The 115,343-nt window shown below is 68.6% G+C and carries 102 protein-coding genes and 4 pseudogenes (1 of these 106 running past the window's edge); 49 read left to right on the forward strand and 57 right to left on the reverse strand.

The window, feature by feature from the left end; translation table 11 throughout:
- Both JYK18_RS34270 and JYK18_RS34275 read left to right on the forward strand, forming a co-directional pair.
- Positions 1 to 98 carry the 3' portion of a hypothetical protein gene (locus tag JYK18_RS34270; RefSeq protein ID WP_206807538.1) on the forward strand. The gene continues 2,854 nt to the left of window position 1, outside the view, so 98 of the gene's 2,952 nt are visible here — the last part of the coding sequence; its start codon lies beyond the left edge, outside the window; it ends in the stop codon at positions 96 to 98.
- 316 nt (positions 99 to 414) lie between these two features.
- On the forward strand, positions 415 to 1,434 hold the full coding sequence (locus JYK18_RS34275; protein ID WP_206807539.1) for a helix-turn-helix transcriptional regulator: 1,020 nt from the start codon (positions 415 to 417) through the stop codon (positions 1,432 to 1,434).
- A 94-nt stretch (positions 1,435 to 1,528) separates the two neighbouring features.
- Here the strand turns inward: JYK18_RS34275 and JYK18_RS34280 are convergent, their stop codons facing one another.
- Positions 1,529 to 2,584, reverse strand: a complete 1,056-nt coding sequence (locus JYK18_RS34280; RefSeq protein ID WP_206807540.1) for a hypothetical protein — start codon at positions 2,582 to 2,584, stop codon at positions 1,529 to 1,531.
- A 693-nt stretch (positions 2,585 to 3,277) separates the two neighbouring features.
- Between JYK18_RS34280 and JYK18_RS34285 the strand changes: the two genes are divergently transcribed.
- The gene (locus JYK18_RS34285) at positions 3,278 to 3,928 is read left to right on the forward strand and encodes a hypothetical protein (RefSeq protein ID WP_206807541.1); all 651 of its coding nucleotides are present in this window, start codon (positions 3,278 to 3,280) and stop codon (positions 3,926 to 3,928) included.
- A 108-nt stretch (positions 3,929 to 4,036) separates the two neighbouring features.
- Here JYK18_RS34285 and JYK18_RS34290 read toward each other — a convergent pair whose 3' ends face one another.
- The 5 genes from JYK18_RS34290 to JYK18_RS34310 form a co-directional block, all read right to left on the reverse strand.
- Positions 4,037 to 4,207 (reverse strand): hypothetical protein, encoded by a 171-nt coding sequence (locus tag JYK18_RS34290; RefSeq protein ID WP_206807542.1) that lies wholly within the window; start codon positions 4,205 to 4,207, stop codon positions 4,037 to 4,039.
- 388 nt (positions 4,208 to 4,595) lie between these two features.
- On the reverse strand, positions 4,596 to 5,789 hold the full coding sequence (locus JYK18_RS34295) for a methyltransferase domain-containing protein (RefSeq protein WP_206807543.1): 1,194 nt from the start codon (positions 5,787 to 5,789) through the stop codon (positions 4,596 to 4,598).
- A 35-nt stretch (positions 5,790 to 5,824) separates the two neighbouring features.
- Positions 5,825 to 6,784, reverse strand: coding sequence for an MvdC/MvdD family ATP grasp protein (locus JYK18_RS34300; protein ID WP_206807544.1), 960 nt, complete (start codon positions 6,782 to 6,784; stop codon positions 5,825 to 5,827).
- A gap of 6 nt (positions 6,785 to 6,790) precedes the next feature.
- The gene (tgmA, locus tag JYK18_RS47720; protein ID WP_277992312.1) at positions 6,791 to 7,084 is read right to left on the reverse strand and encodes a putative ATP-grasp-modified RiPP; all 294 of its coding nucleotides are present in this window, start codon (positions 7,082 to 7,084) and stop codon (positions 6,791 to 6,793) included.
- 112 nt (positions 7,085 to 7,196) lie between these two features.
- Positions 7,197 to 7,457, reverse strand: a complete 261-nt coding sequence (locus JYK18_RS34310) for a hypothetical protein (protein WP_206808346.1) — start codon at positions 7,455 to 7,457, stop codon at positions 7,197 to 7,199.
- A 212-nt stretch (positions 7,458 to 7,669) separates the two neighbouring features.
- Between JYK18_RS34310 and JYK18_RS34320 the strand changes: the two genes are divergently transcribed.
- Positions 7,670 to 8,503 (forward strand): hypothetical protein, encoded by an 834-nt coding sequence (locus tag JYK18_RS34320; protein WP_206807546.1) that lies wholly within the window; start codon positions 7,670 to 7,672, stop codon positions 8,501 to 8,503.
- A 209-nt stretch (positions 8,504 to 8,712) separates the two neighbouring features.
- Here JYK18_RS34320 and JYK18_RS47110 read toward each other — a convergent pair whose 3' ends face one another.
- Together JYK18_RS47110 and JYK18_RS34330 are read right to left on the reverse strand one after the other, a co-directional pair.
- A complete protein-coding gene (locus JYK18_RS47110) occupies positions 8,713 to 9,240 on the reverse strand; it encodes a sigma-70 family RNA polymerase sigma factor (RefSeq protein ID WP_242583698.1) in 528 nt (175 codons plus the stop codon).
- 296 nt (positions 9,241 to 9,536) lie between these two features.
- On the reverse strand, positions 9,537 to 10,391 hold the full coding sequence (locus tag JYK18_RS34330; protein WP_206807548.1) for a hypothetical protein: 855 nt from the start codon (positions 10,389 to 10,391) through the stop codon (positions 9,537 to 9,539).
- A 286-nt stretch (positions 10,392 to 10,677) separates the two neighbouring features.
- On the opposite strand from JYK18_RS34330, the gene JYK18_RS34335 reads away from it, so the two are divergent.
- Positions 10,678 to 10,878 (forward strand): hypothetical protein, encoded by a 201-nt coding sequence (locus JYK18_RS34335; protein WP_206807549.1) that lies wholly within the window; start codon positions 10,678 to 10,680, stop codon positions 10,876 to 10,878.
- Between the two features lie 222 nt (positions 10,879 to 11,100).
- On the opposite strand, the gene JYK18_RS34340 is transcribed toward JYK18_RS34335, so the two are convergent.
- The 13 genes and pseudogenes from JYK18_RS34340 to JYK18_RS34395 all read right to left on the reverse strand — a co-directional run bounded on the left by JYK18_RS34340 (position 11,101) and on the right by JYK18_RS34395 (position 30,089).
- Positions 11,101 to 12,246 carry a pentapeptide repeat-containing protein gene (locus tag JYK18_RS34340; RefSeq protein WP_206807550.1) on the reverse strand — a complete coding sequence of 382 codons (1,146 nt, stop codon included), beginning with the start codon at positions 12,244 to 12,246 and terminating at the stop codon, positions 11,101 to 11,103.
- Positions 12,247 to 12,497: 251 nt separating this feature from the next.
- Positions 12,498 to 12,767 (reverse strand): hypothetical protein, encoded by a 270-nt coding sequence (locus tag JYK18_RS34345; protein WP_206807551.1) that lies wholly within the window; start codon positions 12,765 to 12,767, stop codon positions 12,498 to 12,500.
- A complete protein-coding gene (locus tag JYK18_RS34350) occupies positions 12,764 to 13,069 on the reverse strand; it encodes a hypothetical protein (protein WP_206807552.1) in 306 nt (101 codons plus the stop codon). The genes JYK18_RS34345 and JYK18_RS34350 overlap by 4 nt, the downstream gene beginning before the upstream one ends.
- 278 nt (positions 13,070 to 13,347) lie before the next feature.
- Positions 13,348 to 15,513: a tetratricopeptide repeat protein gene (locus JYK18_RS34355; protein ID WP_206807553.1), complete on the reverse strand. Its 2,166-nt coding sequence runs from the start codon at positions 15,511 to 15,513 to the stop codon at positions 13,348 to 13,350.
- 349 nt (positions 15,514 to 15,862) lie between these two features.
- On the reverse strand, positions 15,863 to 17,581 hold the full coding sequence (locus JYK18_RS34360) for an alpha/beta hydrolase (protein WP_206807554.1): 1,719 nt from the start codon (positions 17,579 to 17,581) through the stop codon (positions 15,863 to 15,865).
- Complete coding sequence (locus JYK18_RS34365) at positions 17,581 to 17,904, reverse strand: hypothetical protein (RefSeq protein WP_206807555.1); 324 nt, start codon at positions 17,902 to 17,904, stop codon at positions 17,581 to 17,583. The genes JYK18_RS34360 and JYK18_RS34365 overlap by 1 nt, the downstream gene beginning before the upstream one ends.
- 1,043 nt (positions 17,905 to 18,947) lie before the next feature.
- Entirely contained in the window at positions 18,948 to 21,602 is a 2,655-nt protein-coding gene (fxsT, locus tag JYK18_RS34370; RefSeq protein WP_206807556.1) for an FxSxx-COOH system tetratricopeptide repeat protein, read from the reverse strand.
- A 307-nt stretch (positions 21,603 to 21,909) separates the two neighbouring features.
- Entirely contained in the window at positions 21,910 to 22,173 is a 264-nt protein-coding gene (locus tag JYK18_RS34375; protein WP_206807557.1) for a hypothetical protein, read from the reverse strand.
- A gap of 38 nt (positions 22,174 to 22,211) precedes the next feature.
- Positions 22,212 to 22,457 (reverse strand): hypothetical protein, encoded by a 246-nt coding sequence (locus JYK18_RS34380; protein ID WP_206807558.1) that lies wholly within the window; start codon positions 22,455 to 22,457, stop codon positions 22,212 to 22,214.
- 804 nt (positions 22,458 to 23,261) lie between these two features.
- A complete protein-coding gene (locus JYK18_RS34385) occupies positions 23,262 to 24,449 on the reverse strand; it encodes a recombinase family protein (protein WP_206807559.1) in 1,188 nt (395 codons plus the stop codon).
- 98 nt (positions 24,450 to 24,547) lie between these two features.
- Positions 24,548 to 26,005, reverse strand: a pseudogene (dnaK, locus tag JYK18_RS47115) (molecular chaperone DnaK); the annotation flags it as partial.
- A 27-nt stretch (positions 26,006 to 26,032) separates the two neighbouring features.
- Positions 26,033 to 26,860 (reverse strand): annotated as a pseudogene (locus tag JYK18_RS47120) (serine/threonine-protein kinase); the annotation flags it as partial.
- A 145-nt stretch (positions 26,861 to 27,005) separates the two neighbouring features.
- Entirely contained in the window at positions 27,006 to 30,089 is a 3,084-nt protein-coding gene (locus JYK18_RS34395; protein ID WP_206807561.1) for a Tn3 family transposase, read from the reverse strand.
- A 594-nt stretch (positions 30,090 to 30,683) separates the two neighbouring features.
- Here JYK18_RS34395 and JYK18_RS34400 point away from each other — a divergent pair.
- Together JYK18_RS34400 and JYK18_RS34405 are read left to right on the forward strand one after the other, a co-directional pair.
- A complete protein-coding gene (locus JYK18_RS34400; RefSeq protein ID WP_206807562.1) occupies positions 30,684 to 32,135 on the forward strand; it encodes an ATP-binding protein in 1,452 nt (483 codons plus the stop codon).
- A gap of 190 nt (positions 32,136 to 32,325) precedes the next feature.
- A complete protein-coding gene (locus JYK18_RS34405; RefSeq protein ID WP_206807563.1) occupies positions 32,326 to 34,596 on the forward strand; it encodes a tetratricopeptide repeat protein in 2,271 nt (756 codons plus the stop codon).
- Between the two features lie 540 nt (positions 34,597 to 35,136).
- Here the strand turns inward: JYK18_RS34405 and JYK18_RS34410 are convergent.
- Entirely contained in the window at positions 35,137 to 36,300 is a 1,164-nt protein-coding gene (locus JYK18_RS34410) for a hypothetical protein (RefSeq protein WP_206807564.1), read from the reverse strand.
- 512 nt (positions 36,301 to 36,812) lie between these two features.
- On the opposite strand from JYK18_RS34410, the gene JYK18_RS34415 reads away from it, so the two are divergent.
- Positions 36,813 to 37,187 (forward strand): hypothetical protein, encoded by a 375-nt coding sequence (locus tag JYK18_RS34415; protein WP_206807565.1) that lies wholly within the window; start codon positions 36,813 to 36,815, stop codon positions 37,185 to 37,187.
- 672 nt (positions 37,188 to 37,859) lie between these two features.
- Positions 37,860 to 38,687 carry a hypothetical protein gene (locus tag JYK18_RS34420; protein ID WP_206807566.1) on the forward strand — a complete coding sequence of 276 codons (828 nt, stop codon included), beginning with the start codon at positions 37,860 to 37,862 and terminating at the stop codon, positions 38,685 to 38,687.
- Positions 38,688 to 38,939: 252 nt separating this feature from the next.
- Here the strand turns inward: JYK18_RS34420 and JYK18_RS34425 are convergent, their stop codons facing one another.
- Positions 38,940 to 39,425: a hypothetical protein gene (locus tag JYK18_RS34425; protein WP_206807567.1), complete on the reverse strand. Its 486-nt coding sequence runs from the start codon at positions 39,423 to 39,425 to the stop codon at positions 38,940 to 38,942.
- A complete protein-coding gene (locus tag JYK18_RS34430) occupies positions 39,422 to 39,670 on the reverse strand; it encodes a hypothetical protein (protein WP_206807568.1) in 249 nt (82 codons plus the stop codon). The genes JYK18_RS34425 and JYK18_RS34430 overlap by 4 nt, the downstream gene beginning before the upstream one ends.
- 827 nt (positions 39,671 to 40,497) lie before the next feature.
- Between JYK18_RS34430 and JYK18_RS34435 the strand changes: the two genes are divergently transcribed.
- Complete coding sequence (locus JYK18_RS34435) at positions 40,498 to 41,703, forward strand: IS110 family transposase (protein ID WP_206800050.1); 1,206 nt, start codon at positions 40,498 to 40,500, stop codon at positions 41,701 to 41,703.
- A 44-nt stretch (positions 41,704 to 41,747) separates the two neighbouring features.
- On the opposite strand, the gene JYK18_RS48335 is transcribed toward JYK18_RS34435, so the two are convergent.
- The 4 genes and pseudogenes from JYK18_RS48335 to JYK18_RS34455 form a co-directional block, all read right to left on the reverse strand.
- A complete protein-coding gene (locus JYK18_RS48335; RefSeq protein ID WP_206807569.1) occupies positions 41,748 to 41,975 on the reverse strand; it encodes an integrase core domain-containing protein in 228 nt (75 codons plus the stop codon).
- 4 nt (positions 41,976 to 41,979) lie between these two features.
- A pseudogene (locus JYK18_RS48340) lies at positions 41,980 to 42,615 on the reverse strand (IS3 family transposase); the annotation flags it as partial.
- Between the two features lie 517 nt (positions 42,616 to 43,132).
- Positions 43,133 to 43,504, reverse strand: a complete 372-nt coding sequence (locus tag JYK18_RS34450) for a peptidase inhibitor family I36 protein (protein ID WP_206807570.1) — start codon at positions 43,502 to 43,504, stop codon at positions 43,133 to 43,135.
- 16 nt (positions 43,505 to 43,520) lie between these two features.
- Positions 43,521 to 43,913, reverse strand: coding sequence for a peptidase inhibitor family I36 protein (locus JYK18_RS34455; protein WP_206807571.1), 393 nt, complete (start codon positions 43,911 to 43,913; stop codon positions 43,521 to 43,523).
- 138 nt (positions 43,914 to 44,051) lie between these two features.
- Between JYK18_RS34455 and JYK18_RS34460 the strand changes: the two genes are divergently transcribed.
- Positions 44,052 to 47,024: a helix-turn-helix domain-containing protein gene (locus tag JYK18_RS34460; protein ID WP_242582386.1), complete on the forward strand. Its 2,973-nt coding sequence runs from the start codon at positions 44,052 to 44,054 to the stop codon at positions 47,022 to 47,024.
- Positions 47,025 to 47,231: 207 nt separating this feature from the next.
- Here the strand turns inward: JYK18_RS34460 and JYK18_RS34465 are convergent, their stop codons facing one another.
- From JYK18_RS34465 to JYK18_RS34475, 3 genes are read right to left on the reverse strand one after another with little or no spacing between them, the layout of a single operon-like run.
- Positions 47,232 to 48,431, reverse strand: coding sequence for a hypothetical protein (locus tag JYK18_RS34465; protein WP_206807572.1), 1,200 nt, complete (start codon positions 48,429 to 48,431; stop codon positions 47,232 to 47,234).
- Entirely contained in the window at positions 48,428 to 48,748 is a 321-nt protein-coding gene (locus JYK18_RS34470; RefSeq protein ID WP_206807573.1) for a hypothetical protein, read from the reverse strand. The genes JYK18_RS34465 and JYK18_RS34470 overlap by 4 nt, the downstream gene beginning before the upstream one ends.
- A 14-nt stretch (positions 48,749 to 48,762) precedes the next feature.
- On the reverse strand, positions 48,763 to 49,350 hold the full coding sequence (locus JYK18_RS34475) for a helix-turn-helix domain-containing protein (protein WP_206807574.1): 588 nt from the start codon (positions 49,348 to 49,350) through the stop codon (positions 48,763 to 48,765).
- A 124-nt stretch (positions 49,351 to 49,474) separates the two neighbouring features.
- Between JYK18_RS34475 and JYK18_RS34480 the strand changes: the two genes are divergently transcribed.
- Entirely contained in the window at positions 49,475 to 50,011 is a 537-nt protein-coding gene (locus tag JYK18_RS34480; RefSeq protein WP_206807575.1) for a hypothetical protein, read from the forward strand.
- A gap of 250 nt (positions 50,012 to 50,261) precedes the next feature.
- Here the strand turns inward: JYK18_RS34480 and JYK18_RS34485 are convergent, their stop codons facing one another.
- Together JYK18_RS34485 and JYK18_RS34490 are read right to left on the reverse strand one after the other, a co-directional pair.
- Entirely contained in the window at positions 50,262 to 50,699 is a 438-nt protein-coding gene (locus JYK18_RS34485) for a hypothetical protein (RefSeq protein WP_206807576.1), read from the reverse strand.
- A gap of 75 nt (positions 50,700 to 50,774) precedes the next feature.
- Positions 50,775 to 51,764 (reverse strand): helix-turn-helix transcriptional regulator, encoded by a 990-nt coding sequence (locus tag JYK18_RS34490; protein ID WP_206807577.1) that lies wholly within the window; start codon positions 51,762 to 51,764, stop codon positions 50,775 to 50,777.
- Between the two features lie 481 nt (positions 51,765 to 52,245).
- On the opposite strand from JYK18_RS34490, the gene JYK18_RS34495 reads away from it, so the two are divergent.
- Both JYK18_RS34495 and JYK18_RS34500 read left to right on the forward strand, forming a co-directional pair.
- Complete coding sequence (locus tag JYK18_RS34495; protein ID WP_307796186.1) at positions 52,246 to 52,578, forward strand: hypothetical protein; 333 nt, start codon at positions 52,246 to 52,248, stop codon at positions 52,576 to 52,578.
- Between the two features lie 311 nt (positions 52,579 to 52,889).
- Positions 52,890 to 53,093, forward strand: coding sequence for a hypothetical protein (locus JYK18_RS34500; RefSeq protein ID WP_206807578.1), 204 nt, complete (start codon positions 52,890 to 52,892; stop codon positions 53,091 to 53,093).
- 504 nt (positions 53,094 to 53,597) lie between these two features.
- Here the strand turns inward: JYK18_RS34500 and JYK18_RS34505 are convergent.
- Positions 53,598 to 54,341: a hypothetical protein gene (locus tag JYK18_RS34505; protein WP_206807579.1), complete on the reverse strand. Its 744-nt coding sequence runs from the start codon at positions 54,339 to 54,341 to the stop codon at positions 53,598 to 53,600.
- A 265-nt stretch (positions 54,342 to 54,606) separates the two neighbouring features.
- Here JYK18_RS34505 and JYK18_RS34510 point away from each other — a divergent pair, with 265 nt between their 5' ends.
- From JYK18_RS34510 to JYK18_RS34550, 10 genes are all read left to right on the forward strand, one after another.
- Positions 54,607 to 54,771, forward strand: coding sequence for a hypothetical protein (locus JYK18_RS34510; RefSeq protein ID WP_206807580.1), 165 nt, complete (start codon positions 54,607 to 54,609; stop codon positions 54,769 to 54,771).
- Positions 54,768 to 55,409 carry a histone deacetylase gene (locus JYK18_RS34515; protein ID WP_206807581.1) on the forward strand — a complete coding sequence of 214 codons (642 nt, stop codon included), beginning with the start codon at positions 54,768 to 54,770 and terminating at the stop codon, positions 55,407 to 55,409. The genes JYK18_RS34510 and JYK18_RS34515 overlap by 4 nt, the downstream gene beginning before the upstream one ends.
- Positions 55,410 to 56,192: 783 nt before the next feature.
- A complete protein-coding gene (locus tag JYK18_RS47725; protein ID WP_277992313.1) occupies positions 56,193 to 56,327 on the forward strand; it encodes a hypothetical protein in 135 nt (44 codons plus the stop codon).
- A gap of 238 nt (positions 56,328 to 56,565) precedes the next feature.
- Entirely contained in the window at positions 56,566 to 56,706 is a 141-nt protein-coding gene (locus tag JYK18_RS34520; RefSeq protein ID WP_206807582.1) for a hypothetical protein, read from the forward strand.
- A gap of 192 nt (positions 56,707 to 56,898) precedes the next feature.
- The gene (locus JYK18_RS34525; RefSeq protein ID WP_206807583.1) at positions 56,899 to 57,138 is read left to right on the forward strand and encodes a hypothetical protein; all 240 of its coding nucleotides are present in this window, start codon (positions 56,899 to 56,901) and stop codon (positions 57,136 to 57,138) included.
- Entirely contained in the window at positions 57,135 to 57,689 is a 555-nt protein-coding gene (locus tag JYK18_RS34530) for a sigma-70 family RNA polymerase sigma factor (RefSeq protein WP_206807584.1), read from the forward strand. The genes JYK18_RS34525 and JYK18_RS34530 overlap by 4 nt, the downstream gene beginning before the upstream one ends.
- Positions 57,686 to 58,822 carry a hypothetical protein gene (locus tag JYK18_RS34535; RefSeq protein ID WP_206807585.1) on the forward strand — a complete coding sequence of 379 codons (1,137 nt, stop codon included), beginning with the start codon at positions 57,686 to 57,688 and terminating at the stop codon, positions 58,820 to 58,822. The genes JYK18_RS34530 and JYK18_RS34535 overlap by 4 nt, the downstream gene beginning before the upstream one ends.
- Before the next feature lie 1,483 nt (positions 58,823 to 60,305).
- Positions 60,306 to 60,629, forward strand: a complete 324-nt coding sequence (locus JYK18_RS34540; RefSeq protein ID WP_206807586.1) for a hypothetical protein — start codon at positions 60,306 to 60,308, stop codon at positions 60,627 to 60,629.
- Positions 60,630 to 60,874: 245 nt separating this feature from the next.
- Positions 60,875 to 61,741 (forward strand): hypothetical protein, encoded by an 867-nt coding sequence (locus tag JYK18_RS34545; RefSeq protein WP_206807587.1) that lies wholly within the window; start codon positions 60,875 to 60,877, stop codon positions 61,739 to 61,741.
- Between the two features lie 86 nt (positions 61,742 to 61,827).
- Entirely contained in the window at positions 61,828 to 62,190 is a 363-nt protein-coding gene (locus JYK18_RS34550) for a hypothetical protein (RefSeq protein ID WP_206807588.1), read from the forward strand.
- Between the two features lie 159 nt (positions 62,191 to 62,349).
- Here JYK18_RS34550 and JYK18_RS47125 read toward each other — a convergent pair whose 3' ends face one another.
- Together JYK18_RS47125 and JYK18_RS34560 are read right to left on the reverse strand one after the other, a co-directional pair.
- A complete protein-coding gene (locus JYK18_RS47125) occupies positions 62,350 to 63,498 on the reverse strand; it encodes a Crp/Fnr family transcriptional regulator (protein WP_242582389.1) in 1,149 nt (382 codons plus the stop codon).
- A complete protein-coding gene (locus JYK18_RS34560) occupies positions 63,495 to 64,358 on the reverse strand; it encodes a hypothetical protein (RefSeq protein ID WP_206807589.1) in 864 nt (287 codons plus the stop codon). The genes JYK18_RS47125 and JYK18_RS34560 overlap by 4 nt, the downstream gene beginning before the upstream one ends.
- 179 nt (positions 64,359 to 64,537) lie before the next feature.
- On the opposite strand from JYK18_RS34560, the gene JYK18_RS34565 reads away from it, so the two are divergent.
- The 5 genes from JYK18_RS34565 (at position 64,538) to JYK18_RS34585 (ending at position 68,568) form a co-directional block, all read left to right on the forward strand.
- Positions 64,538 to 64,951, forward strand: a complete 414-nt coding sequence (locus JYK18_RS34565; RefSeq protein ID WP_206807590.1) for a hypothetical protein — start codon at positions 64,538 to 64,540, stop codon at positions 64,949 to 64,951.
- Between the two features lie 254 nt (positions 64,952 to 65,205).
- Positions 65,206 to 66,249, forward strand: a complete 1,044-nt coding sequence (locus JYK18_RS34570) for a hypothetical protein (protein ID WP_206807591.1) — start codon at positions 65,206 to 65,208, stop codon at positions 66,247 to 66,249.
- Between the two features lie 795 nt (positions 66,250 to 67,044).
- Entirely contained in the window at positions 67,045 to 67,299 is a 255-nt protein-coding gene (locus tag JYK18_RS34575) for a hypothetical protein (protein WP_206807592.1), read from the forward strand.
- A 14-nt stretch (positions 67,300 to 67,313) separates the two neighbouring features.
- A complete protein-coding gene (locus JYK18_RS34580; protein WP_206807593.1) occupies positions 67,314 to 68,342 on the forward strand; it encodes a helix-turn-helix domain-containing protein in 1,029 nt (342 codons plus the stop codon).
- A gap of 76 nt (positions 68,343 to 68,418) precedes the next feature.
- Positions 68,419 to 68,568: a hypothetical protein gene (locus JYK18_RS34585; protein ID WP_206807594.1), complete on the forward strand. Its 150-nt coding sequence runs from the start codon at positions 68,419 to 68,421 to the stop codon at positions 68,566 to 68,568.
- A 133-nt stretch (positions 68,569 to 68,701) separates the two neighbouring features.
- Here JYK18_RS34585 and JYK18_RS34590 read toward each other — a convergent pair whose 3' ends face one another.
- Together JYK18_RS34590 and JYK18_RS34595 are read right to left on the reverse strand one after the other, a co-directional pair.
- Entirely contained in the window at positions 68,702 to 70,975 is a 2,274-nt protein-coding gene (locus tag JYK18_RS34590) for a tetratricopeptide repeat protein (RefSeq protein ID WP_206807595.1), read from the reverse strand.
- A 394-nt stretch (positions 70,976 to 71,369) separates the two neighbouring features.
- The gene (locus tag JYK18_RS34595; protein WP_206807596.1) at positions 71,370 to 71,528 is read right to left on the reverse strand and encodes a hypothetical protein; all 159 of its coding nucleotides are present in this window, start codon (positions 71,526 to 71,528) and stop codon (positions 71,370 to 71,372) included.
- A gap of 441 nt (positions 71,529 to 71,969) precedes the next feature.
- Between JYK18_RS34595 and JYK18_RS34600 the strand changes: the two genes are divergently transcribed.
- From JYK18_RS34600 to JYK18_RS34640, 9 genes are all read left to right on the forward strand, one after another.
- Positions 71,970 to 72,770 (forward strand): hypothetical protein, encoded by an 801-nt coding sequence (locus tag JYK18_RS34600; RefSeq protein ID WP_206807597.1) that lies wholly within the window; start codon positions 71,970 to 71,972, stop codon positions 72,768 to 72,770.
- Between the two features lie 90 nt (positions 72,771 to 72,860).
- Entirely contained in the window at positions 72,861 to 73,052 is a 192-nt protein-coding gene (locus tag JYK18_RS34605) for a hypothetical protein (protein ID WP_206807598.1), read from the forward strand.
- Positions 73,053 to 73,129: 77 nt separating this feature from the next.
- Positions 73,130 to 73,939: a helix-turn-helix transcriptional regulator gene (locus JYK18_RS34610; RefSeq protein WP_206807599.1), complete on the forward strand. Its 810-nt coding sequence runs from the start codon at positions 73,130 to 73,132 to the stop codon at positions 73,937 to 73,939.
- 319 nt (positions 73,940 to 74,258) lie between these two features.
- Positions 74,259 to 76,793: a DEAD/DEAH box helicase gene (locus JYK18_RS34615; RefSeq protein ID WP_206807600.1), complete on the forward strand. Its 2,535-nt coding sequence runs from the start codon at positions 74,259 to 74,261 to the stop codon at positions 76,791 to 76,793.
- A gap of 111 nt (positions 76,794 to 76,904) precedes the next feature.
- Positions 76,905 to 79,421 carry a tetratricopeptide repeat protein gene (locus tag JYK18_RS34620; protein ID WP_206807601.1) on the forward strand — a complete coding sequence of 839 codons (2,517 nt, stop codon included), beginning with the start codon at positions 76,905 to 76,907 and terminating at the stop codon, positions 79,419 to 79,421.
- Positions 79,422 to 79,467: 46 nt separating this feature from the next.
- The gene (locus tag JYK18_RS34625; protein ID WP_206807602.1) at positions 79,468 to 79,818 is read left to right on the forward strand and encodes a hypothetical protein; all 351 of its coding nucleotides are present in this window, start codon (positions 79,468 to 79,470) and stop codon (positions 79,816 to 79,818) included.
- Positions 79,815 to 82,205 (forward strand): tetratricopeptide repeat protein, encoded by a 2,391-nt coding sequence (locus tag JYK18_RS34630; RefSeq protein ID WP_206807603.1) that lies wholly within the window; start codon positions 79,815 to 79,817, stop codon positions 82,203 to 82,205. The genes JYK18_RS34625 and JYK18_RS34630 overlap by 4 nt, the downstream gene beginning before the upstream one ends.
- 205 nt (positions 82,206 to 82,410) lie before the next feature.
- Complete coding sequence (locus tag JYK18_RS34635) at positions 82,411 to 82,734, forward strand: hypothetical protein (RefSeq protein WP_206807604.1); 324 nt, start codon at positions 82,411 to 82,413, stop codon at positions 82,732 to 82,734.
- Positions 82,735 to 82,747: 13 nt separating this feature from the next.
- The gene (locus JYK18_RS34640; protein WP_206807605.1) at positions 82,748 to 85,135 is read left to right on the forward strand and encodes a tetratricopeptide repeat protein; all 2,388 of its coding nucleotides are present in this window, start codon (positions 82,748 to 82,750) and stop codon (positions 85,133 to 85,135) included.
- 854 nt (positions 85,136 to 85,989) lie between these two features.
- Here JYK18_RS34640 and JYK18_RS34645 read toward each other — a convergent pair.
- The 7 genes from JYK18_RS34645 to JYK18_RS34675 form a co-directional block, all read right to left on the reverse strand.
- Positions 85,990 to 86,364 (reverse strand): hypothetical protein, encoded by a 375-nt coding sequence (locus JYK18_RS34645; protein ID WP_206807606.1) that lies wholly within the window; start codon positions 86,362 to 86,364, stop codon positions 85,990 to 85,992.
- A gap of 144 nt (positions 86,365 to 86,508) precedes the next feature.
- The gene (locus JYK18_RS34650) at positions 86,509 to 87,747 is read right to left on the reverse strand and encodes a hypothetical protein (RefSeq protein ID WP_206807607.1); all 1,239 of its coding nucleotides are present in this window, start codon (positions 87,745 to 87,747) and stop codon (positions 86,509 to 86,511) included.
- A gap of 128 nt (positions 87,748 to 87,875) precedes the next feature.
- Positions 87,876 to 88,148, reverse strand: coding sequence for a hypothetical protein (locus JYK18_RS34655; protein WP_206807608.1), 273 nt, complete (start codon positions 88,146 to 88,148; stop codon positions 87,876 to 87,878).
- Positions 88,149 to 88,597: 449 nt separating this feature from the next.
- On the reverse strand, positions 88,598 to 89,794 hold the full coding sequence (locus JYK18_RS34660; RefSeq protein ID WP_206807609.1) for an ImmA/IrrE family metallo-endopeptidase: 1,197 nt from the start codon (positions 89,792 to 89,794) through the stop codon (positions 88,598 to 88,600).
- Positions 89,787 to 90,584 carry a hypothetical protein gene (locus tag JYK18_RS34665; protein WP_206807610.1) on the reverse strand — a complete coding sequence of 266 codons (798 nt, stop codon included), beginning with the start codon at positions 90,582 to 90,584 and terminating at the stop codon, positions 89,787 to 89,789. Before JYK18_RS34665 ends, JYK18_RS34660 begins: the two co-directional genes overlap by 8 nt.
- 43 nt (positions 90,585 to 90,627) lie before the next feature.
- The gene (locus JYK18_RS34670; protein ID WP_206807611.1) at positions 90,628 to 92,196 is read right to left on the reverse strand and encodes an ATP-binding protein; all 1,569 of its coding nucleotides are present in this window, start codon (positions 92,194 to 92,196) and stop codon (positions 90,628 to 90,630) included.
- 116 nt (positions 92,197 to 92,312) lie between these two features.
- Positions 92,313 to 92,864 (reverse strand): hypothetical protein, encoded by a 552-nt coding sequence (locus tag JYK18_RS34675; RefSeq protein ID WP_206807612.1) that lies wholly within the window; start codon positions 92,862 to 92,864, stop codon positions 92,313 to 92,315.
- A 261-nt stretch (positions 92,865 to 93,125) separates the two neighbouring features.
- On the opposite strand from JYK18_RS34675, the gene JYK18_RS34680 reads away from it, so the two are divergent.
- From JYK18_RS34680 to JYK18_RS34690, 3 genes are all read left to right on the forward strand, one after another.
- Positions 93,126 to 94,238 (forward strand): DEAD/DEAH box helicase family protein, encoded by a 1,113-nt coding sequence (locus tag JYK18_RS34680; RefSeq protein ID WP_206807613.1) that lies wholly within the window; start codon positions 93,126 to 93,128, stop codon positions 94,236 to 94,238.
- A gap of 179 nt (positions 94,239 to 94,417) precedes the next feature.
- Positions 94,418 to 94,708, forward strand: a complete 291-nt coding sequence (locus JYK18_RS34685; protein ID WP_206807614.1) for a hypothetical protein — start codon at positions 94,418 to 94,420, stop codon at positions 94,706 to 94,708.
- 115 nt (positions 94,709 to 94,823) lie between these two features.
- Positions 94,824 to 95,492: a hypothetical protein gene (locus JYK18_RS34690; protein ID WP_206807615.1), complete on the forward strand. Its 669-nt coding sequence runs from the start codon at positions 94,824 to 94,826 to the stop codon at positions 95,490 to 95,492.
- A 307-nt stretch (positions 95,493 to 95,799) separates the two neighbouring features.
- On the opposite strand, the pseudogene JYK18_RS34695 reads toward JYK18_RS34690, so the two are convergent.
- The 5 genes and pseudogenes from JYK18_RS34695 to JYK18_RS34715 form a co-directional block, all read right to left on the reverse strand.
- Positions 95,800 to 96,171: pseudogene (locus JYK18_RS34695) on the reverse strand (hypothetical protein); the annotation flags it as partial.
- A gap of 188 nt (positions 96,172 to 96,359) precedes the next feature.
- Entirely contained in the window at positions 96,360 to 96,842 is a 483-nt protein-coding gene (locus JYK18_RS34700) for a SitI3 family protein (RefSeq protein WP_206807616.1), read from the reverse strand.
- A gap of 26 nt (positions 96,843 to 96,868) precedes the next feature.
- Positions 96,869 to 98,113 carry a hypothetical protein gene (locus JYK18_RS48125; protein WP_206807617.1) on the reverse strand — a complete coding sequence of 415 codons (1,245 nt, stop codon included), beginning with the start codon at positions 98,111 to 98,113 and terminating at the stop codon, positions 96,869 to 96,871.
- Positions 98,110 to 98,421, reverse strand: coding sequence for a type VII secretion target (locus tag JYK18_RS34710; protein WP_206807618.1), 312 nt, complete (start codon positions 98,419 to 98,421; stop codon positions 98,110 to 98,112). The genes JYK18_RS48125 and JYK18_RS34710 overlap by 4 nt, the downstream gene beginning before the upstream one ends.
- Before the next feature lie 18 nt (positions 98,422 to 98,439).
- A complete protein-coding gene (locus JYK18_RS34715; protein ID WP_206807619.1) occupies positions 98,440 to 98,934 on the reverse strand; it encodes a YbaB/EbfC family nucleoid-associated protein in 495 nt (164 codons plus the stop codon).
- Positions 98,935 to 99,494: 560 nt separating this feature from the next.
- On the opposite strand from JYK18_RS34715, the gene JYK18_RS34720 reads away from it, so the two are divergent.
- The 3 genes from JYK18_RS34720 to JYK18_RS34730 are packed head-to-tail and all read left to right on the forward strand — an operon-like array spanning position 99,495 to position 102,314.
- Positions 99,495 to 100,334, forward strand: a complete 840-nt coding sequence (locus JYK18_RS34720; protein ID WP_206807620.1) for an ESX secretion-associated protein EspG — start codon at positions 99,495 to 99,497, stop codon at positions 100,332 to 100,334.
- 58 nt (positions 100,335 to 100,392) lie between these two features.
- Positions 100,393 to 100,749, forward strand: coding sequence for a hypothetical protein (locus JYK18_RS34725; RefSeq protein WP_206807621.1), 357 nt, complete (start codon positions 100,393 to 100,395; stop codon positions 100,747 to 100,749).
- An 8-nt stretch (positions 100,750 to 100,757) separates the two neighbouring features.
- Positions 100,758 to 102,314, forward strand: coding sequence for a hypothetical protein (locus tag JYK18_RS34730; protein WP_206807622.1), 1,557 nt, complete (start codon positions 100,758 to 100,760; stop codon positions 102,312 to 102,314).
- A 635-nt stretch (positions 102,315 to 102,949) separates the two neighbouring features.
- On the opposite strand, the gene JYK18_RS34735 is transcribed toward JYK18_RS34730, so the two are convergent.
- Positions 102,950 to 103,714 carry an endonuclease domain-containing protein gene (locus JYK18_RS34735; protein ID WP_206807623.1) on the reverse strand — a complete coding sequence of 255 codons (765 nt, stop codon included), beginning with the start codon at positions 103,712 to 103,714 and terminating at the stop codon, positions 102,950 to 102,952.
- Positions 103,715 to 104,130: 416 nt separating this feature from the next.
- The gene (locus JYK18_RS34740; protein WP_206807624.1) at positions 104,131 to 105,255 is read right to left on the reverse strand and encodes a response regulator receiver protein; all 1,125 of its coding nucleotides are present in this window, start codon (positions 105,253 to 105,255) and stop codon (positions 104,131 to 104,133) included.
- A gap of 446 nt (positions 105,256 to 105,701) precedes the next feature.
- On the opposite strand from JYK18_RS34740, the gene JYK18_RS34745 reads away from it, so the two are divergent.
- Positions 105,702 to 106,766 (forward strand): nucleotide kinase domain-containing protein, encoded by a 1,065-nt coding sequence (locus JYK18_RS34745; protein WP_206807625.1) that lies wholly within the window; start codon positions 105,702 to 105,704, stop codon positions 106,764 to 106,766.
- Here JYK18_RS34745 and JYK18_RS34750 read toward each other — a convergent pair.
- The 4 genes from JYK18_RS34750 to JYK18_RS34765 all read right to left on the reverse strand — a co-directional run bounded on the left by JYK18_RS34750 (position 106,757) and on the right by JYK18_RS34765 (position 109,592).
- A complete protein-coding gene (locus tag JYK18_RS34750; protein WP_206807626.1) occupies positions 106,757 to 107,653 on the reverse strand; it encodes a hypothetical protein in 897 nt (298 codons plus the stop codon). The genes JYK18_RS34745 and JYK18_RS34750 overlap by 10 nt on opposite strands.
- Positions 107,654 to 107,733: 80 nt before the next feature.
- On the reverse strand, positions 107,734 to 108,687 hold the full coding sequence (locus JYK18_RS34755; protein ID WP_206807627.1) for an ImmA/IrrE family metallo-endopeptidase: 954 nt from the start codon (positions 108,685 to 108,687) through the stop codon (positions 107,734 to 107,736).
- 32 nt (positions 108,688 to 108,719) lie between these two features.
- Positions 108,720 to 109,151, reverse strand: coding sequence for a helix-turn-helix domain-containing protein (locus tag JYK18_RS34760; protein WP_206807628.1), 432 nt, complete (start codon positions 109,149 to 109,151; stop codon positions 108,720 to 108,722).
- Between the two features lie 96 nt (positions 109,152 to 109,247).
- Positions 109,248 to 109,592 carry an acyl carrier protein gene (locus JYK18_RS34765; protein WP_206807629.1) on the reverse strand — a complete coding sequence of 115 codons (345 nt, stop codon included), beginning with the start codon at positions 109,590 to 109,592 and terminating at the stop codon, positions 109,248 to 109,250.
- Positions 109,593 to 109,764: 172 nt separating this feature from the next.
- On the opposite strand from JYK18_RS34765, the gene JYK18_RS34770 reads away from it, so the two are divergent.
- From JYK18_RS34770 to JYK18_RS34790, 4 genes are all read left to right on the forward strand, one after another.
- The gene (locus JYK18_RS34770; RefSeq protein WP_206807630.1) at positions 109,765 to 110,553 is read left to right on the forward strand and encodes a hypothetical protein; all 789 of its coding nucleotides are present in this window, start codon (positions 109,765 to 109,767) and stop codon (positions 110,551 to 110,553) included.
- Positions 110,554 to 111,015: 462 nt separating this feature from the next.
- Complete coding sequence (locus tag JYK18_RS34780; protein WP_242582395.1) at positions 111,016 to 112,347, forward strand: AAA family ATPase; 1,332 nt, start codon at positions 111,016 to 111,018, stop codon at positions 112,345 to 112,347.
- Positions 112,344 to 113,081: an HNH endonuclease gene (locus JYK18_RS34785; RefSeq protein ID WP_206807631.1), complete on the forward strand. Its 738-nt coding sequence runs from the start codon at positions 112,344 to 112,346 to the stop codon at positions 113,079 to 113,081. The genes JYK18_RS34780 and JYK18_RS34785 overlap by 4 nt, the downstream gene beginning before the upstream one ends.
- Before the next feature lie 122 nt (positions 113,082 to 113,203).
- Complete coding sequence (locus JYK18_RS34790) at positions 113,204 to 114,442, forward strand: tyrosine-type recombinase/integrase (RefSeq protein ID WP_206807632.1); 1,239 nt, start codon at positions 113,204 to 113,206, stop codon at positions 114,440 to 114,442.
- Between the two features lie 273 nt (positions 114,443 to 114,715).
- Here the strand turns inward: JYK18_RS34790 and JYK18_RS34795 are convergent, their stop codons facing one another.
- Positions 114,716 to 115,033, reverse strand: a complete 318-nt coding sequence (locus JYK18_RS34795) for a CU044_2847 family protein (RefSeq protein WP_206807633.1) — start codon at positions 115,031 to 115,033, stop codon at positions 114,716 to 114,718.
- Positions 115,034 to 115,343 lie beyond the last annotated feature (310 nt).

A 115,343-nucleotide genomic window follows, 5' to 3' on the forward strand; every position in this document is an offset into this window, starting at 1 on the left:
TGTTCGGCCGTCGCATCGACGAGCACGGCCTCCTCGTGCCCGCCACCCTCCTCGGCAGCGGCGGCTGGCCCGCCCTGTGGAGCCGCGCCCACCGGTGACGACCCAGCGGCTGCTCGACGAGAACGATCGGTGGCGACGCCGTCCGGCCACGGTGGAGTGGTGTGGCTGGCGGCGTTGAGCCTGGACCGCCAGGTGCTGGCCGCCGGCAGCGCGGACCACTCCGCCCGGCTCCGGGAGCCCGACCCGGCCCGCGCCGCGTCGGGCCTCTGCGCCACCGCCCTGCCCCCGATCAGCCGGGAGGACTGGGCGAGGTTCCTGCCCGAGGGCGAGGTTCCTGCCCGAGCACGCCTACCGGCCGCCGTGCCCCGGGTGAATTCGTGCCGGCCGAGGTCGTTTTCGGGAGATGATGCAGGGATGGACCTGCTCGAGGACGCCGCTCCGGCGGCGGGGGTCGCGCTGACCGCGCGAGAACTCGGCGCGGAGCTTTCGCGCCGGGTGCGGGTGCTCGTGCCGCACGACGGGTACGTCATCGTCGTGCTGGATCCGGTGACCGGCGCCGGGTGCCTGGTCGACCGGCACAACTGGTACAGCCCCGAGCTGCGCCACCGGCTGGAGCTGCAGATGTTCCACGACGGCTCGCCCTACCTGACCGGGCGGCTGTTCACCGGGCTGGAGCCGATCGAGCTGGCGGGATCCGAGTTCTTCGAGGAGCCGCGGTACGCGCATCTGCACGACCAGATGCGCGAGGAGGGGTATGGCCAGGAACTGCGCATCGCCCTGCGGCACCGCGGTGTCGCCGTGGGGTGGGTGGCCCTCTCACGGCAACGCGGGAGCAGGCCGTTCTCCGACCACGACGTCGCCCGCGCGGAACGCCTCGCCACGCCGCTCACGGAGGCCTTGCGCCGGTTCTTCTCCGCCAAGCCCCTGCGCCCGGGGCGGTGCCCGCTGCCGCCGGGCATCGTGATCGTCGATCAGCACCACCAGGTCGTCGATGCCACGCCCGCCGGGCGTGCCTGGCTGAGCACGTCCGCCGACTCCACCCGGCCGCCCGGTGCGCAACTCCCCCATGACCTGCTCAACATCACCCTGCTCGCGCGGCGGCCGGGGACGCGGGCGGTGAGCCGGGTGCCCATGCCGCACGGCTGGCTGTCCCTGCGCGCGGAACCGCTGGGAGCCGGGAACGTGGTGGTGACCCTGCAGGCCGCGCCCACCGAATTGCTGCTGCCCGCGCTGTACTTCTGGTACGGCATCACCCCGGGCGAGCGGTCGGTGCTCGAACAGGCGTTGCACGGACTCCCGGCCAAGCAGATCGCGAACCGGCTCGGCCTGTCGCCGCACACCGTCCACGACCACTTCAAGGCGATCTACCGGAAGACCGGTGTGGCCGGGAAGGACGAGTTGCTGGCGGGATTGGCCGCACCCGCCGTCGGCTGACGCGCCGGCGAAACACCCGCTGTGCTTGGCTTTCCGCAACGCCGAGAGGGGCGGACGTGGACTGTGACAGCTGCTTCGCGCCCGAGCGCACTCCTCAGGCCGTGGCGGGTGGTGGTGTGCGGCCCTTCAGCACGGCGGCCAGTTCGGCGCGGGCGTTCCTGGTTTCGTCCGCGGCGGCGAGTTCGGTGGCGACGTCGAACAGGGCGGCGTAGTCGCGGGCGATGGTGCGTTCGTGTTCGCTGAGCCGGGCCGCCTGTTCGGCGCGGGACTGGTCCAGTTCGGTGAGGCGGCCGAGTGCCGCGGTGTGTTCGGCGCGCAGGTGTTCGACCTCGTCGCGGTGGCGCTGGATCAGGTGCTCGGCCTCGTCTCGGAGGCGCTGGGCGTCGTCGCGGTGGCTCTGGATCTCTTCGCGTTGGCGCTGGATCTCGTCGCGGTGGCTCTGGGCCAGGTGTTCGCGGTCGGCGGTGTGGCGGCGTTCAGCCTCGGCGAGGTCGCGGGCGTGCGACTGCTGGTGCTCGGTGAGCTGGTCGCGGTGGCGCAGTTCGAGGTCGTGGACCTGCTGGAGGTGGGCGGCGCGGTCGGCGTCGCGGGCGCGGAGGAGTTCGGCCTGGGCCTCGGCGAGGGTTTCGTGCTGGGCTTGGAGCTGCTGGTGGCGACTCTCAAGGTCGCTGTGCTGCTGACGAAGTTCACCGTGCTCGTGGCGGAGTTCGCTGTGCTGCTGGCGGAGGTCGGCGAGTTGCTCGGCCAGCCAGCGGGCGTCCCGCTCGGATTCGGCCTGGGCGACTTCCGCACGGTGCTGAGCCTCCCGCGACGCCTCCGCCTGGCGAGTCGCCGCCGCGGCCTCGGTTTCCGCGGCCGCACGAGCGTCCCGGTCGATGCGGGACTGGCGCTCAGCCCGCTCACGGGCGGCGATCGCGTCGGCCGTGGCCTCGGCCGCCTCCTGCTGCGCGGCGCGGGCCTCCGCAGTCGCCGCCTCGGCCGCGCCGATGCGGGCGACCGCGCTCTCGTTGATGGTGCTCAGCCGTTCCAGTAGCGCGGTGAGCTGCTGGGTAAGCGCCTCAGCGGCGGGGACGACGGTGGCGAGCGCGTCATCGCGGATCTGCTCCAACTCGACGATCGGCAGCTCCGGATCCACCGGGCGGCGTCGCATCGCCTGCGCCTGCTGCTGGTGCGCAGGCGTACAGAACTTCTGCCGGTTGGAGGCCGGGGTGAAGCGCCGGTCGCACCCGTCCAGCGCACATATCCGACTCCGCGACCCGTCTGTTGTGAGTTGCAAGCAAAATGACAATTCCTTTGCAAGTAAAGTGTCAACCTGCAGGTCAGAGCGCTAAGACGAGGGCAAATAAGCCCTCGGATAGTCCCGCCTAGAAGTCGAGTCGCCCAACCGTCGGCCGTATTTCGCGTGAAGTGTCAGTTCACACAGGGCCGGGAGCGACCACCCTGGCGCGGCAACTTTCGGTTGTTTTTGCACGGCAGCACACCTCAGCGCTTCCATTCGGCGGTGCGGAAGCCGCCAGTCTCGACAAGGCGCGCAGCCCTTCGGCCCGGTTGTGCAGCCGCATGCGCATCACCGTCCGAGCGCTGACCTGCCTGCCCGCAGCGGTCAACTCGGCTGCCTTCGCGGCGTCGCGCTGGCGGACCGCATGCTGCTGCGGGTCGTACCTCGGGCACGGCTGCGCCCGAGGCTCGGCGCCCGGTCAGCGCAAGCAACTCCTCATCCGGGGTTCACGGTGTAACGCGCCCAGCCGGCGCCGCGCCGCAACACCTTCCCCTGCCGTTGCGCTGTCCGAGTGAAGATCACGGGGTGGCGCATCCTGGTGGCGGTCCGGCGCACCCGTAGGGCGTGACAAATCTCGAGATCGACTTGGCGTACTTCAACTACGCCCACGGCGGCATCACCAACTCCTCCTCGCGCGGCGAGAATCCGCCCGGCGGCTTCGACTTCACCGGCCTGGTGCGGGTGATGCGGGAACGCTGGCCGCACGTGCTCGTCATGGGCGAAGGCGACTACTTCGAATTCTTCGGCGGGGCGGGAATGTGGGGCGCGGCCGAGGCCATGCGCGAGGCCGGCGGCCGCGCGTACGTGCCGCTGCCGGGCAGCCTGCCACGCGAGTGGGGACCGTACGCGCCGTGCCTCTTCGTCGACGCGCAGACCATGATCATTCACCGCTGGTTCGACCACCGGGCGCCGGACTTCGCCGCGCGCAACCGGAACCTGCTGATGGTGCGGCACGCGCGTGGGCAGGAGATCCTGCACCTGGCCACCGGCCACGGCGACCTCCATGACGAGCACTACCGCGCCGCGGACGCGAAGACCTACCGGTGGATGGCCTACGAGGGCGTGCTCGGCGCGGTACTCCTGGACATGAACGAACACCTCTCCGGCCCCCACCACGAACCCGGCGACCTCGACGACCCCGCCGTCTACGACCAGCCCGCCCACTACCTGCATCGCCTGCGCCACACCCCCGACGGGGTGCCGGAGCGCCCGTAACGGCGCACCACCCGGGCGATGGACTACCTGTGCGGAGCGTGGAACGAGACCGAGCACCGCCGCGAAGGCGGGATCGGGTTCGTGGACGTGGCCCGAGCAGGCCAGGATCTACACCGGCACCAACCTGCCCCAGCCCAACGGCCGCGACTGCGTCCAGCTCGACCACATCCTGCTCAGCCCCGCGCTGGCGCCCCGGATGGTGCCGGGCTCGGCCCGCATCCACGAACCGGCCGACCCCGCGCACCCGGACAGCGACCACAAGCGCGTCAGCGTGACCATCACGGTGGAGTAAAGCGGCGGCCCGCCCTGAGGAGCGCCGGGCGGGCGCACCCGAGGACATCGCCCGCTGGTGTGAGTTCTTCGACAGCCCGGACCGGTGGCTGGTCCTCGGCGACGGTCGGTGCTCGCCGCCGGTTCGGCCGGCGGGGCGAGAAGGCCGTCGCCGGGCCAGAACGGGGCTTCGGCGGCCATGTTCGTGCTGATCGACACGGTAGTGCCAGCGACCGGGCGCCGCGGCCTCGACAGACCGGAATAGCTGGGGATCCAGCGGCTGCCCGGTGGCGCGGTCGTGCGCGACGCGGTCGCGCAGCAACCTCGGCAGCGCGCCGGGCCGCTGGACCACCCTGCTCGCTCAGCGCGAGGCCGACGAAACGGGAGACCGCGAACGTCAGGCGCTTCGGCGGTCCGAAGCCGACATCGCCGCGGTGGCCGGGCGTTGCAGGGTGCTGGTTCGGGGTAGCGCCCAGGTCACGTCACTGTGGGGATGGTCCAGCCAAACGAACTGGTTACCATCTGTGATGGTGAGCCCGAGACGGTCCCAGCCGGGGGAGCCGAGCGAGTGCCAGTGGGTGGTGATGTCGTCGAGCTGGGCCCAGAGGCGGCGTGGGCCGCCTTCGCGGACCTCGCGGGTCGCTGTGGTGGCGTTGCTGAGTTCGCACCAGGAGCCGTCGGGGCTGGTGAAGTACACATCGCCGGGGCCACCGGTGTCGGGGTCCTGGCAGTAGCCGAAGTTGAGGCGGCCCGGTTCGTGCAGGTGGATCAGGAACCACAGAACCGGGTTCTCCCACAGCCGCTCGGCGCGTGAGGTAGTGCGCGAGTGCGTGGCTGAGGCGCGGTCGCGGGGAGTGTAGCCGTGCCAGGGCTGGTCGAAGGCGGGGCTGCGCATGTGCATGAAGGTCGCCGCGCCGGTATCGAACCGTCCACGTGTCTGGTCGCCGTCGCGGGTCAGCAGCACAAGGTTGCCGGCGGCGGCGTGGATCTTGAGGTCGACGAGCAGCCGACCGCGGGGGGCGAGTTGTTCCACCCAGGCGGCGGGCACCCACGAGGTGGCGCACGTGGCCATGAAGCGGTCGTAGGGTGCGTGTGCGGGCAGGCCTTCGAAGCCGTCGCCGGTGACCAGGCGGGGATGGAGATCGAGCTGGTTCAGGTGTCGGCGTGCGGTGTCGACCAGGTCGTGGTCCACGTCGATGCTGGAGACGTTGTCGTCGCCGACCAGCCGGCTGAGCAGGGCGGCGTTCCAGCCGGTTCCCGTGCCGATCTCGAGCACGCGGTGTCCCCGGCGCACGTCCAGCTGTTCGATCATGCGGGTCATCAAACCGGGCGCGGAGGAGGACGAAGTGGGGCCGGTGGTGTCGCGGCTGCCGACGGCCACATCACCGAGCTGGGTGACCAGCGAGTGGTTGCGGTAGATCGATGTGCGCCACCGCTGGTGCGTGGCGGCGTCCCCGCACTGGACAGGAATCCATCCCTGGCGGGAGCGGACGTAGAAGCGGGGCACGAACACGTGCCGGGGTGTGGAGACGATGGCTTGCTGCACGGCAGGCGAGTGCAGTTTGCCGGTCGCGACGAGTTCGGCGCGCAACGCCTCGGCCTGCTGTGGCCAGTCATCGAAGGTAGTCATCGTCGTCCCTTCGCTAGGACCTCCGCCAGTGTTTCGACCATCGCCGCACCTGTGGAGGCCGCGAGCCAGCCGAACTGAGGCCCGGTGTTGGCTTCGAGGAAGACCCACCGGCCGTCGGGTCGCACGACGAAGTCTATCCCGGCGAGCACGAGACCGGCCTTGTCCAGATACCGGTGCACGCCCTCGGTGACGTCGGCGGGAACCTCGACAGCCCCATAGCTCAGGCCCTCGAGATCGGTACGCCAATCGATGCGGGCTGCGGGAGAGTGGGCGTGGATGGCGACGGGAAACCAGGAGTCGCCGATGACGGTGAGGCGTACTTCGAACCTTTTGCCGAGTTGTTCCTGCAGGGTGGTCGCTGTGGAGGCGACCCCGGCAAGGTCGCGCCGGTCATCGGAGGTGATGGGCCGGGTAGGCGCGGAGCGGGGCCTGTCCTCGTTGTCGGTGAAGCCGCCAGGTCCGAGCAGTTTGGTGATGGTGCCCGGCCACTGGTCGATGGCGGCCGCGGCGGTGTCCGCGTCGTTGGTGATGACGGTGTCGGCGACGTGCAGTCCGCACTCGCGCGCGATCGTCCATTGGTAGGGCTTGTAAATGGCGTCGGCGCAGCGGTTGGGGTGGTTGACCCACAGCACGTCGAGGGCGGCGAGGATGCCGCCGAGGCCTAGTTTCGCTTCCCTGAACGCGACGTCCTGCACCGACTCGGACATCGATTCCGGTAGGTGGTAGGTCGAGGGGTTGCGCCGCCAGATCGAGCGGATCTCGGCCAGGTCGACCTCGTGGTGCTCGTTCCACAGCCGTCCTCGCCACCGGCCGTCCTCGAGCCGTGCCGCGAGTTTCAGGCGGGTGGGAAAGTCGCGAAGGTCGGTGCGGAAGACTGGTACATCGGTGTCGGTGAGGTGGCTGATCACCGCGTCCACTGTGGGGTCGAAGTCCCGGGCGAGGATGAGGACCGTCATCGCGGGCTACTGCTCTTCCCAAGACCAGCTCTCGTTGTCCCCACCATCTCCGTCGGTGTGCGTGCCTTCGATGGTGGTCCAGTCTTTGGCCAGCGTGGGGCTGAGGGGCCTGCCGTGCGTGTCCACCGCGATCTGGGCGACCGGGTCGTAGCTGTGCTCTGGGCCCGGTGACAACACCATCACTGAGGCTCTGCGCAGAGCGAGGGGCAGGGCGGCCTCGTCATCGCGACACGCGCTGCGCTGCGCTGGCCGGCGGGCGCCGACTATGTCGTCCGACGCCAAGGGATCAGAGATCAGCATGCCACGTCCTCTCGTGCCTCCCAGCGACTTTCCCCTGCTGCGCTTCCGCGCAGCCGTCCTTCCGAGGGTTGAATCCGGCGAGGATCGTCACTGTGCGAGTGCGGTCTGTTGCTCAATGCTCGCCCTCACTGTAGTGGGTGGTGCCGCGTCGCCAGCGGCGCAGCGGACGACCCCGGTAGGCCGACTCTCTCGCCCAGTTCGCGGCCAGCGTCCCGCCGTAGACCTTGGTGGCGAGGTGCTCGGCGTAGTCGCCCAGGGGCGCGTTACGGGTCCGTACGACGCCGCGCTCGCGCAGCTCGGCAAGGATCGCGGCGTACCGGCCCAATAGCTCCGGAACAGACGCTCCACTCAGGTCGTCGTGTGCTGTTCCCACCCAGTTTCCTTTCCTGACAGCACCAGCGAGGACGCACGTAACGGTCGCACACCACAACCGCGCCGTCGCGCAGCGCGGGCAGGATTTCGGTGGCGAGCTGATGGTGCCGGTCGGCTGCGCACAGGCAGGCCAGCCCGGCCGCGGTCAGCGTCTCGGCGATCAGGCGGACGGCGGTGGATTTCCCGACCCCGCCCCTACTTAAGCTGCCCTGCATGCCAAACCGCGAAGAGGCCGAACGGCGGCTGGAGAAGCTGTTCATCGCCGTCACCGCTTGGGCGTCCCGAATCAGGAAGCCACCCCCGGTCGCCGCTCCAGGCAGCAGCCTCGCGGCAGACGACCAGGCGTTTCCGTGCATGCCCGCTTCGACAATCGCCTACAACGGCCTGGCGGTCGCCGTCGAGCACCTGGACTATTTCCGCACGTCGTTCCAGGCCACTGGGCACATCTATCCGGCGGCGAACTACACCGTGTTGCGGTCCGCCCTGATGGGGGCGGCACAGGCAGTCTGGGTGCTGGCGCCGCGGCCACGCCACGAACGGATCGGGCATGCTCTCGACATTGCGGTCGACAGCTATAACCAGCAGCGCAACCTCGTCGAAGCGGCCACCGGCCTGAGTGCCGACCAGCAGGTCGTCACTGACCAGGTGCTCACCACGTTGGAGACCCGCTTGGTCGAGGCAGCGGTGGTCGCAACCGCGTTGGGCAGGGATGCCACCAAGATCCGGAAGTGGAAGCTCAGCATGACCCGGGTGATCACCGATGCGGTCGGGTTGGCCAACCCGGACAACACTGCCGACGCCTCCGCGATCCGTGCTGGCACTGCCTTGCTCTGGCGCTCGCAGAGCGGCCACGCCCACGGCACGCCGGGCAGCATGCTGTCGCTGATCGACCACGGCAGCATCGTCGACGGCGGTGCCGGCACGCTCTGGGCTACTGCGAGCACCTCGCTCGAGGGGGTCGTCTCTGCCGCCGGTGGCGCCGCGCTGCTGCTCAACGAAGCCTGGAAGCTCTACGACCTGCGCTGTCAAAACCTTGGCCAGGCATGATCAGCGTAGTACGGAATAGGTTGCCGCACGCGCCGCTAGGCAGCTGCAGGGGATCGCAAGGTCCTCCGGGGGATCGAGCAGACTCTCGAACTGCAGCAATAGGCGACTACACTGCTTTGCCGTTCAGCATCCGACGCTGTCCGGCGGCAGGGACGTCACTCCCCTGCCGCCGGGCAGCGCTCAGCTGGTTTCGGCGGTGTTCTCGGTCCTCAGAAGCCGCCTTCGCGGGTGATCAGCTCGCGCAGCTTGAGCAACGCGTTTTGTTGCACGGCGCGCACATTGCCGGGCTTCAAGCCGACGGCTTCCGCGGTCTCGGCGGCGGACAGTCCGACGGCCACGCGCAGGATGACGATCTCCTGGTCGAGCCGGGGCAGCGTGTGGATCAGGCGGTTGAGCCGTTCACCAAGGTCGACTTCGCTCCCCTCCGGCTCCCCGGACTCCTTGCGGATCCGGGCGCCCGCGCGGATGGCGTCGGCGACCTTGTTCGCCGCGATCGCGTGCACCAGGTAGAGGAACGCGCCGCCTCGGTCGTGGTACTGCGGCAGCGCGTTGAGCACCGCGACGCACACCTCCTGGGAGATGTCGTCGGCCGAGAACCAGCCCAGGTCGCGGCCACCGAGCCGCGCCCGACAGTACCGCGTCACCACCGGTTTCAACGCGGCGAGCAGGGCCGACATGGCGTCTTGGTCGCCCTCTGATGCCCGGCGGACCAGCGGCTCCAGATCTTCCTTGGTCAGCCGAGGGTACGAGGATGTGGCCCGGGTGGGTGTGGTGGCCGCCGGTGGTGTGCTCGTCGCGCCGCTGCGGCGCAGCGTGTCGGCGACGTCGCGGGCCGAGGTGCGGCGGCGGATGGCTGCCGTGGTGCCCAGCGATGATTCCTCCACCAGCGTGAGGAACTTGCGCAGCGCGGTGTTGTCGTCGGCCAGCTGGGCTTCCGCTGCCCTGACCTCGTCGGGGGTGAGGTAGCCGAGCTCGCCGATTGCGCGCAGGTGCTCGCGGGCCCGCTCCAGCTGGTCAGGATGCACGGTGATGTTCATGCTGAGCCTCCTGTGCGGCGGACCTGTTTGCGCTGGCGTTCGCGGTAGAGGCGGCCTTCGAGCTGCCGTTCGGTCAGCCCGACCACCTTGGCCGCCTCGGCATGGGTTTCACCGAGGAAAGCCACCCGGGTCACCGCTTCACGTGCGGTGTCGTTCTTGATGCTGCGCAGCTTGTGCAGGGCTTCCTGCTCGGCGACGACCTGATCGGCCGGGTTGGCGGAAGACGTGCCGGAATTCTGCGAAGGCGGGGCGTCGTCTGCGGTCAGCCCGAACGGGGTGTCCACGCCTTGTTCGGCGCGCCATCTTCGGAACACGGTGGGAAAGGAACGCAAGCACGCCCCGACGAAGAAGGTGCGCAACGAGGCGCCGCCATCCGGGGACCAGGCCCCGCCGACCATGGCGAACCGGTGGAACAGGCGCAGCGCTTCGGCGACGGTCTCCGCCGCCAGTTCGAATCGGTCGTCGGCGCACTCGGCTAGGCGCCGTTTGAGCAGTTCGGTGGCCGTGACCGGGCGGCGGATGGTCGCGCAGTGCTTGAAGATCAGCGTCCGGCGAATCCAGGACCGCATGACCGGCAAGCCGTAGGCCGCCAGCTCGGCGCGGAACAGCTGGTACTCCGCGCCGGCGAACCCCTGCGCGCGCAGCCCGTTCACCAGTGCCTCGTCCGAACTCAGCCGCCAGTACAGCTCGGCCTGGTGCACCTCGTGACGTTCGTCCGCAGCGAGGTCTTCGTCCTCGTCGAGGTCGGCCAGCAGCCTGTCGACCACCGCCAGCAGCGGTGCCAGGCCGTTCCCGGGTTGCTGGCGCGCAGGCGGGGACTCCGGACCCGCACCACGCTCTGCACCGGGCACCTGGCATCTCCTTGGTTGTAGCGACGGGCCTGGGGTCAGGGAGCGTCGGCGGGCTCCGCTCGCGCTCCGACTCTGCGAAACTCCACGACCTCTTCATAGGCCGCCCCACGGCGACTACCCCACGGTTTTCTTCAAAATTTTCCGGAGCGAGATTTTCGTGGGGTGACCAGCAGGATCGTGCCTATAGACCTGGCAAAGCCAGGATCGAGGCGGCAAGGACCAGGCAGCGCGGATCAGCGTCACCGCGGGCTGCGACATCGCCGCTGGATCGCCAGAGGAGGACAGCGTGCTGCAGTGGGTTGCGACCGGATACGGAGTGCTGGTCGCGGTGCTGATCGCCGCGGCCGCCGGAGTCGCCCTCTTCGTTCCCGACACCAGCCAGCGGGAGATGGGCTTCAAAGTGCTCAAGCTGATGCTCGGCACCGCGACCGGCGCCGGCGGGACCCTCGCGCTCCTCGTGCGGGTACACGAGATCGGCCTGCTGTGAACGATCGCGGAGCGCCTCGACGCCAGCTGGCCACCACGTCCTCCGCGTGGACCGACCATTTCGCGAGGTGGTGCCCGGGCAGAGGGACCTGCTGACCGATTTCTTTCGGTGTCGTGTGTTGAACGCTGTGATCATGTCGTTGGTGAAGGCAGAGCGAGCGGCGCGGCCAGTGCCGCGCGTGGGCGTCGTCTCGGGCTCTCCCCACCAAGGCGTGATGCAGCGTTATCCCGTGCTCGGCGGATCGGGGTCCACGACGAACCCTCCCCACACCGCCGTCGACCGTGCCCGAATCTCGTCGCCGATGCCCGCAGGCCAGACCGTCTGGTCATCCCACCGCGCTCCGTTGAGTCGCGCTCTGGCCCAATCCTCGCGGCCGAGGGAGGCGCCGCTCAAGTCCGCCCCGCTGAGTTCCGCCCTGGTCAGGTTCGTCCCCCCGAGGTCGGCCTCGGTCAAATCCGCGCCGCGGAGGCGGGCATCGGTCAGATCCGCGTCGCCGAGCAGGCTTCTGGTCAGGTCCGCGCCACCAAGGTGAGCGCCGGTCAGGTTCACCTTGAGCAGCAAGACAGCAGTCAGATTTGCCTCCCCAAGTTGGGCGTCGGTCAGGTCCACGAAGGTGAGGTCGGACTCGGTCAGGTCCGCGCGCATGAGGTTGGCGCCGCTCAGGTCCGCGCGGAAGAGGTTGGCGCCGGTCAGGTCCGCACCCGACAGGTCGGCGCGGTTCACGCCGAGCCGAGTCGGGAGCCGGCCCAGGACGGTCAGTGCCGCCTGGATGTCGACGCCGAGCGGAGCCCGCTTCGCACTCAGCCGCAGCGGGTAGGCGGTACCTCGGCCCATTGGCTGCACCCGCAGCACCGATCGGCGCCGCGCGCCCGAGGACGGGCGCGTGGTTTGCCTCCCGGGCGGGCGCACCCGAGGGGTGGCGCGGGATGCGGTGCGCTCACGGACATAAGCGCTGAGCACCTCCACCACGATCGGATGGTCGCGTTTGGAGTCCACGGCCAGGCGTTCCAGGGCATAGATGCCGCCCAGACGGATGTCGAGCTTGTCGTCGCCGAGCTGGCCGACCGCCGTGGTGTAGCGGTCGGTGATCTGCCCTTGCTGGGTGAGCCGGTACGTGCGGGCGGTCAAGGCCAGGCTGCCCAGTGCGGCCATCCCGGCCAGCCCGGCGATAAGCCCGGTGCGGGTTACCGCTTCGGCGCTGGCGCGATCCTTCGGATCCGGCACGTACCCGTACAGCGCTGGCGGCACCTGCCAGACCAGCCAACCCACCCCGGCGAGCACCGCCAACCCGCCTACAACGGCCAGCGCCCACAGCCCCACCCGGCCCGCCAGCCGCGACCAGTGCAGCCACGGCGTCCACAGCGCCACCAGTCGCGCCTCTCGTCGAGCCTCTCGCCACCGTCGGTGCGCACGTGTCACCGCTGCGTCTATCACCACAGTCCAATGATCCCGGCCGTCCGATGATCGCGGCCGGGCGACCCCGACAGTTATGCCCGGACCGCCAGCCGGCGTAGCTGGCACCCGTTGTGATCGGCACCGACACATCGATCAAGGTTGTCCGCCCCGCCCGCCGGCCGTAGGACCGCAGCTCGACGGGGCACACAGGTCCGCGTACGTCATCACGTCTCCGGCCCGGTCGCGCTGTTCCGAGCCTTCGTGCGCGCGAACAGCAACTGCTCGTGGCGGACACCGCCGGGCAGCCGGTTGAGCCAGACCGCGATTTGCTGCATGGCCTGATTCCAGGTGATTCCGAGTTCGGGATGAACCTCGTTGGGCCCGAGGTTGCCGAACGCCGTGGGACCTCCTTCTCCTCCGAGTCCGTTGACGATGGCGACCTGCAGTTCCCAGGCGAGGTCTTCCTTCTGTGTGCGCGTCAGCCCGGCGGTCACTGGCCGGCCTCGCCCGCGGTCGTGCCGTGGCAGCGGGTGCCGTCACAGCCTGGCACCCGGCAGCGGACCCGCTCGTAGAGCTCGTCGGCCAGTTGCGCCAGATCCAGGCAGGGCTGGCTCCCGTCCGGCAGCGGGGCGCACACGATGTAGACCAGACCGCCGTCGTAGTTGTCCTTGCCGTACACGGCGTGGGCCACCTCGAGCGACACCGGATGCTTCATCGCGGCGGTGACGGCCTCGACCAGTGCGCCGCACCCGTCGCAGACGATCGACCGCCCGCTGAGCGTCGTCGCGATCGACATGAGCAGCCCCTCATGAGTCCTGAAAACGGTTAGAAACCCAGTTTTCGCCCGTTGAATATCGGACAGGTTTTCAGGCTCATGGTAGCCAGCGCATTCGGCTTTCCGCAACTGTCGATGTTCGAAGTTGTCTGCGGGGATGCCTGAACTCTTTTGCACGGGCTGGGTTAGTGTTCGGGCGGTGATGACCTTTGGTTCGTCAGAGCATTGAACCGGCGCTAACGTGCTCTCGGCTAGTTCCCCAAACTCGCGATCGTTTGTCATTTTGCTTTTGGTTACGTTTAATCGGGAAATCCGATCGTGTTGAGTTGCGTGCGGATCTGCGCCGCCTGCATGGGGTCGAGGTCGAGCAGAATGTCGAGGGCTTCCTGCCATTTCTCGCGGGCCTCTTGAGGGCGACCTAGGTCGTTCAGGATTACGCCGATGTGGTTGAGGTTTTCGGCGTAGTCGTGATCCAGCTGTCGGGATCGACTGCTGTCAGCGGCTTGCATCATGTAGTTGAGAGCGTCCTCGCCGTGGCCCTGCCGATGGTGGATCTTCGCGAGGGTCCTCAGGGCAAGCGCCCGTATCCCTTCCGCTCCGATGGTGCTGGCTATGTCCATGCCTTGCCGGACGTAGGCAAGTGCCTGGTCGAATTGTCCCAGTTCACTGAGCGCCCGCCCGAGGTGAATCAGGCTGATGCCTTCATTGCGCCGATGGCCAATGGTCCGGTTGATATCAATACTTTGTTGGCTGTATGCTGCCGCCTCTGCGTGGCGTCCGACCTCGTTGTAGTTATGGGCGAGGTCAATCAGGGCGGCTGCTTCTCCGAATTTATGGTCAATTTTCCGTGCGATTTTCAGCGCTTGTTCAAGGCAGATGACAGCTTCGTCGTACCGGCGAGTATGCTGATAGGACTCCTGGTACGCCTCGCCGAGGCTGAGGTATGCCCAGTGCTCACTGAGTTGGCGACCGAGATGTTGAGCGGCGGAGGCGCCCAGTTGGTGGACCATGATCCTGTCGGCAAGGTGGCGGTGCTCCCCCAGATAGCAGTCGACGGCCTGCGGTAGCTGGCAGCCGACTGCGTGCTGGTCGACTGCGGGTGCGTGGCGGATGAGGGCCAGCAGGTTGGCGTGTTCGGCGGCGAACCACCGATGCGCCTGATCGCGGTCGCTGAAGGTGAGGGGGCGGCAACTGGCTGGGCGTGGGTCGATGGGGATGTTGGGATGTTGCGGATAGTAGGCGAACAGGGCGGCGTGGGCGGTGTGCAGATACCACTGGTACAGGCGCCCGGTAGCGGAATCGCGCGACTGTCCCGGCTCGTTGGCTGCCGCTTGTTCGGCGGCGTAGTCCCGGAGCAGGTCATGGAAGTGGTAGCGGTCCGGTTCGGTCTCGGCGAGCAGGTGCCCGCCGACCAGGTTGTCCAGCAACCGCCGGGTGTCGTTGGTGGTGCTGTCGGTAAGCGCGGCGGCGGCGTCGAGGCTGATGGTGGGACCGGGGTGCAGGCCCAGCTGCCGGAACATCCGCGCGGTGTCACGGGAAAGCGCGTGGTAGGACCAGGAGAACACGGTGCGCACCGCGGTGCTCTCGTCGTCGTCGGCCGCGAGCACATCCAGCCGCTGACGTTCGTCAGCTAGTTCGTGCACGAGTTCGGCGACGGTGTTGCGTGGGCGGCTGGCAACACGTTCGGCGGCGATCCGCAACGCCAACGGGAGGTAGGCGCACCGGTGAGCGAGCTCGGCGACTGCTACCGGTTCCTGGTCGATCCGGTCCTGTCCGATGATGCCCCGCAGCAGCCTGTTCGCTTCGTCGGGGGTGAGTAGGTCGAGGCTGATCCGGTGCGCGCCGTCACGGGCGACCAGGCCGGAGAGGCGACTGCGGCTGGTGACCACGACCAGGCAGCGGGGTTCGTTGGGCAGCAAGGGACGGATCTGGTCGGGCGTGGCGGCGTTGTCCAGGAGCACCAGCATCCGGCGCTCGGCCAGAAAGGATCGGTAGACGCTGGCCTTGGCATCGGCGTCCTGGGGGATGCGTTCGGCGGGCAGCCCAAGTGCACGAAGGAATGCGTCCAGCACGTGGTCGGCGCTCAGCGGCGGGCTGGCGTCGTAACCGCGGAGATTGACATACAACTGTCCGTCAGGGAAGCGATCTCGTACTCGGTGAGCCCAGTGCACAGCCAGCGAGGTCTTGCCGATCCCAGGTGCGCCGGCGATCGCGGAAATCAGCACCGTCGACGACCGCGCCGATCCAGCGTTGCCCAGTAAGGTATCGAGTTTGCTCAATTCGGCGGCGCGACCGGTGAAGTGCGTGCCTTCTCGTGGCAGCTGTCGAGGTGGTGGAACACTCGCCACAGGTCCGCCGTGCACGTGTACGTCACCGGCCACATGGCCGACCCGGAGAACTTGATCTGTCCTGCCAGCCGCGGCGTTGACAACCCCTCCGGGTGCTGTGCTCTTCTCGTGGTCCACGATCGCCGCCTCCTCTGGCCGATCACAGAATCAGTCGTGCTGGTGCTGCGGACACCGCGTTGGTCGCCCGGTCCGCGTAGATCCGGTATGCCTTGCGCTCGGCCGGAGATGCACTATGGCACCTGGTCGACGACCGCAGCTTCGTCGCCCTGCTCGACAACTGTGGGGCAGCGCGGCGGCGGCGACCTGAAACCGCAACCGCGCCGCCGTCGGCTCCTGGCTGATTTGGTGCGCGGCCAAGAAGCCCTGGACCGGGCCGACGGTGCCCGCAGCCGCCGAACGGCGACGCGAGCAAGGCCCGTTTCTGCGGCCGAGCCGTGTTGAGCGCCTTCCAACACACGAAATAGAGTTATTTCGCGTGCGTCCCGGAGATGACTTCGCCGATTCGTTGCACAGAAGGCGTGTTCGCCTCCATGTAAGCACTGTGTCCACTGGTGCCGGGTTGGAACACAGTGGCACCAAAACTTGGTTGATCAGGGTTTTTACCGAGTATAATGTCAGGAGCAGGGTTGAGACTCTCCATAGACTGTATCACCTGACCGATTTCGTTCCCCCATCCTGTGCCCGCCCACTGCCCGATGGGATCATCGGGAGCGAGCCCGACATGCACGTGGCCACCTTCGCTTCCATGGCCAACACCAGTGATGTTGAGGTCATGGACATGTTCGACACCGACGCCGGGGCTGCCTACGAATACCAGCTGGTCAGCGTCGATTCCTAGGTCTCGAGAGGTGACGCCAACGACGGTACTGCCGTAGCTGTGCCCGATGACGGTATTGCGAGACGGCTCGCCTTCGTGAGTGACGCGCAAGTCTTCCTGGAACTGATGCAAGGCATCCTTCGCCCGGTCCGCGTTTACTTCTAACATTGGTGTGTCTCTTGGATTGATCTTTGCAAACTCCGGAGCGTCATAGTCGAGCCACATGATAACGGCGGTCGACTTCTCTGGGGCGGCCGCTTTTGCAGCGTTGGCCATGTTTTCAGCTCGGTCGATGTTGCCGATCAACCCGTCGTTGACTCCAGATGTTGTACCGGGGACAAAGGTCGCCACGTTGGACGCGGTGTCGGGGTTGCCGACCGACACAATGACACGCCCATTTTTCGCATCCGAGTCAATATCGAGCAGAAAGATGCGGTTATCGGGAGACGCACCAGCGTTCGCGGCCGAAGAGTTGATCTGGGAGCGCAATACCTCGAGCGCCGCGAGGCGTTCTTCAGCCTCACCCAGCTCGTCGCTCACTACTACCAAGTAGTCACTGTGGGTGTTGTCCCTGACCTTCTGCTTAAGCGTCTCCACCTTGGCCTTCAGGCGATCGATATAGCCCTCCAGGAGGACACAGTTGGCCGCGTCGCGAAACCTCGTGGGCACGCCACTGCGGGAACCGATCAGTTCAGGGCGGTTGAGGGCGAAGGCCCACTGCGCGCTAGTGCTCAGCGCGGACCACCAGGCGGCGTTGCGGGAAGCTGAGGTGTCTGGGGGTGGCATCAGCGGGGTAAGGGTGCCAAGGGCGTCACCGGCCAGTCCGGCGGCGGCGAGGTTGGTGGCCCCGCCGCCCGCGGACGAGGTGTAGGTGTTGTTGGCGATCAAACGGTTGAGTACGGCGACGTAGTCATCGGAGAGATCGCCTGCGGCGGCCATGGTCGCACCGACGCGTTCGGCGATCTCGGCGGCCCGGGTTCGACGTTCGTCGGGATCGGCGGGGATGGAGCCGGCCAGGGCGGCGTTGTCGATGACGTTGCCGTCGTCGGCGATGCGGAAGGCGTGGCGGCGCGCGAGTTCGTCTGCTTCGGCGACCCCGTTGCGGATGCCCTCGATCGAGTCAGCGGTCTCCCCGGTCACGCGGCGCAGGCCGCTCAGGTCCGCGGCATACTCCTCGAGGACGCGGCCGATCTCCTTGGCTTGAGCTTCGGCCAGTTCGGCCGACGGGCCGGTCCAGCCTTCGGGCTTGGCCAACTTGGCTACGCTGGCTTCGAAGTCGATGAGGCTGTTGTAGGCGGCATTGAGGTCGTCCACGGCTGTGTGCAGCGGCTCGGGATTCCAGCGCTGGAGTTCACCCCAGGTAGGCATCAGCGAGGTCCTTCGGTGTCGGGCTGGTGCACCACGATTCCGCGAAGCTCGGCCACGACGGCGTCTTCACGGTCGCGGTACATCGCGGCTGCGGCAAGCAGGTTGCTGGCGTGGTCCTGGAGTTTTTGCGAGCAAGCCTGTTCGGCGGCCTGCCAGCTGGAGCGCAGTTCTTCAAGCTTGGCCACCGCTGGACTCCCTGGCATGGCAGCGGTTCCGTCCGGGACGCGGCCGGAGCTGTTGAGGCTGGTGATCACCTCGGAGACTTCCTGGGCTGCTTCTCCCGCCTTGGTGATCGTGTCGATCTGAGCGTCGTAGCCGGCCACGTTCCCCTCCTTGGACCCGTGTTCGATCGGCTACCCTACGCGACTAGTTTCGCCTAGAGAAGATGATGGACGCCTTCCAAAGATTTTTCTCAGCAAAAGCCGTAGGACTGCTCAGCGCGCGTAAGTAGTCCTACTCAGGCATCCCGAAAGCCCGCCACCGTCGCCTTCTGCTTCCGAGGCAACCGAACGGCCTGTGCTTCAAGGACTCCCCGTCCCGTGGGTAACACCTGTCATCGGTCACCGGGTCGCCTGGGTCGCGCTTAACCAGGCGCGATCAAGCCAGTCCGAGCGGAACTGGCGGTGCCAGGTCTGCGGGCAGTCCCACACCGGGTCGGCCTGGATCGCTGTCGCGGCTGGAGAGGTCGCCGCGGGCGGCGCGCTACATGCTCGATGCCTGGCGATGGCCAGGAGATTCTGCCCTGAGCTGCGACACGACCCGTCATTCGTCTTCCTGGAAGTACGACGCGACGTCCAGCCGTACACGTGGGACAGCGCGCTCAAGCGGATGTCGAAATACGAGGACCTTCATGGGCAACTGCCCGACGTGCTGCCGCTCAAACAGCAGCCCTGGGACTAGAGACGGTTGGGAGGGCAATTGGACACGGTTTGTACCGTGCCGGTCGTGCTTGCACCGCTCCCGCCAAACGGGCCGACAGAATCCACCGCCTCGCGCTGATGGTGCAACGAACGACGGCGGCCGCTTACCGAACACGTCGAACTTCCGCTGCGTGCGCTCGCCGGCGCGCAGGCCCGCACGGTTCCCCGCGCGTCAGGCCCCGGTGGATCGCCCGCTGGACCGTCACCAAGCTCGGCGCCGCCGCGCCCCGCTGCGCCAGCAGTTCCCGGTGCAATGCCGCAGCGTTCCCTCGGCAATACGCCAGCCGAACCCGGAGCCGGTCATCAATCTCGAACCGCGGCCGCGACCCGGCAGCCGATGCCGAGCGCCCGCGCGCGACCCACGCCGCACCGCCCGCGTCGACGTCCCCGCGGCCTTGGTCCTGACTGCGAAGACCCGTATTCGGCGGCTCGACAACTAGGGGTACTTAGTCCGCATCCACGACGCTACGCCAATGCGCGAGGTTGTTGCGGGTGGTGAGGGTGTGGGGGTGGTCGGGTCCGAGGACCCGCAGTCGGTCGGTGAGCAACTGCTCGTAGTCGGCCACTGCCCTCGCCGGGTCCCCGGCTTCCCCGCGCCAGGATGCGAGGTTGCCACGGTTGGTGAGGGTATCGGGGTGGTCCGGTCCGAGGACCCGCACCTGGTCGGTGAGCAGTTGCTCGGTTTCGATGGCAGCTCCCGCCGGGTCCCCGGCCCGCCCGCGCCACAGGGCGAGGTTGCCGCGGCTGATGAGAGTTACGGGGTGGTCGGGTCCGAGGACCCGCACCTGGTCGGTGAGCAGTTGCTCGGTTTCGGCGGCAGCTCTCGCCGGGTCCCCGGCTTCCCCGCGCCAGAAGGCGAGGTTGCCACGGGCGATGAGGGTCTCGAGGTGGTCCGGTCCGAGGACCCGCAACCGCTCGGTGAGTAACTGCTTGTACGCGGTGGCTGCCCCGGCCGGGTCCCCGGCTTCCCCGCGCCAGAAGGCGAGGTTGCCACGGGCCCTGAGAGTGAGGGGGTGGTCGGGTCCGAGGATGCGCTCCTGGTCAGTGAGTAACTGCTTGTACGCGGTGGCTGCACCTGCCGGGTCCCCGGCCTTTCCCCGCCAGGATGCGAGATTGCTGCGGGTGTTAAGAGTGAGGGGGTGGTCGGGTCCGAGGACCCGCACCTGGTCGGTGAGCAGTTGCTCGGTTTCGATGGCTGCACCTGCCGGGTCCCCCGCCTTCCCGCGCCACCGGGCGAGGTTGTTGCGGGTGATGAGTACGTCGGGGTGGTCGGGTCCGAGGATCCGCACCTCATGGATGAGCAGTTGCTCGGTTTCGGCGGCAGCTCCCGCCGGATCCCCGGCTTCCCCGCGCCAGGATGCGAGGTTGCTGCGGGTGGTGAGGGTGTCAGAGTGATCGGGCCCTAGCAGGGTGGATGCCCGGTGATATAAGCGCTTTGTGACTGTGATGGCCCCGTGCAGCAGCCCGGCCTCACCGAGGCTGCGTGCGAGGCGAAACAGAACCCGGTGCCCGCCGGGCTGCCAAAGGTGGTCCTCGGCGGTGCCCTGCAGCGTGCCGGTGTTCGAGCGCAGCGCCTGCACGAGTTCCTGATCGGACTCGACGTGGGGCCACGCGTCCAGGAGCGCGTTTGCGACGGCTCGGGCGAGCTCGCCAACGGTGTCGACGGGCAGGAGGTCGCGGACGGCGCGCTGGACTAGGGCGTGTACGCGGACGGCACGATCGGGCTGGGCGGGGTCGAGGGTGAGCAGGCTGAACCTGCTCAGGGCCTCCAGCCCGCCCAGCACATCGTCGGCGGTGACGTCGCGTGCCAGCCGGGTGGTGAGGTAGTGCGCGGCGACGTCGGTGGTGAAGACCGCGGTCGGGATGCCGGCTGGGTCCAGCAGCGACGCGAACTCGAGTATCGGCCGGGCGAGGCCGGCGGGGTCGAGCTGGTCGGCGGCCTCGATCGACAACGACCACGTGGCAGCCACGGTTTGTTCATGTTCGTCGGGCAGGTCCTGCTCGGTCGGGAGCACGTCCCGGAGCGTGCTTCGCCGGCCGGTCAGCCGTGCACGGTAGTCCGCGCAGGTGAGCAAGGGTTTGTTGATCAGGTAGGCGGCAGCCTGGGCCAGCGCCAGCGGTAAACACCCCAGATCCTCGGCGAGACCGGCAAGGTCCGCGTGGCCGGCGTGGGCGTGGCCGGGAAGTTTGTCGGTGAGGTAGGCCAGGGCTTCGGCGGGGGTGAACAGGTCAACGTCGAGGACTTGCCGCCGGTCGCCGTGTAACGCGGCGTCGCGGCAGCGGGTGGTCACCACCACCTGCCCGGCCGCCGAGTGCGGTGGCCACAACCCGACCAGATCGGAGGGGGCCTGCACGTCGTCGAGGACGACCAGCCACCGGTCGGGGGTTTCGGCCAGCCATTCCAGCAGCCGCCGACACGCCCGCTCGGGTGCGGCGGGGTCCTTGCCGAGCAACTCGACGGCAACGTCGGCGTAGCCGGCGGTGATAGCCTCACGGGTGCGGGCGGAAATCCACACCAGCAGTTCCACCTCGTGGTTGTCCCACATGGTGTGGGCGTGATCGGCGGCCAGCTGGGTCTTGCCCACCCCGCCCAGCCCCGTCAGCACACTGGCCGGGGTCGTGGGCGCGGCGCCGGTGAGCACCGCGGTACCCCCGCCCTCGACCGAGCGGGTCAGCGCCGCCGTGACCGCGCGATGCTGGAACGCGCCCGCCCGGGGCGGTACCGATCCGATCCGGCGTCGCTGCCGCAGCACCGCAGGGGCGGCGTTGTCATCGGCAGGCGGACGCGAATCACGAGGTGACCCCTGATCGAGGGCGACGATCAGAACTTCGTGTCGATATTTCCACTGCTGGAGCAGCACGTCCTCCGGCGGCATCGTCACCTGGTTGGCGCGACCGATCTGCACGCATGCCGTCACGAACGCCGCGATCCGCTCCCACGGCGGAACCCGTACGAACTCCCCGGCCAGCAACGTCGAGACGGTCGACCGCTTGAGCGAGCCCGGGTTCTGCTCGCACAGCGCGGCCAGCGTCGGCCCACCAGCCAGCACACGCAACTGCTCGAGCTCGTCGACGAACCGAGCCCGCGGATTCAGCTCCACCCGTGCCGTCCCCCTCCCGGGAGCTTGTCCAGGATTGACCAGCTCACGACTCAGGAAAAGTACCCTGACCAGCGAACATACCGTGGGATGTCCCGTCTTAACCCGGAACGCCCACCCGATCAGTCCAGCAGCCCATCGTGGTCACCAGCAGGCCTGCCCCGCACACCACCCACTCGACCACGAAGGAGCACACCATGCCCCGCATCCGCCACCACCGACCTCGCCCGCTCATCCGCACCGTCCTCGGCGGAATCGTCTCCGGGATCACCCGCACCCTGCTCGACTGGCTCCTGCGCACCTTCCACCTCTAACCGGTAAACGACGCGGCCGGCCGCTCTCCCGTTACGGAGACGGCCGGCCGCGACCACCAGCTCGCGCACCGCGCGGCCGACCGGATCAGCACGCGACGACCCGGTGCTCGACATCCTCGAAAGGACGCGAGCACCACAACCGCGAGCTGGGGATCCAGCGGCTGCCCGGTGGCGCGGTCGTTCTCGACGCGGTCGCGCAGCAACCTCGGCAGCGCGCCGGGCCGCAGCAGCAGCTGCAGGCGCACGTCGGTGGCGACCACGCGCAGCGCCGTGACTTCCTGCTTCTCGTCCAGGACGGTCAGCGGTCCCGGTCCGGTCCTGCGCCGGCGCGGGTGAGCAGCTTGTCGAGCGTGCGCGCGATCGCGGTTTCGTCGACCGGTTGGCCGGTGCTCGCGGTGGCCTGGCGGGCGTGGCGCCAGGTGAAGTCGGCGAACGGCGCCGACACCATCGCCTGATGCGTCCACGCCGCGCGTACGAACCCGCCGTCGGGGTCGGGGTGGTTGCGTACCCAGACCTGGCTCAGGTCGTCGGGATCGAACCGCACCTCCCACTTCCCGGCCTGCGCAGTGACGCCGGAATCCTGGGCGCCGCAACGGGTTCAGCGCGGCGCTGTCGTAGGTGCGGCGGTCGATCCAGACGCCGTAGTCGTTGGTCGTGCTCCAGATCGCGGCGCGTGCAGCAGTTCCAGGTAGTCCTCCCCGGTCAGCATCATCGGCACGTACCCGGCGGCCGCGACGAGCGCGGCCTACATCTCGTTGGACGACAACGTTCCTCCGGTGCCCGACCGACTAGACCGGCGTGTGGACGAGCCTGCCACCCGGCGACGATCCACTCCTCCAGCGGTTCCGCGGCTGCGCGAGCGACCAGCAGGCCTCGGCGTCGAAGTCGCGGTGGCTAGGTGTGCGGCCGGTGTCGCCGGCGACGTGTTGGCAGAACAGGGTGTTCACCGACTGTAGGCACGTCGTCGAGCAGCTGGCTGGCCAGCACGGTGCGGCATCCGGATAGGCGAATCCTGCGCCCGGACTTCGTGTCGGCCAGCGGTGCGGGTGTCGCCTGGTCGGGTGAGTTGTGCGGCCGATCAGGCGACGGGTGTGCCAAATGGCGTGGAGGCCGTCCGCCTCGGTCGGTAGAACCATGGTTTATCGGCGCACCACGTGGTTCTGCCCTTCGGGAGGTCGGGTATGGCGATTCCGGGTCGGCCCGCGGTGCACCGCACGATGGTCCTGGTCGACGTGGAGGGCTTCGGCGCCCCCACGAGGACGCTGCCCCACCAGCTCGGCACCCGCGCGGGCCTGTACGGGGTGGTGGGTGAGGCGTTGGCGGCGGCAGGGGTGCAGTGGGAGGCCTGTCACCACGAGGATCGCGGCGACAGTGTGTTCGTGCTAGTTCCGCCGGAGTACCCGAAAGCGCCGTTGGTGGAGGTGCTGCCCGGAGCGTTGGTCCGAGCGGTGCGCAGGCACAACACCACCAGCTCCGGGGCGGCGCGGGTGCGGCTGCGGTTGGCGGTACACGCCGGGGAGGTCGCTTTCGACGACCACGGCGTCACCTCCACCGCGCTGACCACCGGGTTCCGACTACTCGACGCGCCGGCGGTGAAGAGGGGTTTGAGGAACATCGGTGTCAGATCGTGCGCTAAGCCTTCGTTGTTCAGCCGGTCCGCGTAGATCCGGTACGCCTTGCGCTCGGCTGGAGATGCGCTGTCGGCGCCGAGTTCGGCGGCCGCGGTGAGCAGTGCGTGGTGGATGTCGGGCGGTGCGGTGACGTGCAGGCTGTAGCCCTGGTCGCGGCGGACTTCGCGGCCCTGTCGTAGGGCGTGGCGTTCGGCGTCGTCCAGGTCGTCGCGTTCGTTCAGGTGGCGGGCGATCTTACCGGGGATCTCGATGCGCACCGGCTGCGGTTCGTCGGCGGCGGGAGTCGGCTGTTCGGGTCGGCCGGGGATCAGGTCGGCCACGGCGGTGCGGATGGCGACCCGGCTGACCTGGTGCTGGCGGGCCAGTGCGGCGATGCTGGCGCCGTCGCGGAAGGCTTGCCGCACCTTTGCTTCGACGCCGAGCTGGGCCAGGCGTGGCCGGCGACCGGAGCGGGCGCCTTGTGCCCAGGCAGCGGCCAGGCCGCCGCGGGTGAGTTCGTTTTGCAGGTCGCGCTGGAACTGGCCGACCGAGACCAGGACGTTGACCAACATGGTGGTGGTCGCGTCGGTGGCGGCCAGGTCGACGATGCCCGACAGCGCGCCGGAGAGCACCCGCAGCTTCACGTCGTGGGCCTGGCACCAGGTGCGGACCGCGAGGATGTCGGCCAGGTCGCGGCAGAGCCGGTAGAGCTCGGAGACGATGAGCGTGTCGTCGAGCCGGGCGAAGGCGGCCAGTTCCTTGAAGCCGTCGCGCTCCAGTGCGGGGATCTTCGAGCAGGTGGCCGGGTCGGAGAAGAACCGCACGCCGTCGGCGCCCTCGATCAGCCCGGCTTCGGCGAGTACGTGGGTCTGCCGTTGGGTGCTCTGCTCGTCGGTGGAGACCCGGGTGTAGACCAGGCGCGCCATGAGCTGAGGGTTCCTTTCGCTGCGGACCGGGGCCGGGGCGCCTACTGGGCGCTCCACGTTGCGGCGGGGAGCAAGGTGTCAGCCGTCTGGTGTGAGGGGGAGCTGGAGGACAACGTCATCGACTGCTCCTTGCCGGTGCCGAGGTCCTTGGCGGAGACGGTGACGATGCCGTTGGCGTCGATGTTGAAGGTGACCTCGATCTGCGGCACGCCGCACGGTACGAGTGGGAGGCCGGTTAGCTCGAGGGTGGCCAGCTTCTTGTTGTACGCCGCGATCTCGCGCTCGCCCTGGTAGATCTGGATCTGCACCGACGGCTGGTTGTCCTCGGCCGTGGTGAACACCTCCGACCGCGTGGTGGGGATCGTGGTGTTCCGCTCGATGAGCTTGGCGAAGATGCCGCCCTTGGTCTCGATGCCCAGCGACAGCGGGGTCACCTCGAGCAGCAGGACGTCCTTGATCTCACCCGTGAGCACGCCGGCCTGCACGGCGGCGCCGATGGCCACGACCTCCTCCGAGTTGGCGATCTTGTTGGGTTCCTTGCCGCCGGTCAGCTCCTGGACCAGGTCGGTGACGGCGGGCATGCGGGTCGAGCCGCCGAGAAGGACCACGTGGTCGATGGCGGCCACCGTGATGCCGGCGTCCTTGATGACCTGGTGGAACGGGCCCTTGGTCCGCTCGAGCAGGTCGGCGGTCAGCCGCTGGAACTCGGCCCTGGTCAGCTTCTCGTCGAGGTGCAGCGGGCCCGTGCCGGAGGCGGTGAGGCCGGGCAGGTTAATGTTGGTCTCGGACTGGCTGGACAGCTCAATCTTGGCCTTCTCAGCCGCTTCGCGCAGACGCTGGAGCGTCACCCTGTCCTTGGCCAGGTCGATACCGTGCGCGTTGTGGAAGCGCTTGACGAGCTCGTCGACGACGCGCTGGTCCCAGTCGTCACCGCCTAGGTGGGTGTCTCCAGCCGTGGCCCGCACCTCGACCACACCGTCGACGATCTCCACCAGGGAGACGTCGAGGCTGCCACCGCCCAGGTCGAAGACGAGGAGGGTCTCCTCCTCCGTGCCCAGGCCGTGGGCCACTGCGGCGGAGTCGGGTGCGGCGATGGTCCGCAGCACGGTGAGTCCCGCGATCGCGCCGGCCTCCTTGATGGCCTGCCGCTGCGCAGCGTTGAAGTAGGCGGGCACGGTGATCACGGTGTCGGTGACCCGCTCGCCCAAGTATGCCTGCGCGTCCTGCTTGAGCTTCTGCAGGACGAAGGCGCTGATCTGCTGCGGCGTGAACTTCTTGCCGTCGATCTCGATGGTCCAGTCGGTGCCGATGTGGCGCTTGACTGAGCGGATCGTCCGCTCGACGTTGGTGGCCGCCTGCCGCGTGGCGAGCTCGCCGACCAGGACCTCGCCGTTCTTGGCGAAGGCGACCACGGACGGTGTGTTCCGGGAGCCCTGCGCGTTGGCGATGACGGTGGGCTCACTGCCCTCGAGGATCGAGACGACGGAGTTGGACGTGCCGAGGTCAATCCCTATCGCTCGGTTTCCGGCTGGGCTGTGGGACCGGGCCGTTCGCAGGGCATGGGCGATCTCGGCGGCGGAGGCGGGGCGCTGGTCGGGGAGTTTGGCGAGCAGTGCGCTGATGAGGCGATCGATGTCGGGGCTGATGCCGGGCCGGAGCGTACTGGGCGGGTCGGGGGTTTTGGTTGCGTGCATGTAGGCCAGTGCCCGCAGGTCGGTGGCGGGAAAGACGGGACGGCCGGTGAGCAGGTGGTACAGGGTGGCGCCGAAGGCGTAGAGGTCGGCGCGATGGTCGATGCGTCGGCCCTCGATCTGTTCGGGCGGCATGTACAGCAGGGTGCCGATCACCATCCCGGTCGCCGACAGACCGGCGGTCGCGCCATGCAGACGAGCGATGCCGAAGTCGCAGATCTTGATGGTGCCCTCGTCCAGCAGCATGAGGTTGGCCGGCTTGATGTCGCGATGCACGATCCCGGCCGCGTGCGCGGCGGCCAGCGCGTCGGCGGCCTGCGCACCGTAGTCCAGGACCCGCTCGACCGGCAGTCCACCGGGGTGATCATCGAGAACGGCTTTCAGATCGCGGCCCCGAACGAACTCCAGCACCAGGAACGGGAAGGTCATTTCGATGCCGCCGCGGGTTTCCCGGTGTTCGCCCCAGTCGTAGACGGCGGTGATGTTGGAGTGGTTCAGGCGCGCGGCCGCCTTCCCCTCGCGCCGGAAACGTGCCAGAGCCTCATCGTGCTGCCGGTCGTCGCCCAGCAGGTTAGCCAGCAACAGCTTGACCGCCACCGGCCGGTCCAGCGTCTGGTCGACGCCCCGCCACACCTCGCCCATCCCGCCCCGGCCGAGCAACCGCTCCAGTCGGTAGCGGCCGGCCAGTTCAGTACCGGCTCGCACATCCCACCTCCGCACGCATCACGGTTGACTAGCCCTTTGCCCCGGCCGGGCCGGTGGCAAAGGGCTGACCCGCACGCCTGAGGCATGAATGCCTCGAGGGGTGAGCAGACCACCATCCCGATCACCGTAATGGTGGCACGATCATGGTCACCGGGTGCCGCTACACGTTGCCTTCATCGTCAGGGGTCGACGGGTCGCGTAGCGGGCGCAGCCCGCCGGCCAGTTCCGGGGTGAGGAACGAGTAGCGGCCGAGCATGTTGACGTGGTGGCGCACGAACGGTGAGAGCCGGGCGGCATCGGCCTCACGCACCTCGTAGCCCCCGACGCGCAGCTCGGTGATGGCGGCGTCGAGGTAGCGGGTGGTGAACAGCACCAGCGCGTTGAGCACCAGGCCCAGCGCGCCGAGCTGGTCTTCCATGCCTTCGTAGTAGCGCTGGCGCAGTTCGCCGCGCTGGCCGTGGAAGATCCGGCGCGCCAGCGCGTGGCGGCCTTCCTGCAGGTTGGCCTGGCCTTTGATGTCGCGGCGGTAGCCGGTGTCGTCGACCAGGCGCAGCACGTGCAGGGTCTTGTGGATGCGCCCGTAGTGCGCGATCGCCTCACCGAGCGGGGTGGGGTGGCCGTCGCGGGAGAGCATCCGGATCACATCGTGGGCGCGGACGGCGCCGGTGTGAATGGAGGCGGTGACCCGCAGGATGTCCTCCCAGTGCCTGCGCACCCGCTCCAGGTCGATGCGGCCGCGGGCCGCGGTGGCGAACGGGCCGTAGTCGGCCTTGGTGTTGATGCGCCACAGCTTCTGATCGGGCAGGTCGGCCAGCTGCGGGGCGTAGGTGAACCCGGCCAGGGTGAGCAGTCCGAACACGATGTCGGAGTAGCTCGCGGTGTCGGTGACGATCATCTGTGGTTTCTGGCCGCCGTCGCGGTCGTAGAGCACGTCCAGGACGTGCAGGGAATCGCGCGGGGTGCCGGCCACGACCTTCCCAGCCAGCCCGGATGCCTGGTCGTTGACCATGTTCAGCCAGGTCGCACCGCGTTTCTGGCCCCAGTAGTGCGGGTTGTGGCGGGCGTTGATGGTCTGCACCGGCACGACGAACCGCATCCCGTCCACGCTGGCCACGTGCCCACCACCCCAGACCTGGGCCAGGCCGATGCGGGCCTGGTGCTCGATCAGCGCGGCGTTGGCGGCCTTGATCGTGTCCATCCGCAGGTAGGTCGCGTCGACGTGCGCGAGCCGGTCCCGGGTCAACGCCGCCACGCTGGACTTGATGACCGGGGTCCAGCCGATGTTGCACGCCTCGGACACCAGCAGTGCGGCGATCGTGATGTGCAGGTCGGCCAGGCGGGCTTCGCCGCCGGTGATCGAGGTGAACGCCGCGTCGGCGCCGGTCCAGGACAAGACCTCCAGCAACACCTCGGGGAGATCGACGCGGGGCAGCATCCGGTTGGTCAGCACCCGCAGGTTCTCCAGGCTCGGCGGCTCGGCCTCGGCCGGGATCGCCGCGAGGTGCAGGCGGCCGTGCTCGTCGAAGCGCACCGCAGTGTTGTCCGGCAGCCCGGCGGTGACCTCGCGGAAGGTGGTGTCCAGCAGCTCGGCGCGCTCGTCGAGGTGCTCACCAGGGTCGGGCGGCAGGCCGAGGCTGGACAGCACCACCGGCTTCGCCGTGGTCCACGCGCTGCCCGCGAGGAGCTTGGCACGCGGGTCGCTCCATTTGCTGGAGTTGACCGCGAAGATGTCCCGCCGCCGCAGGCACCGGTGGAACTGCTCCAGCACGCAGAAGGTGTAGGCCCGCCAGTCGATCGCTCCCGGCTCCAGCCCGGGGGCGTACAGCACCAGCCGACGCCAGGAACCGATCAGCAGCTGCTCGTCGATCTCGCCGCGGGCGACCTTGTTGCGGCCGCCGCCCCACAACCTGGGCAGATCCCGCAACGCCGCCAGCACCCGCTGTCCATCCGGTGCCGCGCCGAAGCGGATCACCTCGCACAACAACGGCAGGAACGGCCGCACCGTGGCGAACCGCTTCACCATCTCCGACCGCCACGCCTCGTCGGAGTCGGAGTCCGGCGGCCCCGCGAGCTCGACCACCGCAGTGAGGGCGTCGGCGAGCTCGGAGCGGGGCACCACGGCCTCGATCTCGGCCCACACCTGCGCCAAACTCACCGGCTCCACCACCGCACCGTCGTCGGCGGCCTGCTCAGCGAGGTCATCGTGCGCGCCGGTGACCTCCAGCAGCACCCCGAGCGCGGCCGCGAGCTTCGCCGACGCCTTGCCCAGGCGGGGCAGGGTGCGCAGCTTCTGCTTGGCCGACTCCCGCTCGGCGCGGGCCAGCAGCTTCGAGGCAATCAGCACATCCAGCAGGTCCAGGGCGTCATCGACCGCCCGGGTCTGCAGGTAGGTCACCGTGGCCAGCAGCGTCGCTGCCCGCCGGGAATCACCGTGACGGCGCAGCAGACTCGCCTTGCCCTGCACCCCGTACCGGGACAACTCCGCCAACCGGCGCGGCGGCACGGCCTCGGTGTCGACCTCGACGAAGCCCAGCCCGAGGATCTCGGCGGCGCGCTGGAGCGCGTCGACCATCGCCGGCCCCGACACCCGCACCGGCGGACGCCGCAGCCGGTCCAGGTGCGAATTCCGGTGCCCCTCGGGCACTTCCAGCAGCCCGTCCAGCGCCGTGCGCTGCTCGGCGTCGAGCAGATCGTGCAGCGTCTCCCACAACCGTTGGTTCGCCGCTTCCCGGCACGAACCCACCAGCCGCGCCAGCCGGGTCACCCCCGGCAGCAGCACCTTGCGCTCCCGCAGCCACCCCACCGCCGCGTCGAACAGCGCCTTCGGCCCATCCCCGGTCGTCCACGCACGAGCGTCGAGCCACTCGGCCAGCTCGCTGATGACCTCGGAGAAGTCCCGCCAGCCCTCGCCGTTCTGGATCTCCCCGGCATGGGTACGCGCGGTGCCATCCCGCTCGCCGTAGTCCTTCAGACACGACGGGTCGGCGATCTCCAACTGCTCGGCCAGGTACTCGGCCACCTCCACCGGAACCTGCCGCGGATCCGGCATGAACCGCCCGAGGTAGCGGACGCTGGTCAGCTGGATCGCGAACCCGAGCCGGTTATGCGCTCGGCGCTTGTCCCGCACCAGCTCCCGGTCCGCGTCATCCAGGAAGAAGTACCGCTCCAGCTCGCCCCGCGGCACGAACTCACCGAACGCCCCGTAGCCAGCTGCCTGCTCATCCGACAGGAACTCGACTGCCACAACAGCCCTTTCCAAGATCGACAACAAACGACCTCGGAAGACTCCAACATCGCATCACAGCAGGTCAACGCGGCGATACATCGCCAGAACCCTTAGCGCACGATCTGACACTGATGTTCCTCAAGCCCCGGTCAAGGTGGCGGTCAAGGAGATCCGGGACCTAGCCTGGGTCGCCCTGCCGGACAACCCCTACGCACCCGACCCCGCCGTCCTCGATCGGCGACCGACAGCCCCCGGCCCGTCCAACCCCGCCCTGTCCGATCGCGTGTCGGGCGAGCGGGTCTCGACTGCGGCCGAGACCGGCGCCGTAGGGAACACCGGTGTTTCCGGGCCGCGGGGCGTGGCCATCGCCGGCGGTGTGCACGGTGCCGGGCCGGGAATCACGATCGGTGCCGCCACCGGCGACCACCTCAACCTCGGCGCACCATCGCCGGGCGAGCCCGACCGCCCTCGGTAGCCGACCCGGACCACGGGCACACCGCGCCGGCGCCCGCCCCCGCCCAACCCGACCCCGCGCCACCCGCCGGGACGCAGCCGAGCACCCGGATTCGTGGCGGGCTCACCGCCACCGACAACGGCACCGCGGTCGGCGCGGTGTACGGCGGCTACGCCGAGGGCAACGCCCGGATCTACCAGTCCCTTGGCGACCTGACCGTCATCGTCCGGAGCGATGCGCCCGAGGGGCCGGCGGTGACGCCGGTGGCCGTGCGGGTGGATGAGGAGGCGGTGTTTGTCGGCCGTGGCAAGCAGATCGAGGATTTGCTGACCGCGTTTGGCGAGCATCGGGGCGCCGGTGCGGTGGTGGTGTCGGCGGGGATGGGTGGGGTGGGCAAGACCGCGCTGGTCACCCGCGCCGCCGCCCGCGCGGTCGAACTGGGCCTGGTGGCGACCGCGGTGGTGCTCAACCTCAACGGCTACGACGCCGACGCTGCGCAGCGGGCGAAACCCCGCGACGTGCTCGGACCGCTGCTGCGGCTACTGGGGTTGCCTGACGGGCAGGTCCCGGCCACGGTGCCCGAGCAACTCGCCGCCTACCGCGCCCTTCTCGCGGGCTGGGAGCGACAAGGGCGCCGTCTGCTGCTGGTGCTGGACAACGCCGGCGACGTCGACCAGGTCACCGCCCTGCTGCCGCCAGCACCGCACGCGGCGGCGGTGACCACCCGCGACACCCTCACCCTGCCCGGCCGCACCCGCCACCTCGACCTCGACACCCTGCAGACGACCGACGCAGTCGACCTGCTCACCCGACTTCTGCAACGCGCCGAACCCGATGACCCGCGGGCAAACGACGGCGCGGCGCTGGTGCGGCTGGCAGACCAGTGCGGCCGCCTCCCCCTAGCGCTGGAGATCGCCGCCGCCGTCCTCACCGACGAACCGCCGATGACGGTGGCCGACTTCGTCGACGAACTCGAGCAAGCGCCCCAATCGCTGGAGTCGCTGCGGCGCGCGGATCGTTCGGTGACCGCGGTGCTGGAGTTGTCCTGGAACCGGCTCACCGAACGCAATCCCCCAGCAGCCGAACTGCTCAGCCTGCTGCCGATCAACCCCGGCCCCGACCTGTCCACCGCCGCAGCCGCCGCCCTCGCCGACACCAGCGAAGCGCAGGTCAAGCCCCGGCTCCGGGCGCTGCGCCACGCCCATCTGCTGCAGCACTCTGGCGGACGGTGGCAGATGCACGACTTGGTCCGCCAGCACACCAGCACCCACCTCACCGACGAGCGCCGAATTCCCGCGCTACAGCGGCTGCTCGAACACTACGTACGAGACGCCGACGCCGCGGACGATAAGTGCGTGCCCTCCCCGGCACCTCGGTCCCGGACACCTTTCCCGGTCGTGCCGAGGCGCTGGCCTGGTTCGACACCGAACGCGCCAACCTCACCAGCACCGTCGCCCTGGCACTTGACACCGGCCAGCCTGGACCGCGAATGGGATGGCTCGGGTCTCGCTGATTTCGGGTGCCGGAGGTGCGCTGGTGAAACGCTGGCTATGCCGGTCACGTTAGGTAGGAGTGTGAGTGCGCGCTGGATGTCCGAGGGGAGGCTGTGATGACGCGGTGGCGTGATCGGCTGTGGGTTGTGCTCGCTCGGATCTATCAGGCCGGGGGCGACATGACCATCAACGATCGATGACCCCGGAACAGGCCCCTAGCGCGAATGCCTCAAGCGGCAACGCTCGTGGCTGGTCGCTGACCGCGCGCGCCGAGGGCAACGCCCGGACTTACCAGTCCCTGGGTGACATGACCGTCATCAACCGGTCCGGCACGCCCACAGGTCCCGCGGTGGTGCCGGTGGCCGTGCAGGTGGATGAGGACGCGGTGTTCGTCGGCCGCGAACAGCAGATCGCCGAGCTGATGACCGCGTTCGGCGATCGAGGCGCCGGTGCAGTGGTGGTGTCGGCCGGGATGGGCGGGGTCGGCAAGACCGCGCTGGTCACCCACGCCGCCGCCCGCGCCGTCAAGCAGGGCCTGGTCACGATCGCGGTAGTGCTCAACCTCAACGGCTACGACCCCGACGCCGACCAGCGGGCGACACCCCGCGACGTGCTCGGGCCGCTGCTGCGAGTCCTGGGATTGGCCGACGAGCAGGTCCCGGCCACGATGCCCGAGCAGCTGACCTCCTACCGCGCCCTGCTGCAGGGATTGGGACAGCAGGGGCGCCGTTTGCTGCTGGTACTGGACAACGCTGGCGACGCCGACCAGGTCACCGCGCTGCTACCGCCAGCACCGCACGCGGCGGCGGTGACCACCCGCGACACCCTGACCCTGCCCGGTCGCACCAGCTACCTCTACCTCGACACACTGCCGATGACCGACGCGGTCGATTTGCTCACCCAGCTCCTGCAGAGCACCGGCCTGGAGGACCCGCGCGCGGATGACGGTGCGGCGCTGGTGCGGCTGGCCGACCGGTGCGGCCGCCTGCCCCTCGCGCTGGAGATCACGGCCGCGGTCCTCGCTGACGAACCGTCGTTGACGGCGGCTGAGCTCGCCGACGAACTCGCGCAAGGTCCCCACTCGGTGGAGTCGTTGCGGCGCGCCGATCGTTCCGTGGCCGCGGTGCTGGAGTTGTCCTGGCATCGGCTCATCGAACGCGATGCTCAGGCCGCGGAACTGCTCTCTCTGCTCCCGATCAACCCCGGCCCCGACCTGTCCACCGCCACCGCCGCGGCCCTCATCGACGTCTCCGAAGCGCAGGTCAAGCCGCGGTTGCGGGCACTGCGCCACGCACACCTGCTGCAGCAAACCGGCGGGCGATGGCGGATGCATGACCTGGTCCGCCAGCACGCCCGCTCCCACCTCGCCGACGAGCACCACCTTCCCGCGCTACGGCGGTTACTCGAACACTACGACCGGCTCGCCAACGCCGCAGACGATCATTTGCGCGCCTTACCCCGCACCTCGGTGCCGGAGACCTTCCCTGGCCGTGCCGAGGCGCTGAAGTGGTTTGACACCGAACGCGCCAACGTCACCAGCGCCGTCTCCCTCGCATTCAATACAGGCCACCACGACGTCACCGCCCACCTCGCCACCGCGCTGAGCGAGTACCTGAGCTGGCGGCGCCACCTCGCCGACTGGGTCTCTGTCAGCGAACACGCTCATGCCGCTGCCCAGCACCTCAACACCTCCCGCACACTCGCCATCGCCTCGAACATTCTCGGGCTCGCGCTGCGGTATGTGCGGCGGTTCGACGAGGCGATCACCCACCACCAGCGGGCCGCCGCGATCTTCCGGGAGACCGGGGACCGCCACGGCGAAGGCCAGGCGCTGAACAACCTCGGGCTCGCGCTGCAGGAGGTGCGGCGGTTCGACGACGCGATCACCGCCCACGAACGGGATCTGGCCATCTGCCGGGAGACCGGGGACCGCCACGGCGAAGGCCAGGCGCTGAACAACCTCGGGCTCGCGCTGCGGGAAGTGCGGCGGTTCGACGACGCGATCACCCACCACCAACAGGCCGCCGCGATCTATCGGGAGACCGGGGACCGCCACGGCGAAGGCCAGGCGCTGAACAACCTCGGGCTCGCGCTGCGGCAGGTGCGGCGGTTCGACGACGCGATCACCGCCCACGAACGGGATCTGGCCATCTGCCGGGAGACCGGGGACCGCCACGGCGAAGGCCAGGCGCTGAACAACCTCGGGCTCGCGCTGCGGCAGGTGCGGCGGTTCGACGACGCGATCACCCACCACCAGCGGGCCGCCGCGATCTTCCGGGAGACCGGGGACCGCCACGGCGAAGGCCAGGCGCTGAACAACCTCGGGCTCGCGCTGCGGGAAGTGCGGCGGTTCGACGAGGCGATCACCCACCACCAGCGGGCCGCCGCGATCTTCCGGGAGACCGGGGACCGCCACGGCGAAGGCCAGGCGCTGGGCAACCTCGGGCTCGCGTTTGTCGAGACGGGCCAGCTGGTGGAGGCGAAGGCTGCGGGGCAGGCAGCGGTGTCGGCATTCGAGGAGGCGGGTGATCCGGACTCCGCAGCAACAGTGACCGAATGGCTCGCCACACTGCAGTAGACGTCGGATGCTTCCAGCGTTCTGGTCAGCGGCGAAGCGATGGCTGGACTGCTCAACGGTTCCGGTTCTGGTGCCGGTTGGCTCGTACCGGGTACCACCGCTGTAGCCCCGGACAACCCTTGGGTTGGTCGGGAGGTGGGCGGATCGACGAACGTCACCTCAGACCCGGCGAGAGCGGCGTGCACGGTCGGCAGCGGCCCGCCGCGGCAATCTGCCGCTGCTGGATTCGCCATCAAAACGGCGATCTCGGCGACCAGCGCCGCCATGGCCAACAGCGGTGCGAGTACGGCCCCGCGCCAGCCGCCACGAGGCTGTAGCCGGCTCGGCGCTCGCACGGGCTCCAGCGCGTGGGTTGCCCGCGACCGGGGGTGGGACGCGGCACGTTCGAACTCGGGACCGCGACCTCCGCACGCAGTTGCGGCCGCGACGGTGGCAGCAGGGCTGTGGTCGGGATCGGCATGCCCATAGTTCTGGGTCGTGGCGATCCGGCTGTGATCGGTATGTTCGCGGGCTTATTCGCCGGTGTGCCCCAGGCGATGGTCAGGGGGTGTCGAGCAGGCGGGCGATCCGCGCGGTGAGGTCGTCGGGTGGGTCGTCGAGCAGGGCGGCCAGGCGGGTGCGCAGGCCGGTCAGGGCGGTGGTCGCGGTCTGGCGGGCGGTGTCGGCGGCGCCGAGTTCCCGGTTGAGCTCGGCGATGGCCGTGGTGTGGGTAGTCGCGGTGGTTGCCGCTTCTGCGCGGAGGGTGGCTAGCTCTGCGGTGAGCCGGTCGCGCTCGGCGGCCTGCGCGGTGGTGACGCGCTCGAGGTCGCCGGCGAGCCGTTCGCGTTCCTGCTGGAGCTGCTGGGCCAGCTGCCGGCCGCGGTCGGCCAGCTGCTGGTCGTGGTGGGCCTGCGCGGTGGCCAGGGCCTCGGCGCGCTGCTGGTGGAGGCGGCCGATCTCCTCACGGTGCTCCCGGGCGGCTTCGCCGGCGGCCGTCTCAACCTCCTCGACCCGCGTCTGCAGCTGGGTGACCGTGGCGGCCAGGCGCGCGTTCTCGCTCTCGGCCAGGTCCTTGGCGTTGAGGGCGGCGGCGCGCAGCTCCTCGGCCCCGGCGCGGCGTTTCTGCTCGGCCAGCAGTTCACCGCGGGCCTCGTCCCGCGTGCGGGTGGCCTCGGTCGCGGTGCGCTCGGCCGCGGCGGCGGCTACCACCGCGGCGGTTTCCTTCGTCCGCGCCTCCTCGGCCGCCCGCTCCGCCTCGGCGGTCTTCGCCTCGGCGGCGGTGACCTGGCCCCGCATGTCCCGCACCGCGGCCTGCATGCGCTCGACGGCGCGGCGGCCGGCGGCGACGTCGCCGGCGAGCGCGGACTGGATCTGCTCGGCCCGCTCGGCGAGTGCCTGGGCCGGGGCGAGCAGCTCGGCGGCCATGGTGCCGACGGCGGTGACCTGTTCGCCGAGGCCATGGAGGTCGATCGGCGGTCCGGGCGCGTCGGCGCGGCCGCGGGTGGCGGCCTCGACCTGCCAGGCGGCGGCGACGTCGCGGCACTTCATCGGCTTGACGCGGCCGGGGACCCGCCACCGGCTGTGCTCCTCGCGGCAGAACCGCTGAGGCTGCCCGGCCTGCCCTTCGGGGGCGCGCGGGAGGGCGCGGCGGCACGCCCCGCACTGCTCGCTCCCGGCCTCCTCGGCCGGGACACCCGGCCCGTCCAGTACGGCGGACGGGCGCACGGGCTCGGATCCCGGGTCGGCAGCGTTGTGAGTTGCAAGCAAAATGACAATTCCTCGCAAGTAAAGTGTCAACCTGCAGGTCAGAGCGCTAAGACGAGTGCAAATAAGTCCCCGGATAGTCCCGCCTGGAAGTCGAGTCGCCCGACCGTCGGCCGTATTTCGCGTGAAGTGTCAGTTCACACAGGGCCGGGGAGCGACCACCCTGGCGCGGCAACTTTCGGTTGTTTTTGCACGGCAGCGCACCTCAGCGGCTCTAGGGGTACATGACGAACACCGAAGCTCAGTCTTCCGGAGGGCACGATCCTGAGCCGTCAGCGCCAGCACGGGCGTCGACGACGGGCGGAGTGTCGTCGGCGGTGACCGCCGTTACAGCGGGTGTGGGCGGCTTGTACTTGGCCACGCAGTCGGTTCTTGTGACGGCGATCGGCGCCGGTCTGGCAGCCGTTCTCGCGGCGCTGCCCTTGCTGATCGGGCGGTCGAGATGAGTTGCAGTCATTGCGGAGGATTGCATCATGAATGGCGATCGCACAGAAGCTCCGGTTGCCCGCGTCTCTCGCCGCCAGAGGGCGTTCACCGGTGCGAAACATGCGGCACTCGCGTGGCCGGTGATCGCGGCGCTCATGATGCTGATCGGCCTGCTGGGCCTGTGGGGTTCGGATGGCGGTGGGTCCATCGACCAAGTGTTCATGACGCTTTTGTCCGCGCCGCTGATGTATGGACTGCCCGCGTGGCCGATCGTCGTGGGCGTGGCCGCGACGTTAGCGGCTCGCGCATCAGCCCAACGAACACGGCGCTGCGCATGGCTCGTGGCAGCCTGCGCGGCATCGCGCTCCCGTCCGTTCTATACGGAGCCTCCGCCCTATTCAGGTAATCTGCCACTCACCTGACCCGAGCGAAGAGCGGGCTTCAGGCACCCGTTGAGGTAGCCCGCAGGGACGTCAGTGGTGAAGGCCGCGGTCTGGATGCCGGCCGGTCCAGCAGCGACACCCACTCGAGCACCAGACGGGCGAGGCCTGCAGCATCCAGTCCCGATGGCAGCGACGCAGTCCGGAAATCCTCAGCGCCGTCACCACCATCGCCAACAGCATCGCCTAGCTGCGAAATCTCTACGGAACCGGACACGGCAGGTCCAGCGTCCGCGTCGGCCTGCGCCCGCCACGCGCACCTGTCCGTCCACGCCGCGACGACCTGGTGCCAGCTTGTGCTGGACACCCTCGCCGACCCCGACGCGCCCTGGCGCAATACCCCATGACCGACCAGAACCAGCGCGAGAGGACGCAGGTGTGACCACCGAAAACGGATCGACTTCGCCACCTCTGGGCGCCCGCCGGTCGATCTGGCCGTTCGCGCGATCCTCAACGGGGTCGAGTGTCTCGACCGAGCTATCGAGGAACTCCTGGACGGGCATGAACACCGACCCGGTGCTCCCGTCCTCGACCAACGAAGGCGGCCGGGCTGGTCGCCGGAGACATGATCCGTTCCGGCCCGCCGATCAGTAGTTCGGCGCACAGCGAGCGTGGTGATGTGGTGCGACACCGCCTGCCCGCGATACTGATGCTATGACACGAGAACGCAGTGACGAGCAGGCGGCATTCGCGGTCGTCGAGCGCGTCCTGAGTGCGCGGGTCGAGCCCTATGACCTCGGTGATCGGCCGAACGTCGTCGACGGGCTGCTGCACTACCCCGACGGGCGCACCGGCGTCCTGGAGATCTCCTCGCTCGGCCCGCAAGCTGAGGCCGCGATCACCGCCGTCCTGGCCGACCGGGCCAAGAGCCGCTACACGGTGGCCGGCTTGCGCAACAACTGGATCGTCACCGTGCCGCGCGACTTCCCGCCGAGGGACCTCAAAGGCATCGACGCACTCCTGCTGACGTGCGAAGAACACGACGCAGGCTCGCTCGAGCAGCTTTACGGGGCCGCCCTGCTCGGACACGTCAGCTCCGCGGTGGCCGAGGCGGTCGATGCTGGGGTCTCGGCCGACGTCGCCCGCAGCAGCACCGCGCAGCCACCAGAGGTCTGGATTATGGCCGACGGCATCGGCGGTGCCGCCGGCGGTGGCGAGCGCCTCCTCCCGGGCGAACTTGCAACCCACCTGGAGTCGCCGACGATGCAGTCGAAGCTGGCCAAGCTCGGCAAGGACGGCCACGACGACCGGCACCTGTTCTTGTGGGTACGGATGTCGGCGTTCACCTTCGCAGTGACCGACAACCTCTATTTCGGTGGCCCGCTCCCGAGCGAGCCACCGGACCTTCCCGGCGGCCTGAGCCAGCTGTGGTTGGCCGCCGGCTCCAGCTCCGGCGGGGTCGTGCGGGCCATCCACGGCGACCGCTGGGTCCGCGAGCACCCCTACGCCAACTCGCCTCGCAGCGGAGCAGCCGACAACTGACTGCGCGTCTCCACGCCTACCGCACGACCGTCGCGGCGCACGTGGCCGTGGAGAAGAAGGTGTTGGAGGATCTGGCGGCTGCTACGCGGGGCGCACCACGGACGATGTCCCTGGTGACGTCGACGTCTGGATTTCCGACGTGACTTTCGGCCAGTAGCACGCATAGCTACCGTGACCCGCCCGCTAGGACCATCACACTGAAGCTACCCGACGGACTAAGGACCAGGGCCTCGGCTTGTGTGGCCGTGGACCTCAGCCGATGGGGGGTTGCCGACGCCGGATCCGCACATCGAGCGGCTCGGCGGGTTCACTCCGATACCAACTGGGGTGGTCAGCCCAGTGCCAATAATTCAGCTGGTACTGGTCGTGTGCGAGGGCCTGAAGCTCCTCTTGATCGCCCTGCTCTGCGAAGTACTCGGCGAGTCGCTGCCCCGCGTAGGCGTCACCGGCGTCGGTCTTCGCCCGCAGGTTGTCCACATCGCCGTTCTCGGCCATCACGTCCACGACTAGCTCCGAGAGGACCATCGCGTCTTCGGGGCTTTTAGGATCGAACCAGGCTTCCAACGACTCAGCGTCATACTCGCGGGCAAGGGTGTTGATCATCAAGGTCGCCAGTCGCGAATGAGGTGTGGCCGTCAAGACGGCCACACCGGCGACTTCGTCCCCAGGGGCAGCACGGAGTTCGTCGGATTCTGCAAGGGACACTTCTTTGGCGCCCTCCGCTGCCAGGGCGCTCACCGCTGCTGCTTCCTCGGCGGCGTACGCCTCGTGCAGGAGACGGCTGAACCGGTCACACACTCCTCCTCCACGAAGTCGGCGGTAGAGCCCCGGACGTTCCGCGCGAGGGCATCGACGATCATGAGAAGGTTCTCCTGGGGCGGAATCTGCGGGTTGCTGAACGCGCGCCGCACGGTCTCGTCCGAGATCTGGTGACGATTCGACTTCTCGTTCTTGATCTCCTTCGCGATCCTGCCCAGGCTCAAGTGATGTGCCCTGCCGTGCAGCTCGTGAAGGGCATTGTTCAGACGCTTCAGTGGTCCCTCACCGAGAACCGGTCGCCTTAGCCGTGGCATCGACCCCACCTCCGGGCACCCCAGATCACCTCACCACTCTCCCCACCTTGCCTCATACCGCCTCGAACCTCACCACGGGCCGCAAGCGGGGCGGAGGCTGAACGAGTACATCACTGCGGACCTCGCTCCTCCTCCCGGAGGCGAGTTCCCCCGGCTGAACGGAGATTCGTATGCCGCTGCCCGCCCCCGTCCTGATCGTGGCCGTTGCCGCCCTCGGGATCCTGATCGCCTACGGGATGAAACTGACCTTCCTCTTCCTGCTACACCGCCGTGACGACACGGCCGGTCCTCGCGTCCTGGCCGGTCCGCCGTATGGACCTCAATCGGGCCGCAGCCGCCCGCAGGACGCCGGCTGCACATGTGGCCAGGAATCGGGGCGGCGATAGTCACTTCCGGCAGGATCGCATCCCTTGCAGTGCCCGGAACCGCGCGACACAGCGCGGTTCCGGGCCGGGTGCAGACTATGGCATCCCGTTCCCCGGTAAGACGGACTATGTGAGGTTCCCCCCCGTTACCTTTTTCGTAGTTCCTGATCAAGGAGCTGTGGTCGCCAGGTTCGGCATGACTGATGCCCCCAGTCGAGTCCATGATCCGGGGGGTGGTGTCACCGGGCCTGGCGGCATCGAGGGACCGCTGAATAGGGACACGGCCGCCCGCAGGGCAGGTCTCGTCGTAACGTGGGTGCCGGCCATCGATGCCTGACCGGCGACCACCCGCGACGGACGAAAGAACCGTGCATGACCAGCAGTTTCGGCGTGTTCCTCGGCCTTGACGTCGGCAAGGGCAGCCACCACGCGGTGGGCCTGGATCCGGCTGGCAAGCGGCTGCATGACGGGCCCTTGCCCAACAGCGAACCCAAACTTCGCGCGTTGTTCGACAAGCTCGCCCAGCTCGGTCCGCTGCTGGTCGTGGTTGATCAGCCAGCCACGATCGGCGCGCTGCCGGTCGCCGTCGCCCGCGCAGCCGGTCACCAAGTCGCCTATCTGCCCGGGCTGGCGATGCGCCGCATCGCCGATCTCTACCCGGGCAAGGCCAAAACCGATGCTCGCGACGCGTTCATCATCGCCGACGCGGCCCGCTCGCTGCCGCACACGCTGCGCCCGGTCGACGTCGGGGACGACACCCTGGCCGAGCTGGAAGTGCTGGTCGGCTTCGACGACGACCTGGCCGGCGAAGCCACCCGGATCGCCAACCGCATCCGCGGGCTGCTCACCGGCGTCCACCCCGCCCTCGAACGCGCGATCGGCCCGAAGATCAGTCATCCGGCGGTCCTGGAAATCCTGTCCCGTTGCGGTGGCCCCACCGGAATCCGCAAGGCCGGGCGCCGCAAACTCACTGCCATCGCGAAGGTTCACGCCCCGCGCATGGGCGACACACTCGTCACCGCGATCCTCGACGCACTGGACGAGCAAACCGTCACCGTCCCCGGAACCACCGCCGCGGACACCGTGCTGCCCAGACTCGCCGACAGCCTCAAAACCGTGCTCCAGCAACGCACACAACTCGCCACCGAGGTCGAGGAGATTCTCGATGCGCACCCTCTTGCCGGGGTCCTGACCTCGATGCCCGGCATCGGGATCAGGACCGCCGCCCGCATCCTGCTCGAAATCGGCGACGCCTCCAACTTCGCCAGCTCCGCCCACCTGGCCGCCTACGCCGGCATCGCCCCGGTCACCCGCACCTCGGGCACCAGCATCAAAGGCGAACACCCCGCCCGCACCGGCAACCGCAAACTCAAACGCGCGTTCTTCCTCGCCGCCTTCGCCGCACTGCACGACCCGACCAGCCGCGCCTACTACGACCGCAAGAGAGCCGAGGGCAAGAAACACAACGCCGCCCTCATCTGCCTCGCCCGACGACGCTGCGACGTCCTCTACGCCATGCTCCGAAACGGAGCCCGCTACCGACACCCCGAACCAACCCACGCCGCAGCAGCCGCTTGACAAACTCATAGGGACACCCCCCCCGGGAATCGGACACCGGGGTTTCATGCTGCGTGGGTGGTGGGTGGACTGTAGCTGCTGCGGGTTTCGTGTGGGGTGCGGTAGCCGAGTGTCGAATGTAGACGATCGTGGTTGTAGTAGGCCAGGTAAGCGAACACGGCCTGGCGGGCCTGGTGACGAGTGGTCCAGGTTCGGGTGCCGATCTCGGTTTTGAGGGTGGCGAAGAACGACTCCGCGACGGCGTTGTCGTAGCAGGAACCCGCCCGACCCATTCGAGGGCCGGACACCCAGCGCGGTCAGGGTCCGGCGGAATTCCGCCGACTTGTACTGCGTGCCGCGATCGGAATGGAACACCGCGTCCTTGCCGATGAGGCCACGGCCGGCGGCGAGAGTGAGTGCGTCACAGGCCAGATCGGCGCGCAAGTACCTGCTCATCGCGTGCCCGACGACTTCACAGGTATGCAGATCGAGCACGGTCGCCAGATACAGCCAGCCCGCCTCGGTGGGCAGATAGGTGATATCACCGACCAGCCGACGCCCAGGCGCCACGGCGGTGAAATCCCGCCCGATCACATCCGCAGGAGCAACCGCAGCGCGCTCTGGCCTGGTCAGGCAGTGCCGCCGGCGCCGGGTGAGCCCGACGATCTCCCGCTCCCGCATCACCCGCTCGACCCGTTTGTGGTTGACCACCCGACCACGGCGCCGCAACTCCGCGGTCACCCGGGGACTGCCGTAAGCACCCCGGTGACCAGCATGGATCTCGGCGATCTCACCCGCGGCGCGTTCCTCCCGGGCCGGCGCCGCGGCCAGCCACTCATAAAACCCCGGGCGGCGCACCCGAAGAACACGGCACAGCCGGGCGACACCGAAGACGTCGCGATGTTCGGAGATGAACCGGTAGCTGCAGGTCAACGACCCATCTCCTGCGCGAAATAGGCGGCTGCCTTCCGCAAAAGACGTGAATCAAGCACCAGCACCGCGCCGTTGGCGGAATCGTCCTCCAGCAGGACCAGGAAGCCCGGAATGTGCCGCCGGCGCTTCCCGGCCGGGGTACCCCCACCACGGCCAGCACGGTTGCGACACGATCCGCACCACGCTCGAGTCGAAGTCCAGCGCGACCAAGTGATCCCACTCCACCCACGACTCGAACCCGATCCAACCGCCCATCGTGGCCGACCAGCACCAGCCGGGGTAATTCCGCCGCCCGCGGTAGAGCAGAACGAACCAGCTCGGCGACCACGTCCGGCATGAACGACCAGGGCACGCGCTGTTCGGCGCCGTCCTCGGCGACGAAGAACGAATCTGGCCCCGACCATGACCTGTCGTCGAGCGCGAGGTCCGTGTCCGCGGTTGCTGGCCAGGCAGCCGCCGGTTGGTGTCGAAGCGTCTCGTTCACTTCGACACCGACCGAGCGCTTGTTGGCGTCCAGTTAACAGCCGCGCAAGAGCGAACTGATCTCCTCCTGTAGCGGAATCGCGGGGCTTAGTGACTTACCGACCCTCACAGACTGCCCGGTGTAGTGGGCTCCTTCGAAGGCACACCAGGGCACGCTGGTGCGGTTCCAGAGCACGTTGATCTGGTTGTCCATGTTGACCGCTCTGAGGTCAGGGATGCTGACCTGGGTGGCCAGCCTTCTGCTGGAGTCGTGGTTCCAGGCGCACAACCACCCTGTGGGGCACTCCAGGGTCGCGCTCGGGGCCGTGTCGGCGGGGCTCTGCGTCGCCGTGGTGGCGGTTGCCGGTGTGGTTGCGGCGAGGATGGCGAGGCCCACCGCGGAGCAGAGGCTGGTGATCCAGGGCATGACGGTGGCTCCGTTCTCAGCAGGCGCCGCGGCGCAGGGAGCTGATGTTGTTGTCCCTGCCGTACTGGGAGGTGTTGCCCTGCCAGTTGCCCACGGACCACGGATCTCCGGAGTAGTTGGTGTTGAGGTAGGTGCACCAGAGGGCCCCGGTCCGGTTCCACAGCGAGGACACTCGGTTGTCCAGGCCGAAGTCGCCGAGGTCGGGTGTGCCGATCTGGAAGCGGGCCATCGTCCCCTGGCCGCCTGTGCCCGACCACACGCAGAACCAGCCGCTGGGGCAGTCGCTGTAGGCGGTGATCGACACGTCCGTTTCGGTGTGGCGCGGCCCCGCCGAGGCGGCAGTAGCCGGTGCGACCGCGGCCAGTGCGACAAGTCCGAGTGCGACGCCGAGCTTGGTGAACCAGCGCATTTTTGTGCCTTTCCGTGTTTGCGCTGCCGGACGGTCCGGCTGCGCGGCCTCCTGGGTAAGCGAGGCAGTGCCACCGGTGTAGGCCTGATGGGTTGTCCGGCGCCGGAGTCGTGGACGCCGGACAACAACCTCCGGACAATGGACGATCGACTCGGGGAGGGGTTGGGGACAGTGCCGCGTGCTGAGCGACCGCTGGAACTGGATGGGTCGTTGCTGACGATGTTCGCCGCTGACCTGCGAGAACTGCGTAGGAAGGCGGGGAGTCCGCCGTATCGGGAGCTGGCTCGGCGATCACATTTCTCCTCCACCACGCTGTCGGACGCGGCGGGAGGGCGCCGTCTGCCCAGCCTCGACGTGACGCTGGCCTACGTCCGGGCGTGCGGCGGCGACGTCGAGCAGTGGGAGCGGCAATGGCGTGCCGCCGCGGCGGAGTTGCACACCTGCAGCCCGGTCGACGATGAAGGCGATGACCAGCCGGCGCCCTACGTCGGGTTGCGCGCGTATGGCCCTGACGACGCCGCGATGTTCTTCGGGCGAGAGCGGCTTGTTGATGATCTGGTGGCGCGGTTGGCGAGGCAGAGATTCGTGGCGGTGTTCGGGCCGTCGGGGTCCGGGAAGTCCTCGGTGTTGCGCGCGGGGCTGATCCCGCAGTTGGGTGGCATCGTCCTCTGTTTCACCCCGGGGCCTCACCCGGTCGAGGAGTGCGCGATCCATCTCGCGCGGGTCACCGGTGACCTTCCCGGGAGAGTGCACACCGAACTGGCTGGTGAGCCGCGCGCCCTGCACCGCTTCGTGCGGCAAGCTCTGGCAACCGAACCAGCCGAAGCCGAGATCGTCCTGGTCGTGGACCAGTTCGAGGAACTGTTCACCCTGTGTACCGACAAGCAGGAACGGGAGCGTTTCACCACCCTCATCCTCACCGCGGCCAGCGTGCCGCGGAGCCGTTGTCGTGTGGTGCTCGGCGTCCGCGCCGACTTCTACCCGCACTGTGCGCGTCTGCCAGAGCTGGTCGAAGCGCTTCAGGATGCCCAGGTCACCGTGGGTCCCATGGCACCGGACGAACTGCGGCGGGCTATCGTCCAACCTGCTGTTCAGGCCCGGTGCGCGGTCGAAAATAGTCTGCTCGCCACGCTGGTAACGCAGGCTCACGGGCAGCCAGGCGCGCTGCCGCTGTTCTCCCACGCTCTGCTGCAGACCTGGTTCCGCCGCAAAGGCCATACCCTCACCTTGGCCGGCTACCAGGCCACGGGCGCATTCGACGGCGCGCTGGCCAACACTGCTGAGGCCGTGTTCACCGGGCTCGATGAAGGTGGGCAAACCATCGCCCGGGACCTGTTCCATCGCCTCGTCACGGTTGGGGAGGACACTGAGGGGACCAAACGCCGAATCGGCGCCGACGAACTCGGCGATGATCCAGCCCTCGCCGACGTCGTCGCCCAGCTGGTCCAGGCACGGCTGTTGGTGCAGGATCATGGCGGTCTCGAACTCGCCCACGAAGTCCTTATCAAGGCATGGCCGCGCCTTGCTGGTTGGCTTGCTGAGGACGGTGACGGGCTGCGCGCCCAGCGCGAACTCACCGAGGCGACGGCGGCATGGGAACGCCACGACCGGCATGACACCGCGCTCTTGCGTGGGACGAGGCTGGCTGTCCTTACCGACTGGGCCAACCGCGCCAGCGCACCCAACAGCAAGGAAAGGGCGTTCCTTGACGCCAGCGTCGCCGCCGAGCATCGCGAGCAGGCGGCGAAAAAGCGATCCATACGCCAGCAACGCCGTCTGATCGCCGTCCTCACGGTGCTCCTGCTCGTCGCGGCGACCGCCACGATATACGCCAGCAACGCCGAGAAGCGGGCGGTTCTCGAGCGCAACACCGCCTTGGCCCTCGGGGTCACCAGTCAAGTCGTGGAATTGAGCCAGACCAGTCCTTCGCTCGCAGCGCAGCTCAGCCTGGCCGCCTACCGGCTTGCGCCAACACCTGCAACTCGCGACAGCTTGATCGCCATGTCCGGAGTAACCAGCAAAGCTGTTCTCCAATCAGGCGCGGCAACCGCCTCAGCCATTCGAGGAAGCGGCCAGGCATTTCTGGTCGGCGACCTCGAACGGGACCGCACTATCTTGTGGAACAAAAACCAGGACGATCTTTCGCTCGGCGACCTGCCTGGCGGCGTTGAAGCAAGCATGAGCGACGACGGAATGGTAGCGACAATCGACCGAGAGAACCGGGTACATATATCAGACGCGACAGAGCTAAAACCTCCGACGGAAATGGCAATCCTGCCCGGTACCTACGGTCATGCGCTGGTAAGCCCTAATGGTCGCCTGCTCGCCGCCGCGGAGACCATCCGCGAGCAAACCTCAACCGCGAGTCCGCCGATATGGACACTCAACGGCACCGTGCGAATCTGGGACCTCGCCGACCCTCGCCGGCCTCATCAAACAGGAACACTGAATGCCGCCAGCCTGCGTTCTTTTGCAGGCAGCGAGGCTCTCGCAACCTCTCCCCATCTCGGCCCCGTGCATCCCGCACTGGATAGCAACTCCCTCCGGGTTTTGGCGGACAGCAAGTCCATCAAGCTATGGAAGTTGTCCGCGACAGGGGAGCCATTTTCGGCCACAGAGCTACTGCCTTCGGGCAGTCCTCGCGTAGATCTATATTTCTCCTCGCACGGCAAACTTGCCGTTACCAAAAAGAGCGACTACGAGACCATGACCGTCTGGGACCTGCACGATCAGCTTCAGCCAACACAGCGGGCGCCCAGCAATATCGGCGTAAGAGGCCTCACTGCAGCTCATTTCAGCAAAACCGACCAACTTGTGGCACTCGGGAGCGCGGGCGAAGTTCTAGTGCAAGACATTAGAATCAACCATACGTTAACAAGAATCAGCCTTCCGGGTCGTCAGGGCGTCGTTAAAGCCTTGGCCTTCGGAGATAACGATCGCAGCCTCGTCGGAATCACGTCGGGGCCAGGAGTCGAAACCTATGCCTGGCGCTGGGAGCTTGATCCCGAGACAGCGGCTGCCGCCGTGTGCAAGGACCAGAAGGTCTCAATACGCCCTGCTGAGTGGGAAGCCTACTTCCCTGAGGTGAAGTTCCAGTCGCCATGTCCTTAGACCGCATCTCAGCCGAGGCGCAGCACGGCCACGTTCCCCGCGCATAACAGCCCGGCGCGACTACGACTCGGCCCCGATGCTGCAGCTGATGGCGCTCACCGTGCCGCGCAGCGGCAGGTTCACCTGCTAGTGACCCACTCGGCGGCGGACCGCTCGGACCGCCATCAGCACCGACACCCTCTTCTGACCCCCGTTCGGGGCGGTACTTCAGGAGGTGTTCCGTGGTGGCCGCCAGCTGCGGGTCCAGGTCGGGTTGGGGGTCTCGTGCCGGGGTGTGGTGGCGATGCCCCAGGCGGCAAGAGCGACGCTGCGCCACAGGTAACTGGAGTTCGGTCTGTGCTTCGCGGCGCTGGTCGCGTGGAGGTGGCGATAGCGGCTGTGACCGGTGAACTGGAATGCTTCCCAGCCGGTTTTGTTACCGGACATGTTGGCGTAGCGGTGGATGTAGCCGCGGATGCGGTCGTGCTGGAGCAGCCACCATCGGTCGGAGTCGGTGTACTGCACCAGCTGCCAGCCGTCGCCGAGTTCGGCGAGGTCCGCCGCGACCGAGGGCCGCTCCGGACCGACCTTGTCGGAGTCGTCGGTGTGAGGTGGCGACGGAGCTGGCGATTCTTCGAGCGCGAGGCCGCGGCGTTCGGCGATGCGGCGCAGGTGAGTCAGGCAGCGCGGACAGTCCGGCGGCGCGACGGTCACCGGTCCGAGTGGCATCGGCGCCGAACGGGACGCCGACTCGCACAAGGCTCGGCCGCCGCGGTGCGGGCGGCTTCCGCGCGTGTCCGTGTCCGGGACCGCGTGGCGGGCCTGGCCGTAGGTGCCGCCGTGTCGGCTCAGCTCCGGCCGGACCCGCACGATGACCGGAAGCACGGCGCGGTTGCGGTCCCACCGTTGCTGCTCGCCGGGATCGACCACCTCCCACAGCTCGGCGTCCCGTTCGCGCAACTGCTCCCGGATGTCGGCGATCACCGCCTGCATCCCCGGGTGCGCCCACATCCCGCTGGTGTGGTCGGCTGCGTCGAGGTAGCGCAGCTCGATCTGGCGGCCGAGGTGGTAGTACGCCTCGGCCGCGACGGCCTCGGTGAGCGCGCGGGCGCTCTCGACACTGCGGTCCGGCCCGGCGAACGCGCCCCGGAAATCGGCGTCGGACAGCACCTCGAACAACGGCTTCCCCGATCGGGGGTGGACGATGAACCAGTGCCCTCGCGGAACACGGATCGCTTCTTTTCCTTCTCCGAGAAGGATTGCCCGGTCCGGGAGGTTTCGTCCGCCGGAGAATCGGGTGTAGTCGAATGGCACGTGCGGTTTCAGGCCCAGCGTGCGCGCCAAGCCGCGGATCTCGACCTCACGCACCACATCCGGTTCGGCCGGGTACTGCACCGCCATCACGTGGTCCCGCGCCGTGAACTTCACCGCTCATCACCCACCGGACCTTCGTCGACCGCGACGACGCCGGTATGAAGCGCCTGCTCACTGGCCGGGGTGAGGGTGACGACGAAATGGTCGGCGAACTCCTCGGTCGCCGGCATCGGTTTGCCGTGTTTGATCGCCACGCCGTGCGGGTTGATCAGCCCGAGGTCGCGAAGCCCGCGCGCTCGCGCGGTCAGTTTCTGGTGGCGGCCGCCGTCGACGCGGCCGTAGTAGCTGTGGCTGCCCATATTGCAGACCTCGCCTACCGCGACGGCACGCAGCAGCGCGACCTGCGGGGAGGTCAGTTTTGGTGCGCTCATCTCGGATCGGTCCTTCACAGCGGGAGGTATTCGCGGATCTTGCCCTTGACGTGCGGGCGCGGGTCGCCGAGCGTCAGGCCGAGGGTCGGCAGCCGCCGGGCGATCTGCAGCTCGGTCAGCGGTTTGGTGACCGGGACGTCGGCGTAGCCGCGGTCGTCGGTGCTCCATGCGTCCGGGTCGGAGTCGACGGCCCGGACCCGGGCGACGACGCCGTTGACGACGTAGACGATTGCCTTGAGCCGCGGCCGGCGGGCGGGGGCGATCGGGAACCACTTGCGGTCGGCCTCCAGCTGCACTTTCTCGCTGGCGCCGGTTTCGCCGTAGCGGCGGTTGGTGTCGGCGTCGACCTTGCCGGGCCGGGTGTTGCGGTAGACGACCAGCGCGCAGTCTCGGCCGTCCTTGTGGGCGGCCAGCTGTTTGTAGAGGGTGGAGCGGGCCACGTGGAAGGTCTCGGCGATCTCGGCGACGGTGTCCTCGCCCGCGTCGTACATGCGCTGGGCCTGGTCGAGCTGGTGCTGGGTCAGCTTGGCCGGGCGGCCGCCGCCCCGGCCGCGGGCCCGCGCCGAGGCCAGCCCTTCCAGGGTGCCTTCCCACGCTCGCACGGCAAGGTCAGACCGCGATGTTCACCACGCTTTTCGCCACGGTTCCCGCAACGCCTGGAACCCACGATGAGCGGGGGCACGACCGGGACCGATCCCGGACGGCAAACCGAAAGGGACCATGATCATGACCTGCACGATCGACACGACCGCGGCCAGCCATACCTGGAACCTGTGTGCCCCGGGCGGTGCGGCGGGGCTGACCGCCACGGTGGCGACTGCCACCCGCGCCGGGACCCCGGGCCTGAACTGCGACGCGTCGGCGGTCGCCCACTACGCCACTGCCGGCACCGTCGCCGCCGCCGTCGTCGACGGCAAAGGCACCAGCGAGGCGACCGCCACGGCCGCGTGGCTGTGCACCGAAACCGCGGTCCAGCTCGCCGCCCGCCACGGCGCGCTGACCGGGTTGCTCACCGCCGGGCAGCTGCTCGCCGACCCCGGGAGCAAGTTCGTTGAGGTCGACGGGGTCGCCGCGGTCGCCGTCGTCCGACCCGGCTCACCCACCACCGTCGTGCACGACCGGCTGACCGTGCTCGTGCGTGAGCACCAGCGCGACCCGAAGGCCCTCGCCGACACGCTTGTCGCCGAGGCTGCCCGCTGCGCACCCTCGGATGATCGCGACGACGCCACCGCCGTCGTCATCACCGTAAGCATGGCCGCCTGACCAGACAGCCGCTCACGGCCCGGCCTGGAGCAGCAGTGAGCGAGCGGGGCTATCACTGCTGGTCAGGTCATATCCGCCCGATTTTCCCGGTTACTACGGCGCCCCCACTGCGGGCCCAAGCACTACCAGCCCGGGCCCGCAGTGGGGTGTGACACGGAATTACCTGTGGCGTCGTCGCCGGTCGGCGTACCAGACATATCCGCCTGATTTCGGCGGGAACTAAGGCAAGGTGTTCGGAGCCCCTGGCCCGCTACCAGATGCAGCCGAGCGGGGCGTCGTAGCAGATGTGCCGGGTGGCGCTGCGGCCGAACGTCGGCCGGTTGACCCCGAAGCTGGTCTGGTACTCCTTGACCCGGCCACCCAGCACGCCCTTGCAGCCGACCTTCACGGTCAGCTGGGTGCCGTCCTTGGACACGTTCGTCAGGTTGATCCGGTAGGACTTGACCTCGACGAGCTTGAGCACGCCCGGAACCCACCGGTTGACCCGGGTCCACACCGACGTGTCGGCCCAGTCACGCTCGCCATTGGACGCCTCGTACCAAACCCAGGTCGCCTCCTGTGCGCCGCCGCAGTCGAGGTGGCCGCTGAGGTTGACGTGGGGGTCGTTCCAGGTTGCCTGGGCCGGGGCGGCGGTAATGACCGTCCCCGCGACCATGGCAAGCCCGGCGACGGCGGCTTTCACCTTCATGATTCCTCCTGTTTTTGGGTGTGCTGAACCCCAGTCGCACGTGTTCGTGCGGCTGAGAAAGGGAATGGTTGGTCTCTAGCTGTCGCGACGCGGCGCGCGCATCGCCTGTTCCACCACGGAGAAGTAGTACGAAAGGACAGGGAAACCGACCTCGCGGCTGATCAGTCCCCAGCCCTCGTTGACGTCCACTGCCCGCGGGTGCACGCCAACGCCGGCGTGCACCCGCCATCCCGACGCCAGTTCGACTCGCAGCGGCGGCATCGACGGCTCGGAGCGTCGGGTGGTCACCACCACGCCGTCGCTGATGGTGAGGCGTTTGTGCCATGGACTCCACAGCAGCGTCGCGCTGTCGTTCTCGGCCTGGCCAGCGCGCAGGAACTGCACCCACACCGGCCCCACCCAGTACGTCGGAAAGGTGACTTCGGTGAACCGCCCGGCGCTCTGGATGTCGGTGACCTCGGCCGTGCACGTCCGCCCGTCCGCGCCGAGCACCGCGTCAAGGCGCTCCACCAGCTGAGGAACGCGCGGCGTGGCGCCGCGCTCGAGCCGGTGGATGTGGTCTTTTGTGACCGGCGGCAGCGAGGAATCTAGATCGGAGGCGAGTTCGGCGGTGTCGAGCAAGCTCAGGCCACGGGCGTTTCGCAGCCGTTGATACTGTTCGCCGCCCCAGTGGCGCGGCACCTCGTCCAGCGACGCGGGCGAGGAGCTGACGTCGGATTTCGTGGACACCAGCGCCTTCGCGGCGGCCGACAACGCGTTTCTGGCCACCTCGACCCGGTGGCCGAGATGCTTCTTCAGGTTGCTGAACCACCCTGTTTCGCTGCGGAACCGGTGCGGCAGCCACGACTTCGAGGCCACCACGAGCGCCTGGTCGAGCTCGCCCCGCGGTCCGACCACCGCCACGTCGACCGCGTCCACCACCGGGGCCCCGATGCCAGTCGGCATGATTCCGTAGCCGAAGTCGACCCAACCGCCGCCGTCGATCCGCACGTGCACCGCCGGGTTGCTGGCGAAGGCGTATGCCTGCAAGAACATTCCGGTCCCAGCCGGGATCTCGTAGTCCACCCTGAACGGCCCAGCGTCGATGTGCGCGGTGCAAGGCTGGTTGTCCGCTCCGCGCAGCCACGCCCAGCACGGTCCGGACTCACCCTGGAAGTTGCACCACCAGTTCTCCGCCGGGTTCAGCGCGTCGGGGGTGCGCAAAGCCAAGTACAGGCCACGCAGCGCGCCACCGGCGCCGAACCGCTCATCCACAGCGCCCAACTGACGAAGGCTCGGGCCGTCCGTGCGGCCAGTTTCCCAGTTGTGGACCGTCGTAGGGCTGTCCACCGCGGCCGCCCTGGCCACCGCGTCCTGCCCGAGCCCCGCGACCTCAACCCGCCAATACCGCATCAACGCCGGTCTACTGAGCAACTGGTCAGCCATGTCCCCTGTCCCATCCGCGTCATCGCCTTGTGGTGGATTACCTTCCGAGACAACGAGGCGGTGGACAAGCGCCGGTCAGTCGAAGTGCGATGAAAACTGAAAAAACGGCCTCCGCCGTGGCGTGGCTCTCCAGCTGGTCTACCTCGGCGACGTGGGCACCGGCTTCACCGAGGCTATGCTCGCCGACCTGCTCGAACGGCTACGCCCGCTGCAGCGCCCGCGCAGCCCGTTCGCCGACGAGGTCCCGCGCGACCGGGCCCGCGGCGCGCACTGGGTCGCCCCGCAGCTGGTCTGCGACGTCACCTACCGCAACATCACCGTCGACCAACGCCTGCGCCACACCAGCTTCCGCGGGCTGCGCTGGGACAAGGACCTGCAGCAGGTGTTGATCCCCAGGGGCTTGGGCTCGCCCCGGGCCAAGCGCGCCCAAGGACGTGGGTGGCGGCAAGGGTGACAACCCTTGGCACGCGACGGCCCGGCCCGGTTCCATGGAACGACTTCATGATCATCGACGTAGCCGCAGATCCTGACCTCGCAGTATGCGTTTATATGCCGGAATGCAAGACAACAATTCGCTCCATAATCCGGTTGCACAGTGGGCAAGAAAGGTCGGGAATGGTACTCGCCGGTCCTATTAGGGTAAAGTCTCGACAGGCAGCCTGATCTCCACGCCTTCTCCTTTCACGCGGCATCCCCGCGCCCGAGCTCGGCGCGGGGCGACAGTCTTCAGCCGGAGACGGTCACCGCGGCGAGGAGGGAGGAGACATGGGCGATCGGGATGCCAGGGACAACAGGGACCCGTCTAGGGAACGTGCAGGGCAGGCCGCAGAGGCCGTCGCCACGTTGCTGGAGGTCGGAGCCACCGCGGTGGAATTCCTGATCGACAGCAACGGCCTGGCGGCAACCGCCGCCAGGCTCGTCGCTCTCGGACTGCGGGCGCTGGCTCGTTGGCTGCGTCGCTCCCACTAGTCCTGACCGGTTGAGAACGGCTCCGCGAGGCGCGTCACCGCTTCGCGGAACCCAACCGTCATCTTCCATCGTACCTCAAATGCCAATTTCTATAAAACGCCAGATTGGGCGTACTGGAGAGAACTACACATCGCAGTCGATATCGTCAATTCTGCTGGTTTCGTATTTTCAGTAGGAACTACTGTGAAAAATGTTCTCGTCGCGAGCAGCTGAACGGTGTTACTGATCCTTTTTCTCGTTACGAGCGTTCATCGTCACAAGGAAACGTTCCTCCCGTCAGGAACCTGCTGGTCACGGGGGCGCGCGGGCACGTACGCTGAAGCCAGCCGCCACAGGGGTCGCCTGTACTGAGAAGCGGTGCCCAGGTGCAGTGTGTCCACAACTTAATGTCACAGATCCATAACGGGGGCGCTGTCAGGGCTGTCGCGCGGCCGCAGGCCCCGCTTCTTACACCACGGTGTTTCCGCTGCTCAGACTTGGTCTAAACCCTCCACCAGTGAACATTCAAGGCCCTATTCGATGAACTAACGCCTGCTTGCCGACCTCCGGGTCGACGCCGGCGGCGTGCCGCTCAGGACGCCCGGCCACTCTGGCAAGCGGCACCGATGAACGAGGAGATCCGGCACTGCTGCCGAACCCACCGACATCAGTCTGGCCACGGTGGCGCGGACCCCGGCGACCGTCACCGAGGCGACCACCTGGATCGAGCACACCACGCCGGTCGTCAACCTCGGCTTCCCACTCGCGGGCGGCGCACACCCCCGGGAGTTCCCCGGTTCGCACCGCACACCGCGGTGTGACCCCAGCCTCGTCCGGCACGTCATTGCCCGGATGTTGTCGGTGCCGCGTGTGAGGATCCGGATCGTGGATCAGCCCGACGTCAGCGCCGATGAGCTCGCCAACTCGCTGGCCGGCACCGGCTACTATGCCGTGGTCAAGTCCGCCGCGCTGCCTGATGCCCGGCACGATGCCGAGCGCGTGGTCCGGCGCGGCGCGGCCGTGGGCTTCGGGCGCTGGTTCTTCTTCACCGCGCGCGAGCCCGCGCTGGCCTTCGGGCGGGCCGCGCGGATGTCGCTGGACTGCACCGGCGGCTACGGCGTCTACGCCGCAGCCCACGAGATCCGATTCTGCGAGCGGCACGACGCCGACGAGATCGTGCTGCTGGTCGACATCGCCGGCGGCAACCTCGACCGCCGCGACGACGAGGTCAACGACCTCAAGCGGTTCGTCCAGGGCGTCAAGGAACACCCGTGGTCCTCGGGCTGGCACGAGCCGACCGGCTACCTCACCGACTACAACCACGGACGCCCGGTCCAGACCCGGCGCAAGTCCCTGCCGCTGCAGGAGGCCTCCTCCCCCGTGAGTTCCCCAGCACCGCGCCGACCCACCGCGGCCGACCTGCGCCGCGGCGCCCGCTTCGGCGCCCACGTGCTGCCCGCCGCAGCCGACGACCTCAACGGCCGAGCGGCCGGCGCTGTTCGACCAGCTCACCCGCACCCGCTACCCCGACCTTGTGCTCGGCCTGGCCGCCGCCGACCTGCCCGAGCACGCGGTGGCCGCGATCGCGCACTCGCTGGCCACCGAGCAACTCCCGCCCGCCGAGCCGCTGGTCGAGGTGCTGCTGGACACCGTCGGCCAGCACGAGCTGCTCGAGCTGTACCTCAGGACCCACCGATGAACAGCACCGGCGACGATCTGGTCTGGTACGCCACCTACGGCTCGAACATGTACGCCGCCCGGTTCGGCTGCTACCTCACCGGCGGCACCCCGCCCGGCGCCGCGCGCAGCTTCCCCGGCGCCCGCGACCCGCGCCCACCGCGCGCGAGCCGCCCGCTGCTGGTGGACGGCGGGATCTTCTTCGCCACCGAATCCCCGGTCTGGGGCGGCGGCCGCGCCTTCTACGACCCCGCCCTGCCCGGCACCGCGGCCATGCGCGCCTACCTGATCACCCGCGCCCAGTTCAGCGACGTCGCCGCCCAGGAGATGTACCGCGACCCCGGTGCTGACCTCGACCTGATCGGCGTGCTCACCGGCGGCCGCGCCGAACTCGGACCCGGCCGCTACGAAACCCTGCTCCGCCTGCCCGTTCCCGACGACGGGCACGAGCTGGCGCCGGTGCTGACCTTCACCTGCCCCTGGACCGCCGGCGACCAGCCACTGCTCGCGCCCTCGGCGGCCTACCTGCGCATGCTCGCCGGCGGCCTGCGCGAAACCCACGGCTGGACCCCGCAGCAAGCCGGGGGCTACCTCGCGACCGCGCCCGGCGCCGCCGGGCACTGGACCGCTGAGGGCATCGCCGCCCTTGACCTGCACTGACACGTCCGGCACCCGCCGACAGTCCTGTGGTCATCGCCGGAACACCACCGGGGCGCGGCGGTACTACAGCTCAGATCCGAGGAGGGTTACAGTCGTCTGCGGCGACGCCGGTGACACCACCGGCTGGAGGTCTCAGTTGCAGCTGAGACCGTGGCGGCGTCACCAGCGCCGCGCACGCGACCGCGAGGTCAGCGCTCGTTCCACCAGCGCCACAGCGTGTACAGAACGTGAGCTGCAGGGCCGACCCACTTACTGACCTGGTCCTGCAGCTCATGCTTCCAGTTCCGTCTCGGAACGTTCATCCGATTCACCTCCCTCCAATCGCCATAACTCGCGAACATGTGTTTGATCGCCTCCCCACTTGATCATTCCTCAGAATTGGCCGCGACTCACGCGCCACGGTGACCAGAGACTACATGTAGGGGTGTCTTCGGGCCCGAGGCCTAACTGGTGGCGTGTCGCGCGTGTCTGACCTAGTCAGAGCCCAGAACAGCCCAAGATGACCCACGACACCCCAGAACGCCCCGAAAGGGCCCTAGAAAAGCCCCGAGAAGGGCCACCGGAAGCTCACAGAATCAATTCTTTCCGCTTCTTTCCGCTTCATTCCTCTTCCGCGAGCGCGCACCGCACAGCAGCGGTCACGGGGTGTAGTTCTGGGTTGCGTGTCGCGTCGTGGCCGCGCTGGCTGGCGACGCGAGGCGGTGAAGGCCCTGTGCCGGGCCGAGCGCCGCGGGCCGGTTACAGTGCCTGCTCGTCGCACGGGGATTCCATGGCCGTCGCCCCGTGCGGCTCTTCGACGGCGCGGCCGGAACCGGGCCGGTGCAGCCGCACGCGATGTCGGGCTCCGGCCGGATAGCGCCGGCCACGGCGCTCGGCCCCCGCAGCGGGGTCATCGCGGCGACCATCCCGGTTCCCTGACAGGTACCGCACTCGTCCCCCGCCAGGCTGTCGCTGCCGGATCCGTCGCAGTTCAGGCATTCCTGATGCTCTTCGTTGATCACGCGGCGATTGATCAAGCGGCCGTGTCACCACGTTGAGCAGCCTGAATTCAGGTCTTCCGTGCGAGGTCGCGCTGATTCCGCAGGCGCGTTACCACCTCGATGTCACCACCCACGCGACGCTGGGCCAGGCCGTCGGAGCGAGCCATACTGGCCAGATGAGCGAGCCGATCGAGCTGTTCGCGGTGACCCGGGTCGATCCGGAACGTTTCGCCGCGGCCCAGCACCGGCTCTTCAACGGAGCGCGGCTGCACATCGGCCGTTCTCTTGGGGCAGCCAGTCTGAAGTGGACTCAATAGCAGAGTATTCGCAGCTCAGCGACTATTGGGGCGGCTCGTAACGACCACAACAGGTGTTGTGCAGGCCGAACGCCTTAGTTAGCGGGTTGATCCGATCGGGTGTTGGTCGGCAGCTGTGTTGACGGTGGCGGCCGCCAGAGGCTCTCAACCACACGAACCCGCCCCACCACCCCCGACCGCAGCGAGGCGATGATGGCCCAGATCCTGACGATGGTGAGTGTGCTTGGCCCACCGCTGATCGCGTTGGCCGGCTTGGCGCTGCGGTTGCGGTGGCAGGCGCTGCGCGACCAGCGGCGGCAGGACACCCTCCGCACCCTGACATCCCGCCTACCCGCCGATGGGGTGGTCGACATCGAGGACCTCCGCGATGATGGCAGCCGCCTCCACATGCGGGTCAGCACCGCCCCCGAGCCCCACACTGGACGACGATGAGCGCCCCCGAGCCACCCGACACACCCGCCGCCACCCAGGCGGGAGCCGCCGGGGCCCAACCCGACACGGCGCGGGACACGGAGTTCACGGCGTTCTACCGCGCGACCACCAGACAGCTGGTCGCCTTCCTGATCGCACAAGGCGCAGCCCTCGCCGAGGCCGCCGACATCGCCCAGGACACGATGGCCAAGGCCTACCAGGGCTGGCATGCCATCGAGTACCCCCGCGCCTGGGCCCACCGGGTGGCCTCCCGCGCCTTGGTCCGCCACAGGCTCGACGCCCGCGAGACCCCGGTCGCCGAGCCTCCCGAGCCCAGCCCGCTGCTGCGCGCCACCGACGCCGCGCTCTGGGAGCGGCACCACGACATCGCCCGCGCCCTGGACAGGCTGCCGCCACGGCAACGACAAGTCATGGCCTGGACCATCTTCGGCTTCACCCCCACCGAGATCGCCGACGAACTGCGCATGACCCCCGGCACCGTCCGCCAGAGCCTGCTGTCAGCCCGCCGAGCCCTCAGCTCCTGGCTCGCCAGAAAGGACGGCGACCAATGACCCACGACGACACACACGCCGAGCGCAGGCTCGACCAGTGGCTGGCCACCGGAATGGCTTCGCTGGACCACACCCTCGACGACGCCCTCGACCTCAACGCCGGCCTCGCCGACGCCATGCTCCCCAGCCTGCAGCGCGTCCTCACCCGCGACCTTGACGACGTACTGGACCTCGACACCGGGCTTGAGCACATCCTCCCCACCCGGCGCTCCACAGCGCCCGCCGCCGAGCGGGCAACTTCCCAGCCAACCGGTGACCCCACGCAAACCGCGCTAGGCGCGTTCGCCGAGGACTTCACCGCACTCCCACCCCACGCGCGCCTCGCCGCACGCACCTGGCTCCCCATCCAGGAACTGATCGACGTCCACCTCACCACGCGACTCGCCCTCCACGCCCAAGGCCTCACCCGCAGCCTTGATCGCACCCTCGACCCCGATCCCGACCCCGACCTCGCCCGCGCCTTCGCCGGCGACCTCGCCCACGCCCTCGCCCTCGACCTCGCCCACGCCCTCGCCATCGACCGCGACCGCGACCGCGACCGCGCCCGCGACGGCGACGGCGACCTCGACCGCGCCCGCGACCTCCTCGGCGACCTCGACCGGGCCCTCGACCTCCTCGGCGACCTCGACCGGGCCCTCGACCGCGCCCGCAACATCGACCTTGACCTTGCCGACGCCCGCGACCACGCCATCGACCTCGCCCACGCCCACGCCCGCGTCCTCTCCATCGCCCTCGACCGCGCCCTCGACCGCGCCCTCGACCGCGCAGGCGGCCGCGCCCTCGACCGCGCAGGCGGCCGCGGCCTCGCCCGCACCCTCGCCCGCGCCCTCGACCGCGCAGGCGGCCGCGGCCTCGCCGTCCCCGACCGCGAGAGCAACCGCGCCCGCCGCGTCGGCTTGAAAGAAGCGGCGGGACGGCTGGTGGAGGCGGCGACGAACGTCAGCGGTGCCGACCTCAGCCAGATGGACCTCCGCGGGATCCCCCTGGCGGGCCTGCGCTGGTCAGACGCGACAAGCTGGCCACCCGAGTGGCACCACCGGATCCGTCGGGACTCGATCAAGCTCGAACCGGGCCTCTACGAGATCCGCCGAGGAGGCGTCGACATCGACCGCACCACCAACACCCCGGTTTGACACAGGCCCCGCGGGCACCAGCGGAGTTCTACACCGGCCAGCTGCTGGAGCGCCGCCATGGGCTGAAGCCGTGACCCACTGGTTCGCCTTGCTCTCCAGTGCGGCGGCGTCCACCTGCCCGGCCTCGAACAGCGTCGCGGCGCCGGTCCTGCCCGCCGCGTTCAGCCGGGACCTCAGGGGGCCGTGCGCGCGGGGTACCCCGGGCAGCGTGGATGTCGCGAGCCGCGGCTTCCGACCCACTCGGCAGGCGCCGCTAGGCCAAATGGGTTACGTGTGGTGGTGGCTGATCGCTCCGGCAGTGGCGTTACTACGTCCGGCCCGGTGCTCTGGCGAGCGTGGTCAACTGCTGGATCCGTGCACGCAAACCGACTCGGTGTGAACGTTCCACTTTCAACGGGTCGCCTGTTCACCGCAGTAGAGGCTTCCACACCTTGCGTACGTGTGCGCCTGCCCGCGTGACACTCGAACCGGTGACGAAGGCGACAGTGGGTAACATTCGTCCGCGCCTTTTCGCGCTTCCCGCTCAATCCACGAGCGAACGGTTCACCCCGGCGAGTGAAGATCGTGATTGACAGAGTTGGGGAAAAGTCGCACAGTGTCTTCGAACGGGCTTTGACATCCGCGTGTTTTAACGTTTCGCGCGGAAGAGCTCGGAGACGACACGGGCCGGCCCCTGGCTGGGTGCCAGGAACCGGCCCTGGTGATCAGGTCACCACGTACGTGGTGCGCTGATCACTTACGTCGGGAGTGGGCCACGCCAATGATCACCACTCCCAGATATCCGGCAACAGCGGCGGCCCCGGCACTCCATGCCAGGGCCGCCGTGCCGTTCAGGCACGCCAGCACCGTCGTAGCCGACGCCAGGTTGCCCACACCCTCAAGAAGGCGCGTCCACCTGGCAGGCCCCTCCCCCGGTGTTTCCGGGGGAACTTCGGGGTCGTCTCCGGACGAGTCCGAAGGCTGGGCAGAACCGCGATCGCCACTGTCCATGAACACCTCCAGATCGGAGGCGGCATACGCATCCGCCATCCCGATCCCCTGCCGAGATGGTGAACAGCGCTGGACAGCCGAACAGGCCGCGCTCTGCCTTGCGAGGGAAGATACCCCCAAAGCCGGGGCACCTCCATCCACGCATCTGTTAAACGGCGAATAACCGCAGGTCGCGCACGTAATTTCTCGGCGTACTTTTACGCACACTAGTGCATTCGAGTTAATCGGGCTTCCGGAAACGTTCCCGGCGCCCGTTTCCGCCGCGGTGGCGGCGGACACACACGGGCCCCCACGGACGACTCGGGCACGGGGGTCCGGAGCCCGCGTGGGGCGTGGTTGTCACGGGGTTGCCGTCACAACCGGTTGCCGTCACACGATCCTGATATAGCAGGTCAGGACCGGTTTTCGGGGTGTCACAGCCAGAGCGAGAGGCTGTGACGGTGTCACAGCCTCGGTGACACCGAGGTGGCCGGCGACCGGCTCGGCGAGCTACATGGAGCTGGGCCTGGCCAACGGAGCCGAGGAGTCCATACTCCCGGTCGCCGACCTCCCCTACCACCACCTGACACCTGCGGTCCTGATAGTCCTTCCGGGCAAGCCGTTGCAGCTGCACGCGCTGGAGGAACGCCCTTCGGTCCACACACTCTGGAACGCCGACTCGGCGGTGGATCACTGGGCCGTGCTACCCGCCGACGCGGCCCGCCTGGAGCACGACGCGCTTGCCGAACGCATCCGGGGCGCATCCCGCCACGCGGCCGAAGCCTTCGACCCGGTCGTGACCGCCACTTCGACGCCGCCGCTCCAACCGCCCGCGTGATCCACCGCCGGTCCCGGACAACTCGTCGTTGCCGGGACCGACCGCGAAGGCATCAGGGCCGCGGCCTGCCAGCCACTGCGGCGGCGAGACCGCAGTCCGGGTTCCGCCCGCACCGGACGGGCACGCGACGCGCACAGCCAAGCACACCACCCGCCCGCGGTCGCGGTCCCCGCGAGCAGACCGCGGGCGGGTGGCGCGCTCCTGCGCGCGCGCTCGCGTCCCGCCCAGAGCACCGGAGACCCCACATGACCACCACCTCGGCCACGCCCCCCGATCGTGACCGGCTCCAAGCCGACCTCGACACCGCCAACGCCCTGGCACACGGCCGCGCGGAGGCCATCGAGGACCTGTCCACCGCGGCGCACCACCTGCGCTCCACCCTGCTGGCCGCCGTCGACGACCTGCCGACCCTGCTCGCCGCAGCACCGCCACCGACGGCCAACGCGGTGCTGACCGCCGTCACCGGAACCCTGGCCACCGCGCAGAACCTGGCCCGCCGCGCCGACGGCTACACCGACCTGGACGCCCGCGACATGGCCTACCCCGACATCGGCTACGACCTGGGCCGACACGGCTGGGCTGAACAGCCGGGCGCGGTCGCTGACCTCGACGCCGCCGCCCACAGCCCCGACACACCGCGTGGTTGGCTGCGGATCTTCTCCTGCGGCGGGCACGTGCTGCACCTGTGGTTCACCAGCCCGCTGTCCCTGGCCGCGGCCACGCTCAGCAGCCGAGGACCTCTGCACGAGACCTTCGAGGTCAAGGCGGCGGTCACCGCGCGCGACACCCCCGGGCCGCTCGCCGTGCCGTTCCAGTGGCCCCGGCGCACGGACGCCGCCGCCACCGACGACCTGGACTGGCAGGAGGCGACCGCTGTCCTGCGGAACTACGGCTTCACCCTGACCGACGACCGGCCCTGCGACAGCCACGGCGTTCCGTCCCCGGACTCCGAGAGCCCGGTCCGGGTGCAGACCTGGACCAAGCCGCAGCACGGCCGGCCCGCGCCGCTGCGTATCCGGCTCTACGGCACCGCCGACGAGCAGCCCATCGCCTGGTACTGGGCCGGGCGCATCCGCTGCCTGCAGCAGCTGGCCCGCATCTGTCGTCGCTGACCCGAGCAAGGTGCCCGAGCGCGGCGTGGGCGCGGTGACCTGCCGGCGCCCACGCCGACCTGCCATCACGGAAGGACCCACGCACGATGCCTGTACCCCGCGACCCGTTCGCCGACCACCCCGTGCTGGAAGCGGCGCTGCCCGTCGCCGTGCTGACCGCGCTTCACGACGTCGCGCACCTGCCCGACGACGAGCACCAGCGCTTGGCGGCCGAGTTCGCCGACACCATCGCCGCGCACGGCGACGACCTGCTCTACGGCGGCAAGCACTGCGCCCCGACCTTCGCCGCTCTGGCCCGCGGCCTGGCGGTGCTGGCCCACCAGCCCGGCGGGGTGACTTTCACCGGCCTGCACTGGTGCGTTGGCTCCGGCCACCACGGCACCCGCCACCAGGCCCCGTGCGACGCCGAGATCGCCCGCGAAGCCGCCCAGCAGGATTCGCCGCGGTGAACCCACGGCGCGCTCGGCGCCGACAACCGGGCCGGCGCACCGGTCCGCCCCGTGCGCACCAGAGTTGGGGATCGAGCCCCAGCTGGTGAACGAAGTGCGCGCAGACGTCCCGTCTTGCCGGAAGCGCCGACAACGACGCCGGATCATGGGTTCAGGAGATCACCGTGTTGCTCCCGCGTTTGGCTCAGAACGAGCGAGTGCGCGCAGCTCGTCCATGCTGCGCACGAGGATCCGGCGGCGGCTGGTCGCGACGATGCCTTGCGTGCGCCACGTTCTCAGCGTCCGCGCGACGGTCCGCTGCGCCACACCGGCCTGCGCGGCGATTTCGGTTTGCAAGCGCGCGGCCTCGATGATCACGCCGTCCGGCACGGTCCGGCCGTGCTTCTCGGCCAGCTGGGTCAGGCACATGGCCACGCGGCGGCCTGCGTAGCCAATTCGTGCTGACTGGGCGGCACGCAGCCGCGCGGCGACCGTCTTGGCGATGGCGATGGCGATGGCGGGCCGGGTGCGCAGGGCCTCGGCGAACTCGGCGCCGGTTAGCTGTAGGACGGTGCACGGTTCGATCGCGCGTACCGACGCCGTCCGTGGGTGCCCGGTGGTGGCGGCCGGGTCGTCCAGCATCTCGCCGGGACCGCGTAGCCCGATGAGCACCTCGTGGCCGTCCTCGCCGATCGAGGAAATGCGCACACGGCCGGAGACCAGCACGTGGACATGGTCGGACGGGGCGCCGCCCTCCTCGATCACAACCTCGTCGGCGCGGAACGGGCGCCGCGTGCCCCGCGCGAGCAGATACTCGCGATCGGCGTCGGTGAGGTGGGCCAGCAGCGCCTCCTGGTCTGGCATGGTGGCAGCGTCACCGTTGGGAGCGCCGCGCTCCCCCGTCTCAGCGGTGAAACTCCGTGGGTCTTCAGCCGCGCGGCGGGCTTGTGACGGCGCTGTCAGCTGGTCGGCGGTCGCCGGCTCGCCAGGAGGCCGGCCAGCTCGGGTGAGGATGGCGGCGACATCGCGGGCGGAGGTCAGGCGCCGGATCCGGTGCGAGGCAGGGGTACCGAGCGAAGACCTCTCGAGCAGCTGCAGAAAATCGGTCATTCGCTCTACGGCAGCGCGCAGCTCCGCTGGTGTCGACTGGTCCGCGCCCCGGTAAGCGATCTTGTTGCGCAGCACGACCAGCGCCTTCATCTCCGGCGTGTCGTGCCAGAGGCGGTCATTGTGCGCTGCCAGTCGCTCGATGAGGCTGTGGAGGTGGAGCACAGTTTCCTCGAGGCGACGCTGCTCGCCGATGTCGTGCTGGTGGAACTTGTCGGTCATGCTCCGCCTCGCTTCCTCTTGCCGCGGCGGTGGGCTTCCTTGCGGTGCCGGTATAGGTGACCTTCGACGGCGCGGGCGGAGAGCCCGTGCGCCCGGCCGGCTTCTTCGAAGGTTTCGGCGAACAGTGCCACCCGTGCGGCTACTTGGCGGACGAGGGGTTTCATTCCGTTGAGGTGATCGTTGACCCGCTGCATGCTCACGATGTTCTCGGCGGGATCGTCATGAGCCCCGCAGTCCGGGACCGTGTCCATCGGCAGCACTCGAACGCCATGAGGTTCGTGCTCGGCGGCCCAGCATCGGAACGCGGCGGAAAAGCTGCGCACGCACGCGCCGACGAAGAACGTCTTCAACGACGCCCCGTGTTCCGGGGACCAGCGCCGGCCGAGCAAGGCGTAACGTTCGAACAGCCGCAGACCGCGTGCGACGGTCTCGAGCGCCAGTTCGAGCCGGTCGTTGACGTCGTGGGCCAGGCGCTCGCGCATCGCGTCGGTCGCGGCTACCGGGCGGTGGGCACGACGGCACATCGGATAGATCACCTTGCGCCTGATGAACGAGCGCAGGACCGGAAGGGCGTAAGAGGCCAGTTCGGCGCGGAACAGCTCGTACTCGGGACCGGCGAAATTTTGCGCGGCGAGACGTTCGAAAAGTTCGGCGTCGTCGCCGAGGCGGGCCAAGCGGGCTCGGGCACGATCAGCCTCCTGCGTCTCCGCGTCGGTGGTCTCGCCCCAGGAGTCGAACTGCTCTAGCGCCTCGCCCACGAAGGCGAAGAACTCGGCGGTACCTGCCTCGGGTTGTAGGCGCGTGCCCGGGCGCCGCAGCGGCTGACCGCCTGCGGACTGCCCGGCCTCTGGCACCTGCATCTCCTCGCTGTAGGGACGACTTCAGTCAGAGCACCTCCACGTGCCCCCGATCCTCGTTCCTCGGATCGTGCCGAAGCCGTTCACGAACTTTCTAGGCCCCCGTTCCTCGATCACCCCACGACTTTCTTCCAGGAAATTATTCGTGGGCTGGCCAGCGACTTTCCCCCTAGAGCACGAACGTGAACAACCGCGAGAACAGAGCCCGCCGAGCCGAGGTCAACGACGTGCAGACTCCGACACCGTGGCCTTCCACGCCGGAGCTGCCCCCGGCCGCATTGCCGTGGAGTAGCGTCCTCGGTTGCTGGGGCAGCGACGGCCATTTCCGCAGGGACGTGCTGATCGCGCTGACACTGGTGCTGACGGCCGTGGTGGTCATCGTCGGCATGGTCACCGGTGCGCTGGGACCGCTGGTCCGGAACGCGGCCGGCAGCGGAGCCGTCCGCATCGTGGTAGGGAGCGTGCTCGGCCTCAGCGGACTGGCCTGCGGCGGCCTGCGGCTGCACCGCCGCCGAACCCGGCGTGCCAACCGCGGTGAGCGGCACGCCGCCATCCAACAGCTCGATGCCGACCTCAATGAAACGAGTGACAGGTAGTTGAGACGCCGCTGGTGTGGACCGCGGCACCCCGGTTCTGGAGAGACCCGGCGAACCGCCGGTTCACCCTGGTGGCTGCGCCTGCACCTGACCAGCTGGGGCGGTGGCGACTCAGCCGCCAGTGGCCATCTTCGCGGCTGCCAAGGAGATCACTTCGATGAGGACCTTCAGCCCGCCCTCACCCAGGGCCGCGCGTACCTTCCTACTGAAAATGAATCAGAAGCTCTGCGGACTCTGGCTCCGGGGAAGTCGGTGTGGCCGGTGACGTCCGGTCCTCCAGGGGACTGGCGCTTGTCGGTGATCAGCAGGTCGATCTGCTCCTAGGTGCGGGCGCGGGTGTCGGTGGGTTTGGGCTGGTGCTCGCGGTCCAGCCCGGCCCTGCGCGTCGGCGGCGGGTTCGTGCAGCGGATTCGGCTCGCCCCGCTTCCGACCGTGGCGACCACCGGGTGGGCTCTGGTGACAGGACGGAATACGGCAGGCTACTGCTGGTGCAGGTCATTCATGAGGCCCTTCGGAACGAGGTCGTGAAGCTGTTCGCGTGGCTGGCCGGTTTCGGGGCCGGGGATTGGATCGCGCTCGCAGCCGCGATCATCGCTGGCCTGGCGTGGCGCGCGTCCGTCCGCTCGGCGAATGCGGCGGAGCGGTCGGCGACCACGGCCGAGGCGGCCCTGCCCGTGGCACAGGCATCGACCCTTGCCGCACAGCGCTCGGCTGGCGCTGCGCAGCGTTCGGCCACTGCCGGTGAAACCTCGGCGTCGGCGGCCGAGACGATGGTGCCGCTGGCACGCGAATCAGCCCTGGCCGCGCAGGCCTCGGCCGATGCGGCGCGGCGCGCGGCGCAGGTCGCGGAGGCTGACCGTGCCGATCGGGAAATGGCTCAGGCCCGACTCGTTGAGGCTGAGGTGCAGGCGGCAGGTGAGCACCGCACCTCGGCGCGGGTGGTGGTCGCGAACCACAGCGCTGAACCGATCTTTCAGCTGCAGGTGACCGAGATCTGCGGAGCACCTCATCGTCCGCTGTATCCGGTGCGCGGAGGGTTCGGCGAGCCAACGGCGCCGGTGACCGTCAAGGGCAGCGACGTCGTCGAGCCGCGCATCGGCGAAGGCAGGAATCAGGCTGGCGTGGTGCCCGCAGCCACACCGATCGTGCCGTCGCAGTACACCGTCGTGGTGCGCTTCCTGGACAGCCACGGGCTGCGGTGGGAACGCCACGGTCTCGACACCCCCTTCCGCATCGACGCGCACGGAGTACCGCTGGGCCACCTCGACCCCGAGGGCGGCGCCCCTACCCAGGCATAGCAGCCCCACACCGCACGTGGCCGGCTCGTCCCGTCCTTCTCGGGCACCAGCGGCCGAATAGGTCGACCCGGACGAGTACGTCGATCACCGTGCCCTGATAAGGCTGAATCGGGCTACCCGGCGCGCCCTGGGCGGCGAAACCACCGAAGCACCATGAAGCTCCGCGGCCTACAGAATCGAACGACCGCAGGCGGCCGCGTTCGTCCTAGGTAGGGCAGCGGGGTTCCCACCGCACTGCGGTGCTGCTTGGCTGGTGAAGGAGGTCAGCGACGGCGCCGCCGGTGCCAGATGGATTCCGACCACCTGGAGTCCGCACGGCGTCCGCCGCTGATCACTGAACCCGCCGGTCGGCGAGGTGACCAGGTCCTGCGGCGAACAGGGCCGGTCGGGTCCGAGCTACCACAGCCAGAAACTGGAGGCGCTCCCTGCACTTCGTTGGTAATCAGTGCATTTTCAATAGTCGGCTCGCCCCGGTCACTTATTAAGAGATCACGATCAAGTTTGGACGATCCGGGACAATCTCGGACGCGGGCCTGTGAACTGGCCCGTTTCGGGATTGACCGGCTGTTGATGTCCGGTCAACGGCCAAAACCGGCCCCGTCGGACACGCGGCCGACCGAGCGCGGCCAAACCGCGGCCAAAAAGTGCGGCGGCGCGTGGGGCAGTTGGGGAAGATGGTCAGCAAGCGGCACGCGGTGTTTCCGACGGCGAATCGGAGCGTGACGCGCTCGGGTCCCAGCTCCACATGATCAAGATTCAGAATGATCAAGTCAGAATTGAAAATGAGGCTTTTCGATGATGTCTAGTGCTTCCTCTTCCCCGCGTCCGGGCGCCTGTGGCACCTCGCGCCGCAGCTGGGCCTGGCTGGTCCACTACCTCGCGGTGTTCATCCTGAACGCCGGGCTGCTCATCACCCTGCTGCTGCTGGAGTTCGACCCCGCCTACGCCGTGGGCATCACGGTGACCCTCAGCGGCCTCGCGGCCGCCACGACCTCCCGCACCAGGCTCTCCTTCTCCGGGTTCCCGCCGGTCCTTCCGGCCGGGGCCTGACCGGGCAGGTTGTCATGGGCCGCAAGCAGAGCCCCATCGAGGACGCCGGGCCGGTCGGGGACTTCGCGCGCTACCTGGTCGCGTTCAAGGGCCGCGACCCCAGCCTGACCTACCGGACAATGGGCAAGAAGGCTAACTTCTCCGACAGCCAGCTCTCGGCCGCCGCGCGCGGCAAACAGTTGCCGACGCAGGCGGCGGCCGAGGCGTTCCTGCGAGGGTGCGGGGCCAGCGACGAGGAGCTCGCCGAAGGACTCCAGCGCTGGCGGCAGGCGCAGCAGGAAATGATCGGGGTGCGCCGCAAACTCGGCGAGCCCGAGGTCGTGCTCGCGCCCGGCGCGGTGAACTCCGCCAGGCGCATCGGCAAGCTGCGCCCCGTCAAGCCGAACCTGGCCGATCCGCACGCGCACATCCCCAGCCCGGAGACGGTGCAGACCTTCGGCGACCTGCAGTACCAGCTGCGGGTCGTGCGGATCAGGGTCGGCAGTCCCGCCTACCGGGTCCTGGCGCAGCGCTCCGGACGAGCTGACCTGCGCACGGCCGAGATGGGGTCGCTGCCGGTGCTGAGCAAGAGCGCCATCGCCGGCATCCTGGCCGGGGGCAGAGTGCCCACCTACGACCAGTTCCGCACCTTGATGTACGCCCTGCTGTCCTCCGGCGAGCAGGGCGACCGGGTCGAGCCGTGGTGCGGGTTCGGATCATGGAAACTCGCGTGGCACCGGGCCGAGTTCAACCGGACGCGCCCGGACCTGCAGCGCCGCGGATACGGCAACGTCGTCCTGCTCACCGGCGAGCAGGACAACCAGCCCACCGCGGCGGTGCTCTCCGAAATGGACGTCGACGTGGCCGCTGCGCTGCTCGCGGCCATGCCACCCAAGACCGCTGCGGCCATCCTCAGCAGCGTCGCGCCGGACAAGGCGACCACCTTGATCCTGAAGATGCACACGCTCACCGGCAACGCCCCCGAGCCCGAGGGTGTCTCCATCGAGGACGCGGGCACCAGCGACGCCCCTGCGCCCGGCGGCCACGGCTCGGCGGCGGGCTAAGCGCGCCGCCCGGCGGGGCACCGATGCGCATCGGTGCCCCGCCGGTGCTCAGTTCCGCGGCGGCAGGCTGAAGGGCATGAGCACGCCAATGGACCGCGACGCCGCCGACCGGATCAGCGCGGCCGCCGACCGGGATCCGGACTCGCCGACCGCGACCAGCGGGTTCGACGAAGCGATCACCCACCACCAGCAAGCCGCCGCCATCTGCCGGGAGACCGGCGTTTGAGGAACATCGGAACGAAAACCAGCGCTAAGCGTTGATCAAGGCTTGACCTGCTGTTTCTTGGGTTGACCGGGCTGGCTGCGGGCTGCTGAGGTTCGTCGCGGTTCCGCAAGCTCTCGGCGCATATCGGATGTGTCTAGTTCCCACCCGAGATCCTAATCCAGTGCGCCAGGGTGGTGCGGGTGATGAGGGTGTGAGGGTGGTCAGGGCCGAAAACCCGCTCCAGGTCGGTGAGCAGTTGCCCGGTTTCGGTGACGGCTCCCGCTGGGTCTCCGGCTTCTCCACGCCAGAAGGCGAGGTTGTTGCGGGTGATGAGGGTGTGAGGGTGGTCAGGGCCGAGAACCCGCTCCAGGTCGGTGAGCAGTTCCTCGTAGGCGGCCAATGCACCCGCCGGGTCCCCGGCTTCCCCACGCCACCGAGCAAGGTGGTTGCGGGTGGTGAGGGTGTCGGGGTGGTCAGGGCCGAAGACCCGCTCCAGGTCGGTGAGCAGTTGCTCGGTTTCGGTGACGGCTCCCGCTGGGTCCCCGGCTTCCCCACGCCACCGAGCAAGGTTGTTGCGGGTGGTGAGGGTGTGAGGGTGGTCGGGCCCCAGGACCCGGAGTCGGTCGGCGAGCAGTTCCTCGTAGGCGGCCAATGCACCCGCCGGGTCCCCAGCTTCCCCACGCCAGGATGCAAGGTTGCTGCGGGTGGCGAGGGTGTCGGAGTGATCGGATCCGAGTCGGGTGGACGCCTGGTGATGTGAACGCATTGTGACTGTGAGGGCCCAGTGCAGCAGACCGGCAGTCCGGAGGCTGTGCGCGAGGCGAGACAGCACCGGGTGTCCCTCCGGTTGCCAGAGGTGGTCCTCGGCGGTGTCCTGCAGCGTGCTGGTGTTTGACCGCAGCGCCTGGGTCAGTTCCTGATCGGCCTCGAACTCCGGCCACGCATCCAAGAGCGCATCTGCGACGGCTCGTGCGAGCTCGCCAACGGTGTCGGAGGGCAGCGCGTCACGCACGGCACGCTGGACTAAGGCGTGCACGCGGACCGCACGGTCGGGCTGAGCCGGGTCGAGGGAGAGCAGACTCAACCTGTGCAGAGCCTCCAGCCCGCCCAGCACATCGTCGGCGGTGATATCGCGCTCAAGCCGGATGGCGAGGTAGCGCGCGGTGGCGTTGGTAGTGAAGACCGCGGTCGGGATGCCAGCTGGGTCCAGCAGCGACGCCAGGTCAAGCACTGGCCGGGCGAGGCCGGCAGGGTCGAGCTGGTCGGCGGCCTCGATCGACAACGACCAGGTCGCGGCCACGGTCCGCCGGTGCTCGTCGGGCAGCTCCCGCTCTTTCGGGAACACGTCACCCAGCGTGACCCGCCGGTCAGTCAGCCGTGCACGGTAGTCTGCGCAGGTGAGCAAGGGTTTGTTGTTCAGGTAGGCGGCGGCTTGGGCCAGCGCCAGCGGCAAACACTCCAGGTCCTGGGCGAGCCCGGCGAGGTCTTCGGTGCTTGTGTAGGCGTGGCCGGGGAGTTTCTCGGTCAGGTAGGCCAGAGCTTCGGCGGGGGTGAACAGGTCAACGTCGAGGACTTGCCGTCGGTCGCCGTGCAACGCGGCGTCGCGGCAGCGGGTCGTCACCACCACCTGCCCGACCGCCGAGTGCGGCGGCCACAACCCAGCCAGATGAGCGGGGTCCTGCACGTCGTCGAGGACGATCAGCCACCGTTCGGAGGTTTCGGCCAGCCATTCCAGCAGTCGACGCCACGCCCGCTGCGGTGCGGCCGGGTCCATCCCGAGCAGCTCCACGGCGACTTCGGTGTAGCCGGCGGTGATGGCCTCACGGGTGCGGGCGGAGATCCACACCAGCAGCTTCACCTGCCGCTGGTCCCACATAGTGTGGGCGTGGTCGGCGGCCAGCTGGGTCTTGCCCACCCCACCCAGCCCAGTCAGGACCGCTGCCGGCGTCGTGGTGGCGGCACCGGTGAGCACCGCGGTTCCGCCGTCCTCGACCGAGCGGGTCAGCGCCGCCGCGACCGCGCGGTGCTGGAACGCCCCTGCCCGGGGCGGTACCGACCCGAACCGACGCCGCTGCCCCAGCGTAGGGGCGGCGTCGTCCTCGGCGGGTGGGCACGAGCCACGAGGCGCACCCTGCTCAAGGTCGCGGGTGAGACCTCCGTGCCGGTGTCGCCACTGATCGAGCAGCACGTCCTTCGGCGGCATCGTAAGCTTCTTGGCCTCACCGATCTGCACACACGCACTCACGAACGCCGCGATCCGCTCCCACGCCGGAACCCGGACGAAGTCCCCGGTCAGCAACTTCGACACGGTCTGGGACACGAGCCAGATCGGATCCTGCTCCTGCAGCGCGGACAGCGTCGGCCCACCGGCCAGCGTGCGCAACTGCTTGAGCTCATCGACGAACCGAGCCCGCGGATCCGACCCCACCCTGGTGTCCCCTCCCCGATGCCTGTCCACGATTCACCCGGCTCAAGCCCCGGGAAAACCACCTCGACCAGCGAAAAGCAGTACGGAGCACCCCGCCTTCACCCGAAACACCCGGCAGAGCAGCACCGCCGCCCATTGTGGTCACCAGCAGGCCTGCCCCGCGCACCACCTCTCGACCACGAAGGAGCACACCATGCCCCGCACCCGTCACCACCGACCTCGCCCGCTCATCCGCACCGTCCTCGGCGGAATCGTCTCCGGGATCACCCGCGCCCTGCTCGACTGGCTCATGCGCACCTTCCACCTCTAACCGGTAGACGACGCGGCGGGCCGCTCTCACGTTACGGAGACGGCCGGCCGCGTCCGTCAGTTCGCGCATCGCACGGGCGGCGGATCAGCACGCGACGACCCGGTGCTCGACATCGTCGAAGAGGACGTGGTCCTCGACGCGGAGCAGCTGGCTCACCTGGTCGCCGCCGTCACCATCGAGGTCGAGTCCATCCGAACGTCGAGGTCGGTAGCGCAGGGTCCCGGTCCACAGCAGGTGGAACACGGCCGGAAGCATGGCGATCGGGCCGTCGACCATCGCGACGCCCGCGGCGAACCGGGCCCGAGCTGGGTGAAGGCCTCGCGCCGCGGTGCGGCCAGCTCAGGCCGGTGGCAGCAGCGTCAGCCGGCTGCTCTCCGACGCCAGCCCGAGGGTTGCCTCGGCGGCTACCGCCTCCGACCCGCTGTCGCGGCCGGTGCGGGCTCGCCCATCGCTGCCCGAGGACGGCCCGATCATGCAGCCGGCGAGCGTCAGCCACGACCCAGCAGATTCGGCTGCTCGACTGCACCGCCATCACCCTCACCCCGGACCAGCAGAGCGACCTCGCCGCCGAAGCACGCGCCCACACGGTGCAGCGGCCCGCCGCCCGCCACCGTGTGATCACCCGCCTGGGCACCTCCCAGCGCCCAGCACAGCTTCCACGCCACCGCGAGGATACTGACCGGCGTGGCGCTCACCGCATCGTATGGACCGGACGACCAGGTCGTCGACCTGACGCTGCCCGACCTCGGCATCGGTCTGTCCTTCGAGAACATGGCCCACGGCGACGCCCGCTTGCGCTGCCGCTTCTGCCCCGCCGATCTACGGGCGGCGGTCACAGCGCGTGGGAACAGGTACTTCGCCCACCCGGCCGCAACCCGGTGCCCGTTCGCCGACGACAGCGCCGAGTACCTCGACCTGGCGGCCGCGCTCACCCGGAGCAGCCGCGCCGGCGGCTGGCACACCGAGCCCGAACACCGTGCCGAGAACCGGGTCGCCGACGTCCTGTCCACCGCCGCGGACGGGTGCCGGATCGCGTGGATGATCCAGCGCGACCGCCAAACTCCGGAGCAGGCCGCCGACCGTTCCGGCAGCTACCGGCGCGAGGGCGTCGAGTGCGTCTGGATCGCGGTCGGTGACGAGGACGCCGCCTGGCACCGGCCCCACGGCGCGCTCGTGACCACCCCGGTCCACCCGGGCACCGGTCGCCGCGGCTGGACCGTCATCTCCGGCTGCCGCAAACACCACGTCACCACCGTGGACGGCGCCGAGCGCGGCAGCTGGGCCGACGTCGGCCAGCCACTCGAACTCGATGCGATCGCCCGCGAGATTCTGCGCGGACGCCTTGTCCCCTATCCGCAGCACCGGTACGGAGGCCTTCCGTGGTGGTGGGTCCGGGTCGACGAACGCGCCCACGCGCACCGGAGGGGAACCGGCGTCGAGGACGTTCGTGCCGAGCGGGTTCGTTCGGCACGAACCCGGCGATAAGCGGGTGGTTCAGTCCACCGCGTCGTCGATGGCCGTCGGGACGGTCGCGTGTGCCGGCTGTGCGAAGCCTTCGGTGACGAGGGTGAAGCGGTGCAGGCGTTCGTCCTCGTGTCCTTGGTAGTTCTGGATCTTGCCGTCGTCGTGACGTCGCGGGTCGACACGGGCTTCCAGGAGCCCGAAGCTGTTGAGCAGGGTGTGTGCCTCGTAGGCATCCCGGTTGAGGCCGAACTCGTGGACCCGCGCGGCGCCTTCGATCCTGACCTGGGAGTCCAGGCCGAGTGAGGGGGCCCGGCCGAAGCTGACTCCGAGCCGGAGCGGACGAAGAACCTCTCGCCAGCTCGCCGGAGCGGAGAGACCCGGTGAGCCCCGCGCAGCAGAAGCGGCTCCCGGAGGACGGCGGGCCGGCCGTCAAGTTCGCCCAGGCCTTGCGTGACGCGCGCGATGCAGCCGGGATCGCCACGGACAGCGACCTGGCGGCCAAGGCGAACTTCAGCAAGAGCGCGATCAGCAAGGCGCTCAACGGCAGAGCGCTACCGTCCGCTGCGATCGTGAAAGCCTTGGCCAAAGCCTTTGACGACGAACCCGAACCCTGGCTGCAGCGGCTGGCAGACGCACACGCCGCCCAGAAGAACGCCCCAGCAACCACCACGAGCGCCGCGGATGAACACCTCAGCAGCAAGCAGGCTGATGGTTGTTTCTGGTGGGTTCTCGGCGTGCTCGCGGGACTGGCCGGACTGGGTGCCTTACTGACGTTCCTGGCCCCGGAGAAGACAGGGGCGTTGGAATGGGCCAGCGGCACACCAGTGTCCAACCAGGGGAAGCCACACGAGGGCTTGGGCAAGCCGGATCACCAGAGCTGGAGTTGGCAGGAAATCACCCCCAACTCCACCATCAGCACGAACTTCGCGACCGCCCCTCGATCAGCGGCAATCAAAACGCTTGGTGGGCAGTTAGCCCTCGCGCAGGGTTGCGACGCGATGATCGCGTGGACCATTCAGGCAGACGGCGTAATCGTCGCTACCGGCGTGCTCGGCTTGGCGACGGCCGATCGGCTGCATGTTCCGTTGCACGGATTGACGGAAACGATCAACATTACTGCGACACGACAGGACAACGCCACGTGCGCGACTTCCTTGACCTGGACCGACGAAATTCAGTTCCGAGCTTGATGATCGTTCGAGCGCTGACCCGGGTGTTGCTGCGGGGCGTACTCCCGGCGTGGCCGCCTGCCGGGCACGGCGCCCGGCGGCAGCCGGTCTCGACCTCAACCCCGTGCCGTCCCCACTCCCGTGCTCGCGCGGCCCATCGAACACCACGTGCTCACCATGCCCGCCCCCGTGATCGCCGACGCCCTCGGCTACCACGCCGTCACCACCACCAAAATCGCCACGAGAGCCGGAACACCTGGAAACGCTACGCCCCAGGCATCACGATAAGGCCTAAACGCACGGTACTGTCGACGTCTTGTGCAGGCGAAAGGACGCTCTCGTGCCGTTGGACTGGAATAGGATCGGCTCGACCGGCCAGCAGCTGCTCGTGCAGCCGCGGGACATCTTCGCGGCGCTGCCGAACAAGCCGTTCTCCTACCTGCGCCAGGAACAGGGCGAGGTGCTGGAGGGCTGGTTCGCCCGCAAGGACGACCGCGACGTGGTGATCAAGCAGAACACCGGCGGCGGCAAGACCGTGGTGGGCCTGCTGATCGCGCAGAGCACCCTCAACGAGGGCATAGGGAAGGCCGTATACCTCGCCCCCGACACCTACCTCGCGGCGCGGGTGCGCGAGGAGGCGGCGCGGCTGGGGTTGCCGACCGCGGAGCGGCACGACGCCCCGAGCTTCCTGGCCGGCCGCGCCATCCTGATCACCACCTTCCACAAACTCATCAACGGCCAGTCCGTCTTTGGCATCGCCGGCGGCCAGCGCACCCCGCTCGACCTCGGTGTCGTGGTCGTCGACGACGCGCACGCCGCGCTCGCCACGACCGAGGGGCAGTTCCGGCTGACAATCCCGATCGGGCACGAGGCGTTCTACCCGCTGTTCGACCTGTTCGCCGACGACTTGAAAGAGCAGAACCGCAAGGCGACCTTCGACATCACCGAAGGCGACGTCACCGCGGCGGTGCGGGTGCCGTTCTGGGCGTGGGCGAACAAGTTCGACGAGGTCTGGAAGATCCTCTACCCGTTCGGGGCCGCGCGGGACGAGGCGTTCAAGTTCGCGTGGCCGCTGATCGCCGACTGCCTGCAGCTGTGCACCGTCATGGTCAGCAGCCGCGGCATCGAGATCCAGCCGCCATGCCCGCCGATCGACAAGATCCCCTCGTTCGTCGGCGCCCGCCGACGGGTCTACCTCACCGCGACCCTGTCCGACGACAGCGTGCTGGTCACCAATCTCAAGGCCGACCCGAAGAACCTCGAGCACGTCGTCACGCCGGGCAGCGCTGCCGACCTCGGCGACCGCCTGGTGCTCGCGCCGGTCCAGCTCAACCCGAACCTCAGCGACGACGCCGTCCGGACGCTGGCCAAGCAGTTCTCCCTCGGCGACCGCGACGGCGACGGCAACCCGGAAACTCGGCCGGTCAACGTCGTGGTGCTCGTGCCCAGTAGCGCGCAGGCCAACCTGTGGCGGGGCCTGGCCGACCGGATCCACTACGTCGGCGACCTCGAAGCCGGCGTCGCCGAACTGCGCGCCCGGCACGTCGGCCTAGTCGTCCTGGTTAACAAGTACGACGGCATAGACCTGCCCGGCACCGCCTGCGAAATGCTGGTCATCGACGGCATCCCCCGGCCGATGTCGGCCGCAGACCGTCGCGAAGCCGCCGCGCTGATCGACAGCCCCACCCGACGCGCCCGCGACGCCCAGCGCATCGAACAGGGCATGGGCCGCGGCGTCCGCGACGTCGGGGATCGCTGCGCGGTGCTGCTGCTCGGCGCCGGGCTGGCCATGGCCGTGCACGACAACGCCTGGCTGGAGCTGTTCTCCCCTGCCACCCACGCGCAGCTGGAGCTCAGTCGCGACGTCGCCCTCCAGCTCTACGGCCAGGGCCTTGACGGGATCCGCAGTGCCCTGTCGGTCTGTCTGGACCGCGACCCGCAGTGGGTGCAACGCAGCCGATTCGCGTTGGCCTCGGTGCGCTACCGCAACGCCGGCGCCGTCCGGCCGGAAGCGGCTGCCGCCCGCGACGCGTTCGACCTCGCCGTAGCCGGGCAGACCTCCCAGGCCGCCGACCGGCTGCAGACCGCGATCAACGGCCTCACCGACCCCGCGCTGCGCGGCTGGGTCCGCGAGCAGAAGGCCGGCTACCTGCACTTCACCGATCCCAATCTGGCGCAGCAGCAGCTCGGCGCCGCGATCCGGGACAACCCGGGCGTGCTACGCCCCACCGTCGCCGTCAACGTCCGCCTGACCCGCCCGGCCGCCGTGCAGGCCCGCACCGCCGCGGGGTACCTGGGCGCCACCTACGCCGACAGCACCGCGCTGGTGCTCGGGGTCCGCACGGTGCTCGACGAGATCGTGTGGGACGAGGAACGTACCGACCAGGCCGAAGCCGCCTGGGAGAAGCTCGGGCTGCACCTGGGATTCGGCAGCACTCGCCCGGAGCGGCTCTACAACACCGGCCCGGACAACCTGTGGACGCTCACCCCGACCAGCAACGCGGTCATCGAGCTGAAGACCGGCGTCGAACTTACTTGCACTGGCATCGCGAAGAAGGACGCCGACCAGCTGCGCGGCGCAGTGCAGTGGAACACCGACGCCTACGGTGCCGTCGCCGCGGTGCCGGTCATGGTCCACCCGGTCGACGTGTACGACGCGAGGGCGATCGCGGTTCCGCAGATGCGGGTCATCACCCCGGCCAAGCTCGAAGAGTTCAAGACCGCTGTCGTCGCGTTCACCACCGCTCTGACACAGGGACAGAACCTCTGGGGCGAAGAGCAGGCCGTGGCGACTCAGCTGGCGTATCAGAAGCTCACTGGCGACCGGATCATCGGCACCTATTCGGTGGCCGCGCGCGGCCCTGGCCGAGGGTGAACCTGATGCTCCGGCGGCGTCTCCAGGTGCGAGTGACGTGTCGATGCGGGCGGAGGCCACCGGTGACGCCCGGCCCTATCAGGCTGGTGGCGACATGACCATCAACGACCGATGACCCCGAACCCCGAGAACGACCCCGGGCCCGTAGCTGCGGACGGCGCTGTTGGGGCCTCCGGTGGCGGGTCGCTGGTCGCGGATGCCGAGGGCCATGCCCGGGTCTACCAGTCTCTGGGCGACATGACCATCATCGCCCGGCCCGGCGCGCCTGAAGGTCCTGCGGTGGTTCCGGTGTCCGTGCAGGTGGATCAGGATGCGGTGTTCGTGGGCCGTGGCGAGCAGATCGACGAGCTTCTGTCGGCGTTCGGTGAGCATCGAGATGCTGGTGTGGTGGTGTCGGCGGGGATGGGCGGGGTGGGCAAGACCGCGCTGGTCACACGCGCCGCTGCCCGCGCGGTCGAGCAGGGGCTGGTGGCGGCCGCGGTGGTGCTCAATCTCAACGGCTATGACCCCGACCCCGTGCAGCGGGCGAAGCCCCGGGATGTGCTCGGTCCGCTGCTGCGGGTGCTGGGGCTGGCTGACGCGGACGTCCGAGCCACGGTGCCCGAGCAGCTCATGGCTTACCACGCCCTGCTCAGCGCGTGGGAGCAGCAAGGACGTCGTTTGCTGCTGGTGCTGGACAACGCCGGCGACTCCGAGCAGATTGCCCCGCTGCTGCCGCCGGCACCGCACGCAGTGGTGGTGACCACCCGCGACACCCTGACCCTGCCCGGCCGCACTCGTCACCTCGACCTCGACACCCTGCCCATGACCGACGCGATCGACCTGCTTACCCAGCTCTTGCAGCGCACCGACCCGGAAGACCCGCGCTCGGGTGAGGGTGCGGCGCTGGTGCGGCTGGCCGACCAGTGCGGTCGCCTGCCGCTGGCGCTGGAGATCGCCGCCGCCGTCCTCGCCGACGAACCGTCGATGACGGTGGCCGACCTCGCCGGCGAACTCGCCGCCACCCCGCACACCCTCGAGTCGTTGCGGCGTGCGGACCGGTCGGTGGCGGCAGTGCTGGAGTTGTCCTGGCACCGGCTCAGCGAACGTCATCCCGCGGCCGCAGAACTGCTCAGCTTGCTCCCGATCAACCCAGGCCCGGACCTGTCCACCACTACCGCCGCTGCCCTCGCTGACACCAGCGAAGCGCAGGTCAAGCCGCGGCTACGGGCTCTGCGCCACGCGCACCTGCTGCAGCTGGCCGACGGGCGGTGGCGGATGCACGACCTGGTCCGCCAGAATGCCCGCACCCACCTCACCGACCAGCACCGTGATCCCGCGGTGCGGCGGCTGCTCGAACACTACGACCGGCTTGCCGACGCCGCAGACGCTCACCTGCGCGCCCTACCCGACGACTCGGTACCGGACACCTTCCCCGGCCGCGCCGAGGCCCTGGACTGGTTCGACACCGAACGCGCCAACCTCACCAGCGCCGTCGCCGTGGCTCTTGACACCGGCCACCACGACCTCGCCATCCAGCTCGCCGCTGCCCTGAGCGTGTACCTGAGCTGGCGGCGCCACCTCGTCGACCAGGTCACTGTCAGCGAACACGCAATTACCGCAGCCCAGCACCTCAACACCCCCCGCATATTTGCCATCGCCTCGAACAACCTCGGGGTCGCGTTGCGGGAGGTGCGGCGGTTCGACGAGGCAATCACCCACCACCAACAGGCCGCCGCGATCTATCGGGAGATCGGGGACCGCCACGGCGAAGGCCAGGCGCTGAACAACCTCGGGGTCGCGTTGCGGGAGGTGCGGCGGTTCGACGAAGCGATCACCGCCCATGAACGGGATCTGGCCATCTTCCGGGAGACTGGGGACCGCCACGACGTGGCAACCGCGCTGAACAACCTCGGCCTTGCGTTGCGGGCGGTGCGGCGGTTCGACGAAGCGATCACCGCCCACGAACAGGATCTGGCCATCTGCCGAGAGACCGGCGACCGCCACCGCGAAGGCCAGGCGCTGAACAACCTCGGGTACGCGCTGCGGGAGGTGCGGCGGTTCGACGAGGCAATCACCCACCATCAACAGGCCGCCGCGATCTATCGAGAGACCGGCGACCGCCACCGCGAAGGCCTGGCGCTGAACAACCTCGGGAACGCGCTGCAGGAGGTGCGGCGGTTCGACGAGGCAATCACCCACCATCAACAGGCCGCCGCGATCTATCGAGAGACCGGCGACCGCCACCGCGAAGGCCAGGCGCTGGGCAACCTCGGGATCGCGTTGCGGGAGGTGCGGCGGTTCGACGAAGCGATCACCCACCATCAACAGGCCGCCGCGATCTTCCGAGAGACCGGCGACCGCCACGGCGAAGGCCAGGCGCTGGGCAACCTCGGGATCGCGTTGCGGGAGGTGCGGCGGTTCGACGAAGCGATCACCCACCATCAACAGGCCGCCGCGATCTTCCGAGAGACCGGCGACCGCCACGGCGAAGGCCAGGCGCTGACCAACCTCGGGAACGCGTTTGCCGAGACGGGCCAGCTGGTGGAGGCGCAGGCCGCGGGGCAGGCAGCGGTGTCGGCCTTCGAAGAGGCGGGTGACCCGGAATCCGCAGCAACGGTGACCGAATGGCTCAGCACACTGCAGTAGACGTAAGAAGTGTGAGCTCGGACAGTAGGACCAAGGGGAGGTCGCGATGACGACGCGGTGGCGTGATCGGCTGTGGGTTGTGCTCGTGATCTTGGTTGTGGGGCTGGTGGTGGCTGGTGCGGGTGTGCTGGTGGCGGTGGCCGAGTTGGAGAACGCGGACAAGATCGCCAGTGTCATCGGCGCGGCCGCCGGTGTCCTGGGCCTGGTCGTGTCCGGGGCGAGCGCGGTGCAGGCCCGACGCCTGCGCCCGGGGCCGCCGCGCGCGGCCCTGGCCGAGGGTGAACCCGATGCTCCGGCGGCTTCGCCGGGTGTGAGGGACGTGTCGATGCACGCGGAAGCCACCGACGACGCCCGGATCTATCAGGCCGGGGGCGACATGACCATCAACGACCGATGATCTCGGCCCTGGGACACGACCCCAGCGCGAACGCTTCAACCAGCAGCACTGGTGGCGGGTCGCTGGTCGCAAACGCCAGCGGCCACGCCCGGATCTATCAGGCTATGGGCGATATGACCGTCATCGCCCGGACCGGTGCACCTGCAGGGCCGGCAGTGGCGCCGGTTGCCGTACAGGTGGATGAGGACGCGGTGTTCGTCGGCCGCGACGAGCAGCTCGAGGAGTTGCTGACCGCGTTTGGCGAGCACCGGGACACCAGCGCGGTAGTGGTGTCGGCGGGGATGGGTGGGGTGGGCAAGACCGCGCTGGTCACACGCGCCGCCGCCCGCGCGGTCGAGCAGGGGCTGGTGACGACTGCGGTGGTGCTCAACCTCAACGGTTACGACCCCGACCCCGCCCAGCGGGTGAAACCTCGTGACGTGCTCGGGCCGTTGCTGCGGTTGCTGGGGTTGCCCGACGAGCAGGTCCCGGCCACTGTGCCTGAGCAGTTGGCCGCCTACCGCGCCCTGCTCGCTGCCTGGGAGCGGCAAGGGCGGCGTTTGCTGCTGGTGCTGGACAACGCCGGGGACGCCGATCAGGTCACCGCCCTGCTGCCGCCAGCACCGCACGTGGCGGTGGTGACCACCCGCGACACCCTCACCCTGCCCGGCCGCACCCGCCACCTCGACCTCGACACCCTGCCGATGACCGACGCGGTCGACCTGCTCACCCAACTCCTGCACCACAGCCACCCCAACGACCCCCGGGCGGATGACGGTGCGGCGCTGGTGCGGCTGGCCGACCAGTGCGACCGCCTGCCGCTAGCGCTGGAGATCGCCGCCGCCGTCCTCGCCGACGAACCGTCAACGTCAGCGGCCGACTTCGCCGGCGAACTCACCGCGGCCCCCCAACCCCTGGACTCGCTGCAGCGCGCGGACCGATCGGTCGCTGCGGTGCTGGAACTGTCCTGGCACCGGCTCAGCGAACGTCATCCCGAGGCCGCCGAACTGCTCAGCTTGCTCCCGATCGACCCCGGCCCTGACCTGTCGACCGGTGCCGCCGCTGCCCTCGTTGGAATCGGCGAAGCGCAGGTCAAGCCTCGCTTGCGGGTGCTGCGCCATGCTCATCTGCTGCAGCTGATCGGGGGGCGGTGGCGCATGCATGACCTGGTCCGTCAGCACGCCCGCACCCACCTCACCGACCAGCAGCGCAATCCCGCGGTGCGGCGGTTGCTCGAACACTACGACCGGCTCGCCGACGCCGCAGACGCTCACCTGCGCGCCCTACCCGACGACTCGGTACCGGACACCTTCCCCGGCCGCGCCGAGGCACTGAACTGGTTCGACACCGAACGCGCCAACCTCACCAGCGCCGTCGCCCTCGCCCTCGACACCGGCCACCACCACCTCACCACCCACCTCGCCGCCGCACTGAGCGAGTACCTGAGCTGGCGGCGCCACCTCGCCGACTGGGTCACTGTCAGCGAACACGCTCTTGCCGCAGCCCAGCACCTCAACACCTCCCGCACACTCGCCATCGCCTCGAACAACCTCGGGGCCGCGCTGCGGGAGGTGCGGCGCTTCGACGAGGCAATCACCCACCTGCAGCAGGCCGCCGCGATCTTCCGGGAGACCGCCGATCGCCACGGCGAAGGCCAGGCGCTGGGCAACCTCGGGAACGTGCTGCGGGAGGTGCGCCGGTTCGACGAGGCGATTACCCACCTGCAGCAGGCCGCCGCGATCTTCCGGGAGACCGCCGATCGCCACGGCGAAGGCCAGGCGCTGACCAGCCTCGGGAACGTGCTGCGGGAGGTGGGCCGCTTCGACGAGGCGATTACCCACCTGCAGCAGGCCGCCGCGATCTTCCGGGAGACCGCCGATCCCCACGGCGAAGGGGACGCGCTGAGCGACCTCGGGCTCGCGCTGTGGGAAGGGCGGCGCTTCGATGAAGCGACTAGCGTCCACCAGCAGGCCGCAGCACTGTTCCGGGAAACCAGGGATCCCCACAGCGAAGGCCGGGCGCTGAACAACCTCGGGATCGCGCTGCAGAAGGTGCGGCGCTTCGATGAAGCGATCACCGCGCACGAGCAGGCCGCTGCGCTGTTCCGGGAGACCGCTGATCGCCAGGACGAAGGCTCGGCGCTGAACAACCTCGGGAATGCGCTGCGGCAGGTGTGGCACATCGACTACGCGATTACCGTCCAACAGCGGGCCGCCGCGCTGTTCCGGGAAGCCGGCGAACGCCGCCATGAAGGAATCGCGTTGCGAAACCTCGGAAACGCGTTCTGCGAGGCGGGGCGGCTGGTGGAAGCGGCGGAGGCTTGGACCAAGGCGCTGCCAGCATTCGAGGAGGCAGGCGACTCACACTCCGTGGCAGCCGTGACGGAACGGCTCGGCACATTGCAGTAGAGCTTGGGGCCTTCACAGCTCCGGTCGGCGGCCGACGCGATAGCGAAAACGTGCCGGGATGGTGCAGCCCCAGCCAGGGCCGGGTCCGGGATGGCTCCGTCCCCGCTGCTTCCGTCTGTCCGAAGTGCGCTGGTGAAACGCTGGCGGTGCCGATCACGTTAGGTAAAGGTGTGAGTGCGCGCCGGAGGTCCGAGGGGAGGTCACGATGACGCGGTGGCGTGACCGGCTGTGGGTTGTGCTCGCGATCCTGGTTGGCGGGCTGGTCGTCGCGGAGGCGGGTGTGCTGGTGGCGGTGGCCGAGCTGGAGGCCGCGGACAAGATCGCCAGTGTGATCGGCGCGGCCGCCAGCGTGCTGGGCCTGGGCGTGTCCAGTGTGAGCACGGTGCAGGCCCGGCGCCTGCGCGCCGGTTCGCCACCCGCGGCGTTGCGCGAAGACGATGCTCCGGCGGGTTCGCCGGTCGCGAGGGATGTGTCGATGCGGCTGGAGGCCACGGACGACCCCAGATCTATCAGGCCGGGGGCGACATGACCATCAACGACCGATGACCCCGGAACCGGAACACGACCCCAGCGCGAATGCCTCAACCGGCAGCGCTGGCGGCGGGTCGCTGGCTGCAAACGCCAGCGGCCACGCCCGGATCTACCAGGCTATGGGCAATATGACCGTCATCGCCCGGACCGGTGCACCTGAAGGGCCGGCGGTGGCGCCGGTGGCCGTGCAGGTGGACGAAAAGGCGGTGTTCGTTGGCCGCGCCGAGCAGATCGAGGCGCTGTTGACCGCATTCGGTGATCGGGGCGCCGGCGCGGTGATGGTGTCGGCCGGGATGGGCGGGGTGGGTAAGACCGCGCTGGTCACCCGTGCCGCCGCCCGCGCAGTCGGGCAGGGGCTGGTGGCGACTGCGGTGGTGCTCAACCTCAACGGCTACGACCCCGACCCCGCTAAGCGGGTGGGCTCTCGCGACGTGGTGAGCTCGCTACTGCGGCTGCTGGGGCTGCCTGACGAACAGGTCCCGGCCACGGTGCCCGAGCAGCTCACCGCCTACCACGCCCTGCTGCACGGATGGGGACAACAAGGGCGCCGTCTGTTGCTGGTGCTGGACAACGCCGGGGACGCCGACCAGGTCGCTGCCCTATTGCCGCCCGCACCGCACGTGGCGGCGGTGACCACCCGCGACACCCTCACCCTGCCCGGCCACACCCGCCACCTCGACCTCGACACCCTGCCGATGACCGACGCGGTCGACCTGTTCACCCAACTCCTGCACCACAACAACCCCACCGACCCCCGGGCGGATGACGGTGCGGGACTGGTGCGGCTGGCCGACTGGTGTGGCTACCTGCCCCTGGCGCTGGAGATCACGGCCGCAGTCCTCGCCGACGAGCCATCGATGACGGCGGCCGAGCTCGCCGACGAACTCGCGCAAGCTCCCCAGTTGCTGGAATCGCTGCGGCATGCGGATCGGTCGGTGGCCGCGGTGCTGGAGTTGTCCTGGCATCGGCTCGTCGAGCACGACCCTCAGGCCGCCGAACTGCTCAGCCTGCTCCCGATCAATCCGGGCCCCGACCTATCCACCGCTACCGCCGCCGCCCTCGCCGACGTCTCCGAAGCACAGGTCAAGCCGCGGCTGCGGGCACTGCGCCACGCGCACCTGCTCCAGCACGCCGGTGGGCGGTGGCGGATGCACGACCTGGTCCGCCAGCACGCCCGCACCCACCTCCCCGACCAGCACCGTCTCCCGGCGACACGGCGGTTGTTAGAACACTATGACAGCGTGGCCAAAGCTGCGGATGTTCACCTGCGCGCTCTACCAGGCACGGAGGTGCTGGACACCTTCTCCAGCCGTGCCGAGGCGCTGAACTGGTTCGATTGCGAACGCGCCAACCTCACCAGTGCTGTCGCCCTGGCTCTCGGTGCTGGCCACCACGACCTCGTCAGTCACCTCGCTGCCAAACTGGGCGCATACCTGAACTTGCGGCGTCATGTCGCCGATTGGGTCGCCGTCAGCGAACACGCCCTCAACGCCGCGCAGCACATCAACACTTCCCGGGCGCTCGCCGACGCTTGGATCGGGCTTGGGATTGCGTTGCAGGTGGGTCGGCGGTTCGAGGAAGCGATTGCCGTCCTCGAGCAGGCCGCCGCCATCTTCCAGGACTTGGGTAACTGGCGCGGCAAGGGCGCCGCGCTGAACAACCTCGGGCTCGCGCTGCAGGAGGTAGGTCGGTTCGACGAGGCGATCGCTGCCCAAAACCAAGGTCTGGCGATCTGCCGGGAACGTGGGAACCGGGGCGGCGAAGGCGCCGCGCTGAACAACCTCGGGTCTGCGTTGCGAGCGGTGGGTCGGTTCGACGAGGCGATTGCCGCACACGAGCAGGCCGCCGCCATCTTCCGGGAACTTGGGAACCGGGGCAGCGAAGGCGCCGCGCTGAACAACCTCGGGCTCGCGCTGCGGAAGGTGGGTCGGTTCGACGAGGCGATTGCCGCACACGAGCAGGCCGCCGCCATCTACCGAGGATGGGAGGACCACTACAGCGAGGGAACCGCGCTGAACAACCTCGGGCTCGCGCTGCGGAAGGTGGGTCGGTTCGACGAGGCGATCACCGCCCATCGGCAGGATCTGGCCATCTGCCGGGAACTGAAGGACCTTCACGGCGAGGGAACCGCGCTGGACAACCTCGGGCTCGCGCTGCGGAAGGTGGGTCGGTTCGACGAGGCGATCACCGCCCATCAGCAGGCCGCCGCAGTCTTCCAGGAGACCGGGGACCGCCACAGCGAAGGCTGGGCGCTGACGAACCTCGGGAACGCGTTTTTCGAGACGGGCCAGCTGGTGGAGGCGAAGGCCGCGGGGCAGGCAGCGGTGTCGGCATTCGAAAAGGCAGGTGATCCGGACTCCGCGGCAACGGTGACCGAATGGCTCGCCACACTGCAGTAGACGTCGGATGCCTCCAGCGTTCTGGTCAGCGGCGAAGCGATGGCTGGCCTGGTCAACGGTTCCGGTCCTGGTGCCGGTTGGCTCGTGCCGGATACCACCGCTGTAGCCCGGACAACCCTGGGTTGGTCGGGAGGTGGGCGGATCGACGAACGTCACCTCAAACCTGGCGAGAGCGGCGTGTACGGTCGGCAGCGCCCGCCGCCGGCAATCTGCCGCTGCTGGATTCGCCACGCGGCGATCTCGGCGACTGGTACGCACCCGCGTCAGCCCGCCACGAGGCAGTACGCAGTTGCGGGCCGCGACGGTGGCAGCAGGGCTGTGGTCGGGATCGGCATGCCCATAGTTCTGGGTCGTGGCGATCCGGCTGTGATCGGCATGTTCGCGGGCTTCTTCGACGATGTGCCCTAGGCGATGGTCAGGGGGTGCCGAGCAGGCGCGCGAGCCGCTCGGTGAAGTCGTCGGATAGGTCGTCGAGCAGGGCGGCCAGGGCGGTGATCGCGGTCTGGTGGGCGGCGGTGACGTCGCCGCCGAGCGCCGCTGGACCTACTCGGCCCGCTCGGCGAGTGCCTGGGCCGGGGCGAGCAGGTCGGCTGGCCTCGCCTGCGGTCGGCGGTGGCACAGGCCGCGCCGCGGCTGCCGCGCGATCACGGGCTCCTGGCCGCGTTGGACGGGTCGTGCGGCTACCTGCGGTAGTTCACCCCGCAGGTGCTCGCTGCGGTACGGTTCGACGGCGGCACCGCGCGGCGTTGTCGGGCGGTGACCAGCCGGTCCGCGCGCAACTCCTCCACGCGGCCCCAACGCGCGCACCTTGCCGGAACTCGAGCCGCGCGGCGGGCCGTCGTCGCCGGCGCTGGTCAGCGGGATACCAGCCGCACCTCGGTCGAATCGCTCCAGGTCTGTCCGCTCCCGGGCCACTCGATCAGCAGGCGCGCCCGGACGCCGGCCGTTCCGTCGCCCGCCGGGACTACGGTGTTGGCGGACTTCACCACCTGCCCGGTGCGCTCGCCGTCGGTGACGGTGCAGTCGGTGATCTCGCGGGGGTGGCCACAGGCGTCGCGGTAGGCCCGCAGGCGCGGGGTCGTGAGCTTCCGTTCGTGACGCTGCCGCCGCTGGTCGATGACCTGCTGGGCGCACGCTCTCGCCTCGTCACGGCTGGCGAAGGCCCGCTTGGGCGCCTGCTCGGTGCGGCGTCCCGTTGGGGACTGCGGCGCGTAGTTGATGATCGGCACATACGGCCAGCGCGGGTTCCGCCCGCGTTTGGCCGCCGACGCGCTCCCGAAATCGGGCGAGGCCGGACCGCTGGTGGCGCCCTCACTTTCCCTGCAACGGCAACGGTTTCTCCTGTCCGGGAAGTCGGGCAGTGGGGACGACGATCAGGTGTCGAGCAGGCGGGCGATCCGCGCGGTGAGGTCGTCGGGTGGGTCGTCGAGCAGGGCGGCCAGGCGGGTGCGCAGGCCGGTCAGGGCGGTGATCGCGGTCTGACTGGCGGCGCCGGCGGCGCCGAGTTCGCGGTTGAGCTGGGCGATGGCCGCGGTGTGGGTAGTCGCGGTGGTTGCCGCTTCTGCGCGGACGGTGGCTAGCTCTGCGGTGAGCCGGTCGCGCTCGGCAGCGTGCTCGGTGGTGAGCCGGTCGCGCTCGGCGGCATGCGCGATGGTGACGCGCTCGAGGTCGCCGGCGAGCCGTTCGCGTTCCTGCTGGAGCTGCTGGGCCAGCTGCCGGCCGCGGTCGGCCAGCTGCTGGTCGTGGTGGGCCTGCGCGGTGGCCAGGGCCTCGGTGCGCTGCTGGTGGAGGCGGCCGATCTCCTCACGGTGCTCCCGGGCGGCTTCGCCGGCGGCCGTCTCCACTTCCTCGACCCGCGTCTGCAGCTGGGTGACCGTGGCGGCCAGGCTCGCATTCTCGCTCTCGGCCAGGTCCTTGGCGCTAAGGGCAGCGGCGCGCAGCTCCTCGGCCCCGGCGCGGCGTTTCTGCTCGGCCAGCAGTTCACCGCGGGCCTCGTCCCGCTCGCGGGTGGCCTCGGTCGCGGTGCGCTCGGCCTCGGCGGCGGCTGCCACCGCGGCGGTTTCCTTCGTCCGCGCCTCCTCGGCGGCCCGCTCCGCCGCGGCGGTCTTCGCCTCGGCGGCGGTGACCTGGCCCCGCATGTCCCGCACCGCGGCCTGCATGCGCTCGACGGCACGGCGGCCGGCGGCGACGTCGCCGGCGAGCGCGGACTGGATCCGGGTGGCCAGCTCGGCGAGCGCTTGGGCCGGGGCGAGCAGCTCGGCGGCCGTCGTCCCGAACGCGGTGACCTGCTCGCCGAGACCGAGCAGGTCGATCGGCGGGCCGGGCGCGTCGGCGCGGCCGCGGGTGGCGCCCTCGACCTGCCAGGCGGCGGCGACGTCGCGGCACTTCATCAGCTTGGTGCCGCCCTTGGTGTCGGGGACCCGCCACCGGGTGTGCCGCTCGTAGCAGAACCGCAGGGGCTGCCCGGCCTTCGACTCGGCGCGGGGAAGCGCCCTGCCGCAGGTCTCACACTGCTCGGACCCGGCCTCCTCGGCCGGGATACCCGGTCCGACCAGTACGGCGGACGGGGGAACGGGCTCGGATCCCGGTGTGACGTCTCGTAGCAATGACAACGATCGTCTCGCGTAATGACAATTCACTGAAAATTGCATACGATTGGCACGAGGCATAAAATTGCGCAGGAAGTGGCCCGCCTAATTCAAGCAATCCAACACCCCGGTTAATCCCCGTTCGCCGGGGTCTATAGGCCGCGCAGGTGCTGCTGAACGAAGTCTTCGGCACGCGTCCGGGCGAGCTTGCTCTCCGCCTCGAACTCCCCGGCGCGCCGGCCTCGCCGGGCGGCCAGCGCTGCGTCTTCGGCGGTACCGGCCACCTTCTTCGCCAGCTGCTTGGCAGCGTCCTCGTGCACTGTACCGCGGAAGGCTTCCCTCATCTCGCCAGCGAACGCATCCGCGGACAGGGCCTGCCGCCGGGCGGCCTTCGCGAACGCGGCACGAGCGGATTCGGCAACCATCAACTTATTCTCGTCCGGTCGCACGAACTACGCCACGACCGGGCGAGCCCCTTATCGTCCCCCTCCCCGACGGTCACAGCCCGGTCATCGTTTTCAGGCACAAGGCAGAAGAGCGCCTTCGGACCCAGCTCGGGGCGGGTCTCGGCCCGCTCGGGTTCGGCGACGTCAAGCACCAGAGGGCGTTGCCGGGCCGAAGCGCGTCCTACTCGGCGGGCACCAGCGGGTCGCCCACCCCTGGACCCCACCGCTGGCGCGGGCGAGCACATCGACCTCTTCGACCAGTCGTGCCCGGTCGACGACCCGATCGCAAACGCAACGGACGAAACTTCCACCAGGCCAGCTTTTACCGAGCCCTGGCCAAACATCAGATGCCGGGAACGGCCTGGTTACCCATCGACCTGTATCACGGGGGTATCGGAGCGGGTTGGTCTGCTTGGTGGTGCCGTTGCTCATGCCTGGGTGAGCAGTCGCAGCACGGGTCGCTGGTCGTCGTGGCCGAGCACGCGGCGGACCTGGGGGACGGTCCAGGCGAGTTCGCGGGCCAACTGGGTGATGGTCAGGCCGGTATCGCCGGCGAGGGTGAAGGCTTGCCGCAGCAGGGCGGGTTGTTCGCCGGGGTAGCCGGTCAGCGGTTCGGGGGCGAAGCCGGGTTGCTCGCGCAGGGCGTGCAGGCGCTGGTAGGCGCGGCTGGCCGCGGAGTCGGACAGCATGCCGAGTTCGCGGCAGCGATACAGCAGCGAATGCACCGACACACCCCAGGTTTCGCGCAACCGGGCCAGGGCGGGCAGATCGGCGCGGGCGGGCAGGTCGGGGCCGATACTGGCGCGGGGAGTGAGGAACTCGGCGGCGAACTTGTCGGCTTCGCGTTCCTGGTCGAGGTCTCCGGGGTTGGCCTCGCCGTGCAGGATGAGGTGGCCGAGTTCGTGCGCCGCGCTGAAGCGGTGCCGGTAGACATCGTCGGTACGGTTGGGGGTCAGCACGATCACCGGGCGCGGCAGCCGCGAGGTGGAAAACGCGTCGACCGTGCGCAGGTCATCGTCGCGTTGCGGGGTGAACACGACGATGCCCTGGGCTTCCAGCCGCCGGACGAGGTGGGTGATCGGGCCGCTGCCCAGGCCCCAGGCGCTGCGCAGCTCGCGCGCCGCGGCGGCGGGTTCCGCGGACAGTTCGGTGCCCGGATGGACCTCTCCCCCGGCGAATCCGGGCAGGTCGACCGGGGGCAGCTGGATGCGTTTTTCCAGCGCGTAGGTCAGTTCCCACGCTTGTTCGGTGAGCGCGATCGCTTTGGCGCGCTGGTAGGCGCGAGTCGAGCGCAGGCTGCGAAAGTGCGCCGCGGAGGGGTCCAGGCGCGCGTAGGGGCGCCCGGCCAGGAAGAACGCCAGCGGCACCGCGAGGGCCTCGGCCAGGCGGGGCAGCAGATCGGTGCGGGGTGTGGTGGCGCCCATCTCATACTGGCTGACCGCGGCCGGAGTCACGCCGAGCAGGTCGGCCAGGTGGCGTTTGGTCATGGCGGCCAGCATGCGGGCCTGGGTCAGGCGCGCGGGGTCGAACGCCTCGTGCACGGCCGCGGGAGACGGTTGCGGGGCGCCTGGCCGGCGCGCGGTGGTGCTGGTGGTGAACGGGCTTGGGGTGGTGTGGTCAGTCATCGCCGTTCACGGTCTCGGAAGCGGGTGGTTCGGGTTCGGACGCGGGGTGCTGCACCGGCGCCGGACGGGAGCCGAACCGCAGAGGCGGTTCCGCGCCCTGGGCGAACCCGGGAACGGTCGCGGTGCCGGGCAGGGCGGGGCCCGCGCCGCCGGCGGGCGCGGCGATGCTCAGGTCCAACTGTTCAGGCGACCACACCAGGGTGCCGTCGTCGTCCAGCGAGGCGGGAATGCCCCACCAGGCGGCCAGAATGTCATCGCTGTCGGCGTTGGCCACGTAGGCGACGTAGACCACGGTCAGGCGCTCGGCCTGTGCCGCGGCGATCGCCGCGGCCATCGCCTCCTCCTCGGCCAGTTCCGGATCGGGGGCGGGCGGGACATCGAACAGCGTCGGCGCGGGCTCGACACCATGCTCACGGGAGACCCGGCGCGGGATCATGGTGCGCAGTTTTGCCTGGGTGATCGGCACGCTCAGCGTGGTGGCGTGCCGGAACGGGATCAGCACGCGATCATGGACCACGGCCAGGCTGTAAGGGGCGCCCTTGGGCTTGAGCACCTGAGAGCCCGGCAGGCCCGCTCGCTCGAACTGCTCGGCGAACCGGTGATACCGCGCCGTCCACATCGCTCCGTAGGCGTGGTTGTCCCGCGCGCCGGCCGCGAGCGCGGCCGCGTGCACCGTGCGGGCCGTGCGCTGCCCTTGTTGCAGCCCAACGACCACATGGCGCAGCACCTCGGCGGCGTCGGCACCGAACTGCTCCACGGCCCAGCGTGACGGTCTCTCTTGGTCGGTCATCGCCCCTCCCGCCCACCTCGGAACTTACTGATAAGTGATCAATCTAGCACCTCCACTTTATTTTTGCGCACACAATGCCCAGTTCGCGGGTTGCGGCGCTCTGCGTTCGGCCCGGCGGGCCTCCACGACCGACCGCCACGGCCTCTCCCCTGGCAGTAGGCCGCCCTCCCGGTTGTACCGCGGCGAACGGGCGATCCTGAGCCGACTGCGACCCGCCCCCGCAGCTCAGCCACCCCGCGAGAGCGGCGTCGAGACCCGGCCGCCATCCGGTGCTGCCTTGAGCCACGGCGATGCCGCGCACGGGGATTAGTGGTCGGGGATGCTGGAACCGGTCATCCCGAACTGCTGATCGAGATCGTCGGCAAGCTGGCGGGCGACCCGGCGCAGCGCGGCGGCATCGTCTTGCGCGGCGAAGGCGGCCTCCACGCCGACGGGCTCTCGCACAGCCCGTGAACCCCCAACACGATGGAACAGTTGGGCTCATGCCGCCCGCAAGCTCGTTGTCGATGGCCACCAGCGGTGCCCGGGCCGCAGTCTCGTCCCGGAGCAGGACCGCACGAGCCAAGATTGTCCCGACTCCCCCGAGCCTGCGGACATGCGTGGCCGCCAGCGCGACCGCCTCCGCGACCGCGGAGTCGACGAGCCGGTACGGCACCTGCACGACCTCGGCATCGCTGTGGGGTAGCTGCGCCCCGCGCAGGTACCAGGCCAACCCGATCACCATCGCGATGGACCCGTCGTGATGCAACTCCACCAACGCCCAGTCGACTCGCTCGTGGGGATCTGTCGAGTGATGATTCGACCGGATGACCCAGCGCCTCAGGCCGGTTCGCGGATTGTTCACTGCATCGATCGGCAGGTGTCTCAGCAGCGGTATCCGGCCCTGGTCCTGCGCGAATACCTCGGCGGCCAGGTGCAGAGCGCCCGTCAACGACGCGGTCGCGTCTTCCCGCCGCGCACGCCCCTGCAACAGTGGCAACGATGCGACTGGCCGGGTCGACACCGCCACCCACGCTCCTTCTTCCACAGCGATCTCCGGCACCAGGCCGCTGATCAGTTCGCGTAGCGCCGTCCGGTCGTCGGCCCGGCGGGAGAAGCGATCACGATAAGCACGCTCGAGTTGGCTCTCCGACATCCAGTGTGTGTCCGTTCCGTAGCGATACGGAACGCCGAGCGCGTTCTTCTCCCCGATGACGTGCGGTGCGTCCGCGCTGGGCGGCACGAACACGGCGATCACGCCAGGTGCCCCGTCCTCGCCATCGAGCGCCTCGATCACGAGGCCGTCGACCAGAGGCCGCACGCGCCCGTTGACGAACGAGCGCAGCGCCTGGCGGTCCCGCTCACCGTTGGGGACTCCCGTCAGCTCGACGGCCTTCTCGTTGTCTTCCCGCACGCCATAGACGATGAGACCGCCCAGGGTGTTCGCCATCGCGGCGACGTCCTTGGCAACCTCGAGCCTCTTCTTCTCGACCTCCGGCGGTAGCGCCTGTTTCCAGTCGAGGTCGTCGGTCTCTGCCATCTCCACTGCGATCGCCCGGATCACCATGTCGTGAGTCAGCGGCGTTGGTGACACACCCAATTCGGCATGAATTCGTGACCACATGATCGGCATCGATCGATGCTAGCCGTCCCACCGCACGACAATCGCCAGCGCCACAGCCCGCAGCCGATCGCGGCAAGGTCCCGACGGCAGGCGCCCGTGACGCGGTCCGGCCCACAGCCGTACGTTCAGCTGAGAAACCTCACCCGGGGACGCGGTGGCGGCTCAGGAATCGTGAGCCGCTCATGGTGGCGCCACGTGCGTTCCCCGTCCTGTTCCCGGCTGATGAGGTCGATGTCGACGACCGACCCGACGTAGCCGTCCTCGCAAGCTACGCACATTGTTTCCGAACTCCCCGTGCGCAATCCGGACAGGGTGAGCGTGGTCGAGGACACGTACTCGCCGGTGATCGCGACCGTCACGTCCTTCAGCAGGGGCCCGGTCACCAGGTGGATGACGACCCGGATCGAGAAATGCCCCTTCTGCTCATGTGAGTCCTCGATGACAATGGCGAACTCAGGCGCGTCCCGGCGGTCACGATCAGCGCGGAGCAAGTCCAGTTGCTCTCCGGCCACCCGCGCTTGCTCCTCGGTAGCCCGGCGGGCTTTACCTGCCTCACAGGCCTGCGTTTGGGCCGCCTGCCGGGCCAAGCGTGCTTCGCGCGCCTGCCAGCACGCCACACCAGCCGCCGCCGACGCCACACCCGCCGCCACCCATCCAGCCCAATCACCGGGGTCCATGGCACGGCAGCCTAGACAACGCACGCGGCTCGCAGGAACTCGGTGGCGGGCAGGGGCGCTCCCAGTAACAAAAGACGCGGCTGTCCGACTTTGAACGCAGAACAGCTCTCGACGATTACGCAGCGGTTCAGCTGAACCGGGTTAGCGGCGAAGCAGTTCCCGACACGCGCACGGCTGCCTCCAATATGTTGACGTACCTGCCACCGCTCTGGTCTGGTCGCAGGCGACCGGCTCTGCAAACCCTGAAGGACGACAAACCCTATGGCGTTCAAACGCTCGAGCAGCACCGCCGCCATCCCGCGCGATCCCGTCCAGCTCTACCGCAAACTCGCCGAGACCAACAACGGCCCTGATTCCCTGTGGTTTCACCAGGGAACCGTGCTGCAGGACTGGCACAAAAACCACACCGGCGACGGTGACGTCGCGATCGAACTCCCGACGGGCGCGGGCAAAACACTCGTCGGCGGGCTCATCGGCGACTACCGGCGCCGCGCGTTCCGTGAACGGGTCGCCTACCTGTGCCCGACCCGTCAACTGGCCCGGCAGACCGCGGACAAGCTCACCGAGTACGACATCCCCAACGTGCTGCTGATCGGTAAAGTCCGGAACTGGAACAGGGCCGACCGGGCCCGCTACACCGCGGCAAACGCGATCGCGGTCAGCGTCTACAGCCACGTGTTCAACACCAACTCAGGGATCGGCGACGCGCAACTGCTGCTGCTCGACGACGCACACGCGGCCGAAAACGCGGACGAACAGGCGATGACCGGGGTGCTCGCCAACGCGGTACGGCTGGCCAAGCCGACGGTGTTCGATACAGACATCGAGCAGGCCCGCGCCGCGCTGCTGGACACGCCCCACAAACCCTACGAAGCCGCCCTGGTCTTCCTCGGCCAGCTCGCCGGCGCCGCGCCGAGCGAGGGCAACGGCAACAACACCGCCGCACCGGACGCGGTCTGGATCTTCGGTAACACCACCTGGCTGACCTGGGAGGCCAAGAGCGAAGCCAAAGAGGATGGTGAACTCGGTGCCGAGGCCGCCCGGCAGGCGGGAGGGCATCTGCGCTTCACCGCCAGCCAGCGCGCCGAAACCGCGCCCGGTGACTCTGCCGCGCTCCTGGTAACTCCGCAGAGCCGGATCCACGCCAGCGCGCACGCCGTCGCTGAGAGCCATGTGTATGTGATTCGGCCGGACAGTGTCGTCGACCTATTCGACCGGTTGGTCCGGGCGTGGCGTACCGCGCGGACACGCGACCCCGCCTCTCTCACGCCCGCGGACCTCGCCGCCATCTTTGCCGTTGAAGGCGCGCTGCCGTCACAGTGGCTGCCCACGCTCCGCACGGAGCCGCTGCAGCGAGACGAACCCGCCAAGTAACCTCGCAGGGGTTCTGCGCTCCGAGCCACGGGGTACAGAACCCCTGCAGAAAGCCGCCGCGGACGTGCGAGCTACCACCCGGGCACTCCCGACTCCGGCCTGCTCCGGCGCGGTGGAGCCATCCAGATCGGGGCAGCGGCGCAGCAGCAGGGTCATGTCTGACCGGTTATCGTGCTCCTATGCCGACCTCGCGATTCGCTCAGCGCCCGCTCGACGAGCAGTATCTGATCCGGCGCATCGCGGCCCGTGAGCGGGTCGACGTCGCGTCGCTGGCAGCGCTGCCCACGCCGGTGCTGGATCGGCTGATGCCTGGCGTCCGTGCGTGGTTCGCCCGCCGCGCGCACGTCGCCGCGCAACTGCTCGCCCGCCGCCCCGTCGATCCGACGGCACCCGAGTACCTGTTCGCCCGAGCCCACGCCCGGCGGATCCTGGCGCGCGTGGATGAGGCCAGCGTCGGCGGCGCTGAGTAGCTCACGTTCGAGCCTGGGGACATCGCACTCCCCCGGCCGCTGGCGGGCAAGATGCCCGGGACGGGTGAATGTCGCAGACCTGCGCGGGTACCAGTTGGTCGTAGAGTCCGCGGGCATGAGCCACGGCGGCGTTGCGGTGTTCGATATCGACGGTGTGCTGGCCGACATGTCCGCCCACGCGGGCGTACTGCGGGCGCCAGGCCCGCGGCGGAAGGCGTGGCAGGAGTTTTTCTCCCACTGCGGTGATGCGGCCGTGCTGACAACCGGGTGGCACCTGGCGAACGCCGCCGTGGAAGCCGGTTTCACCGTGGTCTATTCGACGACCCGGCCCTACTTCGCCGTGCCCGCCACCCGCCACTGGTTGTCCGAGCACCAGTTTCCCGCCGGGGCCGCACTGTTCTACCGGGACACCTCCGCCCCCGCGGCGGCGGTGATCAAACAAGCGCACTGCCGCATCGTCAACGAACGAGTCCGGCGCGGCTACCTCGCGGCCTTCATCGACGATGACCCGGAGGCGGTGCACCACCTGCTCGACCGCGGTTACGCCGCAGAACACCACCTGCGACTGCGCGGGCTCAACACGGCAGACCTGCGTACGGCGCTCATCCAGGGGCCTGACGGGTTCACCGAACGGCGCCGTCCGCACGCCGGGCGTCTCGCGCACCAGCGTGCCCACGGTGGCAAAACAGCCGACACCGCAGGCAGCCAGCTGACGCCGAGGCGACCGCACGCCACGCCCACGACCGCACCAGACATCTGCGAACGCGTGCCGGCAGGCGCCTGAGCCACAGAGGAACGCCGTCCGGGCGACTCCCTGCACCCGGCGGCGTCGAGGCCGAAGTCGGTGACCGTCGCCGCGCCCCGACCGTGCGCGTGCCGCGCCCCGCAAGTACTGGATCGCCTGGTCGAGGATGCCGCGGACGGCGCGACGGGCGAACCAGTCGCGATTCCCATTCAGGCGCTGCCGCCGTGCTGGTCACTTCCCCGAAGCAAGCGCGCCGACTGGATCAACCCGAGCCCGACGGTCCGGCACACGCCCGCGCGGGCAACCACCTGCGCGTGTCGCCGCCAGCCTAGCCATCACCCCGCGGGCTCTGGTCAGTCGAGTTGGCGTCGGTGGACAGGTTGCCGACGTAGTCGTGCAGGTGCTGGGCGCCGTTGCGGACACCGGGCTGGGCGATGAAGTTGTCCGGGTTGAAGTGCCCGTTCTCGTTGCGGCCGCAGTCGACGGTGAAGGTGCCGGTGGAGGCGTCCTGCTGGGCGTCCGGCTCGTTCACGTTCGGTTCGACGGTGGTGATGTCGACGAACTGGCTCTGGTCGGGGTTGTCGGCACTGGCCCGCGGGGGTGAGCCCGTGGTCGTGAAAACGGCCAGCGCACCGACCGTGAGCACCGCGAGGCCGATGCCACCGATAATCGACTGTTTCGACTCGTGCGATCGGGCGCCGAGCGGTCTGGTCGCTATCGTCGGCATTGCTTCTCTCGAGCGGATGCTCAACACCGGAGAAGGGCCGGCCGTAGCCTGTATAACCTCCGCTGGTGCCTCCTCGTTCGGCTGCGTCCGACAATGGGCCGGCACCGCAAGGGGACAGCGGCCTCAGTGCATGCACTGCCGGAACTGGTTCCGGCGCCAACCAGGACTCCGTCGGCAGGTCACACTTCGGCGAAGGCGTGGGTCTGGCGCTGGAAGGGCTGCGACAGGGCAGCCAGGCGACGCGGCGGCCAGATGTCCTGCTGCTCGCTCACCATCAACACACCGTCGCGGCGCAGCAGCCAGATCACCTCGAACTGGTGATGGAGGACAGCGTCGCCGCTGACTCGGGTGAACAGGCCGGACACCAACCGGATCACATCGTCCTGCTGCCGGCTGATGTCACGTTCTTTATCGAGCTGGAAGGCGATCGACACGGTAGGCGTGAAACCGAGGTCCGCGCTCACCGGGTTCCAGGGCCGGGGTTTGGTCCCGACCACGCGGATCCAGGTGCCGATCGTGGTGGCCACACCCTGTTCGAGCACCTTCTCCGCGGTGACTTCCGGGCCGAACACCCCCAGTTCCCGTGCCACGTCACGAATCTCGCGGGCGACGGCCTCGCTCGAGGATCGCGTCGCCAGTTCGAGGCTGTACGATAGGGCCATCTGAGTCGTCCTTGCTGCCTGAGGCGTCAGGGATAGAAGTTAACCACGTTGCCATTCTTGTCGATCACCTTGATCTCCTTGAGGCCTTCGATGGGCCAGTCACGCAACTGAGCGCGCAGCTTCTCGGGATCGACGTTGCTGTCGGCCAGGTTGAGCACCACCCGTTCGGTCTGCTCCTTGTCGATCTTGCCCTGGATTTCCGAGGCGATGTTGCGCGCGTTGGCCGTCTTGGGCGCGTAGTTGTCAAAGACCTCGCCTTCGATCTTGTAGTCCGGGTTCTTGTCCCCCGGGACGTCCGGGTTCTGCTCGACCTTGTACCCCGCCTTCGCCAGGGTGGTCGCCGATTCGTTCTCCCGCTGCAAGGATCGCTTGGTCTCGGCGTCGTCCTGTTCCCGAATCCGAGTCGGGTGCCCCTCGGGCTCGGCGTTCGGATCGGGTTGCCCGGAAGGTTCGGTGTGGTCGCCTCCGTGGCCGGTCGGTTTCGTGGGCTCGTTCGGGGGCTTGTTCCCGCCGCCGCTGCCCTTGCGCAGGTCGTCCATCTTCTTGCGGATCTGGTCGAGTAGCTCTTTGAGCTTGCGCAGCAGGGGAACCAGGTTCTGCAGCGTGCGCACCAGCTTTTTGATGATCTGGGCGATCCGAGCCGACCACTTGGCCGCGGCAGTGGCCGCCTGCGCCGCGGCCGCGGGAGCGCCCACGATTGTCAGGGCCTCGGCGGCCCACACCACCAGGCGCCCGACCAGGTCGGCGATCAGGTCCCGAACCGTCTCCCGAACGACGCCGACCACCACGCCCGCCATCCGCACCGCGCTGCCGAGACCGTCGGCCGCTTGTGCCGCGGCACCGATCAGGGTGGCCGTGGTCGTGGCGCGGGCCCGATAGGCGTCGCCCGCCTTGCCGACCCAGCTTTCGGTGTCGGTCGTGGCTTCGGTGCCGTACGCGGTGCCCTCTTCCCGAACCGCCTTGGCGATGTTCTGCCAGGTCTGTGCTTGCGAGGCGACCACGTCCGCGTTGCCGGCGAGCTTGTCCAGCGCGTCCTGCAGCGGTTCTACGTGCTCGATGATGAACGAGACCAGGTTGGACGCCACCGAGCCGATGGGGTCCAACACGACACTCAGGGCCTCCAGGCCCGTGGTGACCGCGCCGAGGCCGATATCGACCCAGTTCCCGCTCTCGATTCCCTGCACCAGATCGCTGATCGACTCGGCGATACCGATCCCGGTGTGCCACTCGGTCGAGTCGTCGACCGGCGCCACCAGCGGATTGTCGGTCACTCCAGCTCTCCGACGAAGCCGGCGATCGTCAGCTTCGCTTCACCATCCTGGCTCTCATACCGGTCCGCGGCCGTTCGCAGATTCTCCGCGGTCTCCCCCAGCCCGTCTTGGGCCGCCTTCAGCGCGGCGCTCGCTGTCTGCTCCAGCTCGTTGAACAGCGGGGGAAGGAACTGGCAGATGAGTCCGTAGGCGTCGTCGCTCATCACCTGCCCGGCCGCATCGACCGCCTGGCCGATCTTCGCCCCGTGGGCCTCCGCCTTCGCGGCGTGGGCGCGCAGATCGCCGCCCATCACCTCGAAGCCGGTCACGGTCCCACCACAATCCGGTCATCGCCTCCGGTCGTAGATCGAACCTCCACCGAAGTCCCCCTCCTCGTCATCGGCCACCCGGCGGTCGACCCGCGGTGACGCCTCCGTTGACTCCCCAGCCGAAGGGAATCGCTCGTGGTAGTAGCGCACGATCCGGTCCGCGCTCGCGCCGGCGTCCGCACCGAGCGTGTCGTCGGCGACCTCACGCACCCGGCCGGCGATCTCGGCCTTCGCGCGGTTGATGGCCCCCATCAGCTGAGCTCCAAGCTCCTGCGGCGACGTGCGATGGACGCGCTCGGTGAACGTTGCATCGACGACCGAGCCGTTCGCGTCCACCGTGACCGTGACGACTCCGCTGGGGCTGCTCGCGGACACCCGGACGTCATCAACTCGGTGCTGCAGTTCCTGATAGCGAGCCGCGTTGCGCTCGAACCCGGCCACCCAGTCGTCCAAGCCGCGCTCGATCTCGACGGGGTCGCCACGGAACAGATCGTCGGGAAGTTCCAGGTTCATGCGAGGACCCTACCCGGGTTTGCCCTGAACCGGATTAGCCGAAACAAGTGAATACCAGCCATGTTTCCCGACACCGGAAGAACGCCATTCACCGGAACAGCCAAGGGACTGGAACCCCTGACCCTAACTATGCACGAGCAGTCCGGTTCGCTGTTCACAGCGGTTCGCCAGGCGGTAAACCGCAGGTCAGCGCAACACCTGGCCTCGCACGGCCGCTAGCGACTTCCGAAGCACGAGACCAGCTTGGGTTTGAACGGCTGAAGTGGAAGGACCGACGCCTATTGATCATGATCGAAGCCCCTGGTTGATCATTCTTCTTGCGACAGAAGGACGATCACACCCAGGATTCAGTTGATCCGTGCGCGCCACCCGGACGCGTCCCTTGCGGCCGCCTGGACCCACTCCGAAGACGATGCGACCAGGCAGAACACGCCTCCACCAGACATCGCTCATTTCTCGAGAAGCTCACCCGATCGAGTGGACCGAGAACTACTGCGGATAGGGAGGGCGTAAGCTGCGTCACCAGGTGATTGCGCAACCGGTGGGGGACCTGGGTGTCGGTGACGTTTGAATTCACGATCGTCGATGGACTCGAAGCCCGCATCCTTGCATTAGTGCAAAACGTCGAGATTCGCCATTACCCCCTGTCCTTCCCGGGCGTCGATCTCAACCCGGCGCGATTGGCGCACACCGCACGCGTCGCCGAGCAGCAACTCGCCACGAGGCGACTGTCCGTCCGAGGCCGGATAAACACTCATGTCTGCGCAGCGTTCGACCTGTTCAAGCAGCACCGAGTCGCGGTCGGCATAGCAGGAAAATACGGCGAGGACGGGTTCGCGTCGCTGGGGTTGACCGACGGCTCGCAAGCGCTCATCGTGCGACAAGACTCGGGCGATCAACGTACGCACTTCACGCTGCTGCCAGACGAAGAGTGGGTTCATCGGCTCAGCCACGAGCTTCCGGCGGCCCTCCCGGGGGCAGGGCCGCCGGCCACCGTTGAGCACGCCTCTGCGCCACAGCAGTCGGCTTATGCTGCCCGCCGAGCCGAACGTGCACGACACGACGACGACGAGACCAGCGCGTTCGACAACCTGCCCGTCCAGACCATGGTGCGGCCTCCCGACAACCCGTTCCACGGACCGGTCCGATCAGAACACGACCGATTCCGCGACCTCCAGCAACTCCCGCGGACCGGTGTCGGGCACTTCCGGGTCGTCGCCAACTCCGCCACCAGGCCGAAGCGTGACGCCGACATGTTGTGTTGGTTCGACAGTGATCAGGGCCGGTATCTGACCAGCATCCACCACCACGACGACGGCCGCGTCACGACCTGCTGCCGCCCAGGAGGTGACCGGGAGTTGCGCGAGTCGATCACCCGCGCCGTGCGACAGGTGTACTGAAAACGCCGTCTCATCCTCGCGTGTTTCGCCCACGCCAGATAGTCATTCCGAGGAAACGATGCACTCCGAACCCAATAGCTCCGCCGCTGGCAGTCCTCTCCACACATTTGGTGTCTCTGACGAGCACGCCCAGCAAATTCTCGCTGCGATCACGGAATCCATCGACGCCCTCTGCAACGTCACGGTGGACGTGGAAATGGCATGGGATTACCCCAAGCTGAGCAACTCGCCGACAGCTCACTGGGCCGCAAACAACATGCACAACACCATGACCGACGACGTCGGCCTTCACAAGCAACTCAATCATACGCGTCAGGGGTTTGCCGACCTTGCCGACATCATCAAACGCGCCGCACTACGGTACCAAACGCTTGAACAGGCGAACGCCAAGCAAATCGCCGACACCGAGGGGTGATTGATCTCATGGAAGACGGCCTCGGCGACGGCGAAATCGTCGACCTCATCAATCAAACATCTGACCCGGAGCACCCCCTTTACGACCCAACCAGTTCGTTCTACCTCCACTCTGCCGACCCAGGAACCCCCTACTTCGCTGGACCACTTACACAGTCCGACTTCGACACAGCGAGCAACGCCGCCGCAGTCGCGTTCCATAAAGACGAGGATGACTGGGCGGACAGACAACTCTTCGCGCTGAAGGTCCTTCGCATATGGGACGTAGGCAACGCCGGAACGCCCAGGCAGGTAATCGACGGAGTGGTAATCCGTTCCACCGGCACGGCGCCCACAACGCCCTGGGAGGTCTATGATCACGAGTTCATGAATCACGTCATCGGATCGAATGTAAGCATCGAAAAGATGATCTTGTCCGCCGAGTGCTGGTGGAACGCGAAGTTCGCGTTCGAGCAACTTCAGGATAAAGTGACCAACGCGATTACTGCCAGCGTCGAATACGGCGAATCCGCATGGGTTGGCCATGGAGGCGACCAGGCTCGCGCGTATCTGACCAGCGTTGCTACGTGGGCGCAGAGCATTTCCCGCGCCGCCGCGTTGTGCGGGAAACAACAGCAAGAACAGATTAATGCGCTGAGCAACACCCAGCACATCATGGCCGGAATACCGGTGACCAAAATGTCCCCCGATGACATCAACATCATCCTCGAACAGGGCGGGACCCCGACTCACCAGTATAACGAGATCGTGGCCGCAGAGAACAACCGTCTCAAAGCTGCGAAAACGATGACCGAGTTCGACCAGCAACTGGTGCAAACCTCGTCAACGACCGAGTTCCCACTTCTACCAGCCCTCCCGCACGACGAACCTGCGCCCGTGGCCGTCGATAACCAATTCGACAAGCCAGCTGGTCACACCGCTCAGCCCCATCCAGGCACATCGACGAAATCCGCCCCGGCAGCGAACTGGGCAGAACCGGCTCAACAACCATCCCTGCCCAGCCCAGCCCAGACTGTGCCCAGTCCTGGCGCCCCTGCTACCGGAGTGATAACACCGGCAACCGACGCAACCGCGGCCGCCGCGATGGACACCGGCCACGGAACACCGCCGATCACCCCGGGCAACTCCCACCTCCCCAACGCCACGCCAGGAAGGTCGTTGCCTCCCACAATGCCGCCGCCGGTGATGGTCGGACCTGCGCCACCGCCGCCAGCCACCACCTCATCTCCCCGCACCACCACGAGCAAACCCGGGCCCGCTCCAGTCCCCCCGCCCTCAGCGCCCCCTGGAAGCGGCGGCAAATCAACCGGCGCGACCCCGCGCCTGCTCAACTCCCCCGCGGAAACGAGCGCCCGGAGCAACGAAGTGCGCGCCGGCGCAGGCCGCACCGGCGACCCCATGGCACCAACGGCACCCGGCGGAAACCGCAAGGCTGAACCCGACGACGAACGCAAAGCGCCGCCATACCTGATCGACCACCAAACTCCCGAGATCTTCGAATCAGACGAGAAAACTGTCCAGCCGACGCTCGGTGACTGGGCAGCTGAACAACACCGTCGTCCATAAGAACGAGCAACTCACACGCAAGGACTCAGGACTCGGCCCGCAGCGCTGCCCTGGCGGCCCAGAATGGCCCGGCCGAGCCCGAGGTGGTGATGATCGGCAATTCAGCTCTCCACGACGCAGCCTCTCCTGCTGGGTGGTTACCGCCCGCGGCGAGGCGAAACTTTCGAGTGGGGCAATGCTTGCACGGCATTGGTCCTGACGCTCGCGAGATCGGCCGTGGCGCGGCTCCGACGCTGCTCGCTTCGTCGCCAGGGCTCTCGGCGGCGCCATCATCCCGCAACTGACCCCGAGCCAGCACCCCGAACTCCCACACCCGCATCCTCACGATTCTGTCCAGGTGCCCATTCGAGGCGCATCACCGCGCACCACTCGCACTGGGACACGGGACTCCGCCGACCGGGGCACTGTCCTGGGAACGTGCCCCGGTTACCGGCGACACGGGGAGCCGTCGGTTGTCGCGGTCGGCACCGTGGGGCTGATCAACGAGGACCTGAGGGTCTCGGTCGACACCCCAGCGCAGGAGAACGGCTCAAGGCCCATGAGCGTGACCAGCGACGCGCCCACCTTGCCATCACCTGGCTCGCCCGCGACCCGGCCGCGACCTCCCCACCGGTCGCGCGTGAATCGGCGTTCCGCTAGGCGCTGCATGGTGTCGCTTGCTCGTCGTCGTACCGGGGGCACCAGGCGTAGTAGCTGGTGTCGAAGTTGGAACTGGGTACGGCCCGGCCGCGCTCGGGTGTCCAGCCGCCCCAGTGGCGGGTGTTGCAGGTGTTGCACAGCGGTGCACGCACACAGCCATGCGTGTGGCAGTGGTCCCACACGCGAGCCCGCATGCTCATACAGCACGCGCACGTGAATCGACTGGCGAGGGGCCAGCCTCGGCGGCCGACCGGGTCAGGCCGATAGAGCTGGCCACGTAGCTCTCCGCGGTAGATCGCTGGTGCAGCATCGTCGGTTTTCGCGCCGTAGACAATCACGGTGCGCTTGCTCTCACCGAGGTCGGTGACCATCGCGTCCCCGGCGCGCTCGAACCAGCCGGCGGAATCCGTTCCGTGGTGGGCGCCCAGGCATGAGCAGTCGCACTCGAACCCTGTCGCCTCCAGGCACGCCCGGTTGCACCGCGACAGCATCGACATGTCCCGGCACACCGCGATGAAGCCGTACCGGTCGATCGCCGCCGTCACCAACCTGACCAGGCAGTTACGCGGCAAGAGCCACCGGTCATCCACGAGGCGGGGAGAACGGATGCGCACGGTCTTATGCAGCCAGCGCCGATTGCCCTTCCGCGCGGGAATCTTCGCGACGACCTTGCCATCCCGCGGAAGCCACACCACCGGCACGCCGCGCGGCATAACGAGCAAGCCGTCGACTACGCGGGCTTCAGGCACACCGCCTTGCATTCACCCACGATGACACACAGTCCCGGCAAACTGCCGTTGTCGCTGGTCAGGCCGTGACCCGGCTCAAACTCCGGCCAGTGGTCTCTTGCCGGCCTGTTCGATCACCCCGTCTGGACTCTGGCCAGCTCTGGATGAGCCGCTGGTCCTTGAGACCTCGACCGGCGCTGCGCGCCACCTATCCGGCCCCGCTACTGCGGCGCCCGTAGCGGTCACGGATGGGTGCGCCTGTCCCGGCCTGGCCGGGCCCGCACCCGCGCGACCGGACCAGCGGTCTCGTGCTCGCCGTCCCGGGCCCGTCGCGCGGCTGTACCACGCATTGCGCCTGTTGCGGCATTCCATACCTCGGGCCGTTTCGACTCCCGCGCCGACGAGCTGGAGTTGTCCCTCTTTGAGCGGCTCAGGGCGTCGGCGGTCTGTCAGTTGTGTGCTGCGCCGGGATCGGTGTCGGTCGTTGGGGTGTCATCGGTGAGCAGGATGCTCAGCAGGTCGTCGCGCAGTGGGGTCGGTGGTTCCGCCGTCGCGGCGAGGGCACGTTGCCGGACGCGGGAGAGCAGCCTGGTGACCTGATCGTGCTGGGCCTGCGATTGGGCGAGCTGGAGCTGGGTGGTGTCGAGTTGCCCGCGCGTGGCGCTCAGCTCGGCCTGGCTAGCGGCCAGGTGTGTGCGGGACTCGGTCTGGTGTGTCTCGTGCTTGGTGCGGAAGTCGTGGTAGCTGGCTTCCTGCTTTCGGAGCTGTTTCTGGACCGCTTCCAGCTCTGCGGTCAGGTCGTTCTTCTGCGTTTCCAGCAGCCGCTCCCAGGTCTTGGATTGCTCTTGCGCGTCGCGCAGGGCGATCCGCGCGGCGTCTCGTTCGGCGGTTCGCGTCGCGAGTTCCTCACCGCGCGAGGAGAGCGTGGCGGTCAGCTCGTCGACACGGGCCTGCTGCGCCGCGGCCTGCTCGGTGGCTTCTTCTGCCCGTTTGGTAATCACCGCGGTGGCTGATTCCGCTTTCGCCTGAGCCAGTTGCGCGGCCGAGCGGGCCTCGATTGCCTCGTCTGCGGTGGCCTCGGCCACGGCCTGCGCCTGCTCTGCTTCCCGGACCGTCGCTGCCGCGGCCTCTGCGGCTTGGCTGGCCTCGGCAGCTCGTTCCAGGGCGATGTCACGTTCCTGGGCAGCCTGCGCCGCTGCCTGCCGGGCGGCCTCGGCCTGATCCACGGCAACGGCGACCTCGTCCTGCAGGTGGGCGGTGACGGCGTCGAGCGTGTCGCTCAACGTGCGCAGAGGGCCCGTCACCGCGGCGGCCGCGGTACTGAAGGCCTCCCCCGCGTCGCTCAGCGCGGCCGCCGGCACAGCGTCCTCGCCCAGGGCTTCCCGCAGCGCTTGCTCGGCGGCCGCCAGCTGCTTGCAGGTCTTTCCGCCCGGCCACGTCCGGTCCGGGCAGAACTCATAGGGCCGTCCCCCGCGCGGCCCCGGCGGGGGTAACGGCTGCCGGCACCGCCGGAACCCGCATCGTGCCTGCTCAGGGCCCCGATCTTCAGCAGTCGATCCCGCGTTCTCAGTCACGTGAGCAGTGTACGTTATCGGTTTTATAATCGATAACCTCGGTTTTGATTTTGACAACGATAAGTGAACTTAGCTACAGAACGTGGGTTTTGTAGCTAAGTTCATGAGCGCCTGAAATTTGACTCTTAGTGAGCAATGGTTGCGCAACGCGTTCGCCGACGGCCGCTTCAGGTCAGGCTTCCGGCAGCTCCAAAACTGTGTTCCTGTGACGGCGAGTAACAGGAACACAGTTTGGGGGATATTGGTCACCTCGTTTCGTCACGGTGACGATCAGCGAGATGTGGGCCGGGGTCCTCACGGGGCCATCTCGGCCCGCCCGCACCCACTGAGTTGAGCCCTGCGGCCAGCCCGCGGAGAAATCATCCGCCAGGCGATAGATCAGCCGCGGACTGGGACGCGCCGAGGAAAGTCCACCACTGTTTCGTGGGAACGACTAAGTTTCCGCTATGACAAGTGGCGTTTCTGAGGGTCACGCTGCGGCCGGTGAGTCCATTCGGGACGTCGTGATCGGTGGACGGCGACTGCGGCCCACCGCGGTGTTCGACACGTACTGGCGGTTCGCGGCAGCCCGGCAGGCGGTGTACTTCGCGCGCTTCGACTCCGTGGAAACACCGGCGGGAGATCCGATTCTGGCTGAGCACCGGTTCACCAACTGTTACCGGGCCGCCGATCGTGTGTCGCAGTTCTGCATCAGCGAGGTCGCCTACGGTGGTTCGCAGGATCCGCAGGATGTGGCGTTCCGCGTGCTGTTGTTCAAGTTCTTCAACAAGATCGATACTTGGCGACTGCTCGAATCGGAGTTCGGCTCGATCACCTGGTCACGGTGGCGCCCGGAGCTGGCGCGAGCAGTGCTGGACGCGGCGTGGGCAGCTGGCCGGCGGCTCTACTCCCCCGCCTATGTGATCCCTCCGCCTCGGCTGGGCGGTGCACGGAAACACCACGATCACCTCTTGCTGGCCGAGACCATGATCCGCGAGGGGCTTGTCGGCCGGATGCAGGCCGCCGACGGTCTGGCGCAGGTGTTCGCTCTGCTGCGCCAGTACCCGGGCATCGGAGACTTCCTGGCGTTCCAGTTCGCGATCGACCTGAACTATTCGTCGGCGCTGGACTTCTCGGAGAACCAGTTCGTGGTCGCCGGCCCGGGTGCGCGGGACGGGATCCGCAAGTGCTTCGGTGCCGGCGCGCGGGGCATCGAGGACACGGTGATCTCCTACATGACCGACACCCAGGAGGAGCACTTCGCCCGCCTGGGTCTGCGGTTCGATTTTCTCGGTGGACGGAGGCTGCACCTGATCGACTGCCAGAACCTGTTCTGCGAGGTCGACAAGTACGCGAGGGTGGCGCATCCGCAGATCGCCGGGATCTCCGGCCGAATGCGGATCAAACAGCAGTACCGCCGCGCGAGCGAGCCGATGCCGGATCCGTGGTTCCCACCGAAGTGGGGTATCACCGAGCGCGTGCGGTCCCAGCTGAAGCGCGCTGCCGTGGGCGCCGCCAGAGTTCAAGGCTGATCCGGCAGCAGGGGCCGCTGCCCGGGCTCCTCCCGATGCTGAGCCGGCCGCCGCTGCCGGCTCAGCGGTGCTGGTTGCTCCGAGGGCTTGGGTTTGCTGCCGAACAGGGGCAGCTGGGTCAATGCGTCGAGTGTTCGTTGGATGTCACCTTTTGTCCCGTCGGCTTCGGCTTGGCCGGTGGTCACGGTCAACGTTCCCGTTCGGTAGCCGGCCGATTCGGCGATGTAGCGCTGCAGCAGGCCCAGGGCGAGGTAGTTCCCGTAGCCGCGTTGCACGAGGTACTGGCTGCGGTAGTGGGCAATCGCGTGGAGCCGATCACCGGTGTGCTGGAAGGAAATGTGCGCCAGGCACGGGAATCCCAAGGGCATCGAGTCGGTCCGCGGGCTATAGAACGGCGCGCTCAAGCCGCGAGTGCCGTCCTCGCTGGTCTCGGCGGTACCGAGTGTTAGCTCGTCGGTTTCGCCCGTGCGGGGTTCAGGCACTGCGATGGACAGGGAGCCTTCGTAGACGGTGGCGGCGCTGGCCCGTTTGTGGCCGTAGCTGCGGAGCCTATTGATCATGCGGTTGAGCTGGTCGACGGGAGAACCGTCGGTGGGATGTTCGACCAGGCGCCCGAAGTAGGTGCCGCTGCGATTGGCGGGATGCTCGCGCCGGATCCGCCGATACATCGACCGATACCGGTCAGCGAGGTGTTGCGGACTGTCTGAAGCCGCTGCCAGGGAGGCGGGAAACACCGTGTTGACGACGGTGGCCACCGGGTCGAGTTTCCGCTGGGCGAGCAACGCGTCGACCTGGCCACGCACCAGGGGATCTTCCACGCCGGGTTCGTCGATCTGGACGATGAGATGAAGCAGTTTGCGGTCCGGTTCGGCCAGCAGCAGTTCCAAGGCCCCCGCCCATGCCTGGCCACAATCCCGGCCGTGGATGACGGTCCCAGCTACGCGCATGTGTCCTCCTCTGGTGAGATTTAGCGAAGGGCGTTCCGGTTCGCTTGTTGCTCTGCCAGGATCCGGTCGAGATCATCGTGACCCGCGTTGGTGACGTCGCGCGGTACTTCTGTCGCGGCAGCTCGAACCGGCCCGGATTCGACACCGATGCTGATGATCTCGTCGCTGCGGGGCAGGCTCACCGCGTGTCGCCTGGGGATGTCGTTTCGGTCCAGGCTGGCGCGGGCGGTGAGCGTGATGGCGTTGTCGCTCTGGTGGACGAAGTCCGCGGCATCTCCGGCAAGCAGGGTTTCCGCGGCCTGGTCGGCAGTGGCGGGCAGCAGGATGCGGTCGCCGTGGTGAAGGGTGAGCTCGCGCGCTGCGGCCATTAGGTCGATCCGCCACACGTCGGTCTCGGCCCGTCGTGGCGGCGCGGCGGGGTCGTCGAGTGTCCTCTTGATCTTTCCCGGGACGGCGCGACTGAGGGCTGCGGCCTGGCCGGTGCCGATGATGCGGGCGACGCCGAGTTGGCGGGCGGTGCCCTTGTAGGTGGTTCCCAGCAGGAGCGCGACTCGATATACATCTTCGGGTCGAACGTGTTCGGGCACGACGCTGAGCGTGGCAAGCGCGCGTACGAGTGCGGCACGGGGCATGAGCGCCCACGCGGCGAAGGCCTCGGCCAGGGATTCGGTCAGCGTCGAGGTGGCCAGCGAGCCAGACAGCGAGGCGATGGTGGTATCGCAGCTGAGTCCGTGGGCGAAGGCATGGTGCCCGAGTTCGTGCGCGACCGTGTGCCGCTGGGTGACCGGCGACATCGCCGCGTTGATCCATATTCCGCCGGGACGATCGGCGCCGGGCGGGAAGTAGATACCGAAGAGCCGCTCGCCCTCGCTGTCGGCGAGTGCCTTCAACCTCGCGTGTCGGATGAGCACGCCGAGATCGGTACGGCGGTCGCCGGGCAGGCCGGCGTCGTTCAGGGCATGGACGGCAGCCATGTGAGCCTGCCGATGGGCGACCGACCACCGCGTCATGGCTGCGGTTTACCGTCCTGCGAGTGCGCCTCAGCTGCCGTGCCCTCGGTGGATGCACCCGTGCCTGTGCTGGATTGTCCAAATCGGAGGAACTGGGCGAAGGCGAGGACCTTCTCCTGGTCTCCGGTCGTCAGCCCTGCGTGGGCGCGGGTGAGCAGCGTCAGCGAAGGATCGTCGGCGCGGGCTTCGGCGTCCTGTCCGAGTAGGTACTCAACGCTCTGGTTGTAGACGACGGCCAGCTTTTTCAGTTCGAGACTGTCGACTCTGCGCGCTCCCCGTTCGATATCGGAGATGGCCGAGCGAGGGATCCCGGTGTTGGCCGCGACGGTCCGCTGTGACAGGCCGGCGTACTCCCGGCTGATCCTCAGCCGTTCGGCCAGTTCCCGCTGGGCCTTTTTGTCCGCGTCGTTGTCGGGGTGCTCGGTCATGATCGTTGCTCCTGGTTGCGTGGCGATGCCGCAATCCGCATCGGTGTCCCGGGGTGGTGTGGTCTGCCCGCGCGTGCGCGCGGGCGCTGCGAGAACTCAAGCATGGTGGTCCCCTCCCGGGGCGTCGCCCGCCGGGGGCGCGGCGGGGGTGGTGGCCGCCGGCTGTGAGGCTGTGGCGTCGAGCTCATCGCAGACCCGTTCGGCGAAACTGCGCACGGATCGCATGTCACGCGCGGTCGGCAGGTCGGTCCGCAGCCGGACACCGAACCTCGCTTCGACCTTCGTCATCACTTCGACCAGCTGGATCGAGTCATACGGCATGTGCGCGCCGAGCGCGCTGAGGTCTTCGCGTAGTTGCACCGGATCGCAGCGCTTCTCCTCGGCAAGCCGCTCGATGATGAACTGCTCGACCTCGTCTCGCAGCTCTGCGTGGGGATCCACACCTGTCACCTCTTCGTGTGAGGATTTCCGACAACCGCCTGTGTCATCATACGACAACCCTCTCCGGAAAACCAGACAAGCTCGTGTAGGCTGAGCCGACAACGGCGGTCGTGCCACCCTTCGAAGACCGCTGCAGCCTCGTTTCCTCTCCACCTCGTTCTTGGAGAACACGATGAACAACAGCACGCAGCACACGCCCGCAAGCCTCCCCCGCCGCCGCGCCGCCACCCAGTCCCACACCCCCCGCCCGACCACGGCCAACACCGCGAAGACGCCCGAGCTACACACAGCCTCGGGTGCCATGCCGGCGGCATCGCCCGAGGCTGTGTGCCCGGCGTCCCTGCTTGCTTCACCCTCCCTCGAGCAGCTACCCGAGCGCATCAGCTACGACTTCGGTACGTCGTACCGCCCGCGCGACGGCCGCCCGATCACGGTTGTCCTCGCCGACGGCGCGGCCGTGGGCGACCCGCTGACCGACGCCGCGTCACGCGAGGACTACTACCGGCTGCACGACGTGTTCCACCTCAGCTACGCGACCTTGCTCGGCTGGTCCCCGGTCACCCGGGCCCTGCTCGGCCGCAAACGCCGCGGCGCACCCGACCTGGACGAAAACGAGGACGGCGGACGCGCCGTGGTCATCGAGGAGGGCATCGCGGCGATGGTCTTCGCCTACGCCGCCCGCCGCGACTACCTGCGCGGACACACCCGCGTCGAGTCCTGCCTGCTGGAGCGCATCCTCGAGATGACCGCGCCCTTCGAGGTCTGCGCACGCACCGCCAGCGAGTGGGAATCCGTCATCCTGATCGGGATGCGGCTGTGGCGGCAACTGCGCGCTTACGGCGGCAACGGCGTGATCCATGCCGATCGTGTCCGCCGCCGCATGCAGTTCACCCCACCCCTACTCTCGCTCCGCCGCGCGACCGCGCCGTCTCTGTACACCCCTGCCCTCTCGGCCGCCTGACGCCGAACTCCAGGCAACCGGCACCACCGGGAAATGCCAGACCCGCTGCGGCCAAGGCCGTCCGCTGCCGGTGTTTGAACACGGGATTTCGGGTTGCGCCATCGACCTGGGATGCGTGCCTTACGACCGACCCCGACGGGCTTCCGCCTGGTGCCCGTGAAGGCGTTGCGAGTCAAAGCCAGCCACTGGGTAAAGATCACTGTGCCGTCTGTTCCCGGATGCACCACCACGGCGGCCGAGTACCCGCCACGCGCGGACGCGGGCTGCGGTCGAAGCGTCATCCCGGCGACGCCGAGGCTAACCGTGATCATCCGCGTGTTCTGCAAGAGCTTAGGCAGAGAGCACAGCTAGAGTGCGCTGCGAGGCCTGCGAGGTGTCGCAGGCCTCGCGCACTGTTGACGAGGTCGTGTCGCGCACGGAGCCATCGGGAGGCCGCACCGGATGTACATATCGCGGGTTCGCATGGACAACGTGAAAGGCTTCCATGACGAGCGGGTCGTCGATCTGGATCTGCGTCGGCCAGATGGAAACTACGCTGGCTGGACGGTGCTGGCCGGGCGCAACGGCTCCGGGAAGACGTCATTGCTGCGCGGCATTGCCTTGGCGATCGGCGGGCCCGCAGTAGCCCGTAACCTGGTCTCCGACTTCGACAACTGGATGTCCGCGGGCGCCGAACATGCTGTAGCGGAGGTGACGCTGGCCTACGAGCCCGGGGCCGACCGGTTCACGTCAGGACGACCTCCGGCGAAGACCTTCTCTGCGGGCTTGAGCTGGACTGCGCCGAACGAGGCGCACGTCGGACGCCGCCCTGCCCAGCCGTCGCTATCGGGGTACTTCTTCGGAAAGTCCGGTGGACCGGCGCGCCGAGGCCCCTGGCAGGACAACCCGGTCGGCTGGTTCTGCGCTGCCTACGGCCCGTTCCGGCGGTTGGTGGGAGGAACCAGCGATAGCCAGCGGCTGATGCTGACCGCCGGCCCGGTTGGCAGAATGGCGAGCTTGTTCCACGAGGATGCCTCACTTGCCGAGGGCGTCAGCTGGCTGATCGAGCAGCACCTGCGATCTCTCGAAGACCGGCCAGGGGCGATGAACCTCAAACAGGCCGCGCTGTGGATTCTCCAGGACGGTCTGCTCCCGGATGGCTACCGCATCACCAAGGTCGATTCCGAAGGCCTCTGGGTCGAGCACCGCGGACACGAATTCCCCCTTCGAGAGATGAGCGACGGGTACCGGACCGTGGTGGCACTCGTCACCGACCTGCTCAAGCAGCTCAACGACGCGTTCGGCGACCTGCCGGTCGGATACGACGGCGACCACCCGGCGATCTTCACGCCGGGTGTGGTCATCATCGACGAGGTCGACGCGCACCTGCATGTCTCGTGGCAGAAGCGGATCGGCACCTGGCTCAAACGGCATTTCCCCGCCATCCAGTTCATCGTGACCACCCACAGCCCTTATGTCTGTCAAGCGGCCGACCCGGGTGGGCTGATCACCATGCCCGCCCCCAACGAACGGAAACCTCCACGTCCTGTCGAAACCGACCTGTGGGAGCGGGTGGTGTACGGGACCGGCGATGACGCTGTTCTCTCCGAACTGTTCGGCCTCGATACCGCCTATTCCGACCAAGCACAGGAGCTGCGGAAAGAACTCGTGGAACTCGAGGTCGCCGTGCTCTCCGGGGATGCCAGCAGGGGGCAGCGGATCCGATACGGAATGCTCAAGGATTTGCTGACCAGCTCCCCGGTCACCAGAGTTCGTGAGATCGACACCAGCGTGCAGCGCTCAACGGGCGCATGATCCGGCTCTACCGCGGCGGGCTGGACGACAAGCTCCACCAGCGCCTCAGCGACGCAACCGGACTGATCCGCGCTAAACGCACCCACGCGACCCGGGTCACCAGGGCCCGCGACCTGTGGAAGGCCCGCCGGTCTATCCGGACGCCGCTGAAGGCGGCGTTGACGCGCTTCGCCGCGGGTCGAGCCCGGTGCATGTACTGCGGCGACAACCAGGGCGCCGACATCGACCATCACGACCCGCTGGCCAGGTCGCCGCTACGCACATTCACCTGGACCAACCACCTCCTCGCCTGCAGTGTCTGCAACAGCCACCACAAACGCGAGGCCTTCCCCACCGCCGACGACGGCACCCCGTTGCTGCTGGACCCCACCGTCGACGACCCTCTTGATCACCTCACGCTGGCGCTTAGTATCGGCCTCTACCACCCCACCACCGAACGTGGGCGCGTCACCATCGAGATCTGTGCTCTCAACCGCGATCTGCTCACCCGAGGACGGCAAGCGGCCTACGAGAGCATGAGCGCGCTCCTGCACCGATGGCGCGACCTCTATGACGAGGGCGACTCCACAGCGCGGACAGCGCTCGAACGAGTGATCGTCGAACAGCCTTTCGCCGACGTCGTCCACGCGATGATCCGCTACTCTGACGCCCCCGGCGCCACCGAGGTCTTCGCCGATCGCCCACACGTCCTTCAGGTCCTCACAACCCCGGAGTTCCGTGCGATTATCAGCTGACCCACGAGCCGGGTCGCGCATTCACCAAACGCCGACCATCGACTCGCCTGCGATGACGAGGTGGTCCTCGTGACGGTCCAGATCCACGAGCGCGCCGCAGAGCGCGCAGATGACGTACTGCCATGAAACTCCTGCAGGGCCCCAGCGGCGCGGAGGATCCGCCCGAGGACCGTCGCGGCGAGATCACGAGTGACGTGCAGGTCTGGCCGGGGGTCGCGGATCCGGCCGAGCTGCTCGCGGGCATCACCGAGTGGCTGAGCGGATACGGCAACCAGCAGACCCGCCGCACCTACGCCGAAGGGCTCGGTCTGCCGGTCACGGCCGCCGCCATCGAAACCTGGGCCGCAGCGGGCGAAGACCGTTGGGCGCAGGCACTGGCCGAGTACGCCGAGACCGTGACGACAAAACCCGTGTCCACGCCGAACGGGCGCACGGGGCCGCCGCCGGCGGGGCGTGGCCGGTTGCGCGAGTGGCATTGGCTGCGCTGGTGCGCATCCCGCGGTGTGGATCCGACGGCGGCGACATCCGCGCAGGTCAAGACGTGGCTGCAGGATCTGGCCGAAGCGGGCGCCGCACCGTCCACGCGCGACAGGATGCTCGCCACGGTGAAGACGATGTACGCGTCGCTGGCCGATGCGGGCCTCGTGGCGGCGAATCCGGCGGCACTGGACCGGCGCAGGCTGGGGCTCACCGCCGCCGCGGCGAGCACGTCGGCGACGGTCACCCTGACCACCCGGCAGGTCGCGGCCCTGCACCAGGCCGCCGCCGCGCCACGGCGTGGCGCCAGCGCGTGCGACACCGCCCGCGCCGCCGCGATCGTCACCCTGTTCACCCTCGGCCTGCGGGTCAGCGAACTGTGCGGGCTGAATGATGCCGATCTGCACGTCACCCGGGGCCGGCGGGCGTTGCGCGTGCACGGCAAGGGTGGCAAGACCCGCGTCGTGTACCTAAGCGTGCCAGCGGAAAACGCCCTGCTGGAGTACCTCGCGCTGCGCGCGGACGGGACGGGCTCCGCGGTCGTGGCGGGCGCCAGCCGCGGCCAGCCCTCGGGCGCCCCGCTCCTGGTGACCCGCACCGGCCGCCGCTTCGCCCGGCAGGCGATCTGGCAGTTGCTGCGCCGGATCACCGCGAGCGCCGGCTCAGAACTAGCCGACGTCGCAGAGGTGATGCACCCGCACGCGCTGCGCCACTTCTACGTGACTGCCGCGGTCGAGGCGGGCGCCTCGCTGGAACACGTGCAGGCCGATGTCGGCCACGCCAGCATCGACACCACCAGCGGCGTCTATGACCACGCCGCCCGCGACCCGGCCCGCAGTGCGGTCGATCTCGTCGCCGACGCCTGGTATGCCACCCGCACCTGAACACCGGCCCCAGGTTGCTGCACCCCTCCGGCGAAGGTCGGCACAGTCAAGGAACTGAACTCTGGCCAGGTTTTCAAGACGGGTAGTTTGGGCCACTTTCACCGTCGAGACCGATGGTGTCCGGTTTTCCCTCGGCCGGACACGTCGCAGCATGCGCGATCAGTCAAGTCGCAGGTTGCGGGATTGGCAGTTTCCGCGCCGATCTGAGTTTTTGTTTCGCCGACTGCCGCGTGACACACAACTCGGCCGAATATTGACTTGCTGACCTGCCTCTCACCGACAGGCTCGACGTGACTCAACCGTGATCTTGAGGTCGAAAGACGCCTCGCCGCCTATGCGAGTCAAGATGACACCCGCTTCTGCTTTCAGCTTGACCCCGAAACCCGCTTCAATTTTAGTTACGTTCCACCCGGAACGAGTTGACGCGTTGGCCATCGACGCCTGCACGATATCAACGGCTTCACCGACCGCTGCTTCGATGTCATCAAGGCGCTCGGACAGCAGCTCGGACGTCTTCAGCCGCTGGCTGATCTGGCGGTTCCCGCCCGCGCCGACCTCGACCGTTTCGACTAGTATCGAAGAACCTGTCACTAGAGCCCTCCCGAACGTCGTGCCTGCTGTGGTCGGAGCCCGGAAGAAAAAGGTTACACATCAGAGGCAATCACTGATTGCCCGTCTTGACCGTGAATCTGGAACAACGAAAGTCGTATCTCGGCCCCTTCGCAACCCGCGCTACCACCCGGGCCGACAAACTCCGTGTGCGCCGCCGGTTTCGGCGATGCCATCGACAAGTCTGGGCGGCGGCGTCCACCCAGTTACAACAACGCCGCGCCAGCTGCTGGCTACTTGCGAAAAGTCGCAACGAAACCGGTTCCTCGCGTGCTTCTTCTCCTCGCTCACC

Origin of the sequence: Amycolatopsis sp. 195334CR, assembly GCF_017309385.1 — a bacterium.
In the GTDB taxonomy this organism is placed as follows: Bacteria; Actinomycetota; Actinomycetes; order Mycobacteriales; family Pseudonocardiaceae; genus Amycolatopsis.

Coding starts and splice junctions, on each gene's coding strand:
- JYK18_RS34700 (WP_206807616.1), bottom strand. CDS start 96,842: ATGGCCCTATCGTACAGCCTCGAACTGGCGACGCGATCCTCGAGCGAG.
- JYK18_RS34585 (WP_206807594.1), top strand. CDS start 68,419: ATGAGCACGCCAATGGACCGCGACGCCGCCGACCGGATCAGCGCGGCC.
- JYK18_RS34480 (WP_206807575.1), top strand. CDS start 49,475: ATGACCTGCACGATCGACACGACCGCGGCCAGCCATACCTGGAACCTG.
- JYK18_RS34635 (WP_206807604.1), top strand. CDS start 82,411: ATGACGCGGTGGCGTGACCGGCTGTGGGTTGTGCTCGCGATCCTGGTT.
- JYK18_RS34725 (WP_206807621.1), top strand. CDS start 100,393: ATGCACTCCGAACCCAATAGCTCCGCCGCTGGCAGTCCTCTCCACACA.
- JYK18_RS34715 (WP_206807619.1), bottom strand. CDS start 98,934: ATGAACCTGGAACTTCCCGACGATCTGTTCCGTGGCGACCCCGTCGAG.
- JYK18_RS34405 (WP_206807563.1), top strand. CDS start 32,326: ATGACCGTCATCAACCGGTCCGGCACGCCCACAGGTCCCGCGGTGGTG.
- JYK18_RS34665 (WP_206807610.1), bottom strand. CDS start 90,584: ATGACCGACCAAGAGAGACCGTCACGCTGGGCCGTGGAGCAGTTCGGT.
- JYK18_RS34660 (WP_206807609.1), bottom strand. CDS start 89,794: ATGACTGACCACACCACCCCAAGCCCGTTCACCACCAGCACCACCGCG.
- JYK18_RS34280 (WP_206807540.1), bottom strand. CDS start 2,584: ATGCGACGCCGCCCGGTGGATCCGGAGCTGCCGATCGTCGAGTTGGAG.
- JYK18_RS34790 (WP_206807632.1), top strand. CDS start 113,204: ATGAAACTCCTGCAGGGCCCCAGCGGCGCGGAGGATCCGCCCGAGGAC.
- JYK18_RS34675 (WP_206807612.1), bottom strand. CDS start 92,864: ATGGACCCCGGTGATTGGGCTGGATGGGTGGCGGCGGGTGTGGCGTCG.
- JYK18_RS34625 (WP_206807602.1), top strand. CDS start 79,468: ATGACGACGCGGTGGCGTGATCGGCTGTGGGTTGTGCTCGTGATCTTG.
- JYK18_RS34620 (WP_206807601.1), top strand. CDS start 76,905: ATGACCCCGAACCCCGAGAACGACCCCGGGCCCGTAGCTGCGGACGGC.
- JYK18_RS34300 (WP_206807544.1), bottom strand. CDS start 6,784: ATGACGGTCCTCATCCTCGCCCGGGACTTCGACCCCACAGTGGACGCG.
- JYK18_RS34575 (WP_206807592.1), top strand. CDS start 67,045: ATGATGTCTAGTGCTTCCTCTTCCCCGCGTCCGGGCGCCTGTGGCACC.
- JYK18_RS34640 (WP_206807605.1), top strand. CDS start 82,748: ATGACCCCGGAACCGGAACACGACCCCAGCGCGAATGCCTCAACCGGC.
- JYK18_RS34735 (WP_206807623.1), bottom strand. CDS start 103,714: ATGCAAGGCGGTGTGCCTGAAGCCCGCGTAGTCGACGGCTTGCTCGTT.
- JYK18_RS34545 (WP_206807587.1), top strand. CDS start 60,875: ATGACCACCACCTCGGCCACGCCCCCCGATCGTGACCGGCTCCAAGCC.
- JYK18_RS34460 (WP_242582386.1), top strand. CDS start 44,052: ATGGACGATCGACTCGGGGAGGGGTTGGGGACAGTGCCGCGTGCTGAG.
- JYK18_RS34450 (WP_206807570.1), bottom strand. CDS start 43,504: ATGCCCTGGATCACCAGCCTCTGCTCCGCGGTGGGCCTCGCCATCCTC.
- JYK18_RS34420 (WP_206807566.1), top strand. CDS start 37,860: ATGACACGAGAACGCAGTGACGAGCAGGCGGCATTCGCGGTCGTCGAG.
- JYK18_RS34535 (WP_206807585.1), top strand. CDS start 57,686: ATGACCCACGACGACACACACGCCGAGCGCAGGCTCGACCAGTGGCTG.
- JYK18_RS34385 (WP_206807559.1), bottom strand. CDS start 24,449: ATGGCGCGCCTGGTCTACACCCGGGTCTCCACCGACGAGCAGAGCACC.
- JYK18_RS34500 (WP_206807578.1), top strand. CDS start 52,890: ATGGGCGATCGGGATGCCAGGGACAACAGGGACCCGTCTAGGGAACGT.
- JYK18_RS34670 (WP_206807611.1), bottom strand. CDS start 92,196: ATGCCGATCATGTGGTCACGAATTCATGCCGAATTGGGTGTGTCACCA.
- JYK18_RS48335 (WP_206807569.1), bottom strand. CDS start 41,975: ATGGGTCGGGCGGGTTCCTGCTACGACAACGCCGTCGCGGAGTCGTTC.
- JYK18_RS34525 (WP_206807583.1), top strand. CDS start 56,899: ATGGCCCAGATCCTGACGATGGTGAGTGTGCTTGGCCCACCGCTGATC.
- JYK18_RS34655 (WP_206807608.1), bottom strand. CDS start 88,148: ATGGTTGCCGAATCCGCTCGTGCCGCGTTCGCGAAGGCCGCCCGGCGG.
- JYK18_RS34785 (WP_206807631.1), top strand. CDS start 112,344: ATGATCCGGCTCTACCGCGGCGGGCTGGACGACAAGCTCCACCAGCGC.
- JYK18_RS34580 (WP_206807593.1), top strand. CDS start 67,314: ATGGGCCGCAAGCAGAGCCCCATCGAGGACGCCGGGCCGGTCGGGGAC.
- JYK18_RS34515 (WP_206807581.1), top strand. CDS start 54,768: ATGAACAGCACCGGCGACGATCTGGTCTGGTACGCCACCTACGGCTCG.
- JYK18_RS34560 (WP_206807589.1), bottom strand. CDS start 64,358: ATGCAGGTGCCAGAGGCCGGGCAGTCCGCAGGCGGTCAGCCGCTGCGG.
- JYK18_RS34690 (WP_206807615.1), top strand. CDS start 94,824: ATGAGCCACGGCGGCGTTGCGGTGTTCGATATCGACGGTGTGCTGGCC.
- JYK18_RS34745 (WP_206807625.1), top strand. CDS start 105,702: ATGACAAGTGGCGTTTCTGAGGGTCACGCTGCGGCCGGTGAGTCCATT.
- tgmA (WP_277992312.1), bottom strand. CDS start 7,084: ATGCTGATCTCTGATCCCTTGGCGTCGGACGACATAGTCGGCGCCCGC.
- JYK18_RS34760 (WP_206807628.1), bottom strand. CDS start 109,151: ATGACCGAGCACCCCGACAACGACGCGGACAAAAAGGCCCAGCGGGAA.
- JYK18_RS34290 (WP_206807542.1), bottom strand. CDS start 4,207: ATGGTCACGCTGACGCGCTTGTGGTCGCTGTCCGGGTGCGCGGGGTCG.
- JYK18_RS34730 (WP_206807622.1), top strand. CDS start 100,758: ATGGAAGACGGCCTCGGCGACGGCGAAATCGTCGACCTCATCAATCAA.
- JYK18_RS34350 (WP_206807552.1), bottom strand. CDS start 13,069: ATGTCGATCGCGACGACGCTCAGCGGGCGGTCGATCGTCTGCGACGGG.
- JYK18_RS34680 (WP_206807613.1), top strand. CDS start 93,126: ATGGCGTTCAAACGCTCGAGCAGCACCGCCGCCATCCCGCGCGATCCC.
- JYK18_RS34755 (WP_206807627.1), bottom strand. CDS start 108,687: ATGGCTGCCGTCCATGCCCTGAACGACGCCGGCCTGCCCGGCGACCGC.
- JYK18_RS34470 (WP_206807573.1), bottom strand. CDS start 48,748: ATGAGCGCACCAAAACTGACCTCCCCGCAGGTCGCGCTGCTGCGTGCC.
- JYK18_RS34275 (WP_206807539.1), top strand. CDS start 415: ATGGACCTGCTCGAGGACGCCGCTCCGGCGGCGGGGGTCGCGCTGACC.
- JYK18_RS34630 (WP_206807603.1), top strand. CDS start 79,815: ATGATCTCGGCCCTGGGACACGACCCCAGCGCGAACGCTTCAACCAGC.
- JYK18_RS34320 (WP_206807546.1), top strand. CDS start 7,670: ATGCCAAACCGCGAAGAGGCCGAACGGCGGCTGGAGAAGCTGTTCATC.
- JYK18_RS34520 (WP_206807582.1), top strand. CDS start 56,566: ATGAGCGAGCCGATCGAGCTGTTCGCGGTGACCCGGGTCGATCCGGAA.
- JYK18_RS34485 (WP_206807576.1), bottom strand. CDS start 50,699: ATGAAGGTGAAAGCCGCCGTCGCCGGGCTTGCCATGGTCGCGGGGACG.
- JYK18_RS34540 (WP_206807586.1), top strand. CDS start 60,306: ATGGAGCTGGGCCTGGCCAACGGAGCCGAGGAGTCCATACTCCCGGTC.
- JYK18_RS34455 (WP_206807571.1), bottom strand. CDS start 43,913: ATGCGCTGGTTCACCAAGCTCGGCGTCGCACTCGGACTTGTCGCACTG.
- JYK18_RS34550 (WP_206807588.1), top strand. CDS start 61,828: ATGCCTGTACCCCGCGACCCGTTCGCCGACCACCCCGTGCTGGAAGCG.
- JYK18_RS47125 (WP_242582389.1), bottom strand. CDS start 63,498: ATGACCGACAAGTTCCACCAGCACGACATCGGCGAGCAGCGTCGCCTC.
- JYK18_RS34530 (WP_206807584.1), top strand. CDS start 57,135: ATGAGCGCCCCCGAGCCACCCGACACACCCGCCGCCACCCAGGCGGGA.
- JYK18_RS34435 (WP_206800050.1), top strand. CDS start 40,498: ATGACCAGCAGTTTCGGCGTGTTCCTCGGCCTTGACGTCGGCAAGGGC.
- JYK18_RS34780 (WP_242582395.1), top strand. CDS start 111,016: ATGGACAACGTGAAAGGCTTCCATGACGAGCGGGTCGTCGATCTGGAT.
- JYK18_RS34770 (WP_206807630.1), top strand. CDS start 109,765: ATGAACAACAGCACGCAGCACACGCCCGCAAGCCTCCCCCGCCGCCGC.
- JYK18_RS34360 (WP_206807554.1), bottom strand. CDS start 17,581: ATGCCTACCTGGGGTGAACTCCAGCGCTGGAATCCCGAGCCGCTGCAC.
- JYK18_RS34415 (WP_206807565.1), top strand. CDS start 36,813: ATGAATGGCGATCGCACAGAAGCTCCGGTTGCCCGCGTCTCTCGCCGC.
- JYK18_RS34685 (WP_206807614.1), top strand. CDS start 94,418: ATGCCGACCTCGCGATTCGCTCAGCGCCCGCTCGACGAGCAGTATCTG.